Annotated in this window: 106 protein-coding genes, 1 tRNA gene and 1 pseudogene (2 of these 108 cut by a window edge); 42 read left to right on the top strand and 66 right to left on the bottom strand. The window is 55.5% G+C overall.

The window, feature by feature from the left end; translation table 11 throughout:
* The 5 genes from lon to bolA all read right to left on the bottom strand — a co-directional run.
* Window positions 1–2,025 carry the 5' portion of an endopeptidase La gene (gene lon, locus HV355_RS19700; RefSeq protein ID WP_148400305.1) on the bottom strand. It extends 330 nt beyond the left edge of the window, so only the first 2,025 of its 2,355 coding nucleotides appear in the window; its start codon is at window positions 2,023–2,025; the stop codon falls past the left edge of the window.
* A 183-nt stretch (window positions 2,026–2,208) separates the two neighbouring features.
* A complete protein-coding gene (clpX, locus tag HV355_RS19695) occupies window positions 2,209–3,483 on the bottom strand; it encodes an ATP-dependent protease ATP-binding subunit ClpX (RefSeq protein ID WP_010428107.1) in 1,275 nt (424 codons plus the stop codon).
* A 126-nt stretch (window positions 3,484–3,609) separates the two neighbouring features.
* Complete coding sequence (gene clpP / locus HV355_RS19690; RefSeq protein ID WP_010428105.1) at window positions 3,610–4,233, bottom strand: ATP-dependent Clp endopeptidase proteolytic subunit ClpP; 624 nt, start codon at window positions 4,231–4,233, stop codon at window positions 3,610–3,612.
* A 259-nt stretch (window positions 4,234–4,492) separates the two neighbouring features.
* Window positions 4,493–5,791, bottom strand: coding sequence for a trigger factor (tig, locus tag HV355_RS19685; protein WP_089599339.1), 1,299 nt, complete (start codon window positions 5,789–5,791; stop codon window positions 4,493–4,495).
* A 330-nt stretch (window positions 5,792–6,121) separates the two neighbouring features.
* Window positions 6,122–6,439 carry a transcriptional regulator BolA gene (gene bolA / locus HV355_RS19680; RefSeq protein ID WP_010428102.1) on the bottom strand — a complete coding sequence of 106 codons (318 nt, stop codon included), beginning with the start codon at window positions 6,437–6,439 and terminating at the stop codon, window positions 6,122–6,124.
* 305 nt (window positions 6,440–6,744) lie between these two features.
* Between bolA and HV355_RS19675 the strand changes: the two genes are divergently transcribed.
* From HV355_RS19675 to HV355_RS19640, 8 genes are all read left to right on the top strand, one after another.
* Complete coding sequence (locus HV355_RS19675) at window positions 6,745–7,323, top strand: lipoprotein (RefSeq protein ID WP_010428101.1); 579 nt, start codon at window positions 6,745–6,747, stop codon at window positions 7,321–7,323.
* A 47-nt stretch (window positions 7,324–7,370) separates the two neighbouring features.
* Window positions 7,371–8,846, top strand: a complete 1,476-nt coding sequence (ampG, locus tag HV355_RS19670; protein WP_182403114.1) for a muropeptide MFS transporter AmpG — start codon at window positions 7,371–7,373, stop codon at window positions 8,844–8,846.
* 478 nt (window positions 8,847–9,324) lie between these two features.
* Window positions 9,325–10,272: a cytochrome o ubiquinol oxidase subunit II gene (gene cyoA, locus HV355_RS19665; RefSeq protein ID WP_089600911.1), complete on the top strand. Its 948-nt coding sequence runs from the start codon at window positions 9,325–9,327 to the stop codon at window positions 10,270–10,272.
* 16 nt (window positions 10,273–10,288) lie between these two features.
* Entirely contained in the window at window positions 10,289–12,280 is a 1,992-nt protein-coding gene (gene cyoB, locus HV355_RS19660) for a cytochrome o ubiquinol oxidase subunit I (RefSeq protein WP_089600909.1), read from the top strand.
* Window positions 12,270–12,887, top strand: coding sequence for a cytochrome o ubiquinol oxidase subunit III (locus tag HV355_RS19655; protein ID WP_100167123.1), 618 nt, complete (start codon window positions 12,270–12,272; stop codon window positions 12,885–12,887). The genes cyoB and HV355_RS19655 overlap by 11 nt, the downstream gene beginning before the upstream one ends.
* Window positions 12,887–13,213 (top strand): cytochrome o ubiquinol oxidase subunit IV, encoded by a 327-nt coding sequence (locus HV355_RS19650; protein ID WP_006809888.1) that lies wholly within the window; start codon window positions 12,887–12,889, stop codon window positions 13,211–13,213. Before HV355_RS19655 ends, HV355_RS19650 begins: the two co-directional genes overlap by 1 nt.
* 11 nt (window positions 13,214–13,224) lie before the next feature.
* Complete coding sequence (gene cyoE / locus HV355_RS19645; RefSeq protein WP_010428092.1) at window positions 13,225–14,112, top strand: heme o synthase; 888 nt, start codon at window positions 13,225–13,227, stop codon at window positions 14,110–14,112.
* 149 nt (window positions 14,113–14,261) lie between these two features.
* Window positions 14,262–15,623 (top strand): MFS transporter, encoded by a 1,362-nt coding sequence (locus HV355_RS19640; protein WP_182403112.1) that lies wholly within the window; start codon window positions 14,262–14,264, stop codon window positions 15,621–15,623.
* Between the two features lie 32 nt (window positions 15,624–15,655).
* On the opposite strand, the gene HV355_RS19635 is transcribed toward HV355_RS19640, so the two are convergent.
* On the bottom strand, window positions 15,656–16,147 hold the full coding sequence (locus HV355_RS19635; RefSeq protein ID WP_042320808.1) for a YajQ family cyclic di-GMP-binding protein: 492 nt from the start codon (window positions 16,145–16,147) through the stop codon (window positions 15,656–15,658).
* A 125-nt stretch (window positions 16,148–16,272) separates the two neighbouring features.
* Here HV355_RS19635 and panE point away from each other — a divergent pair, with 125 nt between their 5' ends.
* Window positions 16,273–17,184 carry a 2-dehydropantoate 2-reductase gene (panE, locus tag HV355_RS19630; protein ID WP_182403110.1) on the top strand — a complete coding sequence of 304 codons (912 nt, stop codon included), beginning with the start codon at window positions 16,273–16,275 and terminating at the stop codon, window positions 17,182–17,184.
* The gene (gene yajL, locus HV355_RS19625) at window positions 17,147–17,737 is read left to right on the top strand and encodes a protein deglycase YajL (protein ID WP_109082404.1); all 591 of its coding nucleotides are present in this window, start codon (window positions 17,147–17,149) and stop codon (window positions 17,735–17,737) included. The genes panE and yajL overlap by 38 nt, the downstream gene beginning before the upstream one ends.
* 86 nt (window positions 17,738–17,823) lie before the next feature.
* Here yajL and thiI read toward each other — a convergent pair whose 3' ends face one another.
* The gene (thiI, locus tag HV355_RS19620) at window positions 17,824–19,272 is read right to left on the bottom strand and encodes a tRNA uracil 4-sulfurtransferase ThiI (RefSeq protein ID WP_108415709.1); all 1,449 of its coding nucleotides are present in this window, start codon (window positions 19,270–19,272) and stop codon (window positions 17,824–17,826) included.
* A 178-nt stretch (window positions 19,273–19,450) separates the two neighbouring features.
* On the opposite strand from thiI, the gene xseB reads away from it, so the two are divergent.
* The 4 genes from xseB (at window position 19,451) to HV355_RS19600 (ending at window position 23,519) form a co-directional block, all read left to right on the top strand.
* Complete coding sequence (xseB, locus tag HV355_RS19615) at window positions 19,451–19,693, top strand: exodeoxyribonuclease VII small subunit (RefSeq protein ID WP_003859094.1); 243 nt, start codon at window positions 19,451–19,453, stop codon at window positions 19,691–19,693.
* Window positions 19,694–20,593, top strand: a complete 900-nt coding sequence (ispA, locus tag HV355_RS19610) for a (2E,6E)-farnesyl diphosphate synthase (RefSeq protein ID WP_108415707.1) — start codon at window positions 19,694–19,696, stop codon at window positions 20,591–20,593. It begins immediately after the preceding gene.
* A 24-nt stretch (window positions 20,594–20,617) separates the two neighbouring features.
* Window positions 20,618–22,480: a 1-deoxy-D-xylulose-5-phosphate synthase gene (gene dxs / locus HV355_RS19605; RefSeq protein ID WP_010428079.1), complete on the top strand. Its 1,863-nt coding sequence runs from the start codon at window positions 20,618–20,620 to the stop codon at window positions 22,478–22,480.
* 64 nt (window positions 22,481–22,544) lie between these two features.
* Window positions 22,545–23,519 (top strand): aldo/keto reductase, encoded by a 975-nt coding sequence (locus HV355_RS19600; protein WP_120159551.1) that lies wholly within the window; start codon window positions 22,545–22,547, stop codon window positions 23,517–23,519.
* A 101-nt stretch (window positions 23,520–23,620) separates the two neighbouring features.
* Here the strand turns inward: HV355_RS19600 and thiL are convergent, their stop codons facing one another.
* The 5 genes from thiL to nrdR form a co-directional block, all read right to left on the bottom strand.
* The gene (gene thiL, locus HV355_RS19595) at window positions 23,621–24,592 is read right to left on the bottom strand and encodes a thiamine-phosphate kinase (protein ID WP_148400299.1); all 972 of its coding nucleotides are present in this window, start codon (window positions 24,590–24,592) and stop codon (window positions 23,621–23,623) included.
* Between the two features lie 77 nt (window positions 24,593–24,669).
* The gene (gene nusB, locus HV355_RS19590; protein WP_006809908.1) at window positions 24,670–25,089 is read right to left on the bottom strand and encodes a transcription antitermination factor NusB; all 420 of its coding nucleotides are present in this window, start codon (window positions 25,087–25,089) and stop codon (window positions 24,670–24,672) included.
* A gap of 21 nt (window positions 25,090–25,110) precedes the next feature.
* Window positions 25,111–25,581, bottom strand: a complete 471-nt coding sequence (gene ribE / locus HV355_RS19585; protein ID WP_006176874.1) for a 6,7-dimethyl-8-ribityllumazine synthase — start codon at window positions 25,579–25,581, stop codon at window positions 25,111–25,113.
* A gap of 87 nt (window positions 25,582–25,668) precedes the next feature.
* Entirely contained in the window at window positions 25,669–26,772 is a 1,104-nt protein-coding gene (gene ribD, locus HV355_RS19580; RefSeq protein WP_120159549.1) for a bifunctional diaminohydroxyphosphoribosylaminopyrimidine deaminase/5-amino-6-(5-phosphoribosylamino)uracil reductase RibD, read from the bottom strand.
* A 4-nt stretch (window positions 26,773–26,776) separates the two neighbouring features.
* Window positions 26,777–27,226 (bottom strand): transcriptional regulator NrdR, encoded by a 450-nt coding sequence (nrdR, locus tag HV355_RS19575; RefSeq protein WP_006176872.1) that lies wholly within the window; start codon window positions 27,224–27,226, stop codon window positions 26,777–26,779.
* A gap of 152 nt (window positions 27,227–27,378) precedes the next feature.
* Here nrdR and HV355_RS19570 point away from each other — a divergent pair, with 152 nt between their 5' ends.
* Window positions 27,379–27,918 (top strand): DUF3251 domain-containing protein, encoded by a 540-nt coding sequence (locus HV355_RS19570; RefSeq protein ID WP_182403108.1) that lies wholly within the window; start codon window positions 27,379–27,381, stop codon window positions 27,916–27,918.
* Window positions 27,919–28,186: 268 nt separating this feature from the next.
* Window positions 28,187–29,071: a nucleoside-specific channel-forming protein Tsx gene (locus tag HV355_RS19565; protein WP_010428066.1), complete on the top strand. Its 885-nt coding sequence runs from the start codon at window positions 28,187–28,189 to the stop codon at window positions 29,069–29,071.
* Window positions 29,072–29,191: 120 nt separating this feature from the next.
* Here the strand turns inward: HV355_RS19565 and HV355_RS19560 are convergent, their stop codons facing one another.
* From HV355_RS19560 to queA, 7 genes are all read right to left on the bottom strand, one after another.
* Window positions 29,192–29,872, bottom strand: a complete 681-nt coding sequence (locus HV355_RS19560; RefSeq protein ID WP_089599270.1) for a YafY family protein — start codon at window positions 29,870–29,872, stop codon at window positions 29,192–29,194.
* Window positions 29,873–29,886: 14 nt separating this feature from the next.
* Window positions 29,887–30,252: a VOC family protein gene (locus HV355_RS19555; protein WP_148400296.1), complete on the bottom strand. Its 366-nt coding sequence runs from the start codon at window positions 30,250–30,252 to the stop codon at window positions 29,887–29,889.
* Window positions 30,253–30,393: 141 nt separating this feature from the next.
* Window positions 30,394–31,365: a protein translocase subunit SecF gene (secF, locus tag HV355_RS19550; protein ID WP_042713670.1), complete on the bottom strand. Its 972-nt coding sequence runs from the start codon at window positions 31,363–31,365 to the stop codon at window positions 30,394–30,396.
* Window positions 31,366–31,375: 10 nt separating this feature from the next.
* Window positions 31,376–33,223 (bottom strand): protein translocase subunit SecD, encoded by a 1,848-nt coding sequence (gene secD, locus HV355_RS19545; protein ID WP_172701355.1) that lies wholly within the window; start codon window positions 33,221–33,223, stop codon window positions 31,376–31,378.
* A gap of 27 nt (window positions 33,224–33,250) precedes the next feature.
* Window positions 33,251–33,583, bottom strand: a complete 333-nt coding sequence (yajC, locus tag HV355_RS19540) for a preprotein translocase subunit YajC (RefSeq protein WP_003021544.1) — start codon at window positions 33,581–33,583, stop codon at window positions 33,251–33,253.
* A gap of 22 nt (window positions 33,584–33,605) precedes the next feature.
* Entirely contained in the window at window positions 33,606–34,733 is a 1,128-nt protein-coding gene (gene tgt / locus HV355_RS19535; protein WP_089599266.1) for a tRNA guanosine(34) transglycosylase Tgt, read from the bottom strand.
* A gap of 55 nt (window positions 34,734–34,788) precedes the next feature.
* On the bottom strand, window positions 34,789–35,859 hold the full coding sequence (gene queA, locus HV355_RS19530; RefSeq protein ID WP_089599265.1) for a tRNA preQ1(34) S-adenosylmethionine ribosyltransferase-isomerase QueA: 1,071 nt from the start codon (window positions 35,857–35,859) through the stop codon (window positions 34,789–34,791).
* 92 nt (window positions 35,860–35,951) lie between these two features.
* Between queA and acpH the strand changes: the two genes are divergently transcribed.
* Both acpH and HV355_RS19520 read left to right on the top strand, forming a co-directional pair.
* Window positions 35,952–36,533, top strand: coding sequence for an ACP phosphodiesterase (gene acpH, locus HV355_RS19525; RefSeq protein ID WP_182403106.1), 582 nt, complete (start codon window positions 35,952–35,954; stop codon window positions 36,531–36,533).
* Between the two features lie 251 nt (window positions 36,534–36,784).
* Window positions 36,785–37,387 (top strand): peroxiredoxin C, encoded by a 603-nt coding sequence (locus tag HV355_RS19520; RefSeq protein WP_010428037.1) that lies wholly within the window; start codon window positions 36,785–36,787, stop codon window positions 37,385–37,387.
* Between the two features lie 43 nt (window positions 37,388–37,430).
* Here the strand turns inward: HV355_RS19520 and HV355_RS19515 are convergent, their stop codons facing one another.
* From HV355_RS19515 to phoB, 7 genes are all read right to left on the bottom strand, one after another.
* On the bottom strand, window positions 37,431–38,816 hold the full coding sequence (locus tag HV355_RS19515) for a DUF3999 family protein (RefSeq protein ID WP_182403104.1): 1,386 nt from the start codon (window positions 38,814–38,816) through the stop codon (window positions 37,431–37,433).
* Window positions 38,813–41,434: a DUF2339 domain-containing protein gene (locus tag HV355_RS19510; RefSeq protein WP_182403102.1), complete on the bottom strand. Its 2,622-nt coding sequence runs from the start codon at window positions 41,432–41,434 to the stop codon at window positions 38,813–38,815. Before HV355_RS19510 ends, HV355_RS19515 begins: the two co-directional genes overlap by 4 nt.
* Before the next feature lie 88 nt (window positions 41,435–41,522).
* Window positions 41,523–43,340: a maltodextrin glucosidase gene (gene malZ, locus HV355_RS19505; protein WP_182403100.1), complete on the bottom strand. Its 1,818-nt coding sequence runs from the start codon at window positions 43,338–43,340 to the stop codon at window positions 41,523–41,525.
* Between the two features lie 576 nt (window positions 43,341–43,916).
* Entirely contained in the window at window positions 43,917–45,290 is a 1,374-nt protein-coding gene (proY, locus tag HV355_RS19500) for a proline-specific permease ProY (protein WP_089599260.1), read from the bottom strand.
* 81 nt (window positions 45,291–45,371) lie between these two features.
* Window positions 45,372–46,691 carry a branched-chain amino acid transporter carrier protein BrnQ gene (gene brnQ, locus HV355_RS19495; RefSeq protein ID WP_010428030.1) on the bottom strand — a complete coding sequence of 440 codons (1,320 nt, stop codon included), beginning with the start codon at window positions 46,689–46,691 and terminating at the stop codon, window positions 45,372–45,374.
* Window positions 46,692–47,100: 409 nt separating this feature from the next.
* Entirely contained in the window at window positions 47,101–48,396 is a 1,296-nt protein-coding gene (phoR, locus tag HV355_RS19490) for a phosphate regulon sensor histidine kinase PhoR (protein ID WP_089599259.1), read from the bottom strand.
* Window positions 48,397–48,417: 21 nt separating this feature from the next.
* On the bottom strand, window positions 48,418–49,107 hold the full coding sequence (gene phoB / locus HV355_RS19485) for a phosphate response regulator transcription factor PhoB (RefSeq protein WP_010428026.1): 690 nt from the start codon (window positions 49,105–49,107) through the stop codon (window positions 48,418–48,420).
* Between the two features lie 187 nt (window positions 49,108–49,294).
* On the opposite strand from phoB, the gene sbcD reads away from it, so the two are divergent.
* The gene (gene sbcD, locus HV355_RS19480) at window positions 49,295–50,500 is read left to right on the top strand and encodes an exonuclease subunit SbcD (protein ID WP_182403098.1); all 1,206 of its coding nucleotides are present in this window, start codon (window positions 49,295–49,297) and stop codon (window positions 50,498–50,500) included.
* Window positions 50,497–53,628: an exonuclease subunit SbcC gene (gene sbcC, locus HV355_RS19475; protein ID WP_182403096.1), complete on the top strand. Its 3,132-nt coding sequence runs from the start codon at window positions 50,497–50,499 to the stop codon at window positions 53,626–53,628. Before sbcD ends, sbcC begins: the two co-directional genes overlap by 4 nt.
* Before the next feature lie 98 nt (window positions 53,629–53,726).
* On the opposite strand, the gene mak is transcribed toward sbcC, so the two are convergent.
* Complete coding sequence (gene mak / locus HV355_RS19470) at window positions 53,727–54,632, bottom strand: fructokinase (protein ID WP_182403094.1); 906 nt, start codon at window positions 54,630–54,632, stop codon at window positions 53,727–53,729.
* A gap of 123 nt (window positions 54,633–54,755) precedes the next feature.
* On the opposite strand from mak, the gene rdgC reads away from it, so the two are divergent.
* The gene (rdgC, locus tag HV355_RS19465) at window positions 54,756–55,670 is read left to right on the top strand and encodes a recombination-associated protein RdgC (RefSeq protein ID WP_010428018.1); all 915 of its coding nucleotides are present in this window, start codon (window positions 54,756–54,758) and stop codon (window positions 55,668–55,670) included.
* A gap of 49 nt (window positions 55,671–55,719) precedes the next feature.
* Here rdgC and ppnP read toward each other — a convergent pair whose 3' ends face one another.
* The 5 genes from ppnP to HV355_RS19440 all read right to left on the bottom strand — a co-directional run bounded on the left by ppnP (window position 55,720) and on the right by HV355_RS19440 (window position 58,358).
* Window positions 55,720–56,007: a pyrimidine/purine nucleoside phosphorylase gene (gene ppnP / locus HV355_RS19460; RefSeq protein WP_042716688.1), complete on the bottom strand. Its 288-nt coding sequence runs from the start codon at window positions 56,005–56,007 to the stop codon at window positions 55,720–55,722.
* A gap of 71 nt (window positions 56,008–56,078) precedes the next feature.
* A complete protein-coding gene (locus HV355_RS19455) occupies window positions 56,079–56,756 on the bottom strand; it encodes an AroM family protein (protein WP_108415691.1) in 678 nt (225 codons plus the stop codon).
* A 237-nt stretch (window positions 56,757–56,993) separates the two neighbouring features.
* Complete coding sequence (yaiA, locus tag HV355_RS19450; RefSeq protein WP_010428011.1) at window positions 56,994–57,185, bottom strand: protein YaiA; 192 nt, start codon at window positions 57,183–57,185, stop codon at window positions 56,994–56,996.
* Between the two features lie 44 nt (window positions 57,186–57,229).
* Window positions 57,230–57,754: a shikimate kinase AroL gene (gene aroL / locus HV355_RS19445; RefSeq protein WP_182403092.1), complete on the bottom strand. Its 525-nt coding sequence runs from the start codon at window positions 57,752–57,754 to the stop codon at window positions 57,230–57,232.
* Window positions 57,755–57,899: 145 nt separating this feature from the next.
* Window positions 57,900–58,358 carry a YaiI/YqxD family protein gene (locus tag HV355_RS19440; protein ID WP_063441452.1) on the bottom strand — a complete coding sequence of 153 codons (459 nt, stop codon included), beginning with the start codon at window positions 58,356–58,358 and terminating at the stop codon, window positions 57,900–57,902.
* Between the two features lie 105 nt (window positions 58,359–58,463).
* On the opposite strand from HV355_RS19440, the gene proC reads away from it, so the two are divergent.
* The gene (gene proC, locus HV355_RS19435; protein WP_182403090.1) at window positions 58,464–59,273 is read left to right on the top strand and encodes a pyrroline-5-carboxylate reductase; all 810 of its coding nucleotides are present in this window, start codon (window positions 58,464–58,466) and stop codon (window positions 59,271–59,273) included.
* A 16-nt stretch (window positions 59,274–59,289) separates the two neighbouring features.
* Here the strand turns inward: proC and adrA are convergent, their stop codons facing one another.
* The 6 genes from adrA to HV355_RS19405 all read right to left on the bottom strand — a co-directional run bounded on the left by adrA (window position 59,290) and on the right by HV355_RS19405 (window position 64,958).
* Window positions 59,290–60,393, bottom strand: a complete 1,104-nt coding sequence (gene adrA, locus HV355_RS19430; RefSeq protein WP_148400287.1) for a diguanylate cyclase AdrA — start codon at window positions 60,391–60,393, stop codon at window positions 59,290–59,292.
* Between the two features lie 102 nt (window positions 60,394–60,495).
* Window positions 60,496–60,816 (bottom strand): phosphate starvation-inducible protein PsiF, encoded by a 321-nt coding sequence (gene psiF, locus HV355_RS19425; RefSeq protein WP_174340707.1) that lies wholly within the window; start codon window positions 60,814–60,816, stop codon window positions 60,496–60,498.
* A gap of 92 nt (window positions 60,817–60,908) precedes the next feature.
* Complete coding sequence (gene phoA, locus HV355_RS19420) at window positions 60,909–62,324, bottom strand: alkaline phosphatase (protein WP_174340706.1); 1,416 nt, start codon at window positions 62,322–62,324, stop codon at window positions 60,909–60,911.
* A gap of 99 nt (window positions 62,325–62,423) precedes the next feature.
* Window positions 62,424–62,684 carry an anti-adapter protein IraP gene (gene iraP / locus HV355_RS19415; protein ID WP_042716702.1) on the bottom strand — a complete coding sequence of 87 codons (261 nt, stop codon included), beginning with the start codon at window positions 62,682–62,684 and terminating at the stop codon, window positions 62,424–62,426.
* A 206-nt stretch (window positions 62,685–62,890) separates the two neighbouring features.
* On the bottom strand, window positions 62,891–64,105 hold the full coding sequence (locus HV355_RS19410) for a multidrug efflux MFS transporter (RefSeq protein ID WP_174340705.1): 1,215 nt from the start codon (window positions 64,103–64,105) through the stop codon (window positions 62,891–62,893).
* Between the two features lie 169 nt (window positions 64,106–64,274).
* A complete protein-coding gene (locus tag HV355_RS19405; RefSeq protein WP_100167144.1) occupies window positions 64,275–64,958 on the bottom strand; it encodes an extensin family protein in 684 nt (227 codons plus the stop codon).
* A gap of 102 nt (window positions 64,959–65,060) precedes the next feature.
* Between HV355_RS19405 and ddlA the strand changes: the two genes are divergently transcribed.
* Complete coding sequence (ddlA, locus tag HV355_RS19400) at window positions 65,061–66,161, top strand: D-alanine--D-alanine ligase (RefSeq protein ID WP_182403088.1); 1,101 nt, start codon at window positions 65,061–65,063, stop codon at window positions 66,159–66,161.
* Here ddlA and HV355_RS19395 read toward each other — a convergent pair.
* The gene (locus tag HV355_RS19395) at window positions 66,158–66,394 is read right to left on the bottom strand and encodes a DUF2754 family protein (RefSeq protein WP_010427988.1); all 237 of its coding nucleotides are present in this window, start codon (window positions 66,392–66,394) and stop codon (window positions 66,158–66,160) included. The two genes, ddlA and HV355_RS19395, sit on opposite strands and share 4 nt — an antisense overlap.
* Before the next feature lie 248 nt (window positions 66,395–66,642).
* On the opposite strand from HV355_RS19395, the gene HV355_RS19390 reads away from it, so the two are divergent.
* Entirely contained in the window at window positions 66,643–66,945 is a 303-nt protein-coding gene (locus HV355_RS19390) for a DUF2755 family protein (RefSeq protein ID WP_108415685.1), read from the top strand.
* Here HV355_RS19390 and HV355_RS19385 read toward each other — a convergent pair.
* The 3 genes from HV355_RS19385 to HV355_RS19375 all read right to left on the bottom strand — a co-directional run bounded on the left by HV355_RS19385 (window position 66,942) and on the right by HV355_RS19375 (window position 69,922).
* Window positions 66,942–68,039, bottom strand: coding sequence for a DUF1615 domain-containing protein (locus tag HV355_RS19385; protein ID WP_108415684.1), 1,098 nt, complete (start codon window positions 68,037–68,039; stop codon window positions 66,942–66,944). The genes HV355_RS19390 and HV355_RS19385 overlap by 4 nt on opposite strands.
* Window positions 68,040–68,053: 14 nt before the next feature.
* On the bottom strand, window positions 68,054–69,274 hold the full coding sequence (gene sbmA / locus HV355_RS19380) for a peptide antibiotic transporter SbmA (protein ID WP_108415683.1): 1,221 nt from the start codon (window positions 69,272–69,274) through the stop codon (window positions 68,054–68,056).
* A gap of 114 nt (window positions 69,275–69,388) precedes the next feature.
* Entirely contained in the window at window positions 69,389–69,922 is a 534-nt protein-coding gene (locus HV355_RS19375) for an isochorismatase family protein (protein WP_010427984.1), read from the bottom strand.
* A 204-nt stretch (window positions 69,923–70,126) separates the two neighbouring features.
* Between HV355_RS19375 and ampH the strand changes: the two genes are divergently transcribed.
* Window positions 70,127–71,287, top strand: a complete 1,161-nt coding sequence (ampH, locus tag HV355_RS19370; protein WP_182403086.1) for a D-alanyl-D-alanine-carboxypeptidase/endopeptidase AmpH — start codon at window positions 70,127–70,129, stop codon at window positions 71,285–71,287.
* A 1-nt stretch (window position 71,288) separates the two neighbouring features.
* On the opposite strand, the gene HV355_RS19365 is transcribed toward ampH, so the two are convergent.
* Both HV355_RS19365 and HV355_RS19360 read right to left on the bottom strand, forming a co-directional pair.
* Complete coding sequence (locus HV355_RS19365) at window positions 71,289–71,921, bottom strand: helix-turn-helix domain-containing protein (protein ID WP_108415681.1); 633 nt, start codon at window positions 71,919–71,921, stop codon at window positions 71,289–71,291.
* A 92-nt stretch (window positions 71,922–72,013) separates the two neighbouring features.
* On the bottom strand, window positions 72,014–74,788 hold the full coding sequence (locus tag HV355_RS19360; RefSeq protein WP_182403084.1) for an autotransporter outer membrane beta-barrel domain-containing protein: 2,775 nt from the start codon (window positions 74,786–74,788) through the stop codon (window positions 72,014–72,016).
* 452 nt (window positions 74,789–75,240) lie between these two features.
* Here HV355_RS19360 and hemB point away from each other — a divergent pair, with 452 nt between their 5' ends.
* Window positions 75,241–76,215, top strand: a complete 975-nt coding sequence (gene hemB / locus HV355_RS19355; protein WP_182403082.1) for a porphobilinogen synthase — start codon at window positions 75,241–75,243, stop codon at window positions 76,213–76,215.
* Between the two features lie 72 nt (window positions 76,216–76,287).
* Window positions 76,288–77,988: a lysophospholipid acyltransferase family protein gene (locus HV355_RS19350; RefSeq protein WP_182403080.1), complete on the top strand. Its 1,701-nt coding sequence runs from the start codon at window positions 76,288–76,290 to the stop codon at window positions 77,986–77,988.
* A 79-nt stretch (window positions 77,989–78,067) separates the two neighbouring features.
* Here HV355_RS19350 and tauD read toward each other — a convergent pair whose 3' ends face one another.
* The 4 genes from tauD to tauA are packed head-to-tail and all read right to left on the bottom strand — an operon-like array spanning window position 78,068 to window position 81,480.
* Complete coding sequence (tauD, locus tag HV355_RS19345; RefSeq protein WP_182403078.1) at window positions 78,068–78,919, bottom strand: taurine dioxygenase; 852 nt, start codon at window positions 78,917–78,919, stop codon at window positions 78,068–78,070.
* Window positions 78,916–79,743: a taurine ABC transporter permease TauC gene (gene tauC / locus HV355_RS19340; protein WP_120159526.1), complete on the bottom strand. Its 828-nt coding sequence runs from the start codon at window positions 79,741–79,743 to the stop codon at window positions 78,916–78,918. The genes tauD and tauC overlap by 4 nt, the downstream gene beginning before the upstream one ends.
* The gene (tauB, locus tag HV355_RS19335) at window positions 79,740–80,507 is read right to left on the bottom strand and encodes a taurine ABC transporter ATP-binding subunit (protein ID WP_182403076.1); all 768 of its coding nucleotides are present in this window, start codon (window positions 80,505–80,507) and stop codon (window positions 79,740–79,742) included. Before tauB ends, tauC begins: the two co-directional genes overlap by 4 nt.
* A gap of 10 nt (window positions 80,508–80,517) precedes the next feature.
* On the bottom strand, window positions 80,518–81,480 hold the full coding sequence (tauA, locus tag HV355_RS19330; protein WP_182403074.1) for a taurine ABC transporter substrate-binding protein: 963 nt from the start codon (window positions 81,478–81,480) through the stop codon (window positions 80,518–80,520).
* A 240-nt stretch (window positions 81,481–81,720) separates the two neighbouring features.
* Here tauA and HV355_RS19325 point away from each other — a divergent pair, with 240 nt between their 5' ends.
* The 6 genes from HV355_RS19325 to fbpC all read left to right on the top strand — a co-directional run bounded on the left by HV355_RS19325 (window position 81,721) and on the right by fbpC (window position 89,527).
* A complete protein-coding gene (locus tag HV355_RS19325) occupies window positions 81,721–82,350 on the top strand; it encodes a response regulator transcription factor (protein ID WP_126817364.1) in 630 nt (209 codons plus the stop codon).
* Entirely contained in the window at window positions 82,350–83,891 is a 1,542-nt protein-coding gene (locus tag HV355_RS19320; protein ID WP_182403072.1) for an MASE1 domain-containing protein, read from the top strand. Before HV355_RS19325 ends, HV355_RS19320 begins: the two co-directional genes overlap by 1 nt.
* A gap of 85 nt (window positions 83,892–83,976) precedes the next feature.
* The gene (gene uhpC / locus HV355_RS19315) at window positions 83,977–85,278 is read left to right on the top strand and encodes an MFS transporter family glucose-6-phosphate receptor UhpC (RefSeq protein WP_033487711.1); all 1,302 of its coding nucleotides are present in this window, start codon (window positions 83,977–83,979) and stop codon (window positions 85,276–85,278) included.
* A gap of 13 nt (window positions 85,279–85,291) precedes the next feature.
* A complete protein-coding gene (locus HV355_RS19310) occupies window positions 85,292–86,323 on the top strand; it encodes an ABC transporter substrate-binding protein (protein WP_033487712.1) in 1,032 nt (343 codons plus the stop codon).
* A 74-nt stretch (window positions 86,324–86,397) separates the two neighbouring features.
* Window positions 86,398–88,476 (top strand): iron ABC transporter permease, encoded by a 2,079-nt coding sequence (locus tag HV355_RS19305; RefSeq protein ID WP_182403071.1) that lies wholly within the window; start codon window positions 86,398–86,400, stop codon window positions 88,474–88,476.
* A 4-nt stretch (window positions 88,477–88,480) separates the two neighbouring features.
* Window positions 88,481–89,527, top strand: coding sequence for a ferric ABC transporter ATP-binding protein (fbpC, locus tag HV355_RS19300; protein ID WP_182403069.1), 1,047 nt, complete (start codon window positions 88,481–88,483; stop codon window positions 89,525–89,527).
* A 40-nt stretch (window positions 89,528–89,567) separates the two neighbouring features.
* Here fbpC and mmuM read toward each other — a convergent pair whose 3' ends face one another.
* The 3 genes from mmuM to HV355_RS19285 all read right to left on the bottom strand — a co-directional run bounded on the left by mmuM (window position 89,568) and on the right by HV355_RS19285 (window position 92,524).
* Complete coding sequence (gene mmuM, locus HV355_RS19295) at window positions 89,568–90,500, bottom strand: homocysteine S-methyltransferase (RefSeq protein WP_182403067.1); 933 nt, start codon at window positions 90,498–90,500, stop codon at window positions 89,568–89,570.
* Entirely contained in the window at window positions 90,487–91,887 is a 1,401-nt protein-coding gene (gene mmuP / locus HV355_RS19290; RefSeq protein WP_108415671.1) for an S-methylmethionine permease, read from the bottom strand. Before mmuP ends, mmuM begins: the two co-directional genes overlap by 14 nt.
* Before the next feature lie 253 nt (window positions 91,888–92,140).
* Window positions 92,141–92,524 (bottom strand): GFA family protein, encoded by a 384-nt coding sequence (locus HV355_RS19285; protein ID WP_108415670.1) that lies wholly within the window; start codon window positions 92,522–92,524, stop codon window positions 92,141–92,143.
* A 166-nt stretch (window positions 92,525–92,690) separates the two neighbouring features.
* Between HV355_RS19285 and HV355_RS19280 the strand changes: the two genes are divergently transcribed.
* Window positions 92,691–93,800 (top strand): AI-2E family transporter, encoded by a 1,110-nt coding sequence (locus HV355_RS19280; RefSeq protein ID WP_010427927.1) that lies wholly within the window; start codon window positions 92,691–92,693, stop codon window positions 93,798–93,800.
* A 112-nt stretch (window positions 93,801–93,912) separates the two neighbouring features.
* The gene (locus tag HV355_RS19275) at window positions 93,913–95,697 is read left to right on the top strand and encodes a diguanylate cyclase (protein ID WP_182403065.1); all 1,785 of its coding nucleotides are present in this window, start codon (window positions 93,913–93,915) and stop codon (window positions 95,695–95,697) included.
* Window positions 95,698–95,719: 22 nt separating this feature from the next.
* Here HV355_RS19275 and HV355_RS19270 read toward each other — a convergent pair whose 3' ends face one another.
* Window positions 95,720–96,229: a hypothetical protein gene (locus HV355_RS19270; protein ID WP_182403064.1), complete on the bottom strand. Its 510-nt coding sequence runs from the start codon at window positions 96,227–96,229 to the stop codon at window positions 95,720–95,722.
* A gap of 16 nt (window positions 96,230–96,245) precedes the next feature.
* Window positions 96,246–97,145 carry a LysR family transcriptional regulator gene (locus HV355_RS19265; protein WP_126817347.1) on the bottom strand — a complete coding sequence of 300 codons (900 nt, stop codon included), beginning with the start codon at window positions 97,143–97,145 and terminating at the stop codon, window positions 96,246–96,248.
* Between the two features lie 170 nt (window positions 97,146–97,315).
* Between HV355_RS19265 and HV355_RS19255 the strand changes: the two are divergent.
* From HV355_RS19255 to catA, 5 genes and pseudogenes are all read left to right on the top strand, one after another.
* Window positions 97,316–97,450 (top strand): annotated as a pseudogene (locus HV355_RS19255) (short-chain dehydrogenase); the annotation flags it as partial.
* A gap of 45 nt (window positions 97,451–97,495) precedes the next feature.
* A complete protein-coding gene (locus tag HV355_RS19250) occupies window positions 97,496–98,734 on the top strand; it encodes an L-dopachrome tautomerase-related protein (RefSeq protein WP_182403062.1) in 1,239 nt (412 codons plus the stop codon).
* A gap of 321 nt (window positions 98,735–99,055) precedes the next feature.
* The gene (locus HV355_RS19245; RefSeq protein WP_010427922.1) at window positions 99,056–99,550 is read left to right on the top strand and encodes a molybdopterin-dependent oxidoreductase; all 495 of its coding nucleotides are present in this window, start codon (window positions 99,056–99,058) and stop codon (window positions 99,548–99,550) included.
* 17 nt (window positions 99,551–99,567) lie between these two features.
* Window positions 99,568–101,499: a bifunctional diguanylate cyclase/phosphodiesterase gene (locus HV355_RS19240; protein WP_182403061.1), complete on the top strand. Its 1,932-nt coding sequence runs from the start codon at window positions 99,568–99,570 to the stop codon at window positions 101,497–101,499.
* Between the two features lie 55 nt (window positions 101,500–101,554).
* Window positions 101,555–102,232 carry a type A chloramphenicol O-acetyltransferase gene (catA, locus tag HV355_RS19235; protein WP_182403060.1) on the top strand — a complete coding sequence of 226 codons (678 nt, stop codon included), beginning with the start codon at window positions 101,555–101,557 and terminating at the stop codon, window positions 102,230–102,232.
* Between the two features lie 69 nt (window positions 102,233–102,301).
* Here the strand turns inward: catA and HV355_RS19230 are convergent.
* From HV355_RS19230 to proB, 3 genes are all read right to left on the bottom strand, one after another.
* Window positions 102,302–102,377: transfer RNA gene (locus HV355_RS19230), tRNA-Thr, on the bottom strand.
* A 111-nt stretch (window positions 102,378–102,488) separates the two neighbouring features.
* A complete protein-coding gene (gene proA / locus HV355_RS19225) occupies window positions 102,489–103,742 on the bottom strand; it encodes a glutamate-5-semialdehyde dehydrogenase (RefSeq protein ID WP_182403059.1) in 1,254 nt (417 codons plus the stop codon).
* Window positions 103,743–103,753: 11 nt separating this feature from the next.
* Window positions 103,754–104,857: a glutamate 5-kinase gene (gene proB, locus HV355_RS19220; RefSeq protein WP_089598125.1), complete on the bottom strand. Its 1,104-nt coding sequence runs from the start codon at window positions 104,855–104,857 to the stop codon at window positions 103,754–103,756.
* A gap of 304 nt (window positions 104,858–105,161) precedes the next feature.
* Here proB and phoE point away from each other — a divergent pair, with 304 nt between their 5' ends.
* Window positions 105,162–106,214, top strand: a complete 1,053-nt coding sequence (gene phoE, locus HV355_RS19215; RefSeq protein ID WP_010427906.1) for a phosphoporin PhoE — start codon at window positions 105,162–105,164, stop codon at window positions 106,212–106,214.
* A gap of 134 nt (window positions 106,215–106,348) precedes the next feature.
* Here phoE and crl read toward each other — a convergent pair whose 3' ends face one another.
* The 3 genes from crl to gpt form a co-directional block, all read right to left on the bottom strand.
* Window positions 106,349–106,750, bottom strand: a complete 402-nt coding sequence (gene crl / locus HV355_RS19210; RefSeq protein WP_010427905.1) for a sigma factor-binding protein Crl — start codon at window positions 106,748–106,750, stop codon at window positions 106,349–106,351.
* A 57-nt stretch (window positions 106,751–106,807) separates the two neighbouring features.
* On the bottom strand, window positions 106,808–108,052 hold the full coding sequence (gene frsA, locus HV355_RS19205) for an esterase FrsA (RefSeq protein ID WP_089598126.1): 1,245 nt from the start codon (window positions 108,050–108,052) through the stop codon (window positions 106,808–106,810).
* Between the two features lie 104 nt (window positions 108,053–108,156).
* The gene (gene gpt / locus HV355_RS19200; RefSeq protein ID WP_010427903.1) at window positions 108,157–108,615 is read right to left on the bottom strand and encodes a xanthine phosphoribosyltransferase; all 459 of its coding nucleotides are present in this window, start codon (window positions 108,613–108,615) and stop codon (window positions 108,157–108,159) included.
* 260 nt (window positions 108,616–108,875) lie between these two features.
* On the opposite strand from gpt, the gene pepD reads away from it, so the two are divergent.
* Window positions 108,876–110,333, top strand: a complete 1,458-nt coding sequence (pepD, locus tag HV355_RS19195) for a cytosol nonspecific dipeptidase (RefSeq protein WP_182403058.1) — start codon at window positions 108,876–108,878, stop codon at window positions 110,331–110,333.
* Between the two features lie 76 nt (window positions 110,334–110,409).
* Here the strand turns inward: pepD and dinB are convergent, their stop codons facing one another.
* From dinB to HV355_RS19160, 7 genes are all read right to left on the bottom strand, one after another.
* On the bottom strand, window positions 110,410–111,468 hold the full coding sequence (gene dinB / locus HV355_RS19190; protein WP_010427901.1) for a DNA polymerase IV: 1,059 nt from the start codon (window positions 111,466–111,468) through the stop codon (window positions 110,410–110,412).
* 108 nt (window positions 111,469–111,576) lie between these two features.
* Window positions 111,577–111,777: a (Na+)-NQR maturation NqrM gene (nqrM, locus tag HV355_RS19185; RefSeq protein WP_029484987.1), complete on the bottom strand. Its 201-nt coding sequence runs from the start codon at window positions 111,775–111,777 to the stop codon at window positions 111,577–111,579.
* Window positions 111,778–111,779: 2 nt separating this feature from the next.
* A complete protein-coding gene (gene nqrF / locus HV355_RS19180) occupies window positions 111,780–113,003 on the bottom strand; it encodes an NADH:ubiquinone reductase (Na(+)-transporting) subunit F (RefSeq protein WP_089598130.1) in 1,224 nt (407 codons plus the stop codon).
* A gap of 10 nt (window positions 113,004–113,013) precedes the next feature.
* Window positions 113,014–113,610 (bottom strand): NADH:ubiquinone reductase (Na(+)-transporting) subunit E, encoded by a 597-nt coding sequence (nqrE, locus tag HV355_RS19175; protein ID WP_003863217.1) that lies wholly within the window; start codon window positions 113,608–113,610, stop codon window positions 113,014–113,016.
* Window positions 113,611–113,616: 6 nt separating this feature from the next.
* Complete coding sequence (locus HV355_RS19170; RefSeq protein ID WP_014882676.1) at window positions 113,617–114,255, bottom strand: NADH:ubiquinone reductase (Na(+)-transporting) subunit D; 639 nt, start codon at window positions 114,253–114,255, stop codon at window positions 113,617–113,619.
* A complete protein-coding gene (locus tag HV355_RS19165; protein ID WP_182403057.1) occupies window positions 114,248–115,042 on the bottom strand; it encodes a Na(+)-translocating NADH-quinone reductase subunit C in 795 nt (264 codons plus the stop codon). The genes HV355_RS19170 and HV355_RS19165 overlap by 8 nt, the downstream gene beginning before the upstream one ends.
* Window positions 115,035–115,343, bottom strand: partial view of an NADH:ubiquinone reductase (Na(+)-transporting) subunit B gene (locus HV355_RS19160; protein ID WP_120159506.1) — the end only. The gene runs 927 nt beyond the window's last position; only the last 309 of its 1,236 coding nucleotides appear in the window; its start codon lies off the right edge, out of view; its stop codon occupies window positions 115,035–115,037. The genes HV355_RS19165 and HV355_RS19160 overlap by 8 nt, the downstream gene beginning before the upstream one ends.

The following is a 115,343-nucleotide window of genomic DNA, read 5'->3' as shown; positions in this document are numbered from 1 at the left end:
TTTCGGCGTCGCCCCTTCCGGAACGTGAACGTGAATGTCGCGTTTTTCGTAGAAATCCGCGTTAATGCCCAGTTTTTCCGCGCGCGCGCGCACCACGGTCAATGCCGCCTGAATAGACTCCTGCATCACTTCACCCAGCGAGCCGGTGTAGGTCAGCTTGCCTTTGCCCGGCACGCAGGCGGTTTCGATGGTCAGCAGATCGCCACCCACTTCCGTCCATGCCAGACCAGTCACCTGACCAACGCGGTTTTCATTGTCTGCGCGACCGTAATCAAAGCGCTGTACGCCCAGGTAGGCGTGCAGATTGTCGCCGTTAATCGAGATGTGTTTCAGGCTCTTATCCAGCAGCAGCTGTTTCACCGCCTTACGGCACAGTTTAGAAATTTCACGCTCAAGGCTACGCACGCCCGCTTCACGGGTGTAGTAGCGGATGATGCCAACAATCGCGCTGTCCTCAACGGTCAGCTCGTTCGCTTTCAGCGCGTTACGCTCAATCTGCTTCGGCAACAGGTGCTGTTTCGCAATGTTCAGCTTTTCGTCTTCGGTATAGCCGGAGAGACGGATCACTTCCATACGGTCCAGCAGCGGGGCCGGAATGTTCATGGAGTTGGACGTCGCCACGAACATCACATCGCTCAGATCGTAGTCCACTTCCAGGTAGTGATCGCTGAACGCCACGTTCTGTTCTGGATCAAGCACTTCCAGCAGCGCAGACGCCGGATCGCCACGCATGTCTGACGACATTTTGTCGATCTCATCGAGCAGGAACAGCGGGTTTTTAACGCCCACTTTCGCCATCTTCTGGATCAGTTTACCCGGCATTGAACCGATGTAGGTACGGCGGTGACCGCGGATTTCCGCTTCATCGCGTACGCCACCCAGCGCCATGCGGATATACTTACGTCCGGTCGCTTTGGCGATGGACTGACCCAGAGAGGTTTTACCTACCCCTGGCGGCCCTACCAGACACAGGATTGGGCCTTTGATTTTGTTCACACGGCTTTGTACCGCGAGGTACTCAAGAATGCGGTCTTTCACGCGCTCCAGGCCGTAGTGGTCGGTATCCAGGATCTCCTGCGCCTGACGCAGATCTTTTTTGACCTTGCTGCGGGCGTTCCACGGAACCTGTACCATCCACTCAATGTAGCCGCGCACGACGGTCGCTTCAGCCGACATTGGAGACATCATTTTCAGCTTCTGCAGCTCGGCTTCCGCTTTCTCTTTCGCCTCTTTCGGCATCTTCGCCGCGTCGATCTTACGCTTCAGCGCTTCGTTTTCGTCCGGCGCGTCGTCCATCTCGCCCAGCTCTTTCTGAATGGCCTTCATTTGCTCATTCAGATAGTACTCACGCTGAGATTTCTCCATCTGCTTTTTCACGCGGTTGCGAATACGCTTCTCAACCTGCAGCAGATCGATTTCAGATTCCATCATCGCCATCAGGTATTCCAGACGTTCGTTAACGTCGGACATTTCCAGCACGGACTGTTTGTCAGCCAGCTTCAGCGGCATATGGGCAGCGATGGTGTCCGCCAGACGCGCAGGATCGTCGATGCTGTTCAGCGACGTTAGCACTTCTGGTGGGATTTTCTTGTTCAGCTTGATATAGCCTTCAAACTGGCTAATCGCGGTGCGCACCAGCACTTCCTGCTCGCGCTCATCAAGCTCAGGCGAATCAAGGTACTCTGCCTTGGCAGAGAAGTGTTCGCCATCGTCTGACAAAGTGGTAATACGCGCACGCTGCAGGCCTTCTACCAGCACCTTCACGGTGCCGTCAGGCAGCTTCAGCATCTGCAAAATAGAGGCCACGGTCCCGACGGTGAAAAGATCGTTTACACCCGGCTCATCCGTTGATGCTTCTTTCTGCGCCACCAGCATGATTTTTTTATCATGATCCATGGCGGCTTCGAGGCAACGGATAGATTTTTCCCGCCCTACAAATAAGGGTATGACCATGTGCGGATAAACCACCACATCGCGCAACGGCAATACGGGGATTTCAATGCGTTCAGAACGCTCAGGATTCATAGAGCTCTCTCTTAGTTTAGTGTCCGCCAGGTAAACTGGTTATGTCACTGTGCTTCACACAACCATTAACATGTAACCAGTATATGGGGATGTTTCCCACACATTCAACGCCATGAATACGGAAAAAGTAAAGGGGAGATAAAATCCCCCCTTTTTGAATAACTGCTTGTATGATTTGGTGAATTATTCGCCAGATGCCTGCTGAGCTTCCGGTTTGCCGTAAATCAGCAGCGGCTTGGTCTGCCCGCCGATAACGGACTCGTCGATAACCACTTTTTCGACATCTTCCATGGACGGTAGGTCGTACATGGTGTCGAGCAGTGCTGCTTCAACGATAGAACGCAGGCCACGCGCGCCGGTTTTACGGACCATTGCTTTCTTGGCGATCGCGTCCAACGCTTCGTCACGGAATTCCAGCTCAACGCCTTCCAGATTGAACAGCGCCTGATACTGCTTGGTCAGCGCGTTTTTCGGCTCTTTCAGGATCTGGATCAGCGCGTCTTCGCTCAGTTCATTCAGCGTTGCCACAACCGGCAGACGACCAATGAACTCAGGGATAAGACCAAATTTGATCAGATCTTCCGGCTCAACCTGTGACAGCAGCTCACCTTCGTTTGGTTTTTCGGAGGTGGATTTCACCGTCGCGCCAAAACCAATGCCGGAGCCAGTTTCAACACGGTGAGAGATCACTTTATCAAGGCCTGCAAACGCACCGCCGCAGATAAACAGGATTTTGGAGGTATCAACCTGCAGGAACTCCTGCTGCGGATGTTTACGACCGCCCTGCGGTGGAACGGCGGCAACCGTACCTTCGATCAATTTCAACAGCGCCTGCTGCACGCCTTCGCCCGATACGTCACGGGTGATGGACGGGTTGTCAGACTTACGGGAGATCTTGTCAATCTCATCGATGTAGACAATCCCGCGCTGCGCTTTCTGTACGTCGTAGTCGCACTTCTGCAGCAGTTTCTGGATGATGTTTTCAACGTCTTCACCCACATAACCGGCTTCGGTCAGGGTGGTGGCATCAGCCATGGTAAACGGAACATCCAGCAGACGCGCCAGCGTTTCGGCCAGCAGCGTTTTACCGGAGCCGGTTGGGCCAATCAGCAGAATGTTGCTTTTGCCCAGTTCCACACCGTTACTGGTATCGCCGTTACGCAGACGTTTGTAGTGGTTGTATACCGCCACTGCCAGCACTTTCTTGGCCTGCTCCTGGCCGATGACGTAGTCGTCAAGGTGATGACGAATTTCATGCGGCGTTGGCAACGCGCTACGCTCACGGTGTGGCGCAACTTCTTTAATCTCTTCGCGAATGATGTCGTTACATAAATCGACACATTCATCGCAGATATACACGGACGGCCCGGCAATCAGTTTACGCACTTCATGCTGGCTTTTGCCGCAAAAAGAGCAGTACAGCAGTTTGCCCGAACCATCTTTGCGTTTATCTGTCATGAGTCCAAACCTCTTTTTAAGTTCTTTGTGCCGCACATGACGACGCAAATGCCAATCTCAGACGCAAGCTGCTTAAAGCAGCGTGCCGCCCTACTTTAGTATAGCGGCACACTCGCGTCGCGGGCATCAATTACGATGGGTTAACACGGAGTCGACTAAGCCGTACTCAACTGCCTCTGGAGCAGAGAGGAAGCGATCGCGCTCGGTATCGCGCTCGATCTGCTCGAGTGGTTGACCCGTATGCTGCGCCATAAGTTCATTCATGCGCGCTTTAACTTTCAGAATTTCTCGGGCGTGGATTTCGATATCCGTCGCCTGGCCCTGGTAACCACCCAGTGGCTGGTGAATCATCACGCGGGAATTAGGCAGGCAGAAACGCTTACCCTTCGCCCCTGCAGTTAACAGGAATGCGCCCATAGATGCAGCCTGACCCATACAGATAGTGCTTACATCAGGCTTGATGAATTGCATGGTGTCATAAATGGACATACCTGCGGTAATCACGCCACCAGGGGAGTTAATGTACAGGTAAATGTCTTTTTCTGGGTTTTCCGCTTCCAGAAACAGCATCTGCGCCACGATCAGGTTAGCCATGTGGTCTTCCACCTGGCCGGTCAGAAAGATAACGCGTTCCTTGAGCAGACGGGAATAGATATCAAAAGAACGCTCACCACGTGAGGTCTGTTCAATAACCATTGGCACCAGAGCCATATGGGGTGCAAAGTTATCTCGTTCGCCACTGTATGACATTTCCGTCTCCTGGATCTAAATTGAAAACACCTGCTGTACTGATTGTAACCTTATGGACGGATTATCAGCCAGTCTCATTCATCGTGATTCCATACTTATGGGGTTCACATTGCCCTATTTCAAGCATAACAACCTTTTGTTGTTACGCTAACACTGAAAGGGCGTTTTAGCACTCTTCCTGGGCTATTGGTGTGATAAAAAAAACCCGTCGCCAAAAGGCAACGGGTTTTTGTTCAAACTTTAAACCGTTGGGGCGAAATTACGCCTGCTGGTTCATCAGTTCGTTGAAAGAGGTCGCTTTCTCGGACACTTTAGCTTTCGCCAGTACCGCTTCAACAGCCTGCTCTTCCAGTGCGACGTTGCGCATGTTGTCCATCAGCTCTTTGTTCTTACCATAGAACTCGATCACTTCTGATGGATCTTCGTATGCAGAAGCCATCTCTTCGATCAGGCCTTTCACACGCTCTTCGTCAGCTTTCAGCTCGTGGGTACGAATCACTTCGCCCAGCAGCAGGCCAACAACAACGCGGCGTTTCGCTTGCTCTTCGAACAGCTCGCGTGGCAGTTCCATCGCTTGCTGCTGGTTGCCACCGAAACGCTGTGCAGCCTGACGGCGCAGTACGTCGATTTCGCTGTCGATCAGGGCAGCAGGAACGTCGATGTCGTTCGCTTTCACCAGACCGTCAATCGCCTGAGATTTCACACGGTTACGCACAGCGCCGTTCAGCTCGCGCTCCATGTTCTTACGCACTTCGGTACGCAGGCCAGCAACAGAACCATCTTCCACGCCGAAACGCTTGATGAATTCTTCCGTCAGTTCTGGCAGTTCGCGCTCTTCCACTTTCTTCAGGTTGATGACGAACTTCGCTGCTTTACCTTTCAGGTTTTCAGCGTGGTATTCTTCCGGGAAGGTCACGTCGATAGTGAACTCTTCGCCAGCCTTGTGGCCTTTGATACCGTCTTCGAAGCCTGGGATCATACGACCCTGGCCCATTGCCAGTACGAAGTCAGACGCTTTGCCGCCTTCGAACTCTTCGCCGTCTACAGAACCGGTGAAGTCGATGGTAACGCGGTCTTCAGCGTCAACAGCGCCTTCTTTCTCTTTCCAGTTCGCCTGCTGCTTGCGCAGGGTGTCCAGCATGCCGTCAACGTCTTCGTCAGTCACGGAAACAACAGGTTTCTCAACTTCGATAGACTCCAGACCTTTCAGCTCAACTTCTGGGTACACTTCGAACTCTACGGAGTAGGTGAAGTCTTCGCCCAGTTTGTATTCGCCTGGAACGTAGTTCGGCGCGCCGGCCGGATTGATTTTTTCTTTGATGATCGCATCAATAAAGTTGCGGCTCATCAGTTCACCCAGCACATCCTGACGCACGGAAGCGCCATAACGCTGAGCAACAACATTCATTGGTACTTTGCCCTTGCGGAAGCCGTCAATACGTACTTTTTTTGCTACGTTGACCAGCTCGCTTTTCACAGCAGTTTCGATGCTGTCAGCAGCGATAGTAATCGTTACACGGCGGCCAAGGCCTTGAGTGGTTTCAACTGAAACTTGCATCTTGTTACCTCAAAAAAATCACAGTGCTCGGTCAACTCTGAATCTGTCTGTTTTACCGGGATGCTCTCTTAGTGCAGATTCACATTCCCTGTCGCCAGAATCATCCCGAAGACATTCAATAAGACGCGGCATTATAGCGGCATCACTTAGGTGAGTCGAGAACGGTTGGGGCATGTTGCTGCGGCTTTTTTCACACTTTAAGGCTATTTTTAGCCTTAAAATCGCACCATCCGCTCAAAACTCAGACAAAACAAAACGGCCCGGAGGCCGTTTTGAGGAAATCTGCAAGCAACATACTGGAAAAGCTCCAACCGTTGCAAATCCGATTTATCAGGCTATGGTGCCTGCGCCGCGACAAGGCGGTGATGCGAATACCGTATCCTGCAGGCCTTCCCATTCCTTAATGGTGTAGGTGTGCAGCGCCAGCGCATGTACGGTTGTGGAGAGTTCTTCCGTCAGGGTACTGTAGATCAAGCGATGTCGGTTCAGGAAACGCTCTCCCAGGAAACGATCGCTGACCAGAACCACTTTAAAGTGGCTTTCAGAACCCGCCGGTACGTTATGACGATAGCTTTCGTCGACAACTTCGAGAAACACAGGGTTGAACGCTGCCCTTAATTTATCTTCTATCTGCTCACGTATCATCATGAAATTACTCCTCCGACAACGCCAGGATGTCACCCATCCCTTTAAATGTTAGCCGCTTTTACCGTTTCCATTACACCTTGACAACAAATATTTAGCTTTCGTCTGATTTTCTCATTCAAACGAATGAAGTTCACTGTGAGGCTCATACGTTTTGTCATACACGGATTGAGAAAAACGGTGAACTGGTCAGTTTTCGGACAAGGCGATGAATTTACATGCGTTGACCACTTCCCCTCGCCGTTAGCGATGTTATGATGGCGACAATTTTTCTCTTTATATGCTTACGATTCGTTGAGAACCTGAAAATGTTAAAAAAACTCTTCTTTCCGTTGGTAGCACTTTTTATGCTGGCAGGCTGCGCAACCCCGCCAACGACTATTGATGTGTCACCAAAAATTACCCTGCCTCAGCAGGATCCAAGCCTGATGGGTGTGACCGTGAGCATTAACGGTGCCGATCAGCGTCAGGACCAGGCGCTGGCAAAAGTGACCCGCGATAACCAGCAGGTTACGCTGACCGCCTCCCGCGACCTGCGCTTCCTGCTGCAGGAAGTGCTCGAGAAGCAGATGACCTCTCGCGGTTATATGATTGGGCCAAGCGGCGCGGTTGATCTGCAAATCATCGTGAACAACCTGTACGCTGACGTCTCCCAGGGTAACGTGCGCTACAACATCGCGACCAAAGCGGATATCGCCATCATTGCTACCGCGAAAAACGGCAACAAGATGACCAAAAATTACCGCGCCAGCTACTCTGTTGAAGGTGCGTTCCAGGCATCCAACCAGAACATTGCTAACGCGGTAAACAGCGTGCTGACTGATACCATCGCCGATATGGCGCAGGACACCAGCATTCATGACTTCATCAAGCAGAACGCTCGTTAATTCTGCGCACTGACCCGGCGCTTAGCCGGGTCAGTTTCAATAAAAACATGTCCAGTCACTACTTACGCATTTTCCAGCAACCGAAATCAGCCATTCTGCTGATCCTCGGTTTCGCCTCCGGTTTACCCCTCGCGCTCACCTCCGGCACCTTACAGGCGTGGATGACCGTCGAGAATATCGATCTCAAAACCATCGGCTTCTTCTCGCTTGTCGGCCAGGCTTATGTCTTTAAGTTCCTCTGGTCTCCGGTGATGGACCGTTATACGCCGCCGTTCCTCGGGCGGCGTCGCGGTTGGCTGGTCATGACGCAGGTGCTGTTACTGCTGGCCATTGCCGCTATGGGCTTCCTCGAACCGTCCACGCAATTGCGCTGGATGGCGGCGCTTGCGGTGGTGATTGCCTTCTGTTCCGCGTCGCAGGATATCGTGTTCGATGCCTGGAAAACGGACGTGTTGCCTGCGGAAGAGCGTGGTGCGGGTGCCGCCATCAGCGTGCTGGGCTATCGACTGGGCATGCTGGTTTCCGGTGGACTCGCACTGTGGCTTGCTGACCGCTATCTCGGCTGGCAGGGCATGTACTGGCTGATGGCCGCATTGCTGATCCCCTGCATTATTGCCACCCTGTTCGCGCCTGAACCGAGCGATGTGATCCCGGTTCCACGCTCGCTGGAGCAGGCCGTCGCTGAACCACTGCGTGATTTCTTTGGCCGTAACAATGCCTGGCTGATTTTGCTGCTGATTGTCCTGTATAAGCTCGGCGATGCCTTTGCCATGAGTCTGACCACGACCTTCCTCATACGCGGCGTCGGTTTTGATGCCGGGGAAGTTGGCGTGGTGAATAAAACGCTGGGACTGTTTGCAACTATCGTCGGCGCCTTGTACGGCGGCGTGTTGATGCAGCGGCTGACGCTGTTCCGCGCCCTGCTGATCTTCGGCATCCTGCAAGGGGCGTCGAACGCGGGCTACTGGCTGCTGTCGATTTCCGATAAGCATACGATCAGCATGGCGGCAGCCGTGTTCTTTGAAAACCTCTGCGGCGGAATGGGAACGGCAGCCTTTGTCGCCCTCCTGATGACCCTGTGCAACAAATCATTTTCCGCCACGCAGTTTGCCCTGCTTTCAGCACTTTCCGCCGTGGGCCGCGTTTACGTCGGCCCCATTGCAGGCTGGTTCGTTGAAGCCCACGGCTGGCCGACATTTTATCTCTTCTCGGTGGTTGCCGCCGTGCCGGGGATTTTATTGCTGCTGGTGTGTCGTCAGACGCTGGAATATACCCAGCGTACTGAACACTTTATGCCGCGTACCGAATATCACCGCGCCTACCGTTTTGCCTTACGGTTGTTAACGGTGGGGTGCCTTGCGCTGGGATTGTGGCTTGTCGTACTCATCATTAATGCAACCACCTCTCTGACGCTCCCGCTTGAAACGCTCCTGCTCGACGTGGGTGCCCTGCTCGCCATCGCCGGGATCCTGATCGGGGGACTTCTCGATTTTCTGGCATTGCGCAAAACGCAGATGAGCTGAAGAAAAAAACGAAAGGTTATTTCCCGTTGTAATCACGAAGTGAAATTATAACGGTGGAATAACCGACAATCGCGAAAAAAAATATTTGTTGTTTTGTGCGGGATAGCTTCTGGAAATTATTGGAGTCAATTCCAAACTCTATTTTCTCATTAAACGATTCAGCATTTGAAACATTGAATTTTCGTTTTTTAGTTGTCTTTTTATTGATAATTAATTGTTAATTTTTTGTGTATTTTTAACAATGGTTATACCAATTGCCCCTTTTAGGGTATGCTTGGGGGTCCTTTCGTTATAAAGCCCGCGCCATGCGGCTTATGTCTTAAAAAGCGACATAATTTGCAACACTTGTGACATGTGCGGCAGAACCCAGTAACACCTTCCTGACACAGGCCTAATGATGTTTACAGTAATGTAACCTTCCCGTAAAATGCCCCCACACTTTAAACGCCACCAGACTCCGTGGAATTGAGGTCGTTAAATGAGACTCGGGAAATACAATAAAAGTTTGGGATGGTTGTCATTATTCGCGGGCACTGTATTACTCAGTGGCTGCGATTCTGCACTACTAGACCCCAAAGGACAGATTGGACTGGAACAACGTTCACTGATTCTGACGGCATTTGGCCTGATGATGATTGTGGTTATTCCAGCCATTTTGATGGCAGTTGGTTTCGCCTGGAAGTATCGTGCGAGCAATAAAGATGCGAAGTATAGCCCTAACTGGTCACACTCCAATAAAGTGGAAGCTGTGGTCTGGACGGTACCTATTCTGATCATCCTGTTCCTTGCCGTTCTGACCTGGAAAACCACTCACGCACTTGAGCCAAGCAAACCGCTGGTTCACGATGAGAAACCTATTACCATTGAAGTGGTCTCCATGGACTGGAAATGGTTCTTCATCTATCCAGAGCAGGGCATTGCTACCGTGAATGAAATCGCCTTCCCGGCGAACACTCCGGTTCAGTTCAAAGTGACCTCCAACTCCGTAATGAACTCCTTCTTCATCCCGCGTCTGGGTAGCCAGATTTACGCGATGGCCGGTATGCAGACTAACCTGCACCTGATCGCGAATGAAGCAGGCACCTATGATGGTATCTCCGCCAGCTATAGCGGCCCGGGCTTCTCAGGTATGAAGTTCAAAGCTATCGCAACGCCAGACCGTGCCGCTTTCGACCAGTGGGTTGAAAAAGCGAAGCAGTCTACAAACACCATGTCTGACATGGCGGCGTTCGAAAAAGTGGCTACGCCTAGCGAATACAACAAGGTGGAGTACTTCTCTAACGTGAAACCAGATTTGTTTAAAGACGTTATTGGCAAATTTATGGATCACGGCAAGAGCATGGACATGACCCAGCCTGAAGGCGAGCACAGCGCGCACGAAGGTATGGAAGGCATGGACATGAGCCACGCGGAAACCGCTCACTAAGGGGCCGAGGAAGAAAATGTTCGGAAAATTGACACTGGATGCAGTGCCCTACCACGAACCCATTATCGTGGTTACGGTGGCTGCAATTATCATCGGTGGCGCAGCCTTACTGGGCTTGATCACTTACTTCGGTAAGTGGAGCTACCTGTGGAATGAGTGGCTGACTTCGGTTGACCACAAAAAACTCGGCATCATGTACTGCATCGTCGGTATCGTCATGTTAATTCGTGGCTTTGCGGATGCGATCATGATGCGTAGCCAGCAGGCGCTCGCCTCGGCGGGTGAAGCCGGCTTCCTGCCGCCGCACCACTACGATCAGATCTTTACCGCCCACGGCGTTATCATGATCTTCTTCGTGGCGATGCCGCTGGTTATCGGTCTGATGAACGTTGTCGTTCCGCTGCAAATCGGCGCGCGCGACGTGGCGTTCCCGTTCCTGAACAACCTGAGCTTCTGGTTCACGGTTGTCGGCGTTATCCTGGTTAACCTGTCACTGGGTGTGGGCGAATTTGCTCAGACCGGCTGGCTGGCGTACCCGCCGCTGTCGGGAATTGAGTACAGTCCGGGCGTTGGCGTCGACTACTGGATTTGGGCGCTTCAGCTCTCCGGTGTCGGTACGACCCTGACCGGTATCAACTTCTTCGTGACCATTATCAAGATGCGTGCCCCTGGCATGACCATGTTCAAGATGCCGGTATTTACCTGGGCATCTCTGTGCGCCAACATCCTGATTATTGCTTCATTCCCAATTCTGACTGTCACCATCGCGCTGCTGACCCTGGACCGCTACCTGGGCACCCATTTCTTCACGAATGATATGGGTGGCAACATGATGATGTACATCAACCTGATTTGGGCCTGGGGTCACCCGGAAGTGTACATCCTTGTTCTGCCGGTCTTCGGTGTGTTCTCCGAAATCGCGGCAACCTTCTCGCGTAAACGTCTGTTTGGTTACACCTCTCTGGTGTGGGCAACCGTCTGTATTACCGTTCTGTCGTTCATCGTTTGGCTGCACCACTTCTTCACCATGGGTGCGGGCGCGAACGTAAACGCCTTCTTCGGTATTACGACCATGATTATCGCCATCCCTACCGGGGTGAAGATCTTCAACTGGCTGTTCACCATGTACCAGGGCCGTATCGTGTTCCACTCAGCGATGCTGTGGACCATCGGCTTCATCGTGACCTTCTCCGTAGGTGGGATGACCGGCGTACTGCTGGCGGTACCGGGTGCTGACTTCGTGCTGCACAACAGTCTGTTCCTGATTGCGCACTTCCATAACGTTATCATCGGTGGCGTAGTCTTCGGCTGCTTCGCTGGCGTAACCTACTGGTGGCCAAAAGCGTTCGGCTTCACGCTGAACGAAAAATGGGGTAAACGCGCGTTCTGGTTCTGGATCATCGGCTTCTTCGTCGCATTTATGCCGCTGTACGTGCTGGGCTTCATGGGCATGACCCGTCGTCTGAGCCAGCAGATCGATCCGCAGTTCCACCCAATGCTGATGGTTGCAGCGGGCGGCGCAGTGCTGATTGCCTGTGGTATCGCGTCTCAGCTGATTCAGTTCTATGTGTCTATTCGCGACCGCGACCAGAACCGTGACCTGACCGGTGACCCATGGGGTGGCCGTACGCTGGAGTGGGCGACCTCTTCTCCACCGCCGTTCTATAACTTTGCCGTTGTGCCGCAGATCCATGAACGCGACGCATTCTGGGAAATGAAAGAAAAAGGTGAAGCGTACAAGCAACCTGCTCATTACGAAGAGATCCACATGCCGAAAAACAGCGGCGCGGGCATCGTGATTGCCGCATTCGCAACGGTATTTGGTTTCGCAATGATCTGGCACATCTGGTGGATGGCGATTGTTGGCTTCGCCGGCATCGTAATCAGCTGGATTGTGAAGAGCTTTGACGAGGACGTGGACTACTACGTACCAGTCCGTGAAGTTGAAAAGCTGGAAAATCAGCATTTCGACGAGATTTCTAAAGCGGGGCTGAAAAATGGCAACTGATACTCTGGCGCACTCAACTGCCCACGCGCATGCTGACCATGCGCACCACGATACAGGACCGATGAAAGTCTTCGGTTTCTGGATCTACCTGATGAGCGACTGCATTCTGTTCTGCTGTCTGTTCGCAACCTATGCCGTTCTGGTGAACGGCACAGCGGGCGGCCCGACCGGTAAGGACATCTTTGAACTGCCGTTCGTTCTGGTTGAAACCGCACTGCTGTTATTCAGCTCCATCACCTACGGCATGGCGGCTATCGCCATGTACAAAAACAACAAGAGCCAGGTTGTCTCCTGGCTGGCGTTAACCTGGTTGTTTGGTGCTGGATTTATCGGGATGGAAATCTATGAATTCCATCACCTGATCATGGAAGGTTTCGGTCCGGATCGCAGTGGCTTCCTGTCCGCGTTCTTCGCGCTGGTCGGTACTCACGGTCTGCACGTGACCTCTGGTCTGATCTGGATGGCGGTACTGATGTTCCAGGTATCCCGTCGCGGCCTGACCAGCACTAACCGTACCCGTATCATGTGCCTGAGCCTGTTCTGGCACTTCCTGGACGTGGTATGGATCTGTGTGTTCTCTGTTGTCTATCTGATGGGGGCGATGTAATGAGTCATTCAAACGATCATGGCGCTTCCCACGGCAGCGTAAAAACCTACATGACAGGTTTCATCCTGTCGATCATCCTGACGGTGATCCCGTTCTGGATGGTGATGAACGGTTCTGCGTCTAAGCCGGTTATCCTGGGCGCAATCCTGGTAACCGCTGTGATTCAGATTCTGGTGCATCTGGTTTGCTTCCTGCACATGAACACCAAGTCCGATGAAGGCTGGAATATGACGGCCTTTATCTTTACCGTGATTATCATCGCTATCCTGGTAGTCGGTTCCATCTGGATTATGTGGAACCTTAACTACAACATGATGGTTCACTAAGAGCGGCGAGTATGTTTAAGCAATACCTGCAAGTAACGAAACCAGGCATCATCTTTGGCAACCTGATCTCCGTGATCGGAGGGTTCCTGCTGGCCTCTAAGGGCAGCATTGATTACACCCTCTTTATCTACACGCTGGTCGGTGTGTCACTGGTTGTTGCGTCCGGTTGTGTATTTAACAACTACATCGACATGGATATCGACAAGAAGATGGAAAGGACCAAAAATCGGGTGCTGGTGAAAGGCCTGATCGCCCCTTCCGTCTCGCTGGTGTACGCCACCTTGCTGGGTATTGCTGGCTTTATGCTGCTGTGGTTTGGTGCTAACCCGCTGGCCTGCTGGCTGGGGGTGATGGGGTTCGTGGTGTATGTGGGCGTCTACAGCCTGTATATGAAGCGTCACTCCGTCTACGGCACGCTGATTGGTTCTCTCTCCGGCGCTGCGCCGCCGGTGATTGGCTACTGCGCAGTCACGAACGAGTTCGACAGCGGTGCGCTGATCCTGCTGGCTATCTTTAGCCTGTGGCAGATGCCGCACTCCTATGCCATCGCGATTTTCCGCTTTAAGGATTATCAGGCAGCGAACATTCCGGTTCTGCCGGTCGTGAAGGGCATTTCCGTTGCCAAGAACCACATCACGCTCTACATCATCGCCTTTGCTGTGGCAACGCTGATGCTCTCTCTGGGCGGCTACGCCGGGTATAAATATCTGGTGGTGGCGGCTGCAGTGAGCGTCTGGTGGCTCGGCATGGCGCTGCGCGGTTACAAAGTGGAAGATGACAAAGTCTGGGCGCGCAAACTGTTTGTGTTCTCGATTGTGGCCATCACCTCGCTGTCCGTGATGATGTCCGTGGACTTCATGGTGCCGGATTCACACAACCTGCTGACTTACGTCTGGTAAGCCAAAACAGGTGAATAAAGGGGTGCTTCGGCACCCTTTTTTATTCACTGAATCCATTAATAACGCATGTAATATTTGTTAAATAACCCTTTATTTACCCCGCCCCTTCCCCGCACTACACTATGGCCTGCTTTTGAACTGAGGTGGCAATGAACGATTATAAAATGACGCCGGGCGAGCTACGCGCGACCTGGGGTTTAGGGACTGTTTTCTCGCTACGGATGCTTGGCATGTTTATGGTCCTGCCTGTTCTGACCACGTACGGCATGGCGCTACAGGGAGCCAGCGAAGCGCTGATTGGTCTGGCCATTGGCATCTACGGACTGGCGCAGGCGGTTTTTCAGATCCCCTTTGGTCTGCTCTCAGACCGCGTTGGTCGTAAACCACTGATTGTCGGCGGTCTGCTGGTCTTTGTATTTGGTAGCGTAATTGCCGCCCTCTCCCACTCCATCTGGGGAATTATTCTTGGCCGCGCCCTGCAGGGCTCCGGCGCGATTGCCGCCGCCGTGATGGCGCTGCTGTCAGATCTCACCCGCGAGCAGAACCGCACCAAGGCAATGGCCTTTATCGGCGTCAGCTTTGGCGTGACGTTTGCGATTGCGATGGTGCTCGGCCCTATCATCACCCACAAACTGGGGCTGCACGCCCTGTTCTGGATGATTGCCGTGCTGGCGACCATCGGGATCGCGCTTACGCTGTGGGTGGTGCCGGACAGCAAAAACCACGTTCTGAACCGTGAATCCGGAATGGTGAAAGGCTGCTTCAGCAAGGTGATTGTCGAGCCGCGCCTGCTCAAGCTGAACTTCGGTATTATGTGCCTGCACATTCTGCTGATGTCCACCTTCGTCGCCCTGCCCGGCCAGCTTGCCGCTGCGGGCTTCCCTGCCGCCGAGCACTGGAAAATCTATCTGGTGACGATGCTGATCTCATTTGTCTCCGTGGTGCCGTTTATCATCTACGCCGAAGTGAAGCGCAAGATGAAGCGCGTTTTCGTGGGCTGCGTGGCGTTGCTGCTGGTTGCCGAGATCGTGCTCTGGGGCTCCGGCCCGCACTTCTGGGAACTGGTTGCTGGCGTACAGCTGTTCTTCCTGGCGTTTAACCTGATGGAAGCGCTGCTGCCGTCGCTTATCAGTAAAGAATCTCCGGCGGGCTATAAGGGTACTGCAATGGGCATTTACTCCACCAGCCAGTTCATCGGGGTTGCCATTGGCGGCTCGCTCGGCGGCTGGGTGGACGGCCTGTTTGATTCGCAAACCGTGTTTCTCGCCGGTGCGCTGCTGGCGATGGTCTGGCTGCTGGTTGCCAGTACCATGAAAGAGCCGCGCTACGTGAGCAGCCTGCGCGTGGAAATTCCGGAAGAGGTCGACGTCAGTGATGCGCTCAAACAGCGTCTGGAAGCAAAAGAAGGCGTGACTGAAGTGCTGATAGTTCCGGAGGAACGTAGCGCTTACGTTAAAATAGACAGCAAGGTGACCAACCGCTTCGAGGTGGAGCAGGCCCTGAAAGCTTAAAAAAATGCCCGGTTGAACCGGGCATTTTTGTCTTAATCGCGGAAGTTTTTGAACTGGAACGGCTGTCCCAGATCGCCGCCGCGGATCAGCGCCATCACGCCCTGCAGGTCGTCGCGAGATTTCCCGGTCACACGAATCTCTTCGCCCTGGATTTGCGCCTGCACCTTCAGCTTGCTGTCTTTGATGAGCTTCACGATCTTCTTCTGCACCGCGCTCTCAATGCCCTGCTTCAGCTTCGCTTCCACGAACCAGGTTTTGCCGCTGTGGACAAACTCTTCCGGCACGTCCAGCGAGGTACCTTCAATGCCGCGCTTTAACAGCTTGGCGCGCAGAATGTCGAGCAGCTGATTGACCTGGAAATCAGACTCGCTCAGCACCTTAATAGTCTTATTTGCGTCGTTCAGCTCAAACGTCGCCTCAACGCCACGGAAATCGAAACGTGACTCAACTTCACGGCTTGCGTTATCCACGCCGTTACGCACTTCCTGGATATCAACTTCGGAAACAATATCGAAAGATGGCATCTTTTCTTCTCCCTTCATTTTTGTTGCGTTGCATAATACCCGCAACAAGGCATAACTCAAAAGCATAGTCGACGGCGCTATACTTAGGCCGTAACACCTGGCGCAGTTGCAGGTGAGGAGGAACAATGAAAATTACAGTGCTCGGTTGCGGAGCCCTGGGTCAGCTATGGCTGACCGCGCTATGTAAGCACGGACATGAGGTACAGGGCTGGCTGCGCGTGCCCCAGCCCTATTGCAGTGTAAACCTGATTGATGAAGACGGAAGTATCTTTAACGAATCCCTTACCGCCAATGATCCTGATTTCCTTGCGCAAAGCGACCTGCTGCTGGTGACGCTCAAGGCGTGGCAGGTTTCCGATGCGGTAAAAGCGCTGGCCGCGCAGCTCCCCCCCACAGCCCCCATTTTGCTGCTGCATAACGGCATGGGAACCATTGATGAACTCAAGAGCATCACGCAGCCGCTGCTGATGGCCACCACGACTCAGGCGGCGCGGCGCGATGGCAATATCATCGTGCATGTTGCGAGCGGCGTGACCCATATCGGTCCGGCCCGCGAGCAGGACGGCGACTACAGTTATCTGGCGGACGTGTTACAGAAAGTGCTGCCAGACGTCGCCTGGCACAACAACATCCGCCCTCAGCTGTGGCGCAAACTGGCGGTGAACTGCGTGATCAACCCACTGACGGCGCTGTGGGACTGCCCGAACGGTGAGCTAAAAAACCATCCTCAGGAGATTGCCGCGCTGTGTGAAGAAGTCGCCTCGGTGATTGAACGTGAAGGCCTGCATACCTCGGCAGATGATTTACGTTATTATGTCGAGCAGGTTATTGATAGTACGGCAGAAAATATCTCCTCGATGCTGCAGGACGTTCGGGCTTTACGCCACACGGAGATCGACTACATCACTGGCTATCTGCTAAAACGCGCCCGCGCGCACGGCATCGCGGTGCCGGAAAACGCCCGACTGTATGACCTGGTTAAACGTAAGGAGAGTGAATATGAGCGCGTCAGCACTGATTTGCCTCGCCCCTGGTAGCGAAGAGATGGAAGCCGTCACCACTATCGATTTGATGGTGCGTGGCGGCATTAAGGTCACCACCGCCAGCGTCGCCAGCGACGGTAATCTGGCAATCACCTGTTCACGCGGGGTGAAAATCCTGGCAGATGCACCGCTGGTACAGGTGGCTGACGGAGATTACGACATCATCGTCCTGCCCGGCGGCCTGAAAGGTGCGGAATGTTTTCGCGACAGCCCGCTGCTGGTTGAAACCGTGCGTCAGTTTCATTTATCCGGCCGCATCGTCGCGGCTATCTGTGCCGCAGCAGGAACGGTTCTGGTGCCGCACGATATCTTTCCCATCGGCAACATGACCGGCTTCCCTGGGCTTAAGGATACGATCCCTGAAGAGCATTGGGTGGATAAACGCGTGGTCTGGGATCCGCGCGTCAACCTGCTCACCAGCCAGGGGCCAGGCACCGCGATTGATTTTGCGCTGAAGATTATTGACCTGCTTGTCGGACGCGAGAAAGCGTACGAAGTGGCATCGTCGCTGGTGATGCCAGCGGGGATTTATAATTATTACGAATAAAAAAGCCGGGTGGCGGCTGCGCCTTACCCGGCCTACAAATGCACGGTACCGTAGGCCCGGTAAGCGAAGCGCCACCGGGCGAGAAACTACGGGCGATACACCTTCACATTCGCAAAGCCCTGCTCGCGCAGATACAGCGCCTGCAGGCGGCTCATCACCCCGCGCTCACACCACAGCAGATACGTTTTGCTCTGGTCGAGATCGCCAAACTTGGTGCTCAGCTTGTAGAACGGCAGAGAAACCACGTCCACGCCTTCAACCTTCAACGGCTTGTCATCCTGCTCGTCGATAGAGCGGATATCCAGAATCGCATCGTTAGCACCGAAACCGCTCACGGTTTCCACTTCAACCACTTCCTGCTCGGTCTGCTGGGCAATCTCGCGGATATCAATGTTGGACGCTTCCGCCACCACTTTTTCCAGAATGCCGAAATCGAAGTGCTCTTCTTCCGCTTCGATCTTCGCCTTCACCGCTTTCACGGTTGGGCTTTTTGAGATCACGCCGCAGTATTCCGGCATGGTGCGGGCAAAATCTTCGGTGCCGATTTCGCGCGCCAGATCGATGATGTGCTCTTTATCGTGGGAGATCAGCGGACGCAGGATCAGCGTATCAGACACGTTGTCGATCAGACGCAGGTTGGTCAGCGTCTGGCTGGAAACCTGGCCCAGCGCTTCACCGGTCACCAGCGCCTGCACGCCGTAGCGTTCAGCCACTTTAGACGCCGCACGTACCATCATGCGCTTCAGCACCACGCCCATCTGGCCGTCGTCCACTTTTTCGAGGATTTCGCCGACCACGGGTTCGAAGTTGATCGCCACAAAACGCACGCGGTGGGAGCTGCCGAAGCGGTTCCACAGGTAATGCGCCACCTGACGAACGCCGATTTCATGCGCCGCGCCGCCCAGGTTGAAGAAACAATAGTGTACGCGACAGCCGCGACGCATCAGCATATAGCTGGAGACGCCGGAGTCGAACCCGCCGGAGATCAGCGACAATACGTCTTCCTGAGTGCCGATTGGGAAGCCACCGATGCCTTCATAGCGCCCTTTTACCAGCAGCAGGCGATCGTTTTCGATCTCCAGGTTCACGGTCACGTCCGGGTTGGTCAGACGCACGCGCGCCGTTTCGACGTGCTGGTTCAGACCGCCGCCCACGTAGCGTTCCACTTCAATGGAGCTGAATTCGTGCTTGCCGCGACGCTTAACGCGCACGCAGAAGGTTTTGCCTTCGATCTGATCGCGATATTGAACCAGCGCTTTTTCGAAGATGTCGTGCATATCGCTGAATGGAACATCTTCCACTTCAAGGATATGGTGGATCCCCGGAATACGGGTCAGCGCGTCGCGAATATCAAGACGTTTGTTTTCGTCTTTGGCGCGCACTTCCACGTGGTCCCAGTGACGCACCACGGCGAGCGTTTCGTCGTAGTGCTTTAATACGTTACGAATGTTCCCGGTGAGAATTTTAATAAAGCGCAAACGCACAGATTGGCTTTTGATGGTGATTTCAGGGAACAATTTAATGATAAACTTCATGGCGGCAATGTTTCTTAGGCAAGCGTATTAAGGCTTGTAATGGAAAATGATACAGCAGCCCACACCCGTGGCTGCATCCAGGCGCGCAAGTATACCACCATCGCGCCGCTCGCGTTATTTGATAATTGCCCCGAGTCCGTTACCATGATGGGGCGAAGAATATAAGAGTCAATTCACTATGCCGAAGAAGAACGACGCACCGGCCAGTTTTGAAACTGCGCTGAGTGAGCTGGAGCAGATAGTTACCCGTCTTGAGAGCGGCGATCTCCCGCTGGAAGACGCGCTCAACGAATTCGAACGTGGCGTGCAGCTGGCGCGCCAGGGGCAGGTTAAACTACAGCAGGCCGAGCAGCGCGTGCAGATCCTGCTTTCCGACAGCGAAGACGCGAAAACCACGCCTTTCACACCGGACGCCGAGTAAATGGATTTTGCTAACGCGCTTCAGGCGCGCGTTGTTCGCGCCAATGATGCCCTGCGCCGTTTCATTGAACCGCAGCCTTTTCAGAACACTCCACTGGTTGAAGCCATGCACTATGGCGCACTCTTGGGTGGAAAGCGCCTGCGCCCGTTCCTGGTGTACGCCACGGGGAATATGTTCGGTATCAGCGATAACACGCTGGACGCCCCGGCAGCCGCCGTGGAGTGCATCCACGCCTATTCGCTGATCCACGACGATCTCCCGGCCATGGACGACGACGATCTGCGTCGCGGTCAGCCAACCTGCCACATTAAGTTTGGCGAGGCGAATGCCATTCTGGCGGGGGATGCTCTTCAAACGCTGGCATTCTCGATTTTAAGCGATGCACCGATGGCGGAAGTGGCCGATCGCGACCGTCTGGCGATGGTCTCCGAACTGGCAATGGCCAGCGGCGTCGCCGGGATGTGCGGCGGTCAGGCACTGGATTTAGAGGCGGAAGGTCGTCAGGTTAATCTGGAACAGCTGGAGCGCATTCATCGCCATAAGACGGGGGCGCTCATTCGTGCAGCCGTTCGCCTGGGCGCGCTGAGCGCGGGTGAAGACGGGCGTAAAGCCCTGCCGATTCTGGACAGATACGCAGAAAGTATCGGTCTGGCATTCCAGGTTCAGGATGACATTCTGGATGTGGTGGGCGATACTGCAACATTGGGTAAACGTCAGGGTGCGGACCAGCAGCTTGGCAAAAGTACCTACCCCGCCCTGCTGGGTCTTGAGCAAGCCCAACGTAAAGCCCGGGACCTGATAGAGGATGCCCGCCAGTCGCTAAATCAGCTGGCCGCGCAATCGCTGGATACCTCGGCACTGGAAGCGCTAGCGGACTACATAATCCAGCGTGATAAATAAACAACCTATCTCGATGAGCCTTTGATGAGTTTTGATATTGCCAAATACCCGACACTGGCGTTAGTTGACTCCACCCAGGAGTTACGCCTGTTGCCGAAAGAGAGCCTGCCGAAGCTGTGCGACGAACTGCGTCGCTACCTGCTCGACAGCGTTAGCCGCTCCAGCGGCCATTTCGCCTCCGGGCTTGGCACGGTTGAGCTGACCGTGGCGCTGCATTACGTCTATAACACGCCGTTCGATCAGCTTATCTGGGACGTAGGCCATCAGGCCTATCCGCACAAAATTCTGACCGGTCGTCGTGATAAAATTGGCACTATTCGCCAGAAAGGCGGCCTGCACCCGTTCCCGTGGCGCGGTGAGAGCGAGTATGACGTGCTGAGCGTCGGTCACTCCTCCACCTCCATTTCAGCGGGTATCGGTATTGCCGTTGCCGCAGAAAAAGAGAACAAACAGCGCCGTACCGTCTGCGTGATTGGCGACGGGGCGATCACTGCGGGTATGGCCTTCGAGGCAATGAACCACGCGGGTGATATCAAGCCGGACATGCTGGTTATCCTTAACGATAACGAAATGTCGATCTCCGAGAACGTGGGTGCGCTGAATAACCATCTGGCACAGCTGCTTTCCGGCAAGCTTTACTCCTCGCTGCGCGAAGGCGGCAAAAAAGTCTTTTCCGGCGTACCGCCGATTAAAGAGCTGCTCAAGCGTACCGAAGAACACATCAAAGGTATGGTGGTGCCGGGCACGCTGTTTGAGGAGCTGGGCTTTAACTACATCGGCCCGGTTGACGGCCACGACGTACTGGGGCTGGTGACCACGCTCAAGAACATGCGCGACCTGAAAGGCCCGCAGTTCCTGCACATCATGACCAAAAAAGGGCGTGGCTACGAACCGGCGGAAAAAGATCCGATCACCTTCCACGCGGTGCCGAAATTTGACCATACCAGCGGCTGTCTGCCAAAAAGCAGCGGCGGTATGCCGAGCTATTCGAAAATCTTCGGCGACTGGCTGTGTGAAACCGCGGCCAAAGACAACAAGCTGATGGCTGTGACGCCCGCCATGCGTGAAGGCTCCGGCATGGTCGAGTTTTCCAAAAAATACCCTGACCAGTATTTTGACGTCGCCATCGCCGAGCAGCATGCGGTGACGTTTGCGGCGGGTCTGGCGATCGGTGGCTACAAGCCGGTGGTGGCAATTTACTCCACCTTCCTGCAACGCGCCTACGATCAGGTTATTCACGACGTTGCCATCCAGAAGCTGCCGGTGCTTTTTGCTATCGACCGCGCGGGCATCGTGGGTGCCGACGGCCAGACGCACCAGGGCGCATTTGATCTCTCTTTCCTGCGCTGCATCCCGGACATGGTGATCATGACGCCGAGCGACGAGAACGAATGTCGCCAGATGCTGTTTACCGGTTACCACTATCAGGACGGTCCGAGCGCGGTTCGCTACCCGCGCGGCAATGCCCTGGGCGTTGAACTTCAGCCGCTGGAAAAACTGGCGATCGGTAAAGGCCTGGTGAAGCGTCGCGGTGAGAAAGTGGCGATCCTGAACTTCGGCACGCTGATGCCGGAAGCGGCAAAAGTGGCCGAAACGCTGAATGCCACGCTGGTGGATATGCGCTTCGTTAAGCCGCTCGATGAGTCCCTGATCCTGAGCATGGCGGAAAGCCACGACGTGCTGGTGACGCTGGAAGAAAACGCCATCATGGGCGGCGCGGGCAGCGGCGTAAACGAGGTGCTGATGGCAAACCGTAAAGCCGTTCCGGTGCTGAACCTCGGCCTGCCGGATCATTTCATTCCGCAGGGTACCCAGGACGAAGCCCGCGCGGCGATTGGTCTGGATGCCGCAGGTATCGAAGCCAAAATCCGCAGCTGGCTGGCATAACCCCTCCCCCTTTTCCGCTCCTGCTATGCTTAAACCTCATGTTTAAAATAGCAGGAGCGGAACCGTGCAATACACTACGTTAGGAAAAACGGACCTTAAGGTTTCCCGACTTTGCCTGGGCTGCATGACCTTTGGCGAGCCGGATCGGGGAAACCACGCCTGGACGCTGCCGGAAGAGAGCAGTCGTCCGATTATCAAACGCGCCATTGAAGGCGGCATTAACTTCTTTGACACCGCCAACAGCTACTCCGACGGCAGCAGCGAAGAGATTGTTGGCCGCGCTCTGCGCGATTTTGCCCGCCGTGATGACATCGTCGTTGCCACCAAAGTCTACTATCCGTCAGGCGATCTGACGGAAGGCCTTTCTCGCACGCAGATCCTGCGCTCTATTGATGACAGTCTCAGACGCCTGAACATGGATTACGTCGACCTGCTGCAGATCCACCGCTGGGATTACAACACCCCCATTGAAGAGACCCTTGAAGCGCTGAACGACGTGGTGAAAGCCGGTAAAGCGCGCTACATCGGCGCATCGTCTATGCACGCGTCGCAGTTTGCCCAGGCGCTGGATCTCCAGGCACAGCACGGCTGGGCACGCTTTGTCACCATGCAGGATCACTACAACCTGATCTACCGTGAAGAAGAGCGCGAGATGTTGCCGCTGTGCCATCAGAAGGGCGTGGCGGTGATCCCGTGGAGCCCGCTGGCGCGCGGTCGACTGACCCGTCCATGGGGCGAAACCACGGCTCGCCTGGTATCGGATGAAGTGGGGAAAAATCTCTATAGCGGTACAGAAGCCAGCGATGCGCTGATTGCCGAGCGTCTGGCAGGCATTGCCGACGATACCGGTGCAACCCGCGCCCAGGTGGCGCTGGCATGGCTGCTGAGCAAACGCGGGATTGCCGCACCGATTATCGGCACGTCGCGGGAAGAACAGCTTGATGAACTGCTGAATGCGGTGGACATCACGCTGACGCCGGAGCAGATTGCCGAGCTTGAGACGCCGTATCAGCAGCATCCGGTGGTGGGGTTTAAGTAAACACTCGCCGGGTGGCGGCTTCGCCTTACCCGGCCTACGATCGCACCCTATTTGTAGGCCGGGTAAGCGCAGCGCCACCCGGCAATACAGAGCGCACAAACTCACGCGAAGTGATCGTACCCTTTCCAGTCCAGCGTAACGGGCGCACCGTCTTTCACAAACTTCAGCCCTTCGCTCTCCGGCATAATCTGCCCGATGCAGGTAAATTTCGCGCCGAGATGCGCTAACGCCACGTCCAGCGTTCCACGGTTCAGCTCCGGCACGGTGAAGCACAGTTCGTAGTCTTCACCCCCGGACAGCGCCCAGCGCAGCGCCTGCTCAGGTTCGACATGGCGAAGCAGTTGCTCCGACAGCGGGAACAGATCCAGGTCAACGCGCGCACCCACGCCGCTGGCCTTCAGGATATGCCCGAGATCGGAGATCAGCCCGTCAGAGAGATCGATAGCCGAGCTTGCCCGCTCGCGCAGCGCCTGGCCGTGCAGAATACGCGGCGTTGGCCGCAGATGGCGCTTCACCAGATACGCCGCATCATCAGCATCTCCAACCGTTAAACGGTTCTGAAGGATCGCCAGCCCTGCCGCGCTGTCACCCGGCGTACCGGTCACGTAGATCCAGTCGCCTGGTTTTGCGCCCGAGCGCTTCAGCGCGCGGCCGAGCGGCACATAGCCGTGGATCGCCAGCGTCATCGACAGCGGCCCGGCAGTGGTATCACCGCCAATCAGCTGCATATCGTAATAATTCAGCTGTTCAAACAGCGCGTCGCTAAACGCTTCCAGCCAGGCTTCATCGACCTCTGGCAACGTCAGAGCCAGCGTCAGCCAGGCAGGATCGGCACCCATCGCCGCCAGATCGCTAACGTTCACCGCCAGCGCTTTATACGCCAGATCGGCAGGATCGATATCGGGCAGGAAATGACGCCCGCACACCAGGGTGTCGGTGCTGATTGCCAGCGTCTGTTTTTCGGGAATATTGAGAAGTGCACAGTCATCGCCAATGCCGGTTTCAACATCAAGACGAGAGGTTCTGACACGGTCGAAATAACGGGCAATCAGGGAGAATTCGCCGCATGCCATACGTTATGCCTCAGCAAATAAAAGAAAAAACCGGAGCCGCACTGCCCGTCAGGCAATGCAGAACTCCGGTTTGCGGATCACTTTTTGTGGGGACGGATCGCAGGTGCTGCTTTATCAAGTACGCCGTTTACAAACTTGTGGCTGTCTTCAGCGCCGAAGGTTTTCGCCAGTTCGATCGCTTCGTTGATGGCCACTTTGTACGGCACATCATCACGTTTAGACAGCTCAAACAGCGCGATACGCAACACTGCTTTTTCCACCTGGCCCAGCTCTTCGAGCAGGCGAGACAGGTATGGCTTCATCAGGCCATCGAGATACGCGCTATTAGTCGCCACTCCCGACAGCAGTTCACGGAAGTACAGAACGTCAACATCTTTCACGTCCTGTTCTGACAGGAACTGGTATTCAACATCAGCGATGTCGTTCTGGGACAACTGCCAGGAGTAAAGCGCCTGAACGGCACATTCACGGGCGCGGCGACGAGCAGCAGGTTTCACGGAATTCCCCTTACAAAAAAATCAGGCCTTAATGGCTTTCAATACATTGATCATTTCAAGCGCGGTCAGTGCAGCTTCTGCACCTTTGTTACCGGCTTTGGTGCCAGCACGTTCGATGGCTTGTTCAATACTTTCGGTAGTCAGCACGCCGAATGCGACAGGAATTTCAGCATCCTGTGCAACGTGAGCCAGACCGTTGCTTGCACCGCCCGCAACGTATTCGAAGTGCGCAGTGCCGCCACGAATAACAGTACCCAGCGCAATCACCGCGTCGTATTTACCGGTTTTCGCCAGCGCGCCCGCCGCCAGTGGCAGTTCGTAAGCGCCTGGAACCCAAACAACGGTAATGTTGTCATCTTTAACCTGGCCGATACGTTTCAGGGCGTCAATCGCACCTTCCAGCAGGCTGTCGTTGATGAAGTTGTTGAAACGCGCAATGGTGATGGCGACGCGAGCGTCCGGGGTAGCTACAGCAGCTTCAATAATGTTCATACTCTTCCTTTACGGGTTCATTTGGCCCCGCAGGGGGGCGGATTTTATCATAATACTTTGCGCACTGCTTCCCTATTTCGGGAGCAATTACGCTGTGGTTAAATGGAGGCAGACATCCGGACCCACCGGACGAATCTCGCTGAATCTGAGTTGAGGTGCGTCGGCCAGTTTTTCAAGGCCAGGCAGCACAAACAGGCCGCGCGCATCGTGCCCTAACAGTTTAGGCGCAACGTAGACAATCAGTTCATCCACCAGCCCAGCCTGTAAGAGCGCACCGGCGAGCGTAGGCCCGGCTTCGACCCAGATGCTGTTGACCTGCTGCTTGCCGAGCAACATCATCAGCACGACTAAATCCAGATGCCCGTTATGCTCCGGCACCATGATGCTGCGCACGCCTTCCGGCCATTCACGCGTATCTTCCTTCGTGCGGGCAATCCAGGTTTCACCCGGCTGCTGCACGATGCGGTGATCCGGCGTCACGCGGTTCTGGCTATCAATAATAATGCGCAGCGGCTGACGCAGGTTCTCCTGCGGGTAAAGCGCCTGGGTATCGGCACTCAGTTCGTCCCAGCGCACGGTCATGGCCGGATCGTCAGCCAAAACGGTTTCACTGCTGGTGAGAATAGCATGGCTTTGCGCACGGAGACGTTGCACATCGCGCCTTGCCTGCGGCGAGGTGATCCACTGGCTTTCGCCGTTTGCCATCGCCGTACGACCGTCCAGCGAGGCGCCCAGCTTGAGCTGAATGTAAGGGAACCCGGTACGCATACGCTTCAGGAAGCCTTTGTTAATCGCTTCCGCGTCCTGCATCATCAGCCCGTGGCTAACGTCAATGCCTTCCTGCTGGAGTCGATACAGCCCGCGTCCGGCCACCTGCGGATTCGGATCCTGCATTGATGCAACAACGCGCGACACACCCGCTGCAATCAGCGCCTCACAGCACGGCGGCGTACGCCCGTGATGGCTGCAGGGCTCGAGCGTAACGTAGGCCGTTGCGCCGCGCGCCTTCTCGCCCGCCATGCGCAAGGCATGCACCTCGGCGTGGGGCTCGCCCGCGCGAAGATGATAACCTTCGCCCACGATCTCGCCCTCTTTGACAATAACGCACCCCACGTTCGGGTTCGGGTGGGTAGTAAAACGACCACGCTGCGCCAGCTTCATGGCTCGTGCCATGTACATCTCGTCCTGCATGGGCTTAATCCTGTAGGCGGGCGATCTCTTCGCCGAACTCTTTGATATCTTCGAAACTGCGGTAGACAGAGGCGAAGCGGATATAGGCGACTTTATCGAGCTTTTTCAGCTGTTCCATCACCAGGTTGCCAATCATTTTGCTCGGCACCTCGCGCTCACCTAAGCCACGAAGATGAGACTTAATGTGATTTAACGCCATTTCGACATCGTCTGCGCTGACGGGCCGTTTTTCGAGGGCTTTCAGCATTCCGCTGCGCAGCTTTTCTTCATTGAACGGCTCGCGCACGTCGTTACTTTTCACCACGCGCGGCATTACCAGCTCTGCAACTTCAAAGGTCGTGAAACGCTCGTTGCACACCAGACACTGTCGGCGACGGCGTACGGAAGACCCTTCGCCCACCAGGCGAGAGTCGATGACTTTGGTATCCACAGCGGAGCAGAATGGGCAATGCATACGGTATCCCTGTAATCCGGTTAACTGATTTTCATTTTACCCTGATCTGGCCTGACAACAAAGGAAGAGCTTTTTGAGACAAAGGATCTATGTCAGACACAATGAAACTGGCTACCATAAAGGCGATCCGTTATTTCAAGGAAATAAACGTAATGACAAGACGTTACCTGAGAATTCTGCTGGTGGGGAGCCTCTTTACCCTTAGCGCCTGTGCACAGCAAACTGAAGTCCGCGAAATGAAACAAAGCGTGAACACGCTCAATGCGGCCATGGACAAGCTGAACAAAGAGACCGTGAAAATCACCCAGCAAAATGCGCTGAATGCGAAGTCCAGCAGCGGCGTTTATCTGCTGCCAGGTGCCAACACACCTGCCCGCCTGAACAGCCAGATTGGCACGTTAAAGATGTCTCTGGTGAATGTTGCAGCGAATGCCGATGGTACTCGCGCAACATTACGCATCCAGGGCGAATCCAACGATCCGCTTCCCGCGTTCAGCGGAACCGTAGAGTGGGGCCAGATTCAGGGCACCACGGAAAGCTACCAGGAAGTGAACGTGAAGAACCAACTCTTCACCGCCCCCGCCAGCACGCTGGCTCCGAGCGATGTTGATATCCCGCTACAGCTGAGTGGGCTCCCCCCAGAACAGCTGGGCTTTATCCGCATTCACGACATTCAACCCGCCGCGCAATAACCTCCTCTTTTAGCGGAGTGAAATGTCACTCCGCTAACATTTACATTTCGTATGGATTGGCAACATAAATGTTTGCCGTTACAATCCCGGCCGTTTAAAGTACGCAAACGTGAACGCAATCGATTACGCATGTGAGAGATATGTGAAACAACACATATTTTTGTGAGCAAGGATTCCTATAATAGGCTCCGCAGAAACACGAAATATTTTGATACGCAAATCGCGCATTTTTCACTCCCGGAAGGGAATTTCAATCAGTGGCATGATTATGAAAAAAACATTACTCGCAGCCGGTGCTGTACTGGCACTCTCCTCCTCTTTCACTGTTAACGCAGCGGAAAACGATAAACCACAATACCTCTCCGACTGGTGGCACCAGAGCGTTAACGTGGTTGGCAGCTACCACACCCGTTTCGGACCTCAGATCCGCAACGATACCTACCTGGAATACGAAGCGTTCGCCAAGAAAGACTGGTTTGATTTCTATGGTTATATGGATGCACCGGTATTCTTCGGTGGTAACACCGACGCGAAAGGTATCTGGAACCACGGTTCCCCGCTGTTCATGGAGATCGAACCACGCTTCTCTATTGATAAGCTGACTGGCACCAGCCTGGCGTTTGGTCCGTTCAAAGAGTGGTACTTCGCAAACAACTATATCTACGACATGGGCCGTAACAAGTCCGGTCGTCAGAGCACCTGGTACATGGGTCTGGGTACGGACATCGATACCGGTCTGCCAATGAGCCTGTCCATGAACGTGTACGCGAAGTACCAGTGGCAGAACTACGGCGCCGCGAACGAAAACGAGTGGGACGGCTACCGTTTCAAAGTGAAATACTTTGTGCCAATCACCCAGCTGTGGGGTGGCAACCTGAGCTACATCGGTTTCACCAACTTTGACTGGGGCTCAGACCTGGGCGACAACGACTTCCGCGATCTGAACGGTAAGAAAGCGCGCACCAACGACTCCATCGCTTCCAGCCACATTCTGGCGCTGAACTACGATCACTGGCACTACTCTGTTGTTGCGCGTTACTGGCATAACGGTGGTCAGTGGAACGACGACGCGAGCCTGAACTTCGGTAACGGCGATTTCAGCGTTCGTTCTACCGGTTGGGGTGGTTACCTGGTTGTAGGTTATAACTTCTAATCAGTGCGGGACGGTGCGAGCTGATGCCCTCACCCTGGCCCTCTCCCACAGGGAGAGGGTACAAACACTAAAAACGGCAACACGCGTTGCCGTTTTGCTTTTACCTCGCCACCCGGCTTTTTACTGCTTCACCTTGCGCAAAAAATCCGCCAATGACCTGTCCGCACTCTCGCTAAACCGCCTCTCCGTCTGCACAATATTGAGGCATCTGTCGAGCCGGAAACAGCGGTAGTCATCGCGCCGCTCGCACCACGCAGCCAACAGCCAGTGCTCCCCCCAGAAGAACAGCCCAAGCGGCTGCACCTCACGCCAGGTTAACTGCCCGGCCTCATCACGGTAATGCAGCGCCAGCACGCGCTGCGCAGATATCGCCTGATGAATCACATCAAATCCGCTGCGGGAATGGGGCTGAAGCGCAATATCCGGCGCATATATACGCGTCTGCTCCGCCTTGCGTCGGCTCTCCTCGGGCAGGATCGCCAGCACCTTCTCCTGAGCCGACTCCAGCTCGCGAGACAACGACTCTCCGCCCCAGGTTTTTAGCAGACGGATTGCCACCATCAGCGCCTCGGACTCTTTATTGGTCAGCATCAGCGGCGGCAGGTCAAAGCCCGACAGAAGCCGGTATCCGCTTCCCGCCTCGCCCTCTACCGGCACGCCAGAGAGAGACAGGTCGCGGATATCGCGATAAACCGTGCGCTCGGAGACGCCAAGCCTCTCCGCCAGATGCGCTGCCGTTGTCAGACGCCTGCCCCGCAGGATCTGCACAATCTGAAACAAACGGTCAGCGCGTCGGGTCATCGTCTCTTTTGCTCTCAGGCCGGTTGATGAAGGCCGACGCGATTACCTTCGCTGTCGGTGAACAAGGCAATGGTGCCAATGCCTCGCGGCAATTCCAGCGGACCAAAGACGCACGCACCGCCCGCAGAGGCAATACGATCGAGCGTGGCCACCAGATTGTCAGTATGCAGATAAATAATAGCGCCCTGCTGCGACGGCGTAATGCCGTCAAACTTCGCCAGTGCGCCGCCGGTTGCCGGGTCTTCGTGCGGGAAAATCGCCAGCTCTGCCACGTCCATTTTCTCGCGCTTCAGCGTAACCTGCATTACCGGTTCATAAAATTTGATGGCGCGATCCATATCGGCGACCGGAATTTCAAACCAGTTAATCACACTTTTCATACTTCCTCCTGCCTGTTGTTGGGTTCAGAAGGAGTCTACGACAGGGCTCCTGACAGCATACTGTCAGGAGTGTTTGTCAGGAGCAGATAAAAAAAATCCCGGCCAACAGACCGGGATTTCGATAACGTCTAAGACACTGTCTTACGGCAGAATTGACGGCTGATCCGCCCCTTCTTTTTCGACTTTCTGCTGGAGCAGGTGCTCGCGCTTCATGCCGAGTTTCAGTGCCAGTGCGGACGCGACGTAGATAGACGACGCCGTACCGATAGACACACCGATCAGCATGGTCAGCGAGAAGCCTTCCAGCACCGGACCACCGAAGAGATACAGCATCAGGATAACCATTAAGGTCGTTCCGGATGTGATCAAGGTACGGTGCAGCGTCTGGGTCAACGACACGTTGAAGATTTCGTACGGCGTACCGCGACGGATCTTACGGAAGTTTTCACGAATACGGTCAGATACCACGATACTGTCGTTCAGTGAGTAACCGATGACGGACATCAGGGATGCCACAATCGTCAGGTCAATCTCAATATGGAACAGAGACAGTACGCCCATGGTGATCACCACGTCGTGCGCCAGCGCGATAACCACACCTGCCGCCAGTCGCCACTCGAAGCGGAAGCCAACGTAGATCAGGATGGAAATCAGCGCCACCATCAGCGCCATCGCGCCAGTTTGCGCCAGGTCCGCACCCACGCTCGGGCCAACGAACTCAATACGCTTCACTGCCGCATTCTGGCTGGTCGATTCGTTGATAACGTTCAGAACCTTGCTACCCAGCTCCTGGCTGCCGTTGGCGTCGTGTACCGGAGGCATACGCACCATGATGTCGCGGCTGCTGCCGAAGTTCTGCAGCAGCGGCTCTTCAAAGCCCGCTTTCTGCAGCGATTCGCGCATCTGGTCCATATCGACCGGTTTTTCCAGGGAAATCTCAATCACCGTACCACCGGTAAAATCGAGACCCCAGTTAAAGCCTTTCACGCCCATAATGACGATGGACAGAATCAGCAGAAAACCTGAAATGCCGAAGGCCCAGTAGTCCCAGCGCATAAAGTCCCAGACTTTACGGCCGTGGTTCAATTGTTCAACAGTATATTCCTGTGCCACAACGCACTCCTCAGATAGACAGCTTTTTGACGCGCTTGCCGCCGTACAGCAGGTTCACGATGGCACGGGTGCCGACAATAGCGGTAAACATCGACGTTGCAACACCGATACCGGTTGTAATTGCAAAGCCTTTGATCGCGCCAGTACCCACTGCATACAGGATAAGAACCTTAATCAGTGTTGTTACGTTCGCATCGAAGATGGAGCTGAACGCCCCTTTATAGCCTTCTTCAATCGCCTGCTGCACAGAGCGACCGTTACTCAACTCTTCTTTGATACGTTCGTTTATCAGTACGTTGGCGTCGACCGCCACCGCAAGGGTAAGAACGATACCCGCAATACCCGGCATGGTCAGCGTTGCCCCTGGGAGCAGAGACATAATGCCGATAATCAGCACCAGGTTCGCCAGCAGCGCGCTTGTCGCAATCAGACCAAACTTCTTGTAGAAGAAGATCATGAAGATGATGGAAACCACCAGACCGGCCAGACATGCTTCCAGACCCTGCTTGATGTTCTGCATACCCAGGGTTGGACCAATGGTACGTTCTTCAACAATCTGAATTGGCGCAATCAGCGCACCGGCACGCAGCAGCAGTGACAGCTGGCGAGCTTCGTTCGGGTTGTTGATACCGGTGATACGGAAGCTGTTACCCAGGCGAGACTGGATGTTGGCGATGTTAATCACCTCTTCCTCTTTCACCAGCACGGCACGACCGTTGGCGTCTTTCTTACCGCTGTCTTTGTACTCCACGAACAGGGTCGCCATCGGTTTACCGATGTTGTCCTTGGTGAAGTTAGACATGATGTTACCACCCGCGCTATCCAGCGAGATGTTAACCTGCGGCTGGTTGTATTCATCCTGGCTAGAAGTGGAGTCGGTGATGTGGTCACCGGTCAGGATCACGCGTTTGTACAGCACAACCGGCTGACCTTCACGGGTCTGTTTCACTTCGGAGTCGCCCGGGATACGGCCAGAGGCAGCAGCGGACTGATCGACGTTGGAGTTAACCAGGCGGAATTCCAGGGTTGCAGTCGCACCCAGAATCTCTTTCGCACGCGCGGTATCCTGGATACCCGGCAGTTCCACCACGATACGGTCAGCACCCTGACGCTGTACCAGCGGCTCAGCCACGCCCAGCTGGTTTACACGGTTACGCAGAATGTTGATGTTCTGCTGAACGGCATATTCACGCGCTTCGCTCAGACGTGCATCCGTCATCACCGCACGCAGCTGGTTGCTGCCCTGAGAGGTGATGACCAGATCGCGGTGACGTTGAGACAGGTAAGTTACAGCCTGGTCGCGTGCCGCGCTGTCGCGGAACGTGATGCTCATGCCGTAGTTATCTTCTTTACGCACGGTAGTGTACGCAATGCCTTTCTCACGCAGATCGCTGCGCAGGCTGTCGATGTTCTGTTCCTGCAGCTTGCCAAGCGCGGTATCCATATCCACTTCCATCAGGAAGTGAACGCCGCCACGCAGGTCAAGACCGAGTTTCATTGGCTCTGCGTTCAGCGCAGCCAGCCAACGCGGGGTTGCAGGAGCAAGGTTAAGCGCCACGACATACTTATCACCCAGCACGCCCATCAGCGCTTCACGGGCGCGGAGCTGCGTGTCGGTGGTGTCGAAGCGAGCAAGAATTGCGCCCTCTTCCAGTGCCACAGACTTAGCGGTAATTTTTTCTTCTTGTAACGTTTTCTGGACCTGGATCAGCGTTTGCTCACTGGCGGCGACACCGCGCGCGCCAGTGATTTGAACGGCCGGATCCTCACCATACAGGTTGGGAAGCGCGTACAGCAGGCCGACGATAATCACGACGACCAGCATGATGTACTTCCACAAAGGATAACGGTTTAACACGGCAGTTCCCTTTGGGAAAAGTTGGGATTACAGCGCCTTCATGGTGCCTTTCGGCAGAACGGCAGCTACGAAGTCACGTTTGATAACCACTTCAGTGGTGTCGTTCAGCGCGATTGCAATGTAGCCGCTTTCAGCTACTTTGGTCACGCGACCGACCAGGCCACCGTTGGTCAGTACTTCATCGCCTTTCGCAATGGAGTTCATCAGGTTTTTGTGCTCTTTGGTGCGCTTCTGCTGTGGACGCAGGATCATGAAGTAGAAGATCAGACCAAACACAACCAGCATCAGAATCAGAGACATCGGGCTGCCCTGCGCTGGAGCACCTGTTGCTGCTACCGCATCAGAAATAAAAAAGCTCATTCAAATTCCCTCATTATTAAAATTAATCAACGTTCAAAGGTGGGACATCCCGGCCCTGACGTTGGTAGAAATCGGTCACGAAGCTCTCTAATTTACCCTCTTCGATAGCCTTACGTAAACCAGCCATTAAGCGCTGATAATAACGAAGATTATGAATGGTATTGAGACGCGCGCCCAATATCTCGTTACAACGATCGAGATGATGCAGATACGCGCGAGAATAATTGCGACAGGTATAGCAATCGCACTCGGAATCGAGCGGGCTGGTGTCACTCTTATGCTTCGCGTTACGGATTTTCACCACGCCATCGGTTACGAACAGATGACCGTTACGCGCGTTGCGGGTTGGCATGACGCAGTCGAACATATCAATGCCGCGACGAACGCCTTCAACCAGGTCTTCTGGTTTACCCACTCCCATCAGGTATCGTGGTTTATCCGCCGGGATTTGCGGGCAGACATGCTCCAGAATGCGGTGCATATCTTCCTTCGGCTCACCCACAGCCAAACCGCCGACAGCGTAGCCATCAAAACCTATCTCTACCAGACCTTTAACGGAGATATCGCGTAAATCTTCGTAAACGCTGCCCTGGATGATGCCGAACAGCGCATTTTTGTTCTGTAAGGAGTCAAAACGGTCGCGGCTGCGCTGCGCCCAGCGCAGGGACATTTCCATGGAGCGCTTGGCGTAGTCCCAGTCCGCCGGGTACGGCGTACATTCGTCAAAGATCATTACGATGTCGGAGCCGAGATCGTACTGAATCTCCATCGATTTTTCGGGATCGAGGAAAATCGGATCGCCGTTGATTGGGTTTCGGAAGTGAACGCCCTTTTCGGTGATCTTTCGGATATCGCCCAGGCTGAATACCTGGAAGCCGCCGGAGTCGGTCAGGATAGGACCTTTCCACTGCATGAAGTCATGCAGGTCGCCGTGGAGCTTCATGATCTCCTGACCCGGACGCAGCCACAGGTGGAAGGTGTTACCGAGGATAATCTGTGCGCCAGTGGCTTCAACTTCTTCTGGCGTCATCCCTTTTACGGTGCCGTACGTGCCCACAGGCATAAACGCGGGGGTTTCCACCACGCCGCGATCAAACACCAGGCGACCGCGACGCGCGCGGCCATCGGTGGTATCGAGTTCAAATTTCATTTTTATTCCTCTGTGCCAGAAAAACAGTCCAACACATTATTCTGGTGCCGCGGACTTATTCCCCGACACGCTCATTCAAAGCCAGCGGATTGTACGTGATAAACATCGCGTCCCCGTAGCTAAAAAAGCGATATTTTTGTTCTACCGCAGACTTGTAGGCGTTCATCGTATGCTGATAACCGGCAAACGCGGAAACCAGCATAATCAGCGTCGATTCAGGCAGATGGAAGTTGGTCACCAGTGCATCAATGACTTTGTACTGATAGCCCGGGTAGATAAAGATCTGCGTATCGCCAAAGAACGGCTCGATAAGATCGCTTTTGGCGGCCTGCGCGGCGCTCTCAAGCGAACGCACGGAAGTTGTGCCCACAGCAATCACGCGGCTACCGCGGCCTTTCGCCGCCAGCACCGCATCCACAACCTCTTGCGGTACTTCGGCGTATTCAGAGTGCATGATGTGGTCTTCAATGCTGTCCACGCGCACCGGCTGGAAGGTGCCCGCACCAACGTGCAGCGTCACGAACGCCATCTCTACGCCCTTCGCGCGCAGTTTCTCCAGCAGCGGCTCATCAAAGTGCAGGCCAGCGGTTGGTGCGGCTACGGCACCCGGCTTCTGGCTGTAGACGGTCTGATACAGCTCGCGGTCGGCCTCTTCGTCCGGACGCTCAATGTACGGCGGCAGCGGCATATGGCCGATGGCGTTCAGGATATCGAGCACCGTGCGCTCGTCGTCAAACGCCACCTCAAACAGCGCGTCGTGACGCGCGGTCATGGTCGCTTTGATGCTCTCGTCATCGCCCAGCAGCAGTTCAGCACCCGGCTTCGGCGCTTTGGAGGCGCGAATATGTGCCAGAATACGTTTATCATCGAGCATACGTTCGACCAGCACTTCAATCTTGCCGCCGCTGGCTTTACGGCCAAACAGGCGCGCCGGGATCACGCGGGTGTTGTTAAAGACCAGCAGATCGCCAGGGTTGAGCTTGTCGAGCAAATCGGTGAAAGTACCGTGCGTCAGCTCGCCCGTTGGCCCATCCAGTGACAGTAAGCGACAACTGCTTCGCTCAGGCATGGGATAGTGAGCAATCAGGGATTCAGGTAGTTCAAAGGAGAAATCGGCGACGCGCATGACGTATACTCGTGACTTAAAAACAGGCGGCATAGTCTAGTGCTCACACCCTTTTGCTGCAACAACTAGCCGCCCCCGGACAAATAAAACGCATGAATTTTCTCGCTCACCTGCATCTCGCACACCTCGCTGACAGCTCCCTTTCCGGCAATTTGCTGGCCGATTTTGTACGCGGCAACCCCGCAGAAGCGTATTCCCCTGAGGTTGTCGACGGGATTTTTATGCACCGCCGCATCGACGTGCTGACCGATAACCTGCCGGAAGTGACGGAAGCCAAAGCGTGGTTTCGCCCTGAAACCCGCCGCGTTGCGCCGATCACGCTTGATGTGATGTGGGATCACTTCCTGTCGCGCCACTGGGAACAGCTGTCGCCGAAGATGCCGCTGCCCGAATTTGTGCGCTATGCCCATCAGCAGGTGTCGATTATTTTACCGGACTCACCGCCGCGATTTGTGAATCTGAATAACTACCTGTGGTCGGAACGCTGGCTGGAGCGCTACGGCGAGATGGATTTCATCCAGAACGTGCTGAACGGGATGGCGAGCCGCCGCCCGCGTCTGGATGCGCTGCGCGACTCCTGGTATGACCTGGATGAACATTACGATGCGCTGGAAACCCGCTTCTGGCAGTTCTACCCGCGTATGATGGTGCAGGCGAAAAACAAACAGCTGTAAATACACTTCATCCTTCAAGCAGCCTCTGCGTTGGCTACGTCTGCTCACCCCAGTCACTTACTTAAGTAAGCTCCCGGGGATTCCCAGACTTGCCGCCTTGATGCAACTTGAATGATTTTGTGTATAAAAATGACATTGATAGGTAAAAGCTGGCGGAACGATTGTCACCACCTCTTTGTCTTATTCCCGAACACTCTCTATACTGGCCCGCGTTGCGTTCCAAATAACCTTAGTATCTACAGGAGAATCATATGGTTCTGGTAACTCGTCCGGCTCCGGATTTTACAGCTGCAGCAGTTCTTGGCAACGGTGAAATCGTTGAAAACTTCAACTTCAAACAGCACACCAACGGTAAAGCGACCGTTCTGTTCTTCTGGCCAATGGACTTCACTTTCGTTTGCCCGTCTGAGCTGATCGCGTTCGACAAACGTTATGAAGAATTCCAGAAGCGTGGCGTGGAAGTGGTTGGCGTCTCCTTCGACTCTGAATTTGTACACAACGCATGGCGTAACACCCCTGTCGAAAATGGCGGCATCGGTGCGGTGAAATACGCAATGGTTGCGGACATCAAACGCGAAATCCAGCAGGCTTACGGTATCGAACATCCGGACGCTGGCGTTGCCCTGCGTGGTTCTTTCCTGATCGACGCAAACGGCATCGTTCGTCACCAGGTTGTGAACGATCTGCCGCTGGGTCGTAACATCGACGAAATGCTGCGTATGGTTGACGCGCTGCAGTTCCACGAAGAGCACGGTGAAGTGTGCCCGGCTCAGTGGGAAAAAGGAAAAGAAGGTATGAACGCGTCTCCAGACGGCGTGGCTAAATACCTGTCCGAGAACGTATCCAGCCTGTAATCGGCACGGTTTACGAAAAAGGCCCGCTTATGCGGGCCTTTTTTTATGCCTTACGCTGCGTCTCTCGCCAGATGCGCCAGGCCATGCCCGCCAGCAGAATCACCCCTGCAATCAGCACGCCCCATACCAGCAGCGTGTTCATCCTGCTCTCCCGCTCGGCCGCAGAGGTGGCGGTCAGACGCTCCTCGCCGCCTAACGCGACATCATCACGAATGTCGGCCTGCGGCAGGTTCGCCATATCATAGGTCTTGCGGAGGTCGGCTGGGATCAGCATGCCGGGCTCCACGCTGGCAGGTTTTGCGGCGCCGTTGCCCCAGGCGAGCACGTACGGCGCTTTCCCCTGCGCGTTGAACACCAGATCGTAGCGGTCGCGATGTCCCGTCACGCTCGGCAGGTATTCTGGCAGACGCGCGTTCAGCGTCGTGATTTTCACTGCCTGCACAAGCCCCCCGTGAAGCGAAACCGGTGGCGACGCTTTCCCCTCCAGACGGTACAGGACCTCTTTCTTCAGGGGGTGCCACGTGTCTTTTTCCGAACTCCGCCACGCTATCTCCACGGGAAGGACGCCATCGCCATTCAGTGAGATGCTGACAGCACTCAGCGGCTGCGGGCGCACCCAGTGCCACTGCGCTTCACTTGTCGATAACATCTTCCCTTCCCCCTCAAGATTGACCGCTTCCGGGACCGCCTGAGCAGGTGCGCTAATTGCGTTTACGCCGGTCAGGGTTATCCCCTGGCTCTGCGCGTTCAGCACCACCATGAGATAGCGATTCGCATCGGGAGATAAAACTGTATCGGTATCGATCCGATCGAGCTTAAGACGATCCTGGCCGCTGACGACGTCCAGCAAGGGCATATCCTCGCGCAGGGTATACCAGCGCTTCAGATCCTCGCTGTAATAGACCGACGCCGTTCCCTGCCACGGCGTGTGAGGGGAATTCCAGAGCAGCTGCAGCTGAGACAGGCTTATCTCGCCCGTCGCCTGCTCCGGCAGGGTCAGCAGATAATGTTGCCCGGCTGCGGCGGCTTTTTGCCCCTCCAGCACAATCTCAACGCCGCTTCCGGAACGAAGCAGGATCTTATCGCTATCACCACCGTCTCGCGCAGGCGCAAGCGGCGAGGCGTCCAGGGGAAAGAGGCGCAGCGCCGTAGATTGCACAGGCGCCTGTGGACGCGTCGCGGTGACCAGGCTGAAGGGAACCGGCTCGCCCGACTGATTAAAGACGCGGACATCGTGCAGATCCGGCGACGTGCTTTGCTCATAGACGGCCAGCGGCAGCATCACCTGATACCACCGGGAAGGAACAGATGTATCGAGTGAAAGACCAAAGGCATAGTCCTGGGGCGCTTCCGTTTGTCCCTCGTCGCAGAACGCCGGGCCGGAAAGCGCCAGCAGCGCGGTACAGGCTACCGCTTTCATCCATTTCATTTTTCATCTCCTGTTTTGGGCGGTAGCGGTGAGAAATACCCCACGATCAGAACCAGTATCGCCACGCCGATAAACGCCACCGCACGCGACAAACCGCCTCCGCCCGCGCTGTCCACCAGCATCAGTTTAACCATTACCACACCCAGCAGCGCGGCACCGCTAAGCCACTCCTGCCGGGAAGCCCGACGGGTGGCATGGATCATGACCACCAGCGCGCTCAGCATCCAGAACAGGGCAAAACTGGTCTGGATAAGCCGCGAATCCCACAGCGATGCCATATTCCAGGCCACATCACCGTACCAGGCCAGCGCGCGCATCAGCGCACCGTTCAGCCACCAGAAGCCAAACGCCATCATCGCGACGGCGGGCCACGGGCGGGCCTGCGAGAGCCACGCCGGGTAGTAGCGATCCACAGCCCGATAAAAGACCACCAGCCCCAGCAACGCGAACGCCGCGCCTTCCTCAAGCGGGTTTACTAGCGGCAGCCAGGTCTGACGATAGACCACGCCGTCCTGGAAATTGGTCACCACCAGCAATACCAGCAGCGCCACGACCACGGGGATCGGTGCAAGGCAGGCATAGAGTGCAGGCCACTCCCGGAACGGCCACCCGCGGCGCCTTACGGCTGCAGAGAGCCCCATAATCACCCCGCCGCCTGCAGCCATCGCTAATCCGCTGCCCCAGGCAGCCATGCCCCACGGCAACGACCGGGCAAACCAGAAAAGCTCAGCGGCCAGCGCCAGTAAAATCATCCAGAACAGCGACAGATGCAGCCCCATCGCGATGCGCGGCAGGAGCCTTTTACCGTCGCGCCGCAGCAGCATCAGTGCGGCAGGAAGCGCAACGCACCAGGCGAGATTCGACCAGCCGGCGGCAACGATCTGCTGGTGCCAGAGTTGATTCCCCACCATCAGCAGCATAACCGGCCACAGCAGCCATTTGCTGGCATCCAGCTCCCGCCACGCTAAACGCGCAGCCACCTGCCGCCAGCCCCAGACCGACGCCGCCGTCAGCGCCAGCACGCCCGCCAGAATCGGTAATTCCTGCGTCATCACCAGCCCCGATGCGCCCAGGAGCGCCACGAGCCAGAACAGCAGCCCACCGGCCAGCAGCGCCCAGCTGACCGGCATAAAGAGAGTCCGCCACAGCCAGGCCGCAGCCAGCCAGCAAAGGCTGAGGATGGTGAAGATCAGCAGCAGGCTCAGCGACGAAACGCCGTTCGTTTGCGCCCACAGCGCGCTGCCGAGCGCCAGCACCAGCAGCGCCGTCCCGCTATAGCTCATGCGACGCTGATGCTGCTGCACGCCCAGCCAGAGGATACCCAGCCCTTCCAGCGCCCAAGCCATCGCCGTCCATCGCGCCGACAGCGCCAGCGGAATGGCGAGCGTCGCGAACCCGCCGCCGATGGCCAGCGCCGCCATGACCAGCGGTCGTCCGATAGAGGGATAGCGCCGCAGCGCAAGGAACGCGAGGGTAAGATAAAATGCGCCGTATCCCAGCGCGCTCAGGGCCGGACCATATTCCCAGTGCCGGGTCATGCCGTACTGCATTCCGAAACCGATCAGCGGCGGGGCAAACAGCAGCACGCCGTCAATAATTTGCTTCCCTTTCTCCTGCGCCCGCAGCGACAGCGCCACGCTCAGGACGCCGAATATCAGCGTATTGGCAATCAGGAACAGCTGGCAGACCCAGTAGTTTTCAGGCTGGTAGTCATTCAGCCCCCACAGGCCGCCCACGCCGAACGTAAACAGCAACCCGAGCAGATTCAGCTCGCGCCAGTGCTGCCATATGCTGATAACGAGAATGCCGATAGAAAGCAGAAGATAGAAAGAGAACAGCGCCACAAAGCTACCGCCCCCGGTGGACAGCAGCAGCGGCGCAAGATACCCGCCAAGGCTCGCCAGCATGGCGAGGCTCAGCGCCTTCTGCAGCACCGCCAGCCCGACGCTCGCCGCGCATATCACCACCAGAAGCGCAAAGGCCAGCGTCATCGGCAGCATTTGCCAGAGCCGGAATGCGCCAAACACCGTCAGGTAGAGCACGCCGGTCGCCCCGCCCTGGAGGATCAGCGCATAGACACGCTGCTTGTGCCGCAGCCGCCACCCAACCGCCAGCAGAACGATGGCAAACAGCGCCATTGCCACGAGGCGCAGCTCAAGCGGGAACAGGGAATGTTCAACGGTATAGCGCAGCAGGAATGAAAGACCAAGGAAGAGCAGCAGGATCCCAAGCTTCGCCAGCGGATTACCCTGCATGAACCAGCGCACCAGCGACGTCAGTATGCCGCCAAAGGCAGAAGGCTGTTTTGCCGCAGGCGCCGGGGCCGGAGCGAGTTTTGCCACGGCAGTGGGAGTATCGGGGCGCCAGGGGTCGACAGGCGTGGGAGCGTCCTCAACCACCGGCGCGGTCACAGCCACCTGTGCGGTGGCTTGCACCGGCACCGGCTCCGGCGCGCTTTCAGGCACGCCGCGCTGTTCTAACGCCTCAATGCGCTGGCGTAGCCGGGCGATCTCCTGTTTCGCCGCCGTGCTTCGGTTAAAGCCGATAACCGCAAGCACCGGCGCAACGCCCAGCGCAAAAACCAGGAACAAACAGCCAAGGATGTAAAGCTCGTCCATGTTTCCACCTTCACCGTAAACGATCCGTTAAGATTGACACAAATAGTTGCATTTGCGCCATCTTAAAAGGTGGAAACATTAACAGGTCTTAGCTGCCGAACCAGATGGTCGCGGATACCGCAGGCAGCGCCAGCACGCCGTCCTGTATCGTCGCCTTGCCCTCTTTAATTTTCCACGTCGCTACCTTCAGCAGCGGTGAATCATCCAGCACCACTTCGCAGGCCTCTCCCCGGTTGATGGCGATCAGCACGCGTTGCTGGTTATAGACGCGGGCAAACACCACCACGTTATCGTGCGCATAGACCACCTGACAGCCGCCGTAGCGCAGAGCCTGATTCTGTTTACGCAGCTTCGCCAGCCGCTGATACAGGCTGAACAGCACCTTGTCCTGTTTCGCCGGCTCCCACGGGAAGGTTTTGCGGCAGAACGGATCGTTGTTGCCGTCCAGCCCCACTTCGTCTCCGTAATAAATACACGGCACCCCAGGCCAGGTGAAGAGCCAGGTCACCGCCAGCGGCAGACGCGCCACATCCTTGCCGAGCAGGGATTTAAAGCGTGCGGTGTCGTGGCTATCGAGCTGGTTAAACATCCGCAGCTGCTGCTGATGAGACAGACCGGCGCGATAGTTCTCCATCCACGCCATGCAGGTTTCAGCGTCGATATGGTTCGGATCGTAGGAGATATCGGTGTTAGCGAGGAATCCCCACAGCGGGAAGGTAAAGCCGCGATAGTTCATCGCCGCATCTTCCGCATCGTTCTGCAGCCACTGGCGCGCGTCGCCAAAGTGCTCGCCGAAGACAAACGCTTCAGGCTGGGCCGCTTTTGCCGAGCACGTGATCCCGGCGACGTGCTGAAGGTTGTTCCGCGCCCCGCCCGCTTCACCGAGCATATGCACCACGTCCAGACGCCAGCCATCCATGTTCCACGGCGCTTTCAACCAGTGGCGGACGATGCTGTCTTCGCCGCCGTAAATTTCATTCACGAGCGTTGGCGACTGGAAATCCAGCTTCGGCAGGCTGGCGTAACCCAGCCAGTCCAGCGCGCGGCCCTCCTCGTTAAAGCTGTACCAGTCGCGCTGCGGCGAGTCCGGGTTATGACATGCCCCGCCCATCGACTGATTATGACGGTCAAACCAGGCGTGCGAATCTCCGCTGTGGTTGAACACGCCGTCCAGGATCAGGCGCATGCCTTCGTTTTGGGTGTTCTTGCGCAGGCGCAGCAGCGCCTCGTCACCGCCAAACTGCGCGTCAACGTGGCGATAATCTTCGGTATCGTATTTGTGCACGCTCGGGGCTTTAAATACGGGGTTGAGATACAGCGCCGTCACGCCAAGCTTTTTCAGGTACGGCAGTTTTTCGCTGATGCCGTCGAGATCGCCGCCGTAAAAGGTCGAGCCGCCAGCCTGCGCCGTCACCGGGTCATCCCACGCTTTCATAATGACGTCGTGACCCGCCGCGTGGTGGTAATAAACCTTATCCTGCTGTGCGGTGCGCTTTTCGCTGCGCGCAAAGCGGTCCGGGAAAATCTGGTAAAAGACCTGATCGTTAACCCACTGCGGGCCGTTATCCGGATAATCGACCGCGAACTGCTCCAGCCGTGCGGGCGGGAAACGGCTAAACCCCTGCGGGGTAAACCACAGCTGGCGGTTATTCCACAGCAGTTTGAAGCTGTAACGGCGACGCGGCTGTCCGCTATTCAGGTCGATATTCGCCCGCCACGCCGTGATCCCCGGCTGCGGCTGGCTGCGCAGCTTGTGCATTTTCAGCCCGGTCTCTTCGTTATCTATTTCAGCGCGGAGTGTCACCCGTTCAGGCTGATTTTCCCCCGCCAGCCAGAGCGTAATCACAAGGTTGTCTTTGTTTTGCTTAACAAATGGGGCAACCGGAAGGTGCCAGGCATTTAACATCACGAATCCCCTTTGATGAAATTGACGTCACCTTGCCACAGGGTGGTTAAGGATAGCTCACCATGACGTGATTTATTGGGGGGAGGAGGACGGGGGAGGAGGTAAAATTTCCTCCCCCACAAGGCTGAGGAATCCCCAGTCATTTTTTTACTTGAAGCGATAAACGTTGCTTCAGCAAAATTAATGACTTACAGCGACGCCCTGGTCCGGCTGTAAATCGCCGAAGCGTTTCCGTAAGGCTGGGGCGAGGCGCAGGGATGCGCCGAGAGGGCGTGGCCTGCAGGGATGCAGGCTCATGCCCGACCCGATAGCCTGAAGGAATAAGCTGAGGGCACCGCGAAGCGGCGATTTACCGCCGGGAGCCCGGGTCGCCAGGGTGGTGGCGATTGAGCCACCCTGGCACGTTCACCGGTCATGTCGTTGCAGAGTAGCAAGGAATATAAAGTGAACGGAATAACCACCACAGCCGTATGTTCCCCCCTCACCCCAGCCCTCTCCCTCAAGGGAGAGGGGGTCGTCGGTGCAAATATCATTTTGGGGGGATTCCTCACCCCACAGGGAGAGGGGAAAAGAATGTTACTGTGCTTCCGCCAGCTGACGATCGCGGCGGCATTTGAACATCCAGCCCACCAGCAGCAGAACAATCCACGCGAAGCCCACGTACAGGGAAATACGGGTGTCCGGGTGGTAGCCAATCAGGCCAATGATAAACACCAGGAAGATCAGCCCAACGACGGTGGTTGCCACCCCGCCCGGTACTTTGAACTTCAGCGCTTTCGCCTCATCCGGCGACAGGCGGCGGCGGAACGCAATCTGCGACAGCAGGATCATGATCCACACCCACACCGTCGCGAAAGTCGCCAGCGATGCAATCACCAGGAAGACGTTTTCCGGCATGATGTAGTTCAGGTAAACCGAGAACAGCAGCGCCACGGTCATGACCACGACGGTCACCCACGGCGTGCCGCGGCGTGAGGTTTTGGCGAACACCTTCGGCGCGCTGCCCTGCTCCGCCATGCCGTGCAGCATACGGCCCACGCCAAAGACGTCGCTGTTGATCGCGGAAAGCGACGCGGTCAGCACCACAAAGTTGAGAATGCTGGCGGCAAAGGCGATGCCCATGTGCTGGAAGGTCAGAACAAACGGGCTGCCGTTGGTGCCCACCTGGTTCCACGGGTAGATGGACATGATCACGAACAGCGTACCCACATAGAACACCAGAATACGCATCGGCACCGAGTTAATGGCGCGCGGAATGGATTTCTCCGGGTCTTTCGCTTCACCAGCGGTAATACCGATAATCTCGATACCGCCGTAGGCAAACATGACCATTTGGAGCGACATCACCATGCCGAGCCAGCCGTTACTGAAGAAGCCGCCGTTGCTCCACAGGTTATGGATACCGGTCGGCTGGCCGCCGTTACCAATACCCCAGATGATGATGCCGAAACCGGCGAGGATCATGATGATAATGGTCGCGACTTTAAAGAAGGAGAACCAGAACTCCAGCTCACCAAACACCTTCACGCTCATCAGGTTGACGGCGCAGATAATCAGCACCACGCTCAGCACCCATATCCAGTGTGGCACCGCCGGGAACCAGACGCCCATATAAATGCCAAACGCGGTCACGTCGGCAATCGCCACAATCAGGATTTCAAAGCAGTAGGTCCAGCCGGTGATAAACCCGGCCAGCGGGCCTAAGTTTTCCTGCGCGTAGCGCGAGAAGGAGCTGGCAGACGGGTTGTGAACCGACATCTCACCCAGCGCGCGCATGATGATATAGGCCGCCACGCCGCCGATGATGTACGCCAGCAGAACGCTGGGACCGGCCATTTTGATGGCATCTGCCGAGCCATAAAAAAGACCGGTGCCGATAGCCGAGCCCAGCGCCATAAAGCGGATGTGGCGCGTGCTCAATCCACGTTTAAGTTTGTTAGTGCTTTCCATTTAAATCTTGCCATTCAACACGAAAAAAACAAAAAACCACGGGGCCTTAAGCCCCGTGGTTAAACAGTTTGTTGCCGTTGATTAATGGGCGTTCGATGCGACCTGACGCCCTGCAGCACGGTCCCAGATAATCGCCAGAACCAGTGCAACAACGGTAGGCATCAGCCAGGCCAGGCCTTGCTCAGACAGCGGCAGACGCTGTGTCCACGCAGGCAGAATGTCTGCGAAAGCTGATGCTTTAATCCCGTCAAGGATACCAAAAATCAGGCTGATAAACATGGCTGGCGCAATAATTCGCGACGAGTTGTTCCACCACGGGCGAGTAAAGCTCAGCACCACCAGCACGATACACGGCGGATAAATCGCCGTCAGTACCGGAATCGAGACCTGAATCAGGTGGCTCAGACCGAGGTTGGACACCGCCATAGAGAAGATGCCGAGGATAAACACCAGGGTGCGATAAGAGAGCGGCAGATACTGTGCGAAGAACTCTGCGCAGGCGCAGGTCAGGCCCACTGCGGTTACCAGACACGCCAGGAAGATAAGCGCCGCCAGCAGCATGCTGCCCGCACCACCGAAGGTGTGCTGAACGTAAGCGTGCAGGATAGCTGCACCGTTGGCGTTCTGATCGACCAGCATGGCGCTGTCGGAACCCAGGCGGAACAGTGCCAGATACAGCAGCGTCAGACCCACACCGGCCATCAGGCCAGCCCAGATGGTATAGCGAGTCAGCAGGCGCGCTTCAGTCACGCCGCGGGAACGCGCGGCATTGACGATAACGATACCAAACACCATCGCGCCCAGCGTATCCATCGTCAGATAGCCGTTCACAAAGCCGTTGGAGAACGCAGCATTTTTATAGGCGTCCATCGCGTCGCTAATCGGGCCTGCAGGCCAGACGATAGCGGCTACCGCGAGCACGATCAGGGCCACAATTTTCAGCGGCGCCAGGAAGTTACCCACGGTATCCAGCAATTTGCCCGGATAGAGGGAAACCAGAATCACAATCGCGAAGTAGATCAGGCTGTAGATAAACAGCGGCATCGCGCCGTCACCCGTCAGCGGAGCAATCCCCACTTCAAAGGAAACGGTCGCCGTACGCGGGGTCGCAAACAGCGGACCAACGGCCAGATAGCAGACGGTCGCCAGCAGAACGCCAGCCACTTTGCCAATCGGGGTGCTGAGGCTGTCCACGCCGCCACCGACTTTCGCCAGCGCGACAACGGTGAGGACCGGTAGACCCACGGCAGTAATCAGGAAACCAAACGCAGCTGTCCAGACGTGTTCACCCGCCTGTAAGCCAACCATTGGAGGGAAAATGATGTTACCTGCGCCAACGAACAGCGCAAATGTCATAAAGCCCAGCGCGATGATGTCACGCGATTTTAAGTGATGGGTCATAAAACCTTACTGCCTGTGGATGTGGTGTTGAAAACGTTGAGATTTTCGCCATCCCTGACGGGACGATACAGCGGAAAATTTGCTCAATTTCAGCGGGAAATGCTCCCGTCCTGGCGTGGAGAAGAATAGTTTTTCGATTTACCACGCAAATACAGTCGGTCTGACAGTATCTGGGGGGCAATTTAAACGCTTATAACGTTTAAAGGCAAGGAGGGATCGTAAAACCAGAACAATATGCCAGTATGAAAAAACAGACCAGCACAATGCACTAATTATAAGAAAAACCCATGGCTAATCATGCGAACAAAAAAGCATCAACCGTATAATATTCACACGCGTTTCGCTTGACTGCAAAGCAAACGGGCCAGCAAATGCTGGCCCGTGGAAAGGTAAAATGACACGCCTGCCGTCAGGCGATCTTTTTGGCAATTAATCGTTCCGGAATAACAAAGCTGAAGCGGGTTCCTTTACCCAGCGTACTCTGAATATCAAGACGGCTTTCATGATGATTCACCGCGTGTTTCACAATCGCCAGCCCCAGGCCGCTTCCCCCGGTCTGCCGCGAGCGCGCCTTATCCACACGGTAGAATCGCTCGGTCAGACGCGGTATGTGCTCAGGGGCAATCCCCGGCCCGTTGTCCTCAACGCTAAACTCAGCGCCCGCGGTAACACGCTGCCAGCGCACCACGATATGGGTCCCTTCCGGCGTATGATTCACCGCGTTATACACCAGGTTGGAGATGGCGCTGCGCAGTTCATCTTCACTGCCGAGCACCTTCAGGGTGCTGTCGACCTCAAAGCTAATTTGATGTTTTTTATGGCTTAACGTTTGCGCTTCCCGCTCCACCACCCGCAGCATCATCGGCACATCGATGGTGTCATTCAGTGCCAGTGAAGGTGCGGCTTCAATCTTCGAGAGCGTCAGCAGCTGCTTGACCAGGCCTTCCATACGGTGCGTTTGCTCGCGCATGGTGTGCAGCGCTTTTTCACGCGGCGCACCTTCGAGCGTTTGCTCCTGCATCATCTCCAGGTAGCCCTGAAGCACGGTCAACGGGGTGCGTAATTCGTGGCTCACGTTCGCGAAGAAGTTGCGTCTCGCCCCTTCCAACTGGTGCATCTGGGTGACATCCCGCGCCACCATCAGCCACTGCCGATCGCTGTAAGGCATCACGCGGATTTCCAGATGACGCCCGTTATTGAGCCTCAGATTGTGCGGCCCCGTAAAATCACGCTTTTTCAGATACAGCGTGAACTCCGGATAACGCAGCAGGTTAAGAATATTTTGCCCATTATCGTCCGGCCAGCGCAGGCCCAGAAGCTGTTGCGCCAGACCGTTACACCAGAAAATCGTACCTTCTTCAGTGGTCAGAATGACGGCATCCGGCAGCGACTCTGCGCCGCTGCGAAAGCGTTTGATTAAGCTTCCCAGCTCGCGACGACGTTTTTTATTACGCATCTGCATCTGGTGCAGGCCATACAGCAGCGGTTCCCAGCTGCCGCTTCCCGGCGGAGGGGTCATGCTTCTGTCCACCCACAGCCACCAGGAGAGGCGCAGTAAGTTCCAGAAATGCCAGACTAATAACCCGGTCACTGCCGCCAGCAAAAACCACGGCAGATGCCCAACGATGGCCCCCAGAATGAAGGCCGGAATACAGCATAAGATCAGTTCAAAGACGAGCCTTTTCCATGACAGACGTTCCAGCACGCGTCACACTCCTGTCACTGTTCAGAAACGGGTCGAAAAACGATAACCCGTACCGCGGACCGTCTGCACCATGCGATCGTGACCGCTCAGCTCCAGCGCTTTACGCAGGCGGCGAATATGCACATCAACCGTCCGGTCTTCCACATACACGTTAGTTCCCCAGACGTTATTCAGCAACTGCTCGCGACTGTAGACACGTTCAGGGTGGGTCATAAAGAAGTGCAGGAGTTTGAATTCGGTAGGCCCCATGTCGAGGGGATTTTCGCCCGTCATCACGCGGTGTGAGGTAGGGTCAAGGCTCAGGCCCTGCATCTCAATCACCTCTTCTACCGCCATCGGCGAAATGCGGCGCATAACGGCTTTGATGCGAGCAACCAGTTCTTTGGGGGAGAACGGCTTGGTGATGTAATCGTCCGCGCCGGTTTCCAGACCGCGCACGCGATCCTCTTCTTCACCGCGCGCAGTCAGCATGACCACCGGAATATCGCGGGTCATCGCTTCACGTTTAAGATGTTTGATAAACTGCAGTCCAGAGCCGCCAGGCAACATCCAGTCAAGCAGAATCAGATCGGGCCAGGGTTCATTCAGCTGGTTCACCGCGCTGTCATAATCTTCCGCTTCAACCGGCTGGAAGCCATTTTGTTCGAGCACGAAGCACACCATTTCACGAATTGGAGCTTCATCTTCTACGACCAGAATACGTCTCGCCATACTTTGCCCTGTCTTATCTTATTTAAGTTACAAGTTTGTAATGCGGCGTCATTATGCGTCAGATTTATGACAGATTTATGAAAAACATTACCACCATAAATGGCAAACTGTTGTTTTATTACAGCGGTTATTTTCCCGTCTCTGAAGGTTTATAATCCCGCTTTCTCTTTTTTGCCACGGATCAGCTATGCGCATACTTCACACCTCGGACTGGCATCTGGGTCAAAATTTTTACAGCAAAAGCCGTGCGGCTGAACATGAAGCCTTCCTGAACTGGCTGCTGGAAACGGCCCGGACGCACGAGGTGGACGCGATTATTGTGGCGGGTGACATCTTTGATACCGGCTCGCCCCCCAGCTATGCGCGTGAACTGTATAACCTCTTCGTGGTGAATCTGCAGCAAACCGGCTGTCATCTGGTGATTGTCGCCGGAAATCACGATTCTGTGGCCACGCTGAATGAATCCCGCGATATTCTGGCGTTTCTCAATACCACCGTGGTGGCCAGCGCCGGACATGCCCCGCAGATCCTGAAAAAACGTGACGGCACGCCGGGTGCGGTGCTGTGTCCCATTCCGTTTTTGCGCCCGCGGGATATCGTACAAAGCCAGGCGGGACTTTCCGGCGGCGAAAAGCAACAGCATTTATTACAGGCTATCACTGATTATTATCACCAGCAGCATACCGATGCCTGCGCCCTGCGCGGCGAAGCGGCAATCCCGGTGATCGCGACCGGGCATCTCACCACCGTGGGTGCCAGTAAAAGTGACGCCGTACGTGACATCTATATCGGCACGCTGGATGCCTTCCCGGCGCAGAACTTCCCGCCTGCCGACTACATCGCGCTCGGGCACATTCACCGGGCGCAGATCGTCGGCGGCTGCGAGCATATCCGCTATTGCGGCTCGCCCATTTCACTCAGCTTCGATGAAACAGGCAAAGCCAAATCCGTGCATCTGGTCAGTTTTACCGACGGTAAACTCAGCGCTGTCGAGACGCTGGACGTGCCCGTCACCCAGCCGCTGGCGGTGCTAAAAGGCGATCTGGCGGCCATCACTGAACAGCTTGAGCAGTGGCGTGGTGTCGAGCAGGTTCCGCCCGTCTGGCTGGATATCGAAATCACCACCGATGACTACCTGCATGATATGCAAAGGAAAATTCAGGCGCTGACGGACGATCTGCCCGTCGAGGTCTTACTGGTTCGCCGTAGCCGGGAGCAGCGCGAGAAAATTCTGTCAGGTGCGCAGCGTGAAACGCTCAGTGAACTGCGGGTCGAAGAGGTGTTTGAGCGCCGGTTGTCTCAGGAAGAGATTGACGACGCGAAGCGAGTAAGGCTCAACGAGCTGTTCACGCATACCCTGCATGCGCTTAACGATGAGGGAGAAAACGCATGAAAATTCTCAGCCTGCGCCTGAAAAACCTGAACTCGCTCAAGGGCGAGTGGAAAATCGACTTTACCGCTGAGCCGTTTGCCAGCAACGGGCTGTTTGCCATTACCGGTGCCACCGGTGCCGGGAAAACCACCCTGCTCGACGCCATCTGTCTGGCGCTTTACCACGAAACGCCACGACTGCAAAAGGTCTCTCAGGCGCAAAATGACCTGATGACGCGCGACACCGCCGAGTGCCTGGCGGAAGTGGAGTTCGAGGTAAAGGGCATCGCCTATCGCGCGTTCTGGAGCCAGAACCGTGCGCGCAATCAGCCTGACGGGAACCTGCAGGCCCCGCGCGTGGAGCTGGCACGCTGCGAGGACGGAAAAATCCTCGCCGACAAAGTGACGGATAAACTGGAACAAACGGCAGCACTTACCGGGCTGGACTACGGCCGTTTTACCCGCTCGATGCTGCTCTCTCAGGGACAGTTTGCCGCCTTCCTGAATGCCAAACCGAGCGATCGCGCGGAGCTACTCGAGGAACTTACCGGCACCGAGATCTACGGCCAGATTTCCGCCATGGTGTTTGAAAAACACAAAGCCGCGCGCAATGCGCTTGAGATGTGCGAAGCGCAAGCGGCGGGCGTTGTCCTGTTGAGTGAAGAACAGCAGCAGCAGTTGCAGCAAAGTTTGCAGGCACTTACTGACGAAGAGAAAACCCTGCTGGCGCAGCAGCAGAACCATCAGAAAGAATTTCAGTGGCTTACGCGCAGCGAGGAGCTTATCCGCGAACAGCAGCGCGCTACGACCTTACAGCAGCAGACGCAACAGGCGCTGACTGATGCAGCCCCCGATCTGGCAAAGCTCCAGCTCGCGCAACCCGCGTCCCAGCTCCGCCCGCTGTGGGAACATCAGCAAGAACAGGCATCACGCCTGGCGCAAACGAAGCACCGTATTGTTGAAGTAAATACTCGCTTACTGGAAAAAACCGTCTTGCGCTCGCGGATCCGCAACGGCGCTTTACATACTCATACGCAGCTTCAGACAGAACTGGCGACACTGGCACAGTGGCTGACAGACCACGATCGGTACCGCCTGTGGGGCCAGGAGATTGCAGGCTGGCGGGCTCACTTCTCTCAGCTAAATCGCGATAAAAATCAGCTCACTACGCTTGCTGCGCGCATCACTGAATTACGCCATAAGCTGACGGGTCTGCCAGAAAGTTCCCTCACGCTGACGGCTGACGAGGTCGCAATGGCGATGGAGCAACGGGCGCAAACCCGGTTTACGCGCCAGCGCCTGACCGCTCTCCATGCCCGCTATCAACCGCTGCAAAAACGTCAGCGCCAGAACGCCGAAAGCGTGCAAAAAGCACAGACCGGGCTGGTCGCGCTTAATGAAACGCTGGCACAGCGCCGCCAGCAGTATAAAGAAAAAAACCAGCACTATCTGGACGTTGAAACACTCTGCAGGCAGGAAGAGAAAATCAAAAGCCTTGAGGCGGAGCGTGCTCAACTCCAGGCCGGGCTACCTTGCCCGCTGTGCGGCTCCACTACCCATCCGGCCGTGACGGCATACCAGGCGCTAGAACTCAGTGAAAATCAACGCCGCCGCGACCAGTTAGCTAAAGAGGTCGCCGCACTTAAAGACGAAGGTTTGTTAGTTCTCGCCCAGGTTAACGCCCTGTCACAGCAGATCCAACGCGAGACAGACGAAGCGCAGGCGCTCTCTCAGGAAGAGCAAGCGCTCACTAAAGAGTGGCTGGAAGTGTGTGCTTCTCAGAATATTACGCTGAGTATTCAGGAGGATATTGCCCCGTGGATGAGCGAGCAGGAGCACTACGAGCAGCAGCTTTATCAGCTCAGCCAGCGTTTGACCCTACAAACCCAGCTTAGCGAGCAGGAAGAACAGGAACGTCAGTACCAGCAACAGCTGGCGGCGACGCGTCAGGCAGTGGAAACGTCCCTGCATACGCTGTCGCTGGGTATTCCGGATGCAGGCACTGAATCCGTCTGGCTCGCCTCACGTGAAAGCGAATACGCGCAGTGGCAGGAGAAACAGACCCAGCATGGCGCGACGCTGGAACGTATTAACGCCCTGACGCCGCTGCTCGATACCCTTCCGGCAACGGAGGCCACTGAAGCCGAAACGGCGATCCCCGCGAACTGGCGCGAAATTCACGACGAATGCGTGTCGCTGCAAAGTCAGCTTACCGCGCAGCAACAGCAGGTGGCGCTGGAGAACGAACGTTTGCAGCAGTCACAGGCGCAATTTGCCACGGCACTGGCGGCAAGTTGTTTTGAGGATCAAGACGCGTTCCTTTCTGCGCTGCTGGATGCCGACACCGTTCGACGCCTTGAGCAGCTAAAGCAGACGCTGGAAAACCAGGTACAGCAGGCGACAGCGCTCTCCGCGCAAGCGACCCGGCAGCGAGAGGACCATCAGGCGCTGCGCTCGGAAGGGCTGGACGCCGATGTTCAAACATTACAAACGCAATTGCAGCAACTGGCACATCAACTTCGTGAGAACACCACGCATCAGGGTGAGATCCGCCAGCAGCTCAAGCAGGACAGCGATAACCGTCTGCACCAGCAGGCGCTTATGCAGCAAATAGAAGAGGCCGCGCGCCTGGCGGACGACTGGGGCTACCTGAATTCCCTGATTGGCTCCAGCACCGGCGACCGATTCCGTAAATTCGCTCAGGGGCTGACGCTGGATAATCTGGTCTGGCTCGCTAATCAGCAGCTTAATCGCCTGCACGGACGCTATCTGCTTCAGCGGAAAGTCAGCGATGCGCTGGAGCTGGAAGTGGTCGATACCTGGCAGGCGGACGCGGTGCGCGATACCCGTACGCTCTCGGGCGGCGAAAGCTTCCTGGTGAGCCTGGCGCTTGCCCTGGCGCTGTCGGATTTAGTGAGTCACAAGACGCGGATCGATTCCCTGTTCCTCGACGAAGGATTCGGCACGCTGGACAGCGAAACGCTGGATACCGCGCTGGATGCGCTCGACGCGCTGAACGCCACCGGCAAAACCATCGGCGTGATCAGCCACGTTGAGGCGATGAAAGAGCGCATTCCGGTGCAGATCAAGGTGAAGAAGATTAACGGGCTGGGGTATAGCAGGCTGGATAAGGTGTTTGCGGTGGAATAAATGGGGGGGCGGTGCGGTCTGGTGCCCTCACCCTGACCCTCTCCCACGGGGAGAGGGTACAAATATCAAAAACAGCAACTTGCGTTGCTGTTTTGCTTTTATTCCGGCCACAGCCACGCCGCGCCGCGCACGCCGCTGGAATCCCCGTGCACCGCTTTGCGGATCGGGGTTTCACACTCGCCGCCGAAGACCCATTGCCTGACCAGATTCGGTACCGTGGCGTACAGCCGGTCAACGTTGCTCATCCCACCGCCAAGCACGATCACATCCGGGTCGAGAATGTTAACCACGTGCGCCAGCGATTTCGCCAGCCGCATTTCATACCGGTTAAGCGCCAGTTCCGCGACCGGATCCTGTTCTTCAACCAGACGCATAATCTCATTCCCCTTCAGCGGCTGCCCGCTCAGGCGATGGTAGTCCGTAGCAAACCCCGTACCCGAAATAAAGGTCTCAATACAGCCCTGCTTTCCGCAGTAGCACGGCACTTCCGCGCGATAGTTAAGTTCGTCTTCGTCCATCCACGGTAATGGATTATGCCCCCACTCGCCCGCCGTGCCGTTGCCACCAATGTGGGCGCGACCGCCGAAGGCCACACCCGCGCCGCAGCCCGTACCGATAATGACCGCAAAAACGGTCTGGGCGCCTGCAGCTGCACCGTCGATAGCTTCCGATACCGCCAGACAGTTGGCATCGTTAGCCAGACGCACATCGCGTTTAAGACGCGCACTCAAATCTTTATCAAACGGCTGGCCGTTGAGCCACGTAGAGTTGGCGTTTTTCACCACGCCGGTGTACGGCGAGATCGACCCGGGGATCCCCATTCCAACGCTGCCCGTCTGCCCTGTTGCCTGCTCGGCCAACTCGACCAGCCGGGCAATCGTCTCGATAGTCTGGTGATAATCATCACGCGGCGTAGGCAAGCGGTGGCGAAACAGCTGTTCCCCCTGCTCGCTCAACGCAATCACTTCAGTTTTGGTGCCGCCTAAATCGATCCCAATACGCACAAGAGACTCCTCATTATTTTGATTATCAACAGAGTAGAAGCCGCCTACCCGATTAGCAATGCAAGCGATGCGACAATTCGTTATCATGCCCGCTGATTTAACGACAAGGCCGTGGAAATTATCATGCTGTGGTTCAAAAATTTGATGGTTTACCGTCTCAGCCGCGACGTTTCGCTGCGTGCAGAAGAGATGGAAAAACAGTTAGCCGCTTACACCTTTTCCCCTTGCGGTAGCCAGGATATGGCAAAAACCGGTTGGGTTCCGCCAATGGGTTCCCAAAGCGATGCCCTGACCCACGCCAGCAGCACCGGTCAAATCATCGTTTGTGCGCGTAAAGAGGAAAAAATCCTCCCTACGCCGGTCGTCAAGCAGGCGCTCGAAGCGAAAATTTTCAAGCTGGAAGCCGAACAGGGCCGCAAGCTGAAAAAGACCGAAAAAGATTCGCTGAAAGACGAAGTGCTGCACTCCCTGCTGCCTCGCGCGTTCAGCCGCTTCAGCCAGACCATGATGTGGATCGACACCGTAAACGGGCTGATCATGGTGGACTGCGCCAGCGCCAAGAAAGCAGAAGACACGCTGGCCCTGCTGCGCAAAAGCATCGGCTCTTTACCGGTCGTTCCGCTGGCGCTGGAAACGCCGATTGAGCTGACTCTGACCGAGTGGGTACGCAGCGGGACTGCCGCGCAAGGTTTCCAGATCCTGGATGAAGCAGAGCTGAAAGCCCTGCTGGAAGATGGCGGTGTGATCCGCGCGAAAAAGCAGGATCTGGTGAGCGACGAGATCGCCGTACACATTGAAGCGGGCAAAGTCGTGACCAAGCTGGCACTCGACTGGCAGCAGCGCATTCAGTTCATGATGTGCGATGACGGCTCGGTGAAACGCCTCAAGTTCTGCGATGAGCTGCGCGATCAGAACGAAGATATCGACCGGGAAGATTATGCCCAGCGTTTTGACGCGGACTTCATCCTGATGACCGGCGAGCTGGCCGCGTTGATTCAGAATCTGGTGGAAGGTCTCGGCGGCGAAGCGCAGAGATAACAGACAAAACGTAGGCCGGGTAAGCGTTAGCGCCACCCGGCTTATTTTTTTATTTCAGATAGCGGCACAGATAAGAGGTAGGCTCAGCAACCTGCAGATGGAATTCACTGTGGGCAGGGACGTTGAATACTTGCCCGGCAGCGTAAACTTTCCATTCCGTTTCACCCGGCAGTAACACGTTCAGCGCGCCGCTCACAACCGTCATCTCTTCTGCTTCCGCAGTGCCAAAGGTATATTCCCCTTCCGCCATAACGCCGACACTGGCGCGGCCAGTGCTGCTGCTGGTAAAACCGATGGATTTCACTTTACCGGAAAAGTATTCGTTACTTTGAAGCATGAACTGGCCCTTATATTTATAGATAAAAATCCACTATAGGGGCCATGCTCATGGCCTGTCACGCAAAATCATTACACCAGTAATTCAGACGCCAGACGCGCCATCAGAACATTGGACAACAGCACCGGTATATCGAGTGCTTTTTGCAGTAAATCGCGATGGTGCTGATGGAAGCCGAGACAGTCCAGAATCAACACATCCGCACCTCTCTCCATCAGCTCCCGTCCTGCGGCAATAAGCGCCGCTTCACTGTCCCAGAACGGATTAGCCAGCGCATACAGCGGGACTTTTTCCAGCACCTGCCATTTTGCCTCCTGGTTATCCATGAGTTCTTCGATGGGAACAATGACCCCCACCTGATGACCGTCGACAATCGAGGCCACCAGCGGCGGAATAATTCTCATCGGTTCCAGCAAAATCGCATTACGCGCAACCAGTCCTGTTATCGGTGCCGTGCTCATTAATAAAATGACGTCGTAACCCTGATTATCGAGCACTTCAATAACACCCTGAAGCGCGCGCTCGATTTTCTGGCGTGACACATGCGCCAGTTTACCGTCACTTAATAACGTCGCCAGGGGATCCTCCCCTTCATCCAGCGCGTAGTCTTCCATGACCTCTTCACGGCTCATCTTACCCAACAGGCTAAGATGAGCGATCTGTTGCTCAGAGACATGCTCGGTTAAGAGCGGTAATACTTCGCTTACAGGGACCACACCAATAGTGAGGATCGCCAATGTCGCCTTCATTTTGATCGCCTTCCATTACTACCACAACCGTTACACAGGTACAGGCTCACTACGCTGCACCGTTCGTTTTTTCAACAAAACAGCACCAAGCGTAGCAGGGGATCTCTGCACCGAAATGTAAAGATCCCAGGCCCATGCCGAATCACCCTGTAATAACTAAATATTAACCCGTGCTTAACATTCACGATGCGTTAAAAGTGTGATTCAGGCACGGTTTTGCGTGGTTTAGGAATTTAATCAGGACTTATCGGGATCTTCGTAACGCCGTTTCGCATCCAGCGCTTCTTGTTCGGTTTCATGTTCGCTGATCAGCGAATCGGGTTTGGGGTGATCGGCACGCAGCTGATACCAGGTCACGGTATGGTCGGCATGACCCTTTTCAACGGTAACAATGCGTGCTTCACGCGGATAGGGAGGTCTGGTTGGCATAGCTCATCCTTTTTTTATGTCTGAGCTATGAGTATAGACGGCCGTTAGCTGGCGCAGGCCAAACGAAGGGCGGTAATAATCTGAATAACAACCTGTTCAGGTGAAGCAGAGGCATCCACAACGTGGTGTGCCGCCTCGCGGTATAACGCATCGCGTTCCGCAAGCACCTCGCTCACTTCTTCGCTGAGCGGCTTCGCGGTCAGCGCAGGACGCTGCCCCGCTTCCGGAAACGCTTCAAGACGTCCAACCAGGGTAGAGACCGCCGCGCAGAGATAAATCACAATCCCTTTTTCGCGCATAAACTGCCGGTTGTACTCCGCCAGGATAATGCCCCCACCCGTTGCAATGATAGTCGCAGGCGACGTTACCGCTTCCAGCGCGGCGGTTTCACGCGCGCGAAAGCTCTCCCAGCCCTCTTTTTCGACAATCTCTGCGATGGTTTGAGCCGCATGTTCCTGAAGCCAGTGATCGGTATCAACAAATTGACTCTGGCACACGCGCGCCAGTTCCAGGCCAACGGTGGTTTTCCCACAGCCGCGAGGGCCAACTAAAAAGATGGGTGGGTTCATAACCAGGTGTTTCCCCTTGATGCCGGAAGGCTGAAGACTGTAAAGAAATGATTGCAGAAGATGTTGCGTTTACTTTACTGCAAAGCGGTACGGGATGACAACCCTGTGGAGGCCACACTGTACCACATTTTGACAATGGTTATCATTACGCCGTGCGGCGCTTCACTTCCAGCAGCCATTTATCCAGCTCGGCAGCAAACTGCTGACGGTCACGCTGAGACAGGCTATCAGGCCCGCCAGTCTGCACGCCGCTGGCGCGCATGGTGTCCATAAAATCGCGCATGGTGAGCTTTTCGCGAATAGTCGACGGCGAATAACGTTCACCACGCGGGTTCAGCGCTGCCGCCCCTTTATCCAGCACTTCTGCGGCCAGGGGAATATCCGCTGTGATCACTAAATCCTCGGCGCTGCACAGACGCACAATCTCATTATCCGCCACATCGAACCCGGCCGGTACGCGCAAAGAGCGGATGAACCGGGAAGGTGGCACGCGTATATTCTGGTTCGCCACCAGCGTTAATGGCATCTGTACGCGCTCGGCGGCGCGGAACAAAATCTCTTTAATCACATTCGGACAGGCATCCGCATCAACCCAAATCGCCATATTGTCACCCTTGTATCGCATTGACGGCTATTGTCGCCTGCTTTTCGTTGTTAAGCTATAAACCTATCAATCAGAGATAACAACGCATAATAACGGAGAGACGTGATGGACAAGAAAATCGGGTTTATCGGCTGCGGTAACATGGGCAAAGCCATCCTGGGTGGCCTGATCGCCAGCGGGCAGGTACTGCCGGGACAGATTTGGGTCTACACCCCATCACCGGATAAAGTCGCGGCGTTGCGTGATGAGTACGGTATCAACGCCGCCGAAAGCGCGCAGGACGTCGCCCAGGTCGCGGATATCGTCTTTGGTGCCGTGAAGCCGAACATCATGATCAAAGTGCTGAGCGATATCACCTCCAGCCTGAATAAAGAGACGCTGGTGGTGTCCATTGCCGCCGGTGTGACGCTCGACCAGCTGGCTCGCGCGCTCGGTCACGACCGTAAAATCGTCCGCGCGATGCCAAATACCCCTTCTCTGGTCAACGCCGGGATGACATCTATCACCCCTAACGCGCTGGTCACCGCCGAAGACGTGGCGGATGTCCTGAACATTTTCCGCTGCTTCGGTGAGGCAGAAGTCATTTCTGAAGCGATGATCCATCCGGTTGTCGGCGTAAGCGGTTCAGCCCCTGCGTATGTCTTTATGTTTATTGAAGCGATGGCGGATGCCGCGGTGCTGGGCGGTATGCCGCGCGCGCAGGCGTATAAATTTGCCGCGCAGGCCGTCATGGGCTCCGCCAAAATGGTGCTCGAGACGGGTAAACATCCGGGTGAACTGAAGGATATGGTCTGCTCTCCGGGCGGCACAACGATTGAAGCCGTGCGCGTGCTGGAAGAGCACGGATTCCGTGCTGCCGTCATCGAGGCGATGGCAAAATGCATGGAAAAATCAGAGAAGCTGAGTAAATCCTGATAAACAGAGCCGGGCGTCAGGCTGCCACTTCGGTGCGACCTCGTCCGGCATTTTTCGCTTTATAGAGGGCAACATCTGCTGCTTTTAACCATTCGCGGTAGTGTCCGAATTGCGGTCCCCAGGGGGCAACCCCGACGCTAATACGGATCCTTTCTGAAGGTGCTCCGGGTAGCGGCATGTTGACCAGACGTTCGTGTACGCGGGACATCGCGGCAATAGCACTTTCCGCAGGCGTACCGGACATAATCACGGCAAATTCATCCCCACCAAAACGGCCAATAAAATCACACGAGCGTAGCGTCAACTGCAGCTGGCGGGTGATAGCCACTATCGCTTCATCGCCGACGTCATGGCCCCATGTATCGTTAATGCTCTTAAAGTGATCAATGTCGATGAGCAATATTGTCGCCGTTTGATGGCTGCGACGGCATTGCTCATATTCATTGCGCAAAAGCGTTTCCCAGTGGCGGCGATTGAACACCCCCGTCATCCCGTCGCGCGTGCTCATTAGCTCAAGCCGCCGTTTATGCTCAGCCAGCCGAACCGCCGTCCGGTGACTGACCCAGGCAAACAGCATCGGGTACAGCATCAGAACCGGTAGCGTCAGCCACCACTCCAGCGGCTCAGAATAAAGCGTAATCATGCTGCCGTTCAGCTGCAGCGTGACCAAAGCGGAAAACAGGATAATGATAATACCGGCAATAAACAGCCGAAAACCGCCCGATCCCATCATATTCATGCCGATCATCATGATCAGCGCCGCCGTGGGCAGCGCATTCAGGCCCATCAGGCCAATCCAGACACCGGCGATGATTGCATCTACCTTCAGGTTAACGATTTCACTGCAAAACGGTTGGGATGAGCGGCAGGCAAGTTGCCAGGCGAGATGTGGCCAGACGAAGGCCCACCCCACCAGTAATAACCACCAGCCGCCTGGGAGAAAATGGGTAACCAGCACACCCGCAATCGGGAAAAACATGGCTGCCAGCCCCACCACGCGCGCCAGCCGGATCCGCCGGCAAAATCGTATCCCGGAGCGGTGTGAGTCATCCTGAGAAAGATGTTTATTCCACTCTTCCTGAATGCTCTCTTTGTTGTAATAGATTTCATCATTCATCATTTTTGGGAATATTCTGAAACATTTTCCCAAATTATAGAGAGGGGGATTTCGGGGAAAGTATGAAATTTCGGGTGAGCCGCGACAGCAACTCACCCGTTAGAACTACACTTTTTTCTTCAGACAGGCGCTCATGAACTTACTGCGGTCATCCCCTTTCAGGGACTGCTCGGTGGCCTTCGCATTACACTCGCGCATTTTTTGCTGCTGCGGCGTCAGGCTTTTTTCATCCGGTTTCGAGGCACCGTTTTTAAGGCAGTCGCTCATGTAGGTCTTACGGGCATCGCCCTTCAGAGATTGCGAGGTCGCCTGTTGATTACAGGTTGTCATACGCTGCTGCTGGGGCGTAAAGGTCTTTTCTTCCGCATGCGCAGAAGCCATCAAGAACACGCCTGAGAGTAAGGTAACCAGTATTGTCGTTTTCATTGCACTATCCTTTATGTGAATTTCCACTCTAAGTCTGGTTCGTGACGGGGAAAATACCACCCGGCAGCCACGATTTCCGCCGGGTGACGAACTTATTTCAGCCTCAGCGCGGCCTTCATGGTGTAGAACAGATCGGTCTGGTCAGTCAAACCCACCACGTTCGCAGCATGTGGGCCGTACGCCGCGATGCGCAGCTGTGTGCCGGTATGTTCCATAGACTCTTCTTCAGAATTGCCATAGCTCATCACCATCACGGCACCGTCTTTGGTCGTCAGCGCCTGCGTCAGACCCGGTGCTTTGGTATCGGGAGGGATAATCTGGCTTGAATGCGCGTGGTCAGCGGTGACCACCACCAGCGTGTTACCGTCTTTCTTCGCAAACTCGAGCGCTTTTTGCACCGCTTCGTCGAGATCCACCGTTTCGCCAATCTGCCCGCACGGGTTCGCCGCGTGGTCTTGCTTATCGATTGACGCCCCTTCTACCTGCAGGAAGAAGCCTTTTTCGCTCTTGCTCAGCAGAGAGATGGCTTTGTCCGTCATCGCCGCCAGCGTAGGAACGCTGTCATTCCGTTTCGGGTTTGGCGTACAGGTCACCGCTGGCTTATCGATATTGCCGTGGTACGAGGCTTTTGGCCCTTCCCAGCGCACCGGCATGTTGCCGTCAGAGAACAGTCCCAGCAGCGGTTTGTCCTGGTTTGCTTCGGTAATCGCCGCCAGAGAAGCCGCATCGCTTACCAGCTGATAGCCGCGCGCCTGCGCCTGCTCGCGCAGCGTTTTACCCTGCCACTCACCGGCCGTCGCCGTTTCGGCAAAGGTTTTCGCCCCACCGCCCAGCGTCACGTCAGGGCGCGCGTTCAGCATCTGTTCTGTAATCGAGCCTTTACCGCCGTTTTCCAGCGCATTGGTCGGACATTTTTCGCGGGTCACCGACGGGCCATAGCATTTACGCGAGGTCACGTGCGACATCAACGCGGCCGGGGTGGCATCCTGAAGCTCAGCGGTAGAGACGTTGCCGGTTGCCAGCCCCGCCGCTTTCGCCATTTCCAGAATGGTTTGATGATCTTTCTCGTGAATATCGACGCCCAGCGCGCCATTATAGGTTTTCACACCGGTTGCCCACGCCGTTGCTGATGCGGCTGAATCCGTGACGTAATCCGGTTTACCGGTTTTTTTATCCAGCGAGTAATGGGTATATTGTCCCGTCAGAGGCAGCGCATCGATGCCTTTAAAATAGCCGCCCGCTCCTTCGGCATAATTTCTCGCCGCCGTAATTTCGGAATCCCCCATTCCGTCGCCAATCAGCAGAATAATATTTTTAGCGGGGTTTTCATTCAGAGAAGCGCGAATGGCGGCAGTCTGATCCTCTGAGAGACGGCGCGCACCACCGGGCTGGGTGATATCCCCCTGCGCAGCACGATGTTCGAGGACGTTCATATTCGCGGTTTCAGCGTGAATAGCAGGGGCAAATAACAGCGGGATTAATGCGATAAAAAGCGCGCTCTGTTTCACTTTATTTTCTCCATGTACAAATACATAAAAATAAAAACAGAGCGACTATAGGCAACCGGCATGACATTTCTATGACAGCCCGTCACGCATTGTGACAGTTTAGCTGCGCGGATGCCTTAACAGCTTTTTTATGTATTGATGGAGCATTTCGGCGTCCTCAGGTGGAACCTGTGAATCAGGTTTGGCGTTGTCCAGCGCGCTTTCAATGCTGTCAATTAACGCCTGTTGATCCTGGGCAGCCATATGTCTGAGTAGCGCGGTGACGACTATTTCCAGCGCCTCAACCTGGGCGACCAATTCTTTCGACTCTTCTTCCTTTTGTGCAAGCTTAACCAACAACTCAGTAATGAGATTCTTCATGGTGCTATTTCCTTATGGGTTTTCCCTGAAATTAGCACTCTCAATGATTTATGCAAAGAGGAGAAAAGTATTATCTTATGCAAAAGTGACGTTACGTCAAAAATAGCGTAGCGCGCACCGCAGCGAAACGTTTTTCTATAACAACAGGCCGCTTTTTGTTATATAAAAAAGCGGCAGCCATAAAAATATATAATACATCCCCAGGGTTAACGGGCTCCTTTTGCCTCCGCTAATTGTCTGCGACGACGCAGTGCAATAGCCAGCTGGATAATATTTATCAACACCACCACAGCCGTCGCGGCAAATACCCAACGGAAACCGGCCATCGCGGAAACGGATGCACCAATAAGCGGACCGGCGACGTTGCCCAAATACATAAACGACTGGTTGTAACCAAAAATACGCCCGGTGACCTGGTCACTGGAATATTTCACCAGCAGTGTTTGCACGGCGGGCAACATGGCTCCATCGGCAAAACCAAGCAAGAAGCGCAGAACGCCAAGCTGAAGCGGGGTCGTTACGAACGACATAGCGAAAAAGAGTATGACCGCAAATATCAGCGTGGCCATCAGGATGCGCGCCGTGCCAATCCTGTCGCCCAGTTTGCCAAGCCGCGGCGCAGAGATCAGAGCCGACACGCCAGGCACCGCCGCAATCAACCCCGCGAGAAAGGCGATATTGCTGCTGTCTGGCTCCATCGACTTGATAAACAGCGCCAGAATAGGCCCGACGGAACCATTACACAGCTGGATCACCATGGTGGTGACAAAAAGGCTGATCATCAGGCCGGGATAAGGCAGCGAGGCAAAGACCGCCCTGCCGCTCAGGCGTTCTGATTTGCTGACAACGGGACGGCCCCCTTCTTTGATCAGGAAAAGCGTCACCAGAAAACTGATCACCAGCAGTATCGCGGTGATGAAAAATACCGCTCTCAGCCCCACGTGATCCGCGAGGAATCCCCCCAGCAGCGGTCCGCCGATGACCCCGCTGATCTGCGCGGTAGAGAGCGTACTCAGCGCCCAGCCGCTACGTTCACGCGGCACCTGCGAGGCCACCAGCGCCATCGCGTTCGGAATATACCCGGAAGTCAGCCCCATGATTGCCCGCAGGATAAACAGCTGCCAGACGTTGGTGGCAAAGGCCTGAAGCAAAATGGCGATCGCCATACCGAGGGATGCACGCAGCAGCATCAGCTTGCGGCCTTTTCTGTCCGCCAGGCTGCCCCACATCGGCGAGACGATGGCCGAAACCAGAAACGTGACGCTGAACGTCAACCCTGACCACATAGAGAGGGCTTCATGGGAGGTCACCCCCAGCTGAGACACGTACAGCGGCAGAAAGGGTAAAATCTGGCTAATGGCCAGTCCGGTAAAGAAACAGCCGAACCAGACCGAGATGAGGTTAACTTTCCAGGATTCCATAACAGAAATAGTCTTCATTTTTAGGCGAATTCGCCGACAGATTAGCAAGTTACGCGCGTTGACGTCGCACCAGAGATGCGGCCTTGCTGACTTTGGTGTTTTATCTTCCCAGTCATCATATTTGTGAAACAAGTCACAAATTATCCACTTTCTGACGAAAGATTATGCTTCAGCGGCACAGGCCGAAGCCGCGCATCCCAAGATGGAAATGGTTAGCGTGGGCCGCGTTATATTCTGGCCCCAGACCGTTACCGTAATACCCACAGCTCGCCGCCAGCAGAGCCTGAAGCCACGGCTGGGTTTTAGCCGATGACCAGCCCTTCAGAATGGTGATCCGCTCACCGTTTGCCAGCCGAAATGCGCTGATGTCCAGCGCCTCTGCCGTGGCATGTTCACTGCGACGCGCATCCGGGCGGCCGTATATATTACGACAGGCATAGCTTCCCAGATGGTCGATGCGCGTAAGCTCGCTGCCCATCCAGCTTTTCGTCAGCGGCCGGGCCTGCTGACTGACAAACAGCGCAGAGCTTAATGCCAGAGGGCAACTGGCCAGAAAACTGCTGTTCAGGCTGACCGGACCGAAATTACTCACGCGCACCACGTTACTGAGCGGGCATGCTCCCGCGCTGTCAGCCACCGGCTGCGTGCGGATAAGCGCTCTTTGATTTGCTTCGGTTAGGAGGCTTTCGCAGGCCTCCGGCGTTAAGCGCCGAAGCTTAAACTGGGTGATTTTTCCGGGAGGATCGTCAAGGGTAAGCGGCGTAAAAGGGTTGTAATGAGACGGCAACCAGCGGTAACCCGCCGTTGCGACAGCCACAATAATGAAAACGGTTAGCAGACTTTTTCCTTTCACGCGCCCCCCACGATAACCCCAAAACATTATGGCAGAAGGCCGCGAAACACGCAGGGCATCGTGGTATGTTATTGGCTTTTCGACAGACTGGAAGAGAGTGAGATGGCAAAGCAGCGCGTAGGTATTGTCTTTGGGGGAAAATCAGCAGAGCACGAGGTGTCATTGCAATCGGCCAAAAATATTGTCGATGCGATCGATAAAAGCCGTTTCGACGTGGTGCTGCTGGGTATTGATAAACAGGGTCAGTGGCATGTTAACGATGCCAGCCAGTACCTGATCAATGCTAACGATCCGGCGCACATCGCCCTTAATCCTTCAGAAACCAGCGTCGCGACCGTACCAGGCCTGGTTCAGGGGCAATTTATCGACGCCGGTAATGCGCAGGCGCTGGCTCAGATTGACGTTATTTTCCCTATCGTGCACGGCACGCTGGGCGAAGACGGCTCTTTGCAGGGGATGTTGCGCATGGCGAACCTGCCGTTTGTCGGCTCCGACGTGCTGGGCTCCGCCGCCTGTATGGACAAAGACGTCACCAAGCGTTTGCTGCGCGATGCCGGGCTGAATATTGCGCCGTTCGTCACGCTCACCCGCGCCAACCGCGAGAAATTCGATTTCGCGCAGCTTTCCAGCCAGCTCGGCCTGCCGCTGTTCGTCAAACCGGCGAATCAGGGCTCCTCCGTTGGCGTCAGCAAAGTCACCACCGAAGCGCAATTTACCGACGCCGTGCGTCTGGCGTTTGAGTTTGACCACAAAGTGGTGGTTGAACAGGGTATCAAAGGCCGCGAAATTGAGTGCGCCGTGCTGGGGAATGATTTCCCACAGGCGAGCACCTGCGGTGAAGTGGTGTTGAACAGCGATTTCTACTCTTACGATACCAAATACATTGATGATAAAGGCGCGCAGGTTGTGGTACCTGCGGTTATCGATCCGGTCATCAACGATAAGATCCGCGCGATCGCCGTAGAAGCTTATCAGGCGCTGGGCTGCTGCGGTATGGCTCGCGTTGATGTGTTCCTGACGCCGGAAAACGAGGTGGTCATTAACGAGATCAACACGCTGCCAGGCTTCACCAACATCAGCATGTATCCGAAACTGTGGCAGGCCAGCGGAATCAGCTATCCGGAACTCATCACTCGCCTGATCGAACTGGCGCTGGAGCGTCACGCCGCTGACAGCGCCCTTAAAAGCTCCGTAAACGGTTAATCGGTTTTCTTCACCGTTTCCGTCTCTTCCGCTGTCGTCTCTTCAGGACGGCGGCGGATAATCAACCCCGCCAGCCAGAAACTAATCACCCAAGTGACCAGCCCCACGGCATAGGTTTGCCAGCCTTTTGCCTCAAACCCCAATAGCCCCACAACACCGTTAAGAATAAAGATCAGCCCAATAGCAAAGGCGTAGTAATGCCAGTCACGGCGTAGTTTGGACGTGAGCTTCATAACAACTCCGGCAGGAAAAAAAGACATCCTCTCACAGTTTTATGGCCGGGTCTGTGGCGAATGCGGAAATTCTGAAACGCGACGCAATTTCACTTAAGTGATCAAATTGTGATGTGATGCAGAAATCATCAATCCAGGAGCATTCCTGAGGGTAAATTACCACGATTCTGATATTGACAAATGCGATGACCTGTCAAACTCACCCTATACGAAACGTATAAAACAGAGTGATATTTCGGGAGGTCTTTATGGCTGATTTTACATTGTCGAAACCGATTTTTGGCGGCAAACAACCAAAAACCTCCACGGCGGGTAATATCGCCTATGCCCTGTTTGTGCTGTTCTGCTTCTGGGCAGGCTCACAGCTTCTCAACATGCTGGTTCATGCGCCTGGCGTTTATGAACACCTGATGCAGGTTCAGGATAGCGGGCGCCCACGCGTTGAGATCGGTTTCGGGGTAAGCACCCTGTTTGGCCTGGTCCCCTTCCTCGTCGGGTGCATGATTCTTGGCGTCATTGCCTTAGTGCTTCGCCTGCGCCGTCGTTTCTAAATCCCCATACAGCGAGCCCGGCGGTCATCCACGCGTTTCGCAAACCATGCAGTTGTCAGGTTACGCGTGATTTTCGGGCTCTCGAGCTGAATGCCGGGCAGGATAGCCCTCGGTAACGCTTTTCCACTTTTCTTCTCTGCCAGCGCAAAGACCTGCTGATACAAATCCGTTTTCTCAAACGCCAGACTGTCGCCCTTCTCCAGCTGACGGCGAATATCGCTGTTGCTCATATCCAGCTTTGTCGCCAGTTTGCGCACCGCACGTTCGGTCGTACCCGCTTCGCTGCTGCCGTAGGCAATCAGATCGCCATCCAGCGCCAGCTTCACCCCGGATGCCCGGCTCACGGCATTCTGGAACGCTGCGTTCCTGCTGGCATACCAGCCCGCGTTAAAGTCTGCAAAGCGGTACAGCGGCTCGCTGTAATTCGCCGGGTAGTTAAGAAGGTGATAAGTGCCAAACCAGAGCCCGCCGCGCAGGGAGAAGACCTCCTGACGCACCGTACCGTCGATTTTCCACGGATAACCGTCGGTATGTTTTTCTGCAAACGCGATGCTGACCTGCATCGGACCGCCGGTGTGTACCGGGTTAAGCGAGCCAAACAGTTTTTGCCCCATCGGCACCATGTTGATGAAGTCATCAAAAATGGCGCTTAGCTGTTTCTCAGTTTTCACCGTATCCAGCCTATCGCTATAGCTTTTGCCGTTTGGCGAGGTGATTTTAAGCGCGGTATGGACCAGGAACACCGGGATATGCATCGATTCCGCGCGGCGGTCGATCTCTTTCCAGGCAATTTTGTTCAGACCCGGCACGACCGGGTCTGACTGGTACATTGATTCCTGCTGCGCCACCGCCAGTACCGAGCAGATATTCTCCTCGGTAGGGGCAATTTTCTGGCTTTCAAAGGTCTTTGCCAGTGCCTCTGCCCACGCGTTGCGATCCTTCACGCTGGCGGGCATTTTTTGCCGGACAACGCTCGCCACGTCCACGGGCTTTTCCCCTTTTTTGAGTGGCGTGGCCCCTTTCTCGGCACACCCCGCCAGTACCAGGGCAGCAAGTAAGGACAGCGATAACGTACGCGGTACGGCAAAAGACATAGCAACTCCCTGTATTAGCTAAATGTGTTGGTGACTTCCTGCAGATCTTTATCGTCCAGCTCGCGCTCGAAACTGCGTAAACGTTTGTAGATGGACATCAGTTCCACCAGCGTGGTCCAGGAGCTGATCAGATACTGGAACGAACCGCGCACCTGACCAAAGACGTTGGTGATCTGCGTCATCAGGCCCAGCGTAATCGTACCCGCAACAATCGACGGGAACAGCAGGAACAAACCGAAAACGTTATCAACCTGCAGATACAGAATGCGCGCAATGTTGAAATACATATAGTGGAAATAGAGGCGGAAATAGTTGCGACGCACGGCGCCAAACAGCTCGCGAACGGTCGGTGGCGAGGCGCGGTTAGCATCATCTTCGCCGTAAACCAGCTCTTTACGGTAGGCCGCTTCGACACGCTGATTTTTAAACTCCAGACCCGGCAGCTTGATGCCGACCACCGCCAGCAGCCCCGTGCCCATCAACGACCAGACAATCGCGGCGATAACCAGACCATACGGCAGGTGACCAATAATCGGCAGCTCTGGCACGTGTGCGGAAAGCGTCACCAGCACAGGCAGGAAGGCGATCAGCGTCATAATGGCGTTGATAAAACTGACACCCATGTCTTCAAGCGTAGAGGCAAAACGCATGGTGTCTTCCTGCACACGCTGCGCGGCACCTTCGATATGACGCAGGTGCTGCCAGTGCGCCATATAGTGTTCGTTCATGGCGGTACGCCAGCGGAAGACATAGTGGCTAACGAAGAAATTGTTCATCACGCCAATGATGACCGCAATCAGGGCGATGCCGAGGAAGATACCCACCTCATGGTAGAACTGGTTAATCGTCACCTTATGCGGGGAACTCAGCGCCGTCTGGATCAGATCGTAGAAGGGGGCATACCAGGCGTTCACCGCCACGCCGACTTCGACCAGAAACCAGGTCACAAAGATGATCAGCGAGGTGCCCAGAATCGACCAGTATTGCCAGCGGTGTGGAGAGTAGATAAACCAGAAAACCGCAAACAGCCCCACGCAGACCGTGTAGTAGGCGTAAAACAGCAGGTAGCTGAGCGACCAGAAGCGCGCGGCGCTAATTGGCACCTCACCCGTTGCCCCCGTGATACGCGTCAGCCATGCGCCGCCGCCCGCCTGCCAGAAAATGACAGCAATCAGTGCCCAAATAAATGCCGACAGGAAAAAAGGCCCCGGCTTTGGGAAAAATGACTTAAACATTGTGCTTCCTTTTTGTTGTTCTGGCTGTTGCTGTGCTCAACACATCGCCACACGAAAATCTGACCTGAACCCGCCAGCGGCGCAGGCAAAAAGGTCAGACCCGTGGGTTTATTATTAGTTCGCTTTCCAGTTTTCGAGAATTGTTTCGGTGCGTTTCACCGAAGGTGGATTGGCAGGGGCGATGAAGTTACGCCAGACATCGTTGTAGTGCGCAATCAGAACCTGGGCTTCCGCCGCCGGGCGATTGGCCGTGGTGTGGGCATCTTCAGCAACCGTGATGTGGTAGCCCCGGCTGACGCCGTTTTTGAGGGTGGCATCGACACAGTAATCGGTGGCACAGCCGCAAATGACAAACTCGCGAATGCCCTGTTCACGCAGCAGCGTCTCAAGCGCGGTGTTATAGAAGGCATCACAGGCGGTTTTGGTGACGTACAACGCACCTGCTGGCTGATTTAGCTCAGGAAGCAACGCAAACCCTTCACTTCCCTCTTCCAGGCCCCCGGCTTCGGTATGCTGTATAAAAACCACCCTGTCGGCTGCCTGCGTAAGCTGGTTGATCAGAGAGACACATTTCTCGCGCTGATGACGCGGCGTCTCGAATACCCCGTTCTGCATATCAACCACCATAACCACACGCTTATCAGACATACCGTTCTCCGCAAGATTGAGTCGCACTGGTGCCTATCATAAGCCCGATGTCACAAAATGGGATCCAGGCCGCAAGTAAATTGTTCATATTTACCCATGGTTACGTTTTTCTCGCTATCGTTATGCAATTCGGGCCTTTGCAGCTTACCGATTAGTAGTATAAATACCCCTAACTTTCCTTATTTACTTGATGGATGCTTTTCGTTGAAACGTTGTCTGCTCTCTTTCGCCGCGCTATGTGCGATGAGCTTTTCCACCGCCCAGGCAGCGCAGCCGCTGACGGCCCCGGTTTTAGCCTCTGATATCGCCGATCGCTACGCGAACCTGATCTATTACGGTAGCGGCGGGACGGGAATGGCGCTGGTGGTCATTGACGGTAACCAGCGCGTGTTTCGCAGCTTTGGTGAAACGCGCCCGGGGAATAACATTCACCCGCAGCTGGATTCGGTGATCCGTATTGCCTCCATCACCAAGCTGATGACCAGCGAAATGCTGGTGAAGCTTCTCGACCAGGGCGTGGTTAAACTCGACGACCCGCTCAGCAAATATGCACCACCCGGCGCTCGCGTCCCGACTTATCAGGGTGCCCCCATCAGACTGGTCAACCTGGCGACCCACACCAGTGCCCTGCCGCGAGAACAACCTGGCGGCGCGGCACATCGTCCCGTCTTTGTCTGGCCGACGCGCGAACAGCGCTGGAATTACCTGAGCACCGCGACGCTGAAAACCACGCCGGGTTCGCAGGCCGCCTATTCAAACCTCGCGTTTGATCTGCTGGCCGATGCGTTATCGACCGCTTCGGGTAAACCCTATCCTCAGCTGTTTGAAGAGCAGATTACCCGTCCGTTGGGGATGAAGGACACCACCTTTACCCCCTCCCCGGACCAGTGCCGTCGTCTGATGGTCGCTGAAAAAGGTGCCAGCCCGTGTAATAACACCCTGGCGGCGATCGGCAGCGGTGGGGTGTATTCCACGCCTGGCGACATGATGCGCTGGATGCAGCAGTTCCTCTCTTCGGATTTTTACTCTCGCACCCACCAGGCCGACCGCATGCAAACGCTGATTTATCAGCGTACCCAACTGACCCGCGTTATCGGCATGGACGTACCGGGTAAAGCCGACGCCCTCGGTTTGGGTTGGGTGTACATGGCGCCGAAAGACGGCCGCCCGGGCATTATTCAGAAAACCGGCGGCGGTGGCGGATTCATCACCTATATGGCGATGATCCCGCAGTCCAACGTAGGGGCGTTTGTGGTCGTTACCCGCTCGCCGAACACGCGCTTCATCAACATGAGCGATGGCATCAATAATCTGGTTGCTGAGCTGAGCGCGAATAAAGCGCAGGTGCTGACGGCGTCTAACTGACCTAATAGTCCGCGGGCAGACGGTTGATGCTAACCAGTTTGCCCCGGCTCATCGTAATATAATTACCCTGCCGCAGCGCTGCCAGAACTTCCGCGACCACAGAGCGTGAGATCCCTGTGCTACGCTGAATATGATTCATAACGCCAATTTTTGAGCGCAGCGTTTCATCCCACTCGGCCATATTAATGAGCATGGCCCGGATCTGGCTGTAAGAGTTATTCCCCACCAGTTGCATGTCACGTTTACCCAGATGATGGTTGATCCACGACAGCCAACAAAATGCGTCCTGCCAGAGTGAGGCTTGCTGAAGCCGTTGGTACAGTGAAGAGGCCGGTAAATAAAAACCTGAGCAATGTGAATGCGCCATCATCACATATTCCTGATGGCTATTATTTACCCACGCGCTTAAACCATAAATATAGGGTGCCTTTGCAATCCCCACGAGAAGTTCATCTGACTTTCTGTGGATGGCAACGACGCCGGTTTGTATTACAAATGTGTATGGAACATCATCGTCATCATTATTGACGGTTGAAATTAATTTCTGTGGCGCGGTCTTAAAAGGGGTGCTGGCGACTTCCAGGCACTGTACGATCCGGCTTAATTCAGAAAGTGGCTTCGCATTAACATTCATGCAGACCTCAAGTCATCTGTCTCTGTCGGTTCTCGATTATTCTTAATTGTTATATAAAAAAGCGGGGGAAATATTCCCCCGCTTTTTATATTTTACCAGGTATATTTCACACCCAGATTTGCACCCCAGTTCTGGTCAACGTCGCCGCCACCGAGATAAGTTGCATCAGTATATGCACTGAAGTTCTTCGTGAAGCTGAACTGCGTGCCCAGACCCACACGAACCGCGGAACCTTCAACACCGTTGTCGATGCTGTCGTCGTTCACATCAGCATTGTTGTCGGCATCGTCATACACGTAAGCCAGCTTGAAGTAAGGCGTCAACGCCTGCTCTCCGCCGTAATTGAAGGTGTAACCCGCATCTACGCCAAGCTCATAACGCAGGCTGTCGTATGACTGCCCATCAATTCGCATGTCATTGCTCAGCTGGTAATCATCCCCAGACTGGAACAGGCCGGATACCGCCGCGTAAGGCGTGATGTAGCCAGACAGGTTTGGTTTCCAGTCGTAGCCCAGTTTCATCCCAAAGCCGACCGCATCGGTCGTGGTGTTACCGTCAACATACTGACCGTTGCTCATGGTAGCGGAGAGATCGTTGTTGAAGCGGGTGTAGCTCAGGGAGCTGTCGAGGAACAGATCGTTCATGAACTTCGCTGACGCGTAGACCATCGCAGTCTGACTGTCCTGATCAACCTGACCGGTACGATCGCTGATATCGCCCTTCGCGAAGCCTGCAGCACCACCGACGATCCATTTCGCATTGTTACCGTCAATCTGGGTATCCAGACCGACCATAATGCCGCTCACGTCCTGATCGTAGCTAACGTTGCCATTATCAGCGTCGAAGTTACCACCGAAGTAGCTCACCCACGCTCCGCCGTTATCCGCCAGGCCGTGGCGGCTGTTGGTCAGACGCGTGCCGACGGTATCCTGCTGCAGGTTCCAGATGTTGCTGTTAGCAGACGGGATGCTCAGCGCCATGTTGGCATAGTCAGTCAGCTCTTTCTGCTGCAGAACAACGGTGTCACCTTTCTGCTGCGCCTGATAGGTGTAGGCACCTAAATCCGCTTTGTTCGCGGCAGTAAAGCTGGCTGTGGTATCCGCGTTATTGTCATAGATGCGGACGATCTCTTTATTTTTGTAATCGGCAACGGAACCGGCACCGGTCGCATCATCGATGCGCACTTTGTAGTTACCTGCAACGTCACCGTTCACTGACAGATGGCCATCAGAATTAATCGCCACAACGCCGTAGTCGTAATCGGCATTGTACTTATCGTTGGTGATATAGCGCGCGTTGTTCAGATCGCTGTTCAGCACGTAATCGCGGCTAGCCACGTTCAGTACGCCGCCGTCGGTCAGCACCATGTTGTGCGTATCAACCTGACCCATACCCAGCGCCAGCTCGGCACCGTTGTCTACGGTAATGGTGTTGGCATACAGCTCAGCGGTCTCTTCAGTCAGCGCTGCACGGCTGTAGCTGTCCAGGTACAGGCTGTCGGTCGCGACCGCGCCGCTGTCACCGATATTCAGCGTTGAAGCATTGGTCAGCGTGATGGTGTCCGCCAGCAGGCCAGAGTTTTCAACATTGACCTGCGACTGATTATTCACCGTCAGCGCGTCGATGTTGGAGACTTTACGGGTATCCCACTCGGAACCGTTATCCAGCGCCACGTTGAACAGACCGCTCTGATAAACCTCTTCACCCGCAACGTGACCGTTGCTGTCGAAGGTGGAACCCGGCCAGATGCTGTTTGGAGACAGGGCACTCCAGTCAACGTCGCTGTAACCTTCACCGTACATTTGTGCGGTGCCGATGGCTTCAACGCTGGACTGCGCTGCACCCACCCACTTGCTGCCGTTAGTCAGAGTGACATCCAGTGTATCGGTACCGTCCCAGCCGTTGGTGGTTGGGTTATACACACCGTCATCGGTGGTATCGGTTGCCGGGTCGCCATTCTCGTAGAAGTTGTTATCGAAGGTACTGGAGAACAGGATGTCACCTGTAACGGTGGAGTGATCGAACGTCGCTGTCGTCTGCATCGCGTTGTCAGACGCACTGGCAGCCACGATCAGCGCCGCGTCATCCGCCGCCGTCGCGTTGGTTTCACCGTAGTCGCTCGGCTTGGCCGTTTGACCATAGAAACCGCTGGTGCCCAGATCGCTGTATGCGCCGGAGGTCAGCACGGAGTCTTTCACCACCAGGGTATCGGTAAAGATGTTGCTGCTATTGGCAACGCCTTCCACACCGTCATACGGGGTATTATCCAGCTCCTGGTAACCCTGCGTCAGCGTGATACCGGCAACGTGGGAGTTATTCTGAATAACGATATCAGACTCTACATCCAGCGTAATCGCGTTACCCAGACCGTAGGTATCCTGATAATGGGTTTCGGTGGTGTCACCATTCACAACGTCATAAGCATAATGCTCGTAGGTGTCATTGATGGTGCTGTTATCTACCGTCAGGCTGAAACGGTCATACTGCGTATGTGCTGTACCATCTGTTTCCGTGCCATCTTCACACGTCGTGGTCATACACTCAGACGTGATCATGCCGTTGACGGTGCTGTTGGAAATACTCAACGCATTCGCCCGGCCATTAACGCCATCATCCAGATAGTATGTTGAAATAACACCGTTTACCGTGGATTTGTTAATCACCGGATAAATATCACCATCATGGGTGGCATCCGAGTAATCCCAGTCTGCATAACCATAATACCAGGGGGTAGAGGCGGTATTATCATATCCAAACGTATTATACGTCGTGCCGGAAATATCCTTCGCATTAGCCTGAGAAGCGATAGCCAGGGTGCAGGCTAATGCAAGTTGAGATACAACCAGTTTCTTTTTCCATGTTTGCATTGGGTCATCCCTCCTCAGGGACGTAAGCAAGTTTGTCCGTCAAATCATTTTGCAATGTTTAATTGCGGAGGGAATTATGCAATTTCATTTCTAAAAGGTTCAATGAATGATTCAATTAAGTCCGTATCCAGACAACTCACGTCTAAAAAAACGGAACAATAACAATCATTGTGAATAAATATTATAAAATCAGCAAATTACAACCTTATTTTATTGATCAGGATAATATAATAAAAAATAATAGATCATTTATAATGATACCTTCCATTCAATTCAAAACTGCCGCCAATATTTCACGCTCCCTAAAAAGCCATCATTCATTCTATAATAGAGACATTCGTTGCGGCTTGTTTTGGCGCATTTCGCAAAATCAAAATGCCCAATTTCGTAAAACACCCCTCTTCACTTTCATGTACACTAGTCTTCTTTGTTCCACAAACATCAGGCATACCATGACCGATTTAATTGCACGTCCCCGCCGCCTGCGCAAGTCACCTGCACTGCGCGCTATGTTTGAAGAGACAACCCTGACCTTAAACGATCTGGTGTTGCCGATTTTTGTCGAAGAAGAGATCGATGACTACAAAGCCATCGAGGCGATGCCGGGCGTGATGCGCATTCCGGAAAAACATCTGGCGCGTGAGATTGAACGCATCGCCAACGCGGGGATCCGCTCGGTGATGACCTTCGGCATCTCTCACCATACCGACGCCACCGGCAGCGATGCATGGAAAGAAGATGGCCTCGTCGCCCGCATGTCCCGCATCTGCAAAGAGACCGTGCCGGAAATGGTGGTAATGTCCGACACCTGCTTCTGCGAATACACGTCTCACGGCCACTGCGGCGTGCTGTGCGATCACGGCGTGGACAACGATGCCACCCTGCTGAATCTTGGCAAACAGGCGGTCGTCGCTGCCGCTGCAGGTGCGGACTTTATCGCGCCATCTGCGGCGATGGACGGACAGGTTCAGGCGATTCGTCAGGCGCTGGACGCGGCGGGCTTTACCGATACCGCCATCATGTCCTACTCCACTAAATTTGCCTCCTCCTTCTACGGTCCGTTCCGTGAGGCGGCGGGTACGGCGCTGAAGGGCGATCGTAAAACCTATCAGATGAACCCGCTGAACCGCCGCGAAGCGATTCGTGAATCCCTGCTGGATGAAGCCCAGGGCGCAGACTGCCTAATGGTGAAACCAGCGGGCGCGTACCTCGACATCCTGCGCGACATCCGCGAGCGCACCGAGCTGCCGCTGGGCGCTTACCAGGTCAGTGGCGAGTACGCGATGATCAAATTCGCCGCGCTGGCAGGGGCGATTGACGAAGAGAAAGTGGTTCTCGAAAGCCTGGGCGCGATCAAACGCGCGGGTGCGGACCTGATCTTCAGCTACTTCGCGCTGGATCTGGCTGAGAAGAAAATCCTCCGCTAATCTTCACCAAACTGCAATACAACCGACATCTGCTCCTTCTACTGTCTTCGCAAGACGGCAGGAGGAGTAACCATGTTTAGCCTCGATAGCGTTCTCGACGATCTTTGGCCTCAGGCGAGGCCTGCACCCTGGCAAAAAAGTCTGTTAAAAAGACTGTTTTACGAAGACGAATTTCAGCAATTTGCCGCAGCCCACCGCCACCTGAAAGGGCTGGATATGGTGGAGCAAGTTCTGGAACACCTTGATATTCTCTGCACCGTTTCCGCCCGCGATCTCGAACAAATCCCCGAACATGGCCCGCTGGTCATTATTGCCAACCACCCGACGGGTACGCTGGACGGGCTGGCGCTGATGTACGCCGTCTCCCGCGTGCGACGCGATGTTAAAGTCGTGACCAACCGGATGCTGAGTCACCTTGAGCCCCTCAGTTCGCTGTTTATTCCGGTGGACAATATGGGCGGCAGGACGGCGAAAACATCCCTGGTTCAGATGGAACAGCATCTGCAGAACGCAGGCGTGCTGATCTTCTTCCCGGCGGGAGAAGTTTCCCGCCCGACGCTTAAAGGCGTCCGCGATAAAAAGTGGCACTCAGGCTTTATCAAACTCGCCAGCAAGCTGCGCACCCCGCTGCTGCCGGTGCATATTCAGGCGCATAACAGCCTGCTCTTTTATGCCAGCACGCTGGTGTCGCCGACGCTGTCCTTGCTGCTGCTGATGCAGCAGATGTTCCGCCGCCGCCATAGCCAGCTGCCGATTAAAATCGGCCAGCAGATTGCGTGGCATCACTGGCATAGCGCCACCCTTTCGTCGCGTGAGATGGCCGAGCAGTGCCGTCAGCACGTGATGCGTCTTGGCAAGGGAGTGCCTGGCGTCTTTAAAACCCAGTGCGCCATTGCCCGTCCTGAAGACCGGGCTACGCTGAGGCGTGAACTGGTGCAGGCCGAGTGCCTGGGGAAAACCAGCGACGGCAAAACCATCTACCTGTGGCAGCGCAACGGGCAAGAAGAGGCTCCTCTGCTGCGCGAACTGGGCCGCCTGCGCGAGATTGCCTTTCGCGCCGTGGAGGAAGGGAGCGGCAAACGCCGGGACACGGACAGCTATGATGACGATTATCTGCACCTGATCCTCTGGGATGAAGAGGATCTGGAGATCGTCGGCGCGTATCGCTTTATGCCGACCGCAAAACAGGTTGAACGTCGCGGTCTGGAAGGGTTGTACAGCTATAGCCTGTTCCACTACGACGACAAAATGCAGGACGTGCTGGAACACGGTATTGAACTGGGACGCAGCTTCATTCAGCCGCGCTACTGGGGACGCCGCGGCCTGGATTATTTATGGTCCGGGATTGGGGCTTATCTGGCGCGTTATCCGCACTACCGCTACCTGTTTGGTCCGGTCTCCATCTCAGGCGGCTTACCGCCTGCGGCGCGGGATCTTCTGGTGGCCTTTTACCGGCTCTGGTTCCCGGCAAGCCATCCGTTAGCGGCCTCACGACAGCCCTACCCGGCGTCGTTACCGGACGTGCTGGCTCAGTTTGGCGGCGTGGATTACGTGGATGACCTGACGAAGCTGAAATCCCTGCTCGGCAATCTGGGCTGCGGCATTCCGCCGCTCTACAAGCAGTATTCCGAGCTGTGCGAACCCGGCGGCGTGCAGTTTATTGATTTTGGCAGCGACCCGGCGTTCAACAACTGCGTCGACGGGCTGGTGCTGGTGGATTTGTGTTACCTGAAGGCAAACCGCTATCAGCGGTATATTGAGGCGCACCTTTAACTCCGTTGCCCGGTGGCGCTACGCTTACCGGGCCTACAATGGAACGTAGGCCGGGTAAGGCAACGCCGCCACCCGGCAATCAAGGCGCACGGTAATACGGCTTATCCCCCAAAATCGTCGCCCGCTGCATAATCCTGCGCTGCGGAAGATAGTCCGCATTGGCATAGTGCTGCGTTACCCGGTTATCCCAGATCGCCAGGTCGTTCTCCTGCCAGCGCCAGCGCACCTGAAACTCCGGCTTGGTGATATGTGCGAACAGGAATCCCAGCAGCGCCTCACTCTCTTTCTCGGATACGTCCACGATACGCGTTGTGAACCCTTCGTTCACGAACAGCGCCTGCTTGCCCGTGACCGGATGGGTACGCACCACCGGGTGCAGCAGCGGAGGATGCTTCGCAACCGCCTCCTGCCAGCGCTGATGTTCCTCTTCCGTTTTACGGTACTTGTACTCCTGGAACGATTTTTTGAAGTCGTGCTCCGCCCGCAGCCCGCTCAGCAGCGTCCGGAACGGCGCGGAGAGCGCCTCAAAGGCCGCAATGCCGCTGGTCCACAGCGTATCGCCGCCGGTTTCTGGCAGCAGCTTCGCCGCCAGAATCGCCCCGGCGGGCGGCGTCTCGATAAAGGTCACGTCGGTGTGCCAGTTGTCGTTATCCGGCGGGTTATCGTTGTGGGTATCCAGGACGATAATCTCCTCCACGCCTTCCGCATGCGGATAGACCGGGTGGATATGCAGATCGCCAAAGCGCAGGGCCAGCGCGCGCTGCTGCTGCGGGGTGATCGCCTGTTCGCGCAGGAACACCACCTGATAGCGCAGCACTGCGTGGTATAGCTGCTCGAACTGGTTATCGCTCAGCGGACGGGTCACATCCAGGCCCGACACCTGCGCGCCAATGTACGGCCCCAGCGGGGTAATCGTCAGACGTTCACTCATTGTATTTCTCCATGCCAGGGCGTCAGGCGGCGCTGTAACGCGCGCAGCCCCAGTTCTAATCCAAAGGCGATCGCGGCGATCACCGCGATCCCTGCCAGTACCACGTCAGTCGCCAGGAACTCTCCCGCCGACTGCACCATAAACCCAAGGCCGCGCGTGGCTGCAATCAGCTCTGCCGCCACCAGCGTGGACCAGCCCACGCCGAGGCCGATGCGCAGCCCGGTTAAAATCTCCGGCAGTGCGCCTGGTAAAATCACGAACAGCAGCACCTGCGTGCGGCTGGCGCCCAGCGACTGCGCCGCGCGGATCCGCACCTGCTGGGCGCTCTTCACGCCCGCCAGCGCCGACATGGCGACCGGGGCGAAAATTGCCAGATAAATCAGCAGGATTTTTGACGTTTCACCGATGCCGAACCAGATCACCATCAGCGGCAGATAGGCCAGCGGCGGCACCGGACGGTAAAGCTCAATCAGCGGGTCGAGGATGCCGCGCACCGTCGGACTCAGCCCCATCGCGATCCCGACCGGAATCCCGATAATTACCGCCGCCAGCAGCGCCACCAGAATACGCGCCAGACTTGCACCCAGGTGCTGCCAGAGCGTGGCATCCATAAAGCCCTGAGGCCCGGCGATGCTAATGAGTTTGGCCAGCACCTGTCCCGGCGGCGGCAGAAACAGCGGGCTGACCCACTGCTGGGCAGCAACCGCCCACCACACCGCCAGCAATACCAGCAGCGTGCCGACGCTGAGGGTTATCTGGCGCGAGAACGGCCAGCGCAGTGCGAGGCGCGTACGGCGCGTTTTTTCACTGAAGACGATGCTCATGAGAAAGCCTCCCGTTGTTCAAACACGCGGCTTAAGACGTATTCACGCTGTTCGATAAACAGCGGATCGGATTTGATGCTGCGCACGGGTTCGCCCGCGACGTAGCGGCGGGCGAAATCCAGCGGCAAACGCTCCAGCACGCGGCCCGGCCCCGGCGAGAGCAGCACCAGCTCGGTCGCCATAAACACCGCCTCTTCGATATCGTGGGTAATCAACAGCACCTGCTTGCCCGTCTCATGCCACAGGCGCAGCAGCAGGGTTTGCATCTGCTCGCGGGTGAAGGCATCCAGCGCCCCGAACGGCTCGTCCAGCAGCAACAGCTGCGGATTCGCTGCCAGCGCGCGGGCAATGCCTACGCGCTGCCGCTGGCCGCCGGAAAGCTGCCAGATAAAGCGTTTTTCCGCCCCTTCCAGCCCGACCTTTTTCAGCATCGCCCGCGCCGTCGCCAGCCGCTGCTCACGGCCAACGCCCGCAAGCTGTAGCCCAAACGCCACGTTTTCCTGCACGTTGCGCCAGGGAAGCAATCCTTCGTTCTGGAAGACCACGCCGCGCTCGGCGCCCGAGCCTTCCACCTTTTTGCCTTCCAGTTGAATGGTGCCATGCTGATAAGGGACAAACCCGGCGATCAGATTCAGCAGCGTGGTTTTTCCGCACCCGGACGGGCCCAGCACCACCAGCAGTTCACCGCTGTCCAGCGTCAGGTTGATCTCCTCCAGCGCGGGTTTACCACCGTAATCGGCGTACAGGTTCGTAATATTCAGCATGGCGGACTCCTTATTTCACAAAACGATCGGTCACGTACTGGCTGTAATCCGCGGCCACCGCAGGCACTTTGCCCTGCTCTTTCAGGAAGGTGGCGGTATCCACAATCGCTTTGTTGACCGGCCCGGTCAGCTGCTGCACCTGCTGCGCGGGCGTCAGATAGGTATTGCCCTTCACCAGCCCCGGCACGTCCGCTTCCGGCACGCCGCTCAGGCGGGAGAGTTTTTCCAGGTTGGCGGGCTGCTTCAGCCATTCATCCGGGTTAGAGATGTACGGCTGCTGGGCGTCAATCGCGCTTTTCGCGAAGGCTTTCACCACCTCAGGATGTTTCTCGGCAAAGTCTTTGCGCACGACCCACACGTCGAGGGTTGGCGCGCCCCACTGGCCCACTTTTTCAGAGTCGGTCAGCACGGTGCCGTCTTTTTCCAGTTCGTTCACGGCCGGTGCCCAGACGTAGGCCCCGTCAATATCACCACGCTGCCAGGCGGCGATAATCGCCGGCGGCTGCAGATTGATAATTTGTACCTGACCCGGCCTGATGCCCCAGTGTTTCAGCGCCGCCAGCAGGCTGTAGTGCGTAGTTGAAATGAACGGTACGGCGATGCGTTTGCCGATCAGATCTTCCGGTTTGGTGATGTTTTTCTTCACCACCAGCGCTTCAGAGTTACCGAGCTGTGAGGCGAGCAGGAACACCTCAATCGGCACCTGCTGGCTGGCCGCCACCGCCAGCGGGCTGGATCCAATATTGCCGATCTGCACGTCGCCGGAGGCTAACGCACGCACGACGGATGCCCCGCTGTCGAACTTGCGCCAGTCGACTTTCGCGCCGCTCTCTTTGGCAAAGGTGTTGTCCGCCTGCGCGACTTTCGCCGGTTCCGCAGAGGTCTGATACGCAACGGTGACGTCTACCGCCTGCGCCTGAAAAGCCCACAGCGCCAGTGCGCCGAGTAATGTGATTCGCGATGAAATTGCCATAGTGCCTGCTCCCCTTGTTGTTATGAGGGCAGTATTTCCGGCGCGGGAATTTTGATAAAGGAATAAAAAGGCATCGCTCATTCCGAATCGTTTTTAGAAAAAAACCGGCAAAGGATAGTTAAAAAGTGGGCTGTGGCTTTATTGCAATTTTGTTACATCGGTTACATAACCGCAGCCGCAGGATTGCCAGCCCGCCGGCAACGGGCATCATAGGTCAACGAATGAGCAAAAGGTGTCGAGATGATTAAAGTGGTGCTGGTGGACGATCACGTGGTGGTGCGTTCCGGTTTCGCCCAGCTGTTAAATCTGGAAGAGGATGTGATCGTTGAGGGCCAGTTTAGCAGCGCGGCGGAGGCGTGGCCCGCCCTGTCGCGCAACGATATCGACGTGGCGGTGATGGACGTCGCGATGCCGGACGAAAACGGCCTTAGCCTGCTCAAGCGCCTGCGCCAGCAGCGGCCGACGTTTCGCGCCATCATCCTGAGCATCTACGACACACCGGCCTTTGTGCAAAGTGCCCTCGACGCGGGTGCAAGCGGCTATCTGACCAAGCGCTGCGGCCCGGAGGAGCTGGTGCAGGCCGTGCGCGCCGTCGGCATGGGCGGGCATTACCTGTGCGCCGATGCGATAAAAGCGCTGCGCGGCGGCGAGCCGATGCCAAAAGCGCTTGAGGCGCTCACTCCGCGCGAGCGCGAAGTGTTTGAGCTGCTGGTGAAAGGCGAAAGCGTGAAGGAAATTGCCTATACGCTTTCGCTGAGCCACAAGACGGTACACGTCCACCGTGCCAACGTGCTGGGCAAGCTCCAGTGCAACAGCACTATCGATCTGGTGCATTTCGCGCTGGATAACCAGTTGCTGACGGGCCACTGATGCGGCGCGCAGTCCGGCATCTGATCCTTTCTCTGTTCATTATGCTGGCCTGGGGCACCGGCTGGCTAATGCTGTGGACGCTGAGCTTCTACCTTACCCACAACGGCCAGCAGGCGGTGCTGTTTCTGCCGCAGGGCGTGTGGCTGGCGCTGATGATTTTACTTTCACGCCGCTACTGGCCTGCATTAATTCTCCCCCCCCTTGCCGCCATTCTGTGGCTGCACGGTGAGCAGCTCCTCACGCGGCATCTGATGCTGGCCGTACCGCTTATCGGCATCGTCAGCGCCTGGCTGGCACAGCGGTACTGGCACCGCTTCCCGCTCTACTGGCAGCGGCTGTCGACGCTGATTGCGGCGGTGACGGTGAATGCCCTGCTGCAAACCTTGCTCCTGTCGCCCTTTCTGGACAGCCCGGCCACGCTGCTTTTGCTTGGCTCCTTTACCGGTGGCGTGCTGCTTACGCCGTTCGTCTATCTGGTCTTCGAATTTTTACGCCAGCAGCATCGTTACCATCTGCTGGGGCTGGACACCAGCAATCCGCCGCTGCGCACCTCGCTGATTATCTGGTGCAGCCTGTTTTTCATTATCGGCATCGGCACGCAGATGGTGCTCTCCCCGGCGCTGGAGCGGCTGCTGCTGATTGTCGTGTTCCTGCCCAACGTGGTGATGGCGTGGAAATTCGGCTGGCAGGGCGGTGTCCTTTCCGGGCTGCTCGGCAGCATGATGATCACCATTGCCCGCCAGGTGGGTGTCGGGTTTAGCGACCTTCTCGAACTGGAAATTTTTCTCTCTACCCAGTCGCTGCTGGGGATTGGCCTGGGGATCGCCATCAGCCGCCAGCAGCATCTGGCGATGAACCTCGAACGCTATCGCCATCGGCTTGAGAATGAACTTCAGGCCAGACGGGCGCTGGCGGAAAAACTGATCCATTCCGAAGAGGACACCCGCAAGCAGCTGGCGCGCGAGCTTCACGACGAAATCGGCCAGAACATCACCGCTATCCAGATCCAGTCTCAGCTGGTGAAGCGGGCGAGCGATACGCCGCTCGCCATTGAGGCCGCCGGACAGATCAACGACCTCGCGCGGCGTATTCACCACTCCACGCGCCAGCTGCTGCGCCAGCTCCGCCCACCCGTGCTGGACGAGCTGTCGCTCCAAGAGGCTCTGCACCACCTGGTCAACGAGTTCGCCTTTGCTGAACGCGGGATCCGCTGCCGTTTTGACTACCGGCTTCCCACGCCGCCGGAGAGCGAAACGCTGGTCTTTACCCTGTATCGCCTGCTCCAGGAGCTGCTCAACAACGTCTGCAAACACGCCAACGCCAGCGAAGTCACGATTCTGCTCTGCCAGCGTCACGCGCGGCTCTACCTCGAGGTGCACGATAACGGCAGCGGCATCAGCCCGCAGCAGCAGCCCGGCTTCGGCATTCAGGGCATGCGCGAACGCGTCTCGGCGCTCGGCGGCGAACTGACGCTGGAATCCCGTCTCGGGACGCGCGTAATTGTTAACCTGCCCACAAATTTGCAACAAACGCCGCTCTGACCAGGAAAAAGTCTTAGTCACTCCAGACTTTGTCTCATCCCATTTATGCCGCACTTCCCTACAGTCATCTCAAACGGAGAACACCATGCACGCACTGTCTGCTGAAGAGGTTTCACAACGTTACCGGGCGCTGCGCCCCAGGCTGCTCCTTTGTATGGTGATTGGCTACGCCGCGTTTTACCTGACGCGAAAAAGTCTGAACACTGTTTTACCCGCGCTGCAGCTGGATTTGGGGCTCAGCAAGGGCGATATCGGGCTTATCGGCTCGCTGTTTTATCTCAGCTACGGGCTGTCCAAATTTGCCGCCGGGCTCTGGCACGACAGCCACGGACAGCGCGCCTTTATGGGCATCGGGCTGCTGGCAACGGGCGTGCTGAACGTGCTGTTCAGCTTTAGCGATGCGTTCCCGCTGCTGCTGTTTATCTGGACGCTGAACGGCTTCTTTCAGGGCTGGGGCTGGCCGCCCTGCGCCAGGCTGCTGACCCACTGGTATTCGCGTAACGAGCGCGGCTTCTGGTGGGGCTGCTGGAATACCTCCATCAATATCGGTGGCGCGATTATTCCGTTGATTTGCGCCGTTGCCGCCCACCGATGGGGCTGGCAGGCGGCGATGCTGACACCGGGGATCATCAGCATCGTGCTCGGCCTGTGGCTGACCACACAGCTGCGGGGCACACCGCAGGAAGAGGGTCTGCCCACGGTCGGGGAGTGGCGGAGCGATCCGCTGGAGCTGCGCCAGCAGCAGCAAAGCCCGCCAATGGGGCTATGGCAGATGTTGCGCACCACCATGCTGCAAAACCCGATGATCTGGCTGCTCGGGGCGTCGTATGTGCTGGTGTATCTCATCCGCATCGCCCTGAACGACTGGGGCAATATCTGGCTGGCGGAGAGCCACGGCGTGAACCTGCTCAGCGCCAACGCCACGGTGATGCTGTTCGAAGTGGGCGGCTTACTGGGCGCATTGTTTGCTGGATGGGGGTCAGACCTGCTGTTCAGCGGCCAGCGTGCACCGATGATTTTGCTGTTCACGCTGGGGCTGATGGTGTCTGTCGCCGCGCTGTGGCTGGCACCGGTTCACCACTATGCCCTGCTGGCGATGTGCTTTTTTACGGTCGGATTTTTCGTCTTCGGTCCGCAGATGCTCATTGGCCTTGCCGCCGTTGAGTGTGGACACAAACAGGCGGCAGGCTCGATTACCGGCTTTCTGGGCGTATTTGCCTATCTGGGCGCCTCGCTGGCCGGGTGGCCTTTGTCGCAGGTGATTGAACGCTACGGCTGGTCGGGGATGTTCAGTTTGCTCTCGATTGCCGCCGTCCTGATGGGTTTATTACTGATGCCCTTGCTGATGGCGGGCATCACCGCTTCTCGCAGTCACATAACGTCATAAAAAGGGCTGAATAATGAAAACAACGCTTCTCTCTACCCTCATAGCTTCCGGGATCGCGCTGGCTACCTTAACCGGTGCCGCACAGGCCAAAGGCCGTCTGGTGGTGTACTGCAGCGCCACCAACGAAATGTGCGAAGTCGAAACCAAAGCGTTCGGTGAAAAGTACGATGTTAAAACCTCGTTTATCCGCAACGGCTCCGGCAGCACGCTGGCGAAGGTGGATGCCGAGAAGAAAAACCCACAGGCCGATGTCTGGTACGGCGGCACGCTGGATCCGCAGTCCCAGGCCGGTGAGATGGGGCTACTCCAGCCCTATAAATCGAAAAACCTGGAACAGATCATGGAGAAATTCCGCGATCCGGCCAAGGTGAAGGGCAACCTCTCCTCGGCGGTCTACGTCGGGATCTTAGGTTTTGGCGTCAACACCCAGCGCCTGAAAGAGAAAAACCTGCCGGTCCCCAAATGCTGGAAGGATCTGACCAAACCGGAATACAAGGGCGAGATCCAGATCGCCGATCCGCAAAGCTCCGGCACCGCCTATACCGCGCTGGCAACCTTCGTCCAGCTGTGGGGGGAAGACCAGGCCTTCGACTACCTGAAACAGCTGAACGGCAACGTGTCTCAGTACACCAAATCCGGCATTGCCCCGGCACGTAACGCCGCGCGCGGTGAAACCGCCATCGGCATCGGCTTCCTGCACGACTACTCGCTGGAAAAAGAGCAGGGTGCGCCGCTGGAGCTGATCTCTCCGTGCGAAGGCACCGGGTATGAGATTGGCGGCGTGAGCATTCTGAAGGGCGCGCGCAACGAAGAGAACGCGAAGCTGTTCGTGGACTGGGTGCTCTCCAAAGAAGCGCAGGAGCTGGCGTGGAAGAAGGGCAAATCCTACCAAATCCTGACCAACACCACGGCAGAAACTTCGCCGAACTCGCTCAAGCTCGATGACCTCAAGCTCATCAGCTATGACATGGACAAGTACGGCTCCACGGACGTGCGTAAAGCACTGATCAATAAATGGGTCAGCGACGTGAAGATGGGTAAATAAGCTCACTACCGCGGTAATTGCCGGGTGGCGCTACGCTTACCCGGCCTACAATTTCCTTAACACCCGGAATTGCTATGTCACAGACACTCGCTCTTCATCCCGTGAAAAAACGGGATGCGGTCTTCCTTTGGGTTTTCGTTGGCTGGCTGGCCTTTGTCCTGCTGCCGAGCTGGAGCCTGGATTATGGCCTGCTGGAATCCACCGGGGATGAGATCCTCGACGCCTACGGCTGGTCCCATGTCAACGTCAGCTGGCTGTGGTACCTGCTGCCGAGCCTGCTGCTGGTGCGCCCGTTTAACGAGGCGAAGCGCGAGCAGCGCAGCCGCCACTACCTTGACGCGGGTTGGGCGCTGCTGTGTATGGCGTTCGTGGTCATTAGCGCCACCGTGGAAGGACGCGGTTTAGGCTATGCCACCATCGTGCTGTTTGTTGCCCTGGGCGCCATCATGACGCTGGCACTCACCCGCCTGGAGTGGCTGGGCGGCGATCGCTTTGTCATCGGCTCGCTGATTACCATCGTGGCGCTGATCGGTATTTTTATCGTCTGGCCGAGCATCGCCATTTTCATTCCGATGTTCACCAACGACGCAGGTGAATTCGCCCCGCTGGCCTTTATGAACGTGCTGTCGCAGGCGCACATTATCCAGGTCATCATCAACTCGATACTGCTGTCGATAGCCGTCGGGGTCGGCTGCACCTTCTTTGGCCTGGTGCTGGCGATCTACACCACGCGCATCGCTAAACGCAGCGCCATCATTGGACGTATCTTCTCGATTCTCCCCATCGTGACCCCGCCGTTTGTGGTGGGGTTGGGCGTTACGCTGATGATGGGGCGTTCTGGCTATATGACGGAGCTGATGGTGGACTGGTTTGGGTTAACCAATACCAACTGGCTGTACGGCTTCACCGGCATCTGGCTGGCGCAGGTGCTGGCCTTCACGCCGATGGCCTTTATGATCCTCGACGGCGCGATCAAAACCATCCACCCGTCGCTGGAAGAGGCCTCGTACACCCTGCGTGCCAGCCGCTGGCAGACCTTTAACGGCGTCTTCGTGCCGCTGCTGAAACCGGCGCTGGCGAATGCGTTCTTAATCGTGATTGTGCAGTCGCTGGCCGACTTCAGTAACCCGCTGGTGCTGGGCGGGAACTTCGACGTGCTGGCCACGCAGATCTACTTCTACATTACCGGCTCACAGCTGGATTATCAGGCAGCGAGTACCCTTGGGGCCTTCCTGCTGCTGTTCTCGCTGCTGGTTTTCTGCATCCAGTACATGTGGATCGGCAAGCGCTCCTACGTCACCGTGTCCGGTAAATCGTACCGCGGCGACGTGCAGCCGCTGCCGGTGACGCTGGTGTGGAGCGTGATCGCCCTGCTGGCGGTGTGGATCGCCTTTAACGCCCTGCTCTACGGCAGCATTTTCTACGGCAGCTTTACCGTCAACTGGGGCGTGGATTACACCCTGACGCTGGATAACTTCATCAAGCTGTTCGGCCAGGGGATGAGCGACGGCGCGTGGCCTTCGCTGCTCGATACCCTGCTCTACGCCGGGATTGCCGCGCCGATCACCGCCGCCTTCGGCCTGCTGATTGCCTGGGTTGTGGTGCGCCAGCAGTTCCGGGGTAAAAAGACCATCGAGTTCACCACCATGCTGTGCTTTGCCGTGCCGGGTACCGTGGCGGGCGTGTCGTACATTCTGGCCTTTAACAGCGCGCCGGTGTACCTCACGGGCACCGCCGCCATCGTGATTATCTCCATGGTGATGCGTAATGTGCCGGTGGGGATTCGCGCCGGGATCGCGGGCTTAGGGCAGATCGACAAGTCACTGGACGAGGCCTCGCTGAGCCTGCGTGCCGGAAGCCTGCGCACCATCACCCACATCCTGCTGCCGCTGCTGCGTCCTGCCATTTTATCGGCGCTGATTTACAGCTTTGTTCGCGCCATTACCACCGTCAGCGCCATTGTGTTCCTCGTCACGCCGGACACCCGCGTGGCAACGGCCTACATTCTGAACCGCGTGGAAGACGGCGAATACGGCGTGGCGATTGCCTACGGCTCGATCCTGATTGTGGTCATGCTGGCGATCATTTTCCTCTTTGACTGGCTGATCGGCGAGGCGCGTATCTCCCGTTCAAAAGCCAAAAACCAGGCGTAACACTATGACTGAGAAACATTTTGTTGAACTGCGCAACGTGACCAAACGCTTTGGCGCAAACACGGTAATTGAAAACATCAACCTGGCGATCCCGCAGGGACAAATGGTAACGCTGCTCGGCCCGTCCGGCTGCGGTAAAACCACCGTGCTGCGCCTGGTCGCCGGGCTGGAAAAACCGACCGAAGGGCAGATTTACATCGATGGCGAGGATGTGACCCACCGCTCCATTCAGCAGCGCGATATCTGTATGGTGTTCCAGTCCTACGCGCTCTTCCCGCACATGTCGCTGGGCGAGAACGTGGGCTACGGTCTGAAGATGCTGGGCGTTTCGCGCGCAGAGATAAAAACGCGGGTCAAAGAAGCCCTGGCGATGGTTGACCTGGAGGGGTTTGAAGATCGCTACGTGGATCAGATTTCCGGTGGCCAGCAGCAGCGCGTGGCGCTGGCCCGCGCTCTGATCCTCAAACCCAAAGTGTTGCTGTTCGATGAACCGCTGAGCAACCTCGATGCGAACCTCAGGCGCAGCATGCGGGACAAAATCCGCGAGCTGCAAAAGCAGTTCAACATCACCTCGCTGTACGTGACGCACGATCAAAGCGAGGCGTTTGCGGTCTCCGACACCGTGCTGGTGATGAACAAGGGCAATATCATGCAGATTGGCTCGCCTCAGGATTTGTATCGGCAGCCGGCGTCTCGCTTTATGGCGAGTTTTATGGGTGATGCCAACCTCTTCCCGGCCCGCTTCAGCGAGGATGTCGTGGAAATCCACGGCTACCGTCTGCCGCGTCCGCTGCACTTTGCTCCCCAGGGCGAAGGCACCGTCGGCGTGCGTCCGGAGGCGATTACGCTCAGCCAGCACGGCGAGGCGAGCCAGCGCTGCACTATCCGCCACGTCGCCTATATGGGTCCGCAGTATGAGGTGATTGTCGACTGGCACGGACAGGAGATTTTACTGCAGGTGAACGCCACGCGCCTGCAGCCGGACGTGGGCGATGCGTACTATCTTGAGATCCACCCGTACGGGATGTTTGTACTGGCGGAGGCGGCATGATGTGTGCCGGGTGAGGCGCAGCCGCCACCCGGCAAAAGACTCAGCGCTGCGCGTTCAGCTCAGCAATATCTTTCGGCGTGGTGCGACAGCACCCGCCAATCAGCTTCGCCCCGGCAGCCAGCCACTGCGGCAGATACCCTGCCAGCGTCTCGCACGCTTCACCGTGGTGGTGCCAGGTTTTGGTTACCGCGTCATAGTGCTCCCCTGAATTCGGGTAAACCACCAGCGGCAGCGCCGTCAGGCTTTGCAGATGCTTCAGCGCCGCGGTGGTGTTTTCCAGGGCGATGCAGTTAATGCCCAGAGCAACAATGTGCGGAGAATTCGCCAGTACGCTGACCACCTCACGCAGCGGCGTGCCGTCGCTCAGGTGCTCGCTGTCGCGTAAGGTGAAGGAGAACCACGCCCGGGCGCGGGGGTATTCAGACAGCAACGCCGCCAGCGCCTTAATCTCCTCAAAGGACGGTAGGGTTTCGCAGGCCAGCAGGTCAGCGCCCGCATCCAGCAGCGCTTCCACGCGAGGACGATGGAAGGAGATGAATTCTTGCGCACTGCGCACGTAGTCGCCGCGATACTCTGAGCCATCCGCCAGATAGGCTCCGTATGGCCCGACAGATCCCGCCACCAGCAGCGTGCCCGCATGCGGATTTTCAGCCAGATACGCTTCGCGCGCCTTACGCGCCAGCTCCACGCTTTTACCGATCAGCGCGCGAGACTGCGCCTCGTCCAGACCGCGCGCGGAAAAGCCCGCAGGCGTGGCCTGATAGCTGGCGGTGATCGCCACCTGCGCACCCGCGCGGTAGTAATCAAGATGCACTTCACGGATGAGTTCCGGGTTTTCAACCAGCACTTTGGCAGACCAGAGGCTGTCTGCCAGGTTACAGCCGCGCGCTTCCAGCTCCGTTGCCATCGCGCCATCCAGCACCACGAAGGGCTGCTTTTCAAGGAGGGCGGTAAGCGGATTATTCTGCGACATGTTCAGGCTCCTGCGATGTCAGATTTCGGGTCAGGTAGTACGCACCATAACACAGGGCGACAAACGGCAGCCCGCAGTAAAGCGCAATGCGCTGGCTCGGATCAAACCACAGGCCGACACAGGCCACCACGCAGAGGACAAAGCCGAGCACCGGCACCAGCGGATACCACGGCGCACGGTACTGCAGTGCGGAGAGCGGCTGGCCGGACTGCAAATGACGGCGACGGAAAACGAAGTGCGACGCGCAGATGCTGATCCACACCGCCACCACCGCAAACCCGGAAATTGCAGACAGCGCCACAAACACCGTGTCCGGCGCAATCACGCTTGAGAACAGCGCCAGCACCCCGCCGAGCATGGAAACCGACAGCGCCGTCAGCGGCACGCCGTTTTTGTTGACGCGGGCAAAGCAGCGCGGCAGCGTTTTCTCATTCGAGAGCGACCACAGCATGCGTCCAGACGCGTACAGACCGGAGTTCGCCGCCGAGAGGATCGCCGTCAGGATCACAAAGTTAAAGATATCAGCCGCATAAGGAATACCGACCTTTTCGAACACCAGCACGAACGGGCTTTTTTCTACCCCGGCCTGCTGCATCGGGATCAGCGCCGCCAGTACAAACACGGTGCCGATAAAGAAGATAATCAGGCGTGCAATGGTGGTGCGGATCGCCACCGGAATCACCTTGTGCGGATTTTCCGTTTCACCCGCCGCGATGCCGATAAGCTCGGTACCGGAGAAGGCAAAGTTCACCGCCACCATGGTCATCAGGATCGGCAGGCCGCCGTGCGGGAACCAGCCTTCGGCGGTGATGTTGCTCAGGCCCGGCGCGGGCGCACCGTCCTGCATCGGGATAAAACCAAAGATCGCCGCCCCGCCGAGAATAATAAAGGCAATGATGGTGATGACTTTCACCAGAGAGAACCAGAATTCACCTTCAGCAAAGAAGCGCGTCGAGATGACGTTGAGGCCAAAAATCACCGCGCAGAAGACCACACACCAGGCCCAGACGGGCACCTGCGGGAACCAGTACTGCATGCAGAACCCGGCGGCGGTAAAGCTCGACCCAAGCGCCACCGTCCAGGTGAGCCAGTAGAGCCACGCCACGGTGTAGCCCGTCGCCGGGCCAAGATAGCGGGCGGCGTAGACGTGGAACGCGCCGGTTTCCGGCATCGCCACGGAAAGCTCGCCCAGACACTGCATCACCAGCCAGACCACCAGCGCGCCAATCAGGTACGCCAGCAGCGTGCCCGCCGCCCCGGTCGTCGAAATGATATAGCCCGTATTGAAAAATAACCCTGTGCCAATCACGCCACCCAGCGAAAGCATAATCAGGTGGCGAGTTTTCATGGTGCGTTTAAGCTGCCCATTTTCTTGTTGTGTTTGCATATTACCTTCTAAACGTATGGACATCTAAACATCCAAAGAAGGTGTGTTATACCGCGATTGTTAATAAAAAGCTAGATGACCAGACGCAGACGGGCACGCCGTGCGCTGAGTCGGGGATGGGTTGTGAGGATCACATAGAGAATCGGACGCCAGGCCATAAGCACCTCCGCAAGCAGATGCTTACAGCATGGCGTGAATAACTGAGATTCTCGGTCAGGCGAAAGTGGTATCGACGAACCCTCGGATCATACTTTTACGCTTCCCTCATGGTATGTCGCCACCAGGCAGGCATCATGTCGTCGAAGGAGTGATTTTCTGGGGCAAACTCCGGCTGATCCGGATCGTCAAACACGCCAGTAAATAAGGCAACGGTGGGTGAATCATCAATCGCACCGATAGAACTGCCGCAGGTGGGGCAAAACGCCCGGCTGGAGTAGTCCGACGATCGCCATGTCGCCGGACGTCCACCCGGACCGGTCCACTGCACGTTTTCCGCCGGGAACTCAATCCATACGACGGTTTGTGCGCCAGTGTGCTTCTGACAGATATCGCACGAACAGGTGTGCACATTGCCCCCGTTCGCAGCGGTAAAGCGAACCGCGCCGCATAAGCACCCGCCTGAAAAGACCTTTTCCATGCTGTCGTCCTGAGCTGTTTAAAATCTCATCAAAACATAACACATTATTGAGATTTTATAGTCCGGGTCAGGCGAAGCCATCGCCTGCACGCCAGCCGCAGAATTATTGGTAAATCCTCAAATCAGTTCTATAGTCGACACTGCTTATTCGTTACCAGGAATCACTATGCGCTTTAATGGACTGACCAAAGGTTTCTTCATTTTTATTCTCGCCCTCGTCACCTGGGCCTTCTTCGACGTGCTGTCGCCCTACTTCTCCGCGATTTTGTGGGCCGCCATCCTGACCATCATCTTTAACCCGGTGAAAAACAAACTGCGCGCTGCGCTTGGCGATCGCAACGGGCTGGCCTCGTTCCTGACGCTGTGCATTATCTGCCTGATCGTCTTTATCCCGCTGATGGTGATCCTCTCCTCGCTCGCCATTGAGCTGAACGTGGTGTACACCAAGCTGCAAGCGAACAACACGCAATTCCCGGAAGTGATCGCGAGCATCTTTAACCGCCTGCCGGACTGGGCCAGCGGTTTTCTGGCGGACCACAACCTGACTAACGCTGCGCAAATCCAGAAAAAACTCTCTGACGTGGCGTTGCAGGGTGGTCAGTATCTGGCAGGCAGCGCGTTCCTGATCGGTAAGGGGACGTTCGGTTTTGCCATCAGCTTCGGCATCATGCTCTATCTGCTGTTCTTCCTGCTGAAAGACGGCCCCTATCTGGTGCGCCAGATCCTTGATTCCCTGCCGCTGTCTGATTTCGCTAAACAGCACCTGTTCGCCAAATTCGTCGGCGTCTCGCGGGCGACGGTAAAAGGCACGGCGGTGGTCGCCGTGGTGCAGGGCACGCTCGGCGGGATTGCGTTTGCCATTGCAGGCATTGATGGCAGCATACTTTGGGGCGCGCTGATGGCCTTCCTCTCGCTGGTGCCAGCCGTCGGCTCGGCGATTGTCTGGGTGCCTGCGGCCATCTTCCTGTTCGCCACCCACCAGCTGTGGCAAGGGCTGTTTATTGTCGGCTTCTTCGTGATAATCGTTGGGCTGGTAGACAATATTCTGCGCCCGCTGCTGGTAGGCAAAGACACCAAAATGCCGGACTACCTGATTCTGATCTCCACCCTCGGCGGCATGGAGCTGTACGGCATTAACGGCTTTGTTATCGGGCCGCTGATTGCCGCGCTGTTTATCGCCTGCTGGAACCTGTTCTCAGGGCGCGATCACGAAGGTAACGCCGAAGAGCTGGACGCAGACTTCATCGAAGAAGGAAAAAACCGGCCAGATCTATAACGTTTCTCTTCATTCCAGGCGGCTCTTTGCCGCCTTTCTTTTCACGCTAAATCAAACATTTTCTATAATTTGAAAAACGCTTCCCCACTCTTGTCGTAGAAGGATCCCACAGGTGCGAATCGCCACGATAACAAACTGGGCCTACGGTGCCACGGTGTGCCTGACCCTTGCCTCTGGCATCGTTATGCTCCTGGCATCCAACGCCGATAACGTTGAACGTCAGGCCGTTAAGCAACGGCAGGTGTTTGATCGGCTTACGGAAGAGATCGAGACAAATACCTGGATGCTCTCTGATTTAGCGCGCCTGTTCGTCATCAAAAAAGAGCCCTCTATTCGGGAAGAATATCGGCAGAAAGAGAGCGAATTAAAAAGCATAGAGCATCATCTGGTGCAGTTAAAAGATAACGGCGCCTCCGGCGAAGAACTCATGCTGCTTCAGGAAGGATTAAAAATCATTGATGAACTGCAGGACGAGCAGCAGACCGCACTCGACAGCATAGCCCGTGGCGAGCAACAGCAGGCCGTTGCCCTGCTTTATGGCCCTGTCTACGAACAAGAGATGGAGCGCGCGCAGAGCCAGATTGATCATTTCCGCCAGATACTGGATAAGCGCATCATTGCCGACGTACAGGCGGCCACCAAAACATCGAAAGCACTGCGCACGGTGTCGGAAGTGATGGTCGGCCTCACGGCCCTGCTCTTCCTGTTCGTGATGGGCTTTATTCTCAAGCGTCGTGTGCTTCACCCGGTGGTTCGGCTGAGCGACGTCGTACACCGGCTGGCTTCGCAGGACTATGCCGTTGAAACGCCAAACTTTACCCAGATTGATGAAATAGGCGATATGGCCCAGGCCATCCGCATTTTCCGCGAGAACGGGCTGGTGCGACAGCAGCTGGAAAAAGAGCGCGATGCCGACTGGGCGATCCGCGAGCTGCTGGCTCGTATGACCCAGCGGTTGCAGGGCTGTGAAAACCTCGCCGACGTTATTAATGTGGCAGAGCTGTTTGCGCCTAATATTGCGCCGGGCGTTTCCGGGCGGTTATATATTTTTGATCGCGAACCCTGGCAGATGCGCTGCGCAGCAGAATGGTTGTCCCCGGAGGGCGACACACCCGCATTCCATCCGGATGAATGCTGGGCTGTCCGGCGCGGGCAGAGCCATCCCCCGGTGAACGGTGAGCCTGACATTGGTTGTTATCACCTGCCAGAATCGCAAGCACACAGGTCCCTGTGCGTTCCGCTCATTGCGCAGGGCGAAGCCATCGGCCTGCTCTCTTTCCAGAACATCACCCCTGAAACCGCCCCCTCCCGCGCTTATCTTGAACTTATGGCTGAAGCGCTGGGGCTGGCACTGGCCAACCAGCGGCTACGCGATGCTCTACTGGAAAAAGCGCTCTTCGACCCGCTCACGGGTTTACGTAACCGTCATCACCTGGAAGATACGTTGCGGACGCAAATGGCGCAGGCCATGCGAAGCGAGCAACCGGTAAGCTGCCTGATGATCGACATCGATCACTTCAAGAGCATTAATGACCGCTTTGGTCATGAAGCGGGTGACCAGGTCATTAAAAGCGTGGCGTCGGTTGTTCAGCGCGCCACGCATAATACGGGTATGGCCTTCCGCTACGGTGGCGAAGAGTTCCTGGTTCTGCTTTCCGGTGCCGATGAAGAAGAAGCGCATGCCTGTGCGCAGAAAATTTACAACGGCGTGCATGAGCTGTCGCTTCGCTATGGGCTGACCGAGATTGGTCCGGTGGATGTATCCATTGGTATCGCCAGCTACCCGCAACATGCCCAGAGTGACAGCCTGCTGCGCGCTGCAGACGTGGCCTTGTATCGGGCGAAAGAGCTGGGCCGCTCGCGGATTGTGAGCTTTGGGATGCTGGAAGCGAGCTAAGGGGGATGAGTCGGCCCCGGATTCAGGGCCGTGTGATTGCCCAAAGCACCACCATGCCCAGCGAATTACTCCGCTTTTCCACGTACAGGGTGCTGTCGATAAAATAATTCCCCTGCGGGTAACAGATGCGGATCTCTCTCTTGAGTTCCGGCTCATAGACTTTCGCCCCCGAACAGCTTTTTCGGCTGCCGGATTCATACCGATAAGGTTGACTCCAGGCAGAGTATTCTCCGCCCAGTAGCCAGGCCGCGGTAACGATGACGAAAATGACCACCGGCAGGCTGAAGATGATGAGGCCGAGGTAAATTTTGACAACGTCAACAACGGTTTTGCCTTTGAACGCTCTCTTCACGATGAACATCGCCATCACCACCAGCGGCAGCAGCAATGCGCCAACCGCAAGAACCTGTTCTCCCAGGAGGGTGAGAAAGGTCACGCGATAAATCTTGATTGACCAGACAACAAAACCGAATATCAACGCCAACCCGCCAACGATGAGTGGGATCAGAAAGGCATAGCTATCTTTTTTCATGGTGAACAGTTCCTTGTCATGCGTCTGCGGTCAGAAGGGCGATCATCGCGCGAGTGGCTGCCGACTGACGACGGTGCGGCGCGAAGATCACGGAGAAAGGCCGCGAGCGCCCGCGTAAATGGGGCAGCACTTCGACGAGCTGGCCGCGCGCTATCCTGTCGCGGACGATAAATTCATAGCTCTGGCAGATCCCCATCCCCTGTTCCGCCAGTGAAACCACACCCAGCACGTCATCCGATATTTCGAAGGTTGAACGGGGCAGCCAGTCAACGTCGCGTCCATCATCCCGGAACACCCAGGGTGCAATGCGCCCCGTTCGCGGCATGATAAAAGGCAGACAGCGGTGCTGTTGCAGCTCATCCAGCGTCTGCGGGACGCCCGTTCGATGAAGGTAAGCAGGGGATGCCACCAGAAGCAATGCCGCATCTTCCAGCTTGCGCGCCACTAAGCCACTATCGGGCATCTGACCCAGACGAACAGCGAGATCGAATCCCTCCGCGATCAGATCGACGTTGCGATTGGTGATATTCAGTTCTACCTGAACGTGCGGATACTGTTGAGAAAAGCGAGCCAACAGGGGCGGCAGACAATAGTGCCCGTAGGTGGTCGGAACGCTGATCCTCACGCGGCCCGTCAGATCGCCCCCCTGACCACGACCATCCCGTTCGGCGTCATCAAGCAGGGAAAACGCCGCTCGCGCCTGCTCCAGATAAATTCGTCCGGCTTCCGTGAGCCCCACGCGACGAGTGGTGCGCTGTAATAGCTGTCGTCCAAGACGTACTTCAAGGCGGGACACCGCGCGGCTTAAGACTGAGGGGGTGGTTGAAAGGGCAACCGCAGCCGCGGTAAATGAGCCATGTTCAACGACAGTAATGAAGACTTCAACATCGCCGAGATAATCGAATTTTCTGCTCATTTTGCTCTTTCACGAACAAATGTTTTTCAATTTCGCTAATTTATCTCCGATTGGGCGATGAGTAAAGTGACCGCACTTATCACCAAAAGGCAAAAATTATGGATCTTCAACTCGCTGGTAAGACCGCACTTGTCACTGGAGCGACCGCAGGAATTGGGCTAGCTATCGCCAGCACGCTGATCGCACGAATGATCGAGGCTGACGAAATAGCCGCTATGGTCGCGCTGCTGGCAAGCCCACTCGGCGCAGCGTCTAACGGAGCTGCGGTACGCATCGAGGGCGGCACATTCCGCTCCATTCTTTGATACCGAATTAAGAAGCCGCTTCTTACTCTCTTCACTGGAGCATTTATGTCCCACAGTACCCGTACTTTCTCCGCCATTGCGATGGCGGTATTGTTTTCTTTCGCAAGCAGCGCCAGCGCGGTGAATCAGGTGCCTCTTGAACGCTGGCGCAGCTATTCAGGCGTAAGCTGGGATACACCAGAGAACGGGCAGCCGGCGCTTTTTTCCGGGTCGGTTAATGCCCCCATCGCCGGTATTCACTTTGATGCAAAGGGCCGAGCCTTTGTCAGCACGCCACGACTGGTTTCGGCCAGTGCCCCCGCCACGTTAAGTATTCTGGATACCCGCACTCAGTCGGGCCCGGCGCGCCTGACGGCATTTCCGTCACGCCAGGGTAATGCGGTAGATTCTGCTCCCGATCGGAACCTGCGCAACGTGCTCGGCTTTTATGTTGATCGTAAGAACGGCTGGTTATGGGCGCTGGATATGGGGTTCGTCGCGGGAGAAGCGGAATCCCCCGCAGGCTCGCAGAAACTGGTCGTGCTGGATCTCGACTCGGGCCGCACGGTTAAACGGATCCCACTGGACGGCGTGGCTGACCGTAAGGCGAGCTTCCTCAATGATGTCGTTGTCGATGAGGATCGTCGTATCGCATACATTTCCGACAGCGGATCGCGAAGTGCGCCTGAAAACCGTGTCGGTCTGATCGTTGTGGATTTTACCGCCGGCACAGCCCGACGCGTACTGGATCGCCACCCTGCTCTGCAGATTGAACCCGGCGTAAAAGTCGTTTCCCACGGTGCGGAAGTGTGGCCGGGTAAACCGCTGCTGATTGGCATCAATGGCATTGCGCTTTCTCCCGATGCTGAGACATTGTACTGGACGGTGACGACGGGAACACATGCGTACGCGGTACCGACTGCCGTTCTGAAGCAGCCTGGGTCAACCGATGCGCAGATTACCGGGCAAATCCAGAATCTGGGCACGGTGGGAGGCAACACGGACGGTCTGGTGACCGATGCAAAGGGCAACCTCTATATTACGGATGTCACCCACAACGGCATTGTCAGGTATGATCCGAAGACCCGTACAATGTCGCTTATTGCTGAAAATGAATCCGTACGCTGGCCAGACACGCCGGCTATTCGTCCGGACGGTGACCTGATCTTTACCTCAAGTAGCCTTAATGACCACTTTGCTGGAGCGGTCAAACCCGGTCATGAACGCTACGAGCTATGGCGTTTGCCACTCGATGCTTCACCGGGCACGAAAAAGGAACGGTACACTACGCTGGACAATCGCTAAATATGACGACGCCGCCCATTGGGTGGCGTTTTTTTTACCTGTCCATGACAGATACAAACTCTGCGGTGAGAAAATAACACGCAATTAAAGCGATCGTTTTTTAAACGCAAGAGAGTTTATTCAAGTCAGTGTAGCGTGCCTCAAAAAAAAGAGGCGTTGTATGTGATTCAAACGCCCTCGCCTAAAACCACACAAACTATTGATTTAGCTACACTAAATCTTCACATAAGTACAGAAGTAATAGCGACTCAATAAAATACATAAACTACTGTGATAACTAAATTATAATTCATATACTTCTGTTCAAAAGTGGAGGCCATAATGCGATTAACCCTAATGCTGGTATGCTGTCTGGTACAGAGTTTAGCCTGGGCTGGCGAACTGCCAAAACCCGTTGGAAAACCCATTTTGACGATTTACGGTAATATAGAAAATACCAATGAAGAGGGAAAAGCAGTGTTTGATCTCGCCAGCCTTGAAAAACTGGGTATGGTGAGTTTTGAGACGACATCTCCCTGGTACACTGGTCGTACAAAATTTGAGGGTGTCCCCATGGGCAAACTCATGGATTATGTTGGCGCGAAGGGTTCTGTCGTTAATGTTATTGCGCTCAATGATTACGCTACCGAGATCCCTCTCAGCGACTTTAAAAAATACAACGCTATACTTGCCTTAAAGATCAATGGCGAATATATGCGCATTCGCGATAAAGGCCCATCATTCATTGTTTACCCTTATGACAGTCTTCCTGAATTGAATAATCAGATTTATTACTCGCGCTCGGCATGGCAGGTTAGCAAAATGAAGATTGAATAGCAGTTCAGGAGAACATAATGAACAGGATACTGGTTGGTATCATTTTTTCTCTTTTTATCACGACAGGATATATTGCATTTCTTGTTTACGATCGTCAGCAAGAGTTGCAAAAACTGACTCACTACACTGAGTCCTGGTCCGTGGCTCAACTGGTATCAGAGTATTACCGATTTGAATCATGGCTTGGTCTGTACGCAACCGATACCGATGAGGTTACGATAGACCAGGCCCGCATGCGCCTCGAAATTATGCTCAGCCAGGGTGAGTTAATGAAGGAGGGAGATCTAGGTCGCTATATTGAAAGCGATAAAACGCATCAGGCGCTCGCTGCACGCCTGGAAGAAATACTTTCTTATCTGGATAGTCATCTGGAAAAAATGAGCCATGCAGAGTTAAAAAAATATTTGGCTAATATGCATCTGCTCGACGCGCCACTAAGCCAACTCTCTTCAAGTGCGTTAACAAAAGATATTAATACGATTAATGAATCCAATAGAAAAATACAAATACTCTATTATATCTATTCCGCACTTTCGTTACTTCTGGTGATATTAAGCTTTATTCTGGGATTCTTAATGATCTACCAGAATAAAAACATTCTCAAAGCACACATGCAGGTTAAAAGCCTTGCTGACGAACTTCAGATATCAAAAGAAAAGCTGCAAATTCAGAACGCGAAGCTGGAGTATGATGTTTATCATGACTCCCTGACCGGCATGAAAAACCGCCTTTTCTTCTGGGACGATCTCAGCAAAATTAATCTTCAGGCAGACAAAAACCACATCCCTGTCACGGTGATGTTATTTGATTTAGATCGGTTCAAAGAGGTCAACGATACCTATGGCCATGATGCCGGTGATTTACTGTTGAATCAGGTTTCCAGACGGCTCACCTCAATGAGCAGCGCCACTGATACGTTTTACCGTTTGGGCGGAGACGAGTTTGCCCTTCTGTCGAGTGGCCTCACCGAAACGGCAGCCGTTTCACGCGCAAAAGAAATCAGTAATCATATCAGCCAGCCCTATACGATTAATAACCAACTGATAAAAATTGCCACCTGTGTGGGTATCGTTTTATCTGATAATGAACGACGCTCTGATTATCTTTATAAATTTGCCGATCTGGCACTCTACGAGGCTAAAAAAGAGGGTTCACAGCAGATAAAAGTCTTCCGCCAGTGGATGCTGCAAAAATTGCAGGAAAGCAGAACCCTTGAGCATGATATGGCGCTGGCGCTCGATAACAATGAATTCGTTGTTTATTATCAGCCTATTGTCGATTCATTCAGCAATGAAATTTACGGCTATGAAGCGCTTATTCGCTGGAAACACCCTGTGAGGGGAATTCTGTCGCCGGATAGCTTCATCTCTGTCGCCGAAAAAACCGGCAAGATCAATGAAATTGGCAAAATTGTGCTTGAGATTGCCTGCCGTGAAGCGGTTTCCTGGGCCGTTCCGGCAAGAATTTCTGTGAATGTCTCACCGATTCAGCTGGGCAGCAAATCGTTTACGACGATGGTGCAGTCCATTCTGAAAGAGACAGGTCTACCGCCTAACCGTCTTGAGTTAGAGGTTACCGAGTCTTCGCTCTTCAGTGACAGCAACATGCCGATCAGTATTCTTAAAAAGCTGAGATCCTTGGGCGTAAAAATTTCTATCGATGATTTCGGGACGGGATATTCTTCACTCTCAAGATTGAGTGAACTGAATTTTGACAAAATCAAAATAGACAAATCCTTTGTGAATTCTATATCCACGCAAGATGAAGCACTGAATATCGTGAAATTGATTACCGGCATGGCAAAGAGCCTCAATATGCGGGTCATTGCAGAAGGCGTTGAAACCGAAGAGCAGCTTGAACGTCTTCAGGTGCTTGGCTGCGATCTCGTGCAAGGATACCTGTTCGGAAAACCACAGCCTGAGGTGAACAAGGTAATCAGGTGCAGTTGAATGGGTGTTAGGACCGTTTTGAGCTAACACCATTTTGATAATCAAAGGTTTAAAAATGAAAAAGACAATGCCGGAATATACGCCTGTTGATTTATCTCGCTGGGCAAGGAAAGAACATTTTGAGGTATTCCAGTCATTTGCCGAATGTACAATTAACCAAACGGTTCTGATCGACATTACCGTGCTGCGAAAACATATCAAAGAGGTCGGGTGGAAGTTTTACCCGACGATTATTTTCCTCCTTTCTAAAATCATGAACCGGCATCCGGAATTCCGTATGGCCATGAAGGACGATGAGCTGGTTATATGGAATGAAATCCATCCAAGCTATACCATTTTCCATCCCGAAACGGAGACGTTTTCGTCATTGTGGAGCAACTTCGACGGCAATATGCATAGCTTCCAGAATACCTATGCAGAAGACGTTGCGCGCTATGGCAATAACCTTTCTTACTGGCCGAAGGAAGAGTCACGGGAAAATGTCTTTTTCGTATCGTCTATTCCCTGGGTAACGTTTACTAACTTTACGATGAACATTGCGCACATGAAGAATTTCTTTTCCCCTATGTTCACGTTTGGAAAATACTACGAACAGGATGGGAAAGTGTTGTTGCCTATGGCGGTACAGGTCCATCATTCGGTGTGTGATGGCTTCCATGTGGCAAGGATGTTTAATGAGTTGCAGGAGATGTGTGATGGTTTGTCGCAGCTGGCAGAGGGATGTAATGGCTGAGTTGCCATAAGTCTCTTTGACAGGGGGAAATGTTGTTTATTTGATTGTCTGAAGGCTGCGTTAAAAAGATGGTGCCGATAATAGGAGTCGAACCTACGACCTTCGCATTACGAATGCGCTGCTCTACCAACTGAGCTATATCGGCCCTGAGAGGCCGGTTACGAGTGTAACCACGGGGCAAAAGGTTAGATCTATCCGGGTGATGCGTCAATGCCCTTTTGAATCAAACGGCTACTTTTGCATCACCCGTGATTATTTACGCACGAATCGTATCGTCACCGAAGCCGATCCACTTGTACGTGGTCAGCGCTTCGAGTCCCATCGGACCGCGCGCGTGCAGTTTTTGCGTACTGACCGCCACTTCTGCGCCCAAACCAAACTGTCCACCGTCGGTGAAGCGGGTGGAGGCATTCACATACACCGCGGAGGAATCCACTTCGTTCACGAAGCGATCGGCATTGCGCAGCGTACGCGTCAGGATCGCGTCCGAATGTTGGGTGCCGTGTTCACGAATGTGCGCAATGGCGTCGTCGAGATCCGCAACCACTTTCACGTTCAGATCCAGCGACAGGAATTCGTCGTCGTACTGCTCCGGGTTGACGGGAACGACGTTAGCCGGGCTATCTTTAAGCAGCGCGAGCACGTTAGCATCGGCGTGCAGCGTCACGCCGCTCTCTGCCATCTGCTTGCTCAGAGCTGGCAGGAAGGTGTTCGCAATATCCTGATGCACCAGCAGCGTTTCTACCGTATTACAGGTGCTTGGACGTTGGGTTTTTGCGTTCACGATAATCTTCAGCGCCGGTTCAATCTCCGCACTGTCGTCGACCACGATATGGCACACGCCGATACCGCCGGTGATCACCGGAATGGTCGACTGCTCGCGGCAGAGTTTGTGCAGGCCTGCGCCACCGCGTGGGATCAGCATGTCGATGTATTTGTCCATGCGCAGCATTTCGTTGACCAGCGCGCGGTCCGGGCTCTCGATCGCCTGTACGGCCCCCGCCGGTAAGCCACACTCTTCGAGCGCCTGCTGAATGACTTTCACCGTCGCGGCGTTGGTGCGCCATGTCTCTTTTCCACCGCGCAGAATAGCGGCGTTACCGGTTTTCAGGCACAGAGAGGCGACGTCAACGGTGACGTTTGGGCGGGCTTCGTAAATGACGCCGATCACGCCGAGCGGCACGCGGCGGCGCTCAAGACGTAAACCGCTGTCGAGCAGCCCACCATCAATGACCTGCCCTACCGGATCGGCCAGATTACAGACCTGACGGACATCGTCGGCAATGCCTTTCAGGCGTGCCGGCGTCAGCGCCAGACGGTCAAGCATCGCTTCGCTCAAACCGTTGCGACGGGCTTCCAGCAGATCCTGCTCGTTGGCGAGCAAAATTTCCTGGGACTGTGATTCCAGATAATCAGCGATTTTTTCCAGCACACGGTTTTTCTCGCGGCTGGAAAGGAGCGCCAGTTTGTAAGAGGCGGCCTTCGCGGCTGCGCCCATTTGTTCCAGCATATTCTGGCTCCTTAACGAATAATCATGTCATCGCGATGTACGGCAACCGGGCCATACTCGTAGCCAAGAATGGCATCGATTTGCTGCGAATGGTGGCCCGCGATGCGGCGCAGCGCGTCGCTGTTATAGCGGCTTACGCCGTGGGCGATGTCGCGGCCTTCAAGGCTACGGATGCGGATCACTTCACCACGGGAGAAGTTGCCTGTCACGCTTTTAATTCCTTTAGGAAGTAATGAACTCCCTCGTTCCAGAATCGCGGCAGTGGCCCCTTCATCGACGACGAGTTCGCCAGCAGGAGGCGCACCAAATATCCAGCGTTTGCGGTTTTCCAGCGGGGATTCCTGAGCGTGGAAGCGGGTGCCGACAGAGATGCCTTCCATCACGTCACCAATCACGCCCGGACGGCTGCCCGCAGCAATAATGGTGTCGATACCGGCACGGCACGCGACGTCGGCGGCCTGCAGCTTGGTGCCCATTCCACCGGTTCCGAGACCTGAAACGCTGTCACCGGCGATGGCGCGCAGGGCATCGTCAATGCCGTGAACATCGGTGATCAGTTCGGCTTCCGGGTTAGAACGCGGGTCGGCGGTGAACAGCCCCTGCTGATCGGTCAGAAGCAGGAGTTTATCGGCACCTGCCAGAATCGCCGCCAGCGCAGAGAGGTTATCGTTATCACCCACTTTAATTTCAGCGGTGGCCACGGCGTCGTTTTCATTAATAACCGGAACAATATTGTTATCCAGCAGCGCACGCAGCGTATCGCGCGCGTTCAGGAAACGCTCTCTGTCTTCCATATCCGCACGCGTCAGCAGCATCTGTCCGACGTGAATACCATAGATAGAGAACAACTGCTCCCAGAGTTGAATGAGTCGGCTTTGTCCCACGGCGGCCAGCAGCTGTTTAGAGGCTATCGTCGCGGGGAGTTCGGGGTAACCCAGATGTTCGCGCCCGGCGGCAATCGCCCCGGAGGTCACGATAACAATACGATGCCCTGCGGCATGCAGCTGAGCGCACTGACGTACAAGCTCAACAATGTGGGCGCGATTAAGGCGGCGCGATCCGCCTGTTAACACACTGGTACCGAGTTTTACCACCAGCGTCTGGCTGTCACTCATGATTCTCTGCCGTTCAACGATAAGGGAAAATGATGTCGAACGAACGTTTTAACAGGACTCAGCCCCGTTGCCAACTGCCTTAGCACAAAGCAAAACACTTTGTTGCGCGGGATCAGGAAGCGTAGCGGCTGATTTTGACAAATTTATTACTGAAAAATTAAAACATACTTTTTTAAACATATTCTTAAATTGTCATAAAACGTTCACCCGCGGACGATAAAACCCTTCCTGTTTTTTCACGGAACATAAGCGTCGGCTTAGCGTTCAGCGAATATTAGCGCGTATATAAAACTCAGGAATGAAAATGAAAAAGAGCACTCTGGCATTAGTGGTAATGGGCGTTGTGGCTTCCGCATCTGTTCACGCAGCAGAGGTTTATAATAAGAACGGTAATAAACTGGACGTGTACGGCAAAGTAAAAGCAATGCACTACCTCAGTGATGATGACGCTAAAGACGGTGACCAGACTTACGTGCGTTTCGGCTTTAAAGGTGAAACGCAGATTAACGATCAGCTGACGGGCTATGGCCGTTGGGAAGCAGAATTTGCCGGAAACAAAGCAGAGAGCGACTCTTCTCAGAAAACACGTCTGGCGTTTGCCGGTCTTAAATTAAAAGACTTTGGTTCTCTGGACTACGGTCGTAACCTGGGGGCGCTGTATGACGTCGCATCCTACACCGATATGTTCCCTGAGTTCGGCGGCGACGGTCTGGCGCAAACCGACAACTTCATGACTAAGCGTGCCTCCGGTCTTGCCACCTATCGTAACACCGACTTCTTTGGCGTGGTGGACGGTCTGGATATGACCCTGCAATACCAGGGCAAAAATGAAAACCGCGATGTGAAAAAGCAGAACGGGGATGGCTTCGGTACGTCTCTGAGCTATGACTTCGGCGGCAGCGATTTCTCTGTCATTGGTGCTTATGCTAACTCCGATCGCACCAACGAGCAGAACCTGCTGACGCGCGGTGAAGGTAAAAAAGCCGAAGGCTGGGCAACCGGTCTGAAATATGATGCCAATGATATTTATCTGGCTACTATCTATTCCGAAACCCGCAATATGGCCCCAATCTCCGGTGGTTTCGCGAATAAAGCGCAAAACTTCGAAGTGGTTGCGCAATATCAGTTTGACTTTGGCCTGCGTCCATCCGTTGGCTATGTTCAATCTAAAGGCAAAGACATCGAAGGCATTGGCGACGAAGATATCGTGAAATATATCGACGTAGGCGCAACCTATTATTTCAACAAAAACATGTCTGCATTTGTTGATTATAAAATCAACCAGATTGATGACGACAATAAACTGGGCGTGAGCAGCGACGATATCGTCGCGCTGGGTATGACGTACCAGTTCTGATTTTGTGGAAATAAAAAAACCGGCTTGATGCCGGTTTTTTTTATTGCCCGGTGGCGCTACGCTTACCGGGCCTACGGGATAGTGCATTTTGTAGGCCGGGTAAGGCAAAGCCGCCACCCGGCACTGTGGTATCATCAGGCGGTCAGCTTAACCGCCTCGCTGGAAAAATCATCCGCAGGCTCCAGCTTCAGATCCAGCGTTGCCAGCAGCGCGCTAGCCTTGCCGAGATACTCTTTCAGCGTATGTTCCAGGCGGTCGATCACTTCCTGATCTTTAATAGGTGCCGCTTGCCAGTAACCGTCTTTGTTAAACAGGCCAAACTGGTAGCTGTAGGTAAAGCGTTTTTCCTCTGCTTCCATTTCCATCCACCAGCCCCAGAATTCACGTTTTTCGGGTGCAGGCTTCACGTTGACGCAAACAGCCAGGCAGTCGAAAAAAAAGCGATTCTCTTCACACTGCTCTTCTCGAATATACGGGCCAAGAGCCATGAACTTCTTGATCAGTCTACTTTTCGGATGTCCACTCGGTAACGTCATTGCGATCTCCTTTTGTGAAGCCACTGTTTTACCAAACCATCAAAATTTAGCAATCTATTAACACAATCTCTGCGCGATCCAGCGTGTAATCTCTTTTAACGCCTTGTCAAAATTCTGATACACCGGGCTGAATGGCACTTCAAGCAACTTGCCATCCGAAGATGACGACGTGATTAAGCGAGACTCTTCTTCCGGACTGAACGGATCGTTTTTCCAGAAACCTGACAGCATCGGCGTTGGGCAGCGGCGTCCCAGCAACCCCTGCGTTTTTAACGAGTAACGATTGAGCTCAACGCGCAGCGCTTCGTCTGATGCATCATGCATGCCAAGACGACTGGCCAGCACATCAAGGTACATCTCCGGCACGCTGCCCTGACGGGCAGGATCGCTGAGCAGCGCGTGAACCACCGGGCCCAGGCAGGCCACAGCCTTCAGGCGCGAAGATTCAAGATAGGCCAGACGCACCGCAACGTTCGCCCCAAATCGGAAGCCAAAAGCCGCCACGCGGGTATGGTCAACCCAGGGAATATTCTCCAGTGCTTTAAGCGCATGCTGGTGCAGCAGGCTCGAGTCCTGAGTCAATTTCCACTTCGACGAGAAGCCAATAGAAGGCATGTCGAGCGTCAGCATCGCAATCCCTTTTGGTGCAAAGTAGCGCTCAAACAGGCTGTAATAATCAATTTGCAGGGAATCCAGCCCACCGCACATCAGTACGGTCGGGAACGGGCCTTCGCCTTCCGGCATATGCAGGAACCCGGTGACGGGTGCGCCACCAGGAATGCTGAACTCAAGCTCGCGCATCTGGCCCGGCAAACGCTGCGCCGCCTCTTCATAAGCTCGGTTCGCCAGCGCCTGGGCCTGCTCCGCCAGTTCATCACCTTTCAGATGTGGATACGCGGCAATGGCGTAGAGATTGGCCGCATGCAGCCAGTGCTTGCCGCTGCGCGTGGCATCCTCTTCCTGGCTGGCTTTTTGCTGCCAGAGCATCGCCTGCTTCGACCATTCATAGATCCAGTTGCCGCCGCGATAGCCCACCACCGTATCGTAAAGCTCGCTGTCGGTCCGTTCAGATTCGCTCATGACGATACGCGCCTGCACGTCAAGGATTTCACGCGGATCGATACCGCGCCAGATCCACATCAGGCGGTTAATCATGCGATACCAGTGGGGCACGTTTTTACCGTCTAACGCAGACTGGACGGCAGGCATGGTCCCCGGATTAAACCGACGCACCAGCGTCGACGTTTCAGGGTGTTTGAAACGGGGTTTAAAGAGAGTTTCGGTGAGATTCGCCTGCGTCATTGCGTTGCCTCCATGGATACGTCATATAACGACCATTGTAACGCGTGGCAGGATAAAAAGAACAACGCCCGGCATTGCCGGGCGTGTAAAGTTACGTACTGGGATTAACGGCCTGAAATAGGCGGTACGAAGACCACGCCCATATCCCATGGCTGTTCAATCCAGGTATCCTGCGGGATATCAATCACGTAATCGTCAACCAGTGGGCGACCCGCCGGTTTTGCGAAGATCGTGACGAAGTGCGCTTTTGGATACATTTCACGGATAGCCACCGCGGTACCACCGGTATCGACCAGATCGTCAATAACGATGAAGCCTTCACCGTCGCCTTCCGCGCGTTTCAGCACGGTCAGCTCGCGCTGGTTGTCGTGGTCATAGCTGGAGATACATACGGTATCGACATGACGAATACCCAGCTCACGTGCCAACAGCGCCCCCGGTACCAGACCGCCGCGGCTAACGGCAATAATGCCTTTCCACTGCTCGGAAGGCATCAGACGCGCAGCCAGTTTGCGTGCGTGAATCTGCAACATGTCCCAGGTGACGACGTATTTTTCGCTCATGTGAAGTGTCCCAGCCTGTTTATATACGGCTTAAAAAGTGTTCGAGGGGGAAATAGGTTGCGCGAGATTATAGAGATCTGACGCACTAAAAACCAGTGTTTAGCGCCCCGAGCCTGAGTTTTTACATGCTTTATGCTACCCGCCGTCGGAGAAAGTGGTATTCTCAGATGCATCTCGCAAGCCTGTCTTGTGGTAACTATTAACCTGCTAACCCTGTGACCTGCAACCCAGTTTGCAGCGCATCGACAAGGAGACTTATCGTGTCTGAACTGTCTCAATTATCTCCACAACCGCTGTGGGATATTTTTGCCAAAATCTGTTCCATTCCACACCCTTCCTACCATGAAGAACAGCTTGCCGAACACATTATGGGGTGGGCGAAGGAAAAAGGTCTGCACGCCGAGCGCGACCAGGTTGGCAACATTCTGATCCGCAAGCCTGCCACCGCAGGCATGGAAAACCGTAAACCGGTTGTGCTGCAGGCGCACCTGGACATGGTTCCGCAGAAAAACAACGATACCGTTCACGACTTCACTAAAGACCCGATTCAACCGTACATCGACGGCGAGTGGGTGAAAGCGCGCGGCACCACCCTGGGCGCGGATAACGGCATCGGTATGGCCTCTGCGCTGGCGGTGCTGGCCGACGACAGCGTTGAGCACGGTCCACTGGAAGTGCTGCTGACCATGACCGAAGAAGCGGGCATGGACGGTGCGTTCGGTCTGCAGGCCAACTGGCTGCAGGCGGATATCCTGATCAACACCGACTCCGAAGAAGAAGGCGAGATCTACATGGGCTGCGCGGGCGGGATTGATTTCATTTCTACCCTGCCGCTGTCTCGTGAAGCGATTCCCGCAGGCTACCAGACCTTCAAGCTGACGCTGAAAGGGCTGAAAGGCGGCCACTCCGGCGGTGATATTCATCTGGGTCTCGGCAATGCCAATAAACTGCTGGCACGCTTCCTGGCGGGTCACGCGGCCGAGCTGGATCTGCATCTGGTCGATTTCAACGGCGGTACGCTGCGTAACGCGATCCCACGTGAAGCCTTCGCCACCGTAGCAGTACCCGCGGCAAAAGCAGACGAGCTGAAAAAGCTCTCCAGCGTTTATCTTGATATCCTGAAAAACGAACTTTCTGAGAAAGAGAAGAACCTGACCGTAGTGCTGGAATCCGTGACCACGGATAAAGCCGCCCTGACCGCGCAGTCTCGCGACACCTTCGTTCAGCTGCTGAATGCGACGCCAAACGGCGTGATCCGCAACTCTGACGTCGCGAAAGGCGTGGTGGAAACCTCCCTGAACGTGGGCGTGGTGACCATGGGCGACGACAGCGCAGAGATCATCTGCCTGATCCGTTCCCTGATCGACAGCGGTAAAGAGTACGTAGTGAGCATGCTGGAGTCTCTGGGCACGCTGGCGGGCGCAAAAACCTCCGCGAAAGGCAGCTACCCGGGCTGGCAGCCGGACGCAAGCTCTCCGGTCATGGCACTGGTGCGTGAAACATACCAGCGTCTGTTCAACAGCACCCCGAACATTCAGGTTATCCACGCCGGTCTGGAATGCGGTCTGTTCAAGAAGCCGTATCCTGACATGGACATGGTGTCTATCGGGCCAACCATCACCGGTCCGCACTCGCCGGATGAGCAGGTTCATATCGAAAGCGTCGGTCACTACTGGACGCTGCTGACTGAACTGCTGAAAGCGATTCCTGCTAAGTAATACCCTCACCCCAGCCCTCTCCCACAGGGAGAGCGTGAAAAACATAGGCCCGGTAAGCGTAGCGCACCGGGCTTTTTTACAATCCCAATACCAGCTGTCGTTCCAGCTGCGGGTCCAGCAGCGTGACGTGCAATCCCACCAGCCTCACCCCTCGCCCGCCCCGGCGCTCTTCCCATGCCTTTTTTGCGGTCGCAATCAGATCGTCTTTATTCAGACGCGGCCAGACGTGTTCCTGCGTGGTCTGCTGGAAATCGTTGAATTTTAGCTTGATGCCCTGACGGGCGATCAGCAGGTCCGGCTTCACCTTGGTTAAGCGTCGCTCCAGCTCAGGGTAAAGCTGTTCCGTGATAATGGCCTCGCACTCGGACCAGTCATGAATATCTTCAATGAGGGTGCGCTCAACGCCGACGGATTTCCGTAGCCGTTCGCTGTTCACATCGCGATCGTCAATGCCCTGGCTGCGCTCCCACAGCACGCGACCAAACTTTCCAAAGCGCTTAAGCAGCATGGCGAGATCGCTTCGCTGCACGTCTTCGCAGGTCCGTAGCCCCATGCTTTCAAGCTTTGCGGCAGAGACTTTCCCCACGCCGGGTATTTTGCCAAGCGGTAGCGTTTTCAAAAATGCAGGCACCTCTTCAGGGGTGATGACGTACTGGCCGTTCGGTTTATTTAAATCTGAAGCAATTTTGGCGAGGAATTTCACGGGCGCGACGCCCGCCGATGCGGTCAGGTTCAGCTCGTTGAATATCGTCTGGCGGATCTCCTGGGCCATCAGCGTGGCGGATCCGTGGCAATGCACGCTGTCGGTCACATCCAGATAGGCTTCGTCCAGCGACAGCGGTTCTATCAGTGAGGTGTAGCGGGAGAAGATTTCCCGAATATGAATTGAGGCCTCTTTATAAGCATCAAACCGACCGGGCAGGAGCGTGAGATGAGGGCAAAGCTTTAAGGCCATCGCAGTCGGCATGGCGCTGCGCACGCCAAATTTGCGCGCGGGATAGTTGGCGGTGCTGATCACACCGCGCTGCACGCGGCTGCCGCCAATGGCGATGGGAATATCCCGCAGCGCCGGGTTGTCACGCATCTCCACTGCGGCAAAAAAGCAGTCCATATCGACATGGATTATTTTGCGCATAGTAAGCCCTCACTCATCACTGGATAAGTATACAGTAAATAAATGAGGATTGAGAAGCAGATGTGAAAACGCCGGGTGGCGGCTTTGCCTTACCCGGCTCACATACACTTAAATGATACGCTGCTGCTCGCGGGCCATTCTTTTTTTCCGCGCATCGCACGGTTCCGGGCAGTCGCACACCTTTTCCATCCCAAGGGATGAAATACCGCCACAGCTGCCCTGAATGCTTTTACGCTTGATGATCCAGCCTAACGACATGCCGAGCACCACCAGCACAAAGACGGCAAAGGTCGCCAGAAACGTCAGCATCATCAGCCTCCAAAATCATCAAGCATGATGTTCTCATCTTCAACGCCAAGATCTTTAAGCATCTTAATCACGGCGGCGTTCATCATCGGCGGACCACACATATAGAACTCGCAGTCTTCCGGTGCCGGGTGCTGTTTGAGGTAGTTTTCATACAGCACGTTGTGGATGAAGCCCGTATAGCCCGTCCAGTTATCTTCCGGCTGAGGATCGGAAAGCGCCACGTGGAAGGTAAAGTTAGGGTTCTCACGCGCCAGCTGTTCAAACTCATCGTCGTAGAACATCTCGCGCAGGGAGCGTGCCCCGTACCAGAAGCTGATTTTACGCTTGCTGCTTAGACGTTTGAGCTGGTCAAAGATGTGCGAGCGCATCGGGGCCATACCGGCACCGCCGCCGATAAAGACCATTTCCGCGTCGGTATCTTTGGCAAAGAACTCACCGAACGGACCGGAGATCGTCACTTTGTCGCCTGGCTTAAGGGACCAGATATACGACGACATCACGCCCGGAGGTGCATTCGGCACATTCGGCGGCGGCGTGGCGATACGCACGTTGAGCATGATAATGCCCTTCTCTTCCGGATAGTTAGCCATGGAGTAAGCGCGCAACGTCGGCTCTTTTACTTCGGAAACAAAGCGGAAGAGATTGAATTTGTCCCAGTCGGCCCGATACTCCTCGGGCACGTCGAAGTCGGCATACGCCACGGTGTGCGCCGGACAATCAATCTGGATATACCCGCCCGCGCGGAACGGAACGCTCTCCCCTTCAGGGACACGCAGCTTAAGCTCTTTAATGAACGTGGCTTTGTTATCGTTAGAGATAACTTCGCACTCCCATTTTTTGACGCCGAAGATCTCTTCTGGCAGCTCAATCTTCATGTTCTGGCGCACCGCGACCTGGCAGGCGAGACGGCAGCCCTCTTTCGCTTCACGCTTCGTGATATGCGACAGTTCAGTAGGCAGGATATCACCGCCGCCCTCTTTCACCGTCACACGGCACTGCCCGCATGAACCACCGCCGCCGCAGGCTGACGAGACAAAGATCCCATTGCCCGAGAGCGTATTGAGCAGTTTGTCCCCTGCCGGGGTACGGATCTGATTTTGCGGGTCATCGTTGATATCAATAATGACATCACCGGCGTTCACCAGCTTCGCACGCGCCGCCAGAATCAGCCCTGACAGCACCAGAACAATCAGCGTGAACATCACCACGCCAAGAATAATTTCCATCTGTTAGCCCTTATAGCTGCACACCGGAGAAGGACATAAAGCCCAACGCCATCAGGCCGGTGGTGATAAAGGTGATCCCTAAGCCGCGCAGACCCGCAGGCACGTTGGCATATTTCATTTTTTCGCGGATCCCCGCCATGGTCACAATCGCCAGCATCCAGCCGATGCCGGAACCGAAGCCATAGACCACGGATTCGCTGAAGTTGTAATCGCGCTGAACCATAAACGAGACGCCGCCGAAGATGGCGCAGTTCACCGCGATAAGCGGCAGGAAGATCCCCAGCGCGTTGTACAGCGACGGGAAATACTTATCGAGGATCATCTCAAGGATTTGCACCAGCGCCGCGATCACGCCGATAAAGGTGATGAAGTTGAGGAAGCTGAGATCGACCCCTTCCACCAGCGCGCCGTCCCGCAGCACGAAGTTGAACACCAGGTTGTTAATCGGAACCGAAAGCCCCAACACAACGGTGACCGCCACGCCCAGGCCAAATGCCGTGGAGACCTTTTTAGACACGGCAAGAAATGTACACATGCCGAGGAAAAACGCGAGCGCCATGTTTTCAACAAACACCGCGCGCACAAATAAACTCAGGTAATGAGCCATTGTCGGTTACTCCTTTTCCTGCTGTTCAGGCTTCAACGTACGAATCAGCCAGATCAGCAAACCGATAATGAAAAATGCGCTTGGCGCGAGCAGGAACAAGCCGTTCGGCAGATACCAGCCGCCGTTCTGCACCGTGTCCAGCACCGTGATGCCAAACAGCTTGCCGCTGCCAATCAGCTCGCGCAGGAACCCTACCGTCAGGAGGATCACGCCGTAGCCGAGGCCGTTGCCGATACCGTCCATAAAACTCGCGAGTGGCGGCATCTTCATGGCGTAAGCCTCTGCGCGGCCCATCACGATACAGTTGGTGATAATCAACCCGACAAACACCGAAAGCTGTTTTGATGTTTCGTAGGCAAAAGCGCGCAGCAGTTGATCGACCACGATCACCAGCGAGGCGATGATCGCCATCTGCACGATGATCCTCACGCTGTTGGGGATGTGGTGGCGGATCATCGAGATAAACATGCTGGAAAACGCCGTAACCAGCGTGACCGCCAGCGTCATCACCACCGCCGTTTCCAGCTTGGTCGTCACCGCCAGGGCTGAGCAGACACCCAGCACCTGCAGCGTGATCGGGTTATTGGCGAGCAGCGGGCCAATGAGCACCTTTTTGACTTCTTTCAGTTCACCCGTATCAGCCATTATTCAGCGCTCCTTCACGTACGTTTTTCAGGAAAGGACCAAAGCCAAGTTCGCCCATCCAGAAATCAAAACTGTGCTGCACCCCGTTTGAGGTGAGCGTCGCCCCTGAAAGGCCGTCAACGGCGAATTCATCCCCGGGACGCGCCCCCCCTTTCACCACTCTCAGAGCAGGCTGGCCGTTATCGTCGAGCACTTTTTTGCCGACAAACTGCGCGCGCCAGTTAGGGTTTTCCACTTCGCCACCCAGCCCCGGCGTTTCGCCCTGATCGTAATAGGTAATGCCTTTGACCGTGCGGCCATCGGTATCCAGTGCCACAAAGGCGTACATCATTGACCACAGCCCGTTACCGTAGATTGGCAAAACCACTTCCTGCACGCGCTGTTGTTCGTCACGCACCAGGTAGATCTCCGCAATGTTGCTGCGGCGCTTTATACCTGCCGGATCCTGCGATGCGTCAAGCACGGTGCTCATCTGCGGATCTTTCAGCGCCAGCGCCTGGTTATACTTCGCCGGGTCTTTATCCATCAGCTCACCGGTTTTTAGATCCACCAGCCGCGCGGTAATACGTTCGGCAAACACGTCTGCGACGTCGTCCTTCGTCATGCCTTTCTGCATCAGCCCGGCCACGGCGAGAATGTTACGCTGTTTATCCAGCGCGCGTTGCTCCTGCTGCAGCGGTTTTAACCCCACGGCAGACCCCGCAACCACAATGGAACAGACCAGACACAGTACCAGCACCACCAGCAGCGTTTTGCTGATGCTGTCGTTATTTTTAACCTCAGCCACGCGCCTTCCTCCGCTTAATGTTGGCACGCACGACCAGATAGTCGAACAGCGGTGCAAACAGGTTGGCAAACAGAATGGCCAACATCATCCCTTCCGGATAGGCCGGGTTGACCACGCGAATCAGGACACACATCACGCCGATCAGCACGCCGTAGCTCCATTTACCCTTATCGGTAAACGACGCCGAGACGGGATCGGTCGCCATGAACATCATGCCAAACGCAAAGCCTCCCAGCACCAGGTGCCAGTACCACGGCATGGAGAACATCGGGTTAGTGCTTGAACCAATGAGATTGAACAG

The organism is Enterobacter sp. RHBSTW-01064 (assembly GCF_014103035.1).
GTDB classification, from domain to species: domain Bacteria; phylum Pseudomonadota; class Gammaproteobacteria; order Enterobacterales; family Enterobacteriaceae; genus Enterobacter; species Enterobacter mori.
The sequence above is the reverse complement of the archived record's forward strand: the minus strand, read 5'-3'. Positions and strand labels throughout refer to the sequence as shown.

Coding starts and splice junctions, on each gene's coding strand:
- clpP (WP_010428105.1), bottom strand. CDS start 4,233: ATGTCATACAGTGGCGAACGAGATAACTTTGCACCCCATATGGCTCTG.
- acpH (WP_182403106.1), top strand. CDS start 35,952: ATGAATTTTCTCGCTCACCTGCATCTCGCACACCTCGCTGACAGCTCC.
- mmuP (WP_108415671.1), bottom strand. CDS start 91,887: ATGCAAACACAACAAGAAAATGGGCAGCTTAAACGCACCATGAAAACT.
- HV355_RS19170 (WP_014882676.1), bottom strand. CDS start 114,255: ATGGCTGATACGGGTGAACTGAAAGAAGTCAAAAAGGTGCTCATTGGC.
- HV355_RS19250 (WP_182403062.1), top strand. CDS start 97,496: ATGTCCCACAGTACCCGTACTTTCTCCGCCATTGCGATGGCGGTATTG.
- HV355_RS19240 (WP_182403061.1), top strand. CDS start 99,568: ATGAACAGGATACTGGTTGGTATCATTTTTTCTCTTTTTATCACGACA.
- proY (WP_089599260.1), bottom strand. CDS start 45,290: ATGGAAAGCACTAACAAACTTAAACGTGGATTGAGCACGCGCCACATC.
- HV355_RS19245 (WP_010427922.1), top strand. CDS start 99,056: ATGCGATTAACCCTAATGCTGGTATGCTGTCTGGTACAGAGTTTAGCC.
- HV355_RS19455 (WP_108415691.1), bottom strand. CDS start 56,756: ATGAAGGCGACATTGGCGATCCTCACTATTGGTGTGGTCCCTGTAAGC.
- HV355_RS19320 (WP_182403072.1), top strand. CDS start 82,350: ATGCGGCGCGCAGTCCGGCATCTGATCCTTTCTCTGTTCATTATGCTG.
- HV355_RS19560 (WP_089599270.1), bottom strand. CDS start 29,872: ATGACCCGACGCGCTGACCGTTTGTTTCAGATTGTGCAGATCCTGCGG.
- hemB (WP_182403082.1), top strand. CDS start 75,241: ATGACCGATTTAATTGCACGTCCCCGCCGCCTGCGCAAGTCACCTGCA.
- HV355_RS19515 (WP_182403104.1), bottom strand. CDS start 38,816: ATGAAATGGATGAAAGCGGTAGCCTGTACCGCGCTGCTGGCGCTTTCC.
- psiF (WP_174340707.1), bottom strand. CDS start 60,816: ATGAAAACGACAATACTGGTTACCTTACTCTCAGGCGTGTTCTTGATG.
- HV355_RS19375 (WP_010427984.1), bottom strand. CDS start 69,922: ATGTCTGATAAGCGTGTGGTTATGGTGGTTGATATGCAGAACGGGGTA.
- tgt (WP_089599266.1), bottom strand. CDS start 34,733: ATGAAATTTGAACTCGATACCACCGATGGCCGCGCGCGTCGCGGTCGC.
- ribE (WP_006176874.1), bottom strand. CDS start 25,581: ATGAACATTATTGAAGCTGCTGTAGCTACCCCGGACGCTCGCGTCGCC.
- ppnP (WP_042716688.1), bottom strand. CDS start 56,007: ATGCTTCAAAGTAACGAATACTTTTCCGGTAAAGTGAAATCCATCGGT.
- HV355_RS19635 (WP_042320808.1), bottom strand. CDS start 16,147: ATGCCATCTTTCGATATTGTTTCCGAAGTTGATATCCAGGAAGTGCGT.
- panE (WP_182403110.1), top strand. CDS start 16,273: ATGAAAATTACAGTGCTCGGTTGCGGAGCCCTGGGTCAGCTATGGCTG.
- proA (WP_182403059.1), bottom strand. CDS start 103,742: ATGCTGGAACAAATGGGCGCAGCCGCGAAGGCCGCCTCTTACAAACTG.
- tauC (WP_120159526.1), bottom strand. CDS start 79,743: ATGAGCATCGTCTTCAGTGAAAAAACGCGCCGTACGCGCCTCGCACTG.
- sbmA (WP_108415683.1), bottom strand. CDS start 69,274: ATGTTTAAGTCATTTTTCCCAAAGCCGGGGCCTTTTTTCCTGTCGGCA.
- HV355_RS19440 (WP_063441452.1), bottom strand. CDS start 58,358: ATGGCGATTTGGGTTGATGCGGATGCCTGTCCGAATGTGATTAAAGAG.
- HV355_RS19310 (WP_033487712.1), top strand. CDS start 85,292: ATGAAAACAACGCTTCTCTCTACCCTCATAGCTTCCGGGATCGCGCTG.
- frsA (WP_089598126.1), bottom strand. CDS start 108,052: ATGACGCAGGCGAATCTCACCGAAACTCTCTTTAAACCCCGTTTCAAA.
- HV355_RS19555 (WP_148400296.1), bottom strand. CDS start 30,252: ATGAAAAGTGTGATTAACTGGTTTGAAATTCCGGTCGCCGATATGGAT.
- thiL (WP_148400299.1), bottom strand. CDS start 24,592: ATGGCATGCGGCGAATTCTCCCTGATTGCCCGTTATTTCGACCGTGTC.
- iraP (WP_042716702.1), bottom strand. CDS start 62,684: ATGAAGAATCTCATTACTGAGTTGTTGGTTAAGCTTGCACAAAAGGAA.
- tauB (WP_182403076.1), bottom strand. CDS start 80,507: ATGCTGAATATTACGAACCTGTACGCCGATTACGGTGGTAAACCCGCG.
- HV355_RS19640 (WP_182403112.1), top strand. CDS start 14,262: ATGAACGATTATAAAATGACGCCGGGCGAGCTACGCGCGACCTGGGGT.
- HV355_RS19360 (WP_182403084.1), bottom strand. CDS start 74,788: ATGCAAACATGGAAAAAGAAACTGGTTGTATCTCAACTTGCATTAGCC.
- proB (WP_089598125.1), bottom strand. CDS start 104,857: ATGAGTGACAGCCAGACGCTGGTGGTAAAACTCGGTACCAGTGTGTTA.
- HV355_RS19285 (WP_108415670.1), bottom strand. CDS start 92,524: ATGGAAAAGGTCTTTTCAGGCGGGTGCTTATGCGGCGCGGTTCGCTTT.
- HV355_RS19520 (WP_010428037.1), top strand. CDS start 36,785: ATGGTTCTGGTAACTCGTCCGGCTCCGGATTTTACAGCTGCAGCAGTT.
- nqrM (WP_029484987.1), bottom strand. CDS start 111,777: ATGCTGACGTTTCTGGCGACCTTTGCCGTCTTTGTGCTGGTGGTGCTC.
- HV355_RS19655 (WP_100167123.1), top strand. CDS start 12,270: ATGGCAACTGATACTCTGGCGCACTCAACTGCCCACGCGCATGCTGAC.
- HV355_RS19675 (WP_010428101.1), top strand. CDS start 6,745: ATGTTAAAAAAACTCTTCTTTCCGTTGGTAGCACTTTTTATGCTGGCA.
- tauA (WP_182403074.1), bottom strand. CDS start 81,480: ATGGCAATTTCATCGCGAATCACATTACTCGGCGCACTGGCGCTGTGG.
- phoB (WP_010428026.1), bottom strand. CDS start 49,107: ATGGCGAGACGTATTCTGGTCGTAGAAGATGAAGCTCCAATTCGTGAA.
- HV355_RS19270 (WP_182403064.1), bottom strand. CDS start 96,229: ATGAAAAAAGATAGCTATGCCTTTCTGATCCCACTCATCGTTGGCGGG.
- brnQ (WP_010428030.1), bottom strand. CDS start 46,691: ATGACCCATCACTTAAAATCGCGTGACATCATCGCGCTGGGCTTTATG.
- adrA (WP_148400287.1), bottom strand. CDS start 60,393: ATGATGAATGATGAAATCTATTACAACAAAGAGAGCATTCAGGAAGAG.
- yajC (WP_003021544.1), bottom strand. CDS start 33,583: ATGAGCTTTTTTATTTCTGATGCGGTAGCAGCAACAGGTGCTCCAGCG.
- HV355_RS19385 (WP_108415684.1), bottom strand. CDS start 68,039: ATGTCTTTTGCCGTACCGCGTACGTTATCGCTGTCCTTACTTGCTGCC.
- phoE (WP_010427906.1), top strand. CDS start 105,162: ATGAAAAAGAGCACTCTGGCATTAGTGGTAATGGGCGTTGTGGCTTCC.
- malZ (WP_182403100.1), bottom strand. CDS start 43,340: ATGTTAAATGCCTGGCACCTTCCGGTTGCCCCATTTGTTAAGCAAAAC.
- gpt (WP_010427903.1), bottom strand. CDS start 108,615: ATGAGCGAAAAATACGTCGTCACCTGGGACATGTTGCAGATTCACGCA.
- fbpC (WP_182403069.1), top strand. CDS start 88,481: ATGACTGAGAAACATTTTGTTGAACTGCGCAACGTGACCAAACGCTTT.
- nqrE (WP_003863217.1), bottom strand. CDS start 113,610: ATGGCTCATTACCTGAGTTTATTTGTGCGCGCGGTGTTTGTTGAAAAC.
- HV355_RS19305 (WP_182403071.1), top strand. CDS start 86,398: ATGTCACAGACACTCGCTCTTCATCCCGTGAAAAAACGGGATGCGGTC.
- queA (WP_089599265.1), bottom strand. CDS start 35,859: ATGCGCGTCGCCGATTTCTCCTTTGAACTACCTGAATCCCTGATTGCT.
- rdgC (WP_010428018.1), top strand. CDS start 54,756: ATGCTGTGGTTCAAAAATTTGATGGTTTACCGTCTCAGCCGCGACGTT.
- tig (WP_089599339.1), bottom strand. CDS start 5,791: ATGCAAGTTTCAGTTGAAACCACTCAAGGCCTTGGCCGCCGTGTAACG.
- yaiA (WP_010428011.1), bottom strand. CDS start 57,185: ATGCCAACCAGACCTCCCTATCCGCGTGAAGCACGCATTGTTACCGTT.
- HV355_RS19410 (WP_174340705.1), bottom strand. CDS start 64,105: ATGGAATCCTGGAAAGTTAACCTCATCTCGGTCTGGTTCGGCTGTTTC.
- nrdR (WP_006176872.1), bottom strand. CDS start 27,226: ATGCATTGCCCATTCTGCTCCGCTGTGGATACCAAAGTCATCGACTCT.
- HV355_RS19265 (WP_126817347.1), bottom strand. CDS start 97,145: ATGAGCAGAAAATTCGATTATCTCGGCGATGTTGAAGTCTTCATTACT.
- aroL (WP_182403092.1), bottom strand. CDS start 57,754: ATGAACCCACCCATCTTTTTAGTTGGCCCTCGCGGCTGTGGGAAAACC.
- uhpC (WP_033487711.1), top strand. CDS start 83,977: ATGCACGCACTGTCTGCTGAAGAGGTTTCACAACGTTACCGGGCGCTG.
- cyoB (WP_089600909.1), top strand. CDS start 10,289: ATGTTCGGAAAATTGACACTGGATGCAGTGCCCTACCACGAACCCATT.
- clpX (WP_010428107.1), bottom strand. CDS start 3,483: ATGACAGATAAACGCAAAGATGGTTCGGGCAAACTGCTGTACTGCTCT.
- HV355_RS19510 (WP_182403102.1), bottom strand. CDS start 41,434: ATGGACGAGCTTTACATCCTTGGCTGTTTGTTCCTGGTTTTTGCGCTG.
- sbcC (WP_182403096.1), top strand. CDS start 50,497: ATGAAAATTCTCAGCCTGCGCCTGAAAAACCTGAACTCGCTCAAGGGC.
- dxs (WP_010428079.1), top strand. CDS start 20,618: ATGAGTTTTGATATTGCCAAATACCCGACACTGGCGTTAGTTGACTCC.
- yajL (WP_109082404.1), top strand. CDS start 17,147: ATGAGCGCGTCAGCACTGATTTGCCTCGCCCCTGGTAGCGAAGAGATG.
- HV355_RS19350 (WP_182403080.1), top strand. CDS start 76,288: ATGTTTAGCCTCGATAGCGTTCTCGACGATCTTTGGCCTCAGGCGAGG.
- HV355_RS19565 (WP_010428066.1), top strand. CDS start 28,187: ATGAAAAAAACATTACTCGCAGCCGGTGCTGTACTGGCACTCTCCTCC.
- crl (WP_010427905.1), bottom strand. CDS start 106,750: ATGACGTTACCGAGTGGACATCCGAAAAGTAGACTGATCAAGAAGTTC.
- ribD (WP_120159549.1), bottom strand. CDS start 26,772: ATGCAGGACGAGATGTACATGGCACGAGCCATGAAGCTGGCGCAGCGT.
- HV355_RS19365 (WP_108415681.1), bottom strand. CDS start 71,921: ATGAATGTTAATGCGAAGCCACTTTCTGAATTAAGCCGGATCGTACAG.
- HV355_RS19390 (WP_108415685.1), top strand. CDS start 66,643: ATGGCTGATTTTACATTGTCGAAACCGATTTTTGGCGGCAAACAACCA.
- ispA (WP_108415707.1), top strand. CDS start 19,694: ATGGATTTTGCTAACGCGCTTCAGGCGCGCGTTGTTCGCGCCAATGAT.
- HV355_RS19280 (WP_010427927.1), top strand. CDS start 92,691: ATGCGCTTTAATGGACTGACCAAAGGTTTCTTCATTTTTATTCTCGCC.
- sbcD (WP_182403098.1), top strand. CDS start 49,295: ATGCGCATACTTCACACCTCGGACTGGCATCTGGGTCAAAATTTTTAC.
- HV355_RS19325 (WP_126817364.1), top strand. CDS start 81,721: ATGATTAAAGTGGTGCTGGTGGACGATCACGTGGTGGTGCGTTCCGGT.
- HV355_RS19395 (WP_010427988.1), bottom strand. CDS start 66,394: ATGAAGCTCACGTCCAAACTACGCCGTGACTGGCATTACTACGCCTTT.
- catA (WP_182403060.1), top strand. CDS start 101,555: ATGAAAAAGACAATGCCGGAATATACGCCTGTTGATTTATCTCGCTGG.
- cyoE (WP_010428092.1), top strand. CDS start 13,225: ATGTTTAAGCAATACCTGCAAGTAACGAAACCAGGCATCATCTTTGGC.
- dinB (WP_010427901.1), bottom strand. CDS start 111,468: ATGCGCAAAATAATCCATGTCGATATGGACTGCTTTTTTGCCGCAGTG.
- HV355_RS19650 (WP_006809888.1), top strand. CDS start 12,887: ATGAGTCATTCAAACGATCATGGCGCTTCCCACGGCAGCGTAAAAACC.
- nqrF (WP_089598130.1), bottom strand. CDS start 113,003: ATGGAAATTATTCTTGGCGTGGTGATGTTCACGCTGATTGTTCTGGTG.
- HV355_RS19570 (WP_182403108.1), top strand. CDS start 27,379: ATGACAAGACGTTACCTGAGAATTCTGCTGGTGGGGAGCCTCTTTACC.
- xseB (WP_003859094.1), top strand. CDS start 19,451: ATGCCGAAGAAGAACGACGCACCGGCCAGTTTTGAAACTGCGCTGAGT.
- thiI (WP_108415709.1), bottom strand. CDS start 19,272: ATGAAGTTTATCATTAAATTGTTCCCTGAAATCACCATCAAAAGCCAA.
- cyoA (WP_089600911.1), top strand. CDS start 9,325: ATGAGACTCGGGAAATACAATAAAAGTTTGGGATGGTTGTCATTATTC.
- bolA (WP_010428102.1), bottom strand. CDS start 6,439: ATGATGATACGTGAGCAGATAGAAGATAAATTAAGGGCAGCGTTCAAC.
- mmuM (WP_182403067.1), bottom strand. CDS start 90,500: ATGTCGCAGAATAATCCGCTTACCGCCCTCCTTGAAAAGCAGCCCTTC.
- proC (WP_182403090.1), top strand. CDS start 58,464: ATGGACAAGAAAATCGGGTTTATCGGCTGCGGTAACATGGGCAAAGCC.
- tauD (WP_182403078.1), bottom strand. CDS start 78,919: ATGAGTGAACGTCTGACGATTACCCCGCTGGGGCCGTACATTGGCGCG.
- ampG (WP_182403114.1), top strand. CDS start 7,371: ATGTCCAGTCACTACTTACGCATTTTCCAGCAACCGAAATCAGCCATT.
- ddlA (WP_182403088.1), top strand. CDS start 65,061: ATGGCAAAGCAGCGCGTAGGTATTGTCTTTGGGGGAAAATCAGCAGAG.